Source organism: Exiguobacterium sp. s193, from assembly GCF_018618755.1.
GTDB lineage: Bacteria > Bacillota > Bacilli > Exiguobacteriales > Exiguobacteriaceae > Exiguobacterium_A.
The window spans coordinates 115,344-230,686 of the sequence record NZ_JACSMR010000002.1 but is presented as its reverse complement, the minus strand read 5'-3'; the positions used below and the strand labels follow the sequence as shown (position 1 = coordinate 230,686).

Annotated in this window: 108 protein-coding genes and 2 tRNA genes (2 of these 110 cut by a window edge); 15 read left to right on the top strand and 95 right to left on the bottom strand. The window is 46.4% G+C overall.

Annotated features, from left to right (window positions below; translation table 11 throughout):
• From KNQ04_RS04800 to KNQ04_RS04700, 21 genes are all read right to left on the bottom strand, one after another.
• A protein-coding gene (locus KNQ04_RS04800; RefSeq protein ID WP_214847720.1) for an ROK family glucokinase crosses the window boundary here: on the bottom strand, positions 1 to 247 show its 5' portion. 710 nt of this gene lie to the left of the window's left edge; the window shows 247 of its 957 coding nt (coding positions 1–247); the start codon lies at positions 245 to 247; its stop codon lies off the left edge, out of view.
• Between the two features lie 83 nt (positions 248 to 330).
• A complete protein-coding gene (locus KNQ04_RS04795) occupies positions 331 to 528 on the bottom strand; it encodes a YqgQ family protein (RefSeq protein WP_214847718.1) in 198 nt (65 codons plus the stop codon).
• Positions 512 to 1,549 (bottom strand): M42 family metallopeptidase, encoded by a 1,038-nt coding sequence (locus KNQ04_RS04790; protein WP_214847716.1) that lies wholly within the window; start codon positions 1,547 to 1,549, stop codon positions 512 to 514. Before KNQ04_RS04790 ends, KNQ04_RS04795 begins: the two co-directional genes overlap by 17 nt.
• Before the next feature lie 201 nt (positions 1,550 to 1,750).
• The gene (locus KNQ04_RS04785; RefSeq protein WP_214847714.1) at positions 1,751 to 2,260 is read right to left on the bottom strand and encodes a GNAT family N-acetyltransferase; all 510 of its coding nucleotides are present in this window, start codon (positions 2,258 to 2,260) and stop codon (positions 1,751 to 1,753) included.
• Positions 2,261 to 2,455: 195 nt separating this feature from the next.
• Complete coding sequence (locus tag KNQ04_RS04780) at positions 2,456 to 3,409, bottom strand: L-lactate dehydrogenase (RefSeq protein WP_214847712.1); 954 nt, start codon at positions 3,407 to 3,409, stop codon at positions 2,456 to 2,458.
• A gap of 165 nt (positions 3,410 to 3,574) precedes the next feature.
• Positions 3,575 to 4,357 (bottom strand): DUF92 domain-containing protein, encoded by a 783-nt coding sequence (locus KNQ04_RS04775; RefSeq protein ID WP_214847710.1) that lies wholly within the window; start codon positions 4,355 to 4,357, stop codon positions 3,575 to 3,577.
• A complete protein-coding gene (locus tag KNQ04_RS04770; RefSeq protein ID WP_214847709.1) occupies positions 4,348 to 4,896 on the bottom strand; it encodes a 5-formyltetrahydrofolate cyclo-ligase in 549 nt (182 codons plus the stop codon). Before KNQ04_RS04770 ends, KNQ04_RS04775 begins: the two co-directional genes overlap by 10 nt.
• A gap of 58 nt (positions 4,897 to 4,954) precedes the next feature.
• Entirely contained in the window at positions 4,955 to 5,104 is a 150-nt protein-coding gene (gene rpmG, locus KNQ04_RS04765; protein ID WP_012369771.1) for a 50S ribosomal protein L33, read from the bottom strand.
• Between the two features lie 104 nt (positions 5,105 to 5,208).
• The gene (locus KNQ04_RS04760; RefSeq protein ID WP_214847708.1) at positions 5,209 to 7,392 is read right to left on the bottom strand and encodes a glycoside hydrolase family 57 protein; all 2,184 of its coding nucleotides are present in this window, start codon (positions 7,390 to 7,392) and stop codon (positions 5,209 to 5,211) included.
• A 36-nt stretch (positions 7,393 to 7,428) separates the two neighbouring features.
• Positions 7,429 to 8,172: a DUF4912 domain-containing protein gene (locus KNQ04_RS04755; protein WP_214847707.1), complete on the bottom strand. Its 744-nt coding sequence runs from the start codon at positions 8,170 to 8,172 to the stop codon at positions 7,429 to 7,431.
• Between the two features lie 108 nt (positions 8,173 to 8,280).
• Entirely contained in the window at positions 8,281 to 8,943 is a 663-nt protein-coding gene (gene phoU, locus KNQ04_RS04750) for a phosphate signaling complex protein PhoU (RefSeq protein WP_214847706.1), read from the bottom strand.
• Between the two features lie 16 nt (positions 8,944 to 8,959).
• Positions 8,960 to 9,736 (bottom strand): phosphate ABC transporter ATP-binding protein PstB, encoded by a 777-nt coding sequence (gene pstB / locus KNQ04_RS04745; protein ID WP_235195257.1) that lies wholly within the window; start codon positions 9,734 to 9,736, stop codon positions 8,960 to 8,962.
• 95 nt (positions 9,737 to 9,831) lie between these two features.
• Positions 9,832 to 10,740, bottom strand: a complete 909-nt coding sequence (pstA, locus tag KNQ04_RS04740; protein WP_214847704.1) for a phosphate ABC transporter permease PstA — start codon at positions 10,738 to 10,740, stop codon at positions 9,832 to 9,834.
• Position 10,741: 1 nt separating this feature from the next.
• Entirely contained in the window at positions 10,742 to 11,683 is a 942-nt protein-coding gene (gene pstC / locus KNQ04_RS04735) for a phosphate ABC transporter permease subunit PstC (RefSeq protein WP_214847702.1), read from the bottom strand.
• A 95-nt stretch (positions 11,684 to 11,778) separates the two neighbouring features.
• Positions 11,779 to 12,723 carry a PstS family phosphate ABC transporter substrate-binding protein gene (locus KNQ04_RS04730; protein WP_214847700.1) on the bottom strand — a complete coding sequence of 315 codons (945 nt, stop codon included), beginning with the start codon at positions 12,721 to 12,723 and terminating at the stop codon, positions 11,779 to 11,781.
• 223 nt (positions 12,724 to 12,946) lie between these two features.
• The gene (locus tag KNQ04_RS04725) at positions 12,947 to 15,019 is read right to left on the bottom strand and encodes a peptidoglycan D,D-transpeptidase FtsI family protein (RefSeq protein ID WP_214847698.1); all 2,073 of its coding nucleotides are present in this window, start codon (positions 15,017 to 15,019) and stop codon (positions 12,947 to 12,949) included.
• Between the two features lie 142 nt (positions 15,020 to 15,161).
• Positions 15,162 to 15,770 (bottom strand): superoxide dismutase, encoded by a 609-nt coding sequence (locus KNQ04_RS04720; protein WP_214847696.1) that lies wholly within the window; start codon positions 15,768 to 15,770, stop codon positions 15,162 to 15,164.
• A gap of 93 nt (positions 15,771 to 15,863) precedes the next feature.
• Positions 15,864 to 17,324 carry an alpha-amylase gene (locus KNQ04_RS04715; RefSeq protein ID WP_214847694.1) on the bottom strand — a complete coding sequence of 487 codons (1,461 nt, stop codon included), beginning with the start codon at positions 17,322 to 17,324 and terminating at the stop codon, positions 15,864 to 15,866.
• Positions 17,325 to 17,436: 112 nt separating this feature from the next.
• Positions 17,437 to 17,510, bottom strand: a tRNA-Ile gene (locus KNQ04_RS04710).
• 12 nt (positions 17,511 to 17,522) lie between these two features.
• Positions 17,523 to 17,596: transfer RNA gene (locus KNQ04_RS04705), tRNA-Met, on the bottom strand.
• 121 nt (positions 17,597 to 17,717) lie between these two features.
• A complete protein-coding gene (locus KNQ04_RS04700) occupies positions 17,718 to 19,358 on the bottom strand; it encodes a Na/Pi cotransporter family protein (RefSeq protein ID WP_214847692.1) in 1,641 nt (546 codons plus the stop codon).
• 228 nt (positions 19,359 to 19,586) lie between these two features.
• Here KNQ04_RS04700 and KNQ04_RS04695 point away from each other — a divergent pair, with 228 nt between their 5' ends.
• The 4 genes from KNQ04_RS04695 (at position 19,587) to KNQ04_RS04680 (ending at position 23,226) form a co-directional block, all read left to right on the top strand.
• A complete protein-coding gene (locus tag KNQ04_RS04695; RefSeq protein WP_214847690.1) occupies positions 19,587 to 20,051 on the top strand; it encodes a hypothetical protein in 465 nt (154 codons plus the stop codon).
• Between the two features lie 194 nt (positions 20,052 to 20,245).
• Positions 20,246 to 21,355, top strand: coding sequence for a flavodoxin-dependent (E)-4-hydroxy-3-methylbut-2-enyl-diphosphate synthase (gene ispG / locus KNQ04_RS04690; RefSeq protein WP_214847688.1), 1,110 nt, complete (start codon positions 20,246 to 20,248; stop codon positions 21,353 to 21,355).
• A 90-nt stretch (positions 21,356 to 21,445) separates the two neighbouring features.
• Entirely contained in the window at positions 21,446 to 22,024 is a 579-nt protein-coding gene (locus KNQ04_RS04685) for a 5' nucleotidase, NT5C type (protein WP_353049708.1), read from the top strand.
• 125 nt (positions 22,025 to 22,149) lie between these two features.
• Entirely contained in the window at positions 22,150 to 23,226 is a 1,077-nt protein-coding gene (locus tag KNQ04_RS04680) for a GGDEF domain-containing protein (protein ID WP_214847685.1), read from the top strand.
• Positions 23,227 to 23,238: 12 nt separating this feature from the next.
• Here KNQ04_RS04680 and KNQ04_RS04675 read toward each other — a convergent pair whose 3' ends face one another.
• The 9 genes from KNQ04_RS04675 to KNQ04_RS04635 form a co-directional block, all read right to left on the bottom strand.
• Positions 23,239 to 25,080, bottom strand: a complete 1,842-nt coding sequence (locus KNQ04_RS04675) for a GGDEF domain-containing phosphodiesterase (RefSeq protein ID WP_214847683.1) — start codon at positions 25,078 to 25,080, stop codon at positions 23,239 to 23,241.
• 156 nt (positions 25,081 to 25,236) lie between these two features.
• The gene (locus KNQ04_RS04670; protein ID WP_214847681.1) at positions 25,237 to 26,331 is read right to left on the bottom strand and encodes a hypothetical protein; all 1,095 of its coding nucleotides are present in this window, start codon (positions 26,329 to 26,331) and stop codon (positions 25,237 to 25,239) included.
• Positions 26,332 to 26,343: 12 nt separating this feature from the next.
• Positions 26,344 to 27,165, bottom strand: a complete 822-nt coding sequence (locus KNQ04_RS04665) for a hypothetical protein (RefSeq protein ID WP_214847679.1) — start codon at positions 27,163 to 27,165, stop codon at positions 26,344 to 26,346.
• The gene (locus tag KNQ04_RS04660; RefSeq protein ID WP_214847677.1) at positions 27,162 to 27,842 is read right to left on the bottom strand and encodes an ATP-binding cassette domain-containing protein; all 681 of its coding nucleotides are present in this window, start codon (positions 27,840 to 27,842) and stop codon (positions 27,162 to 27,164) included. Before KNQ04_RS04660 ends, KNQ04_RS04665 begins: the two co-directional genes overlap by 4 nt.
• Positions 27,835 to 28,221, bottom strand: a complete 387-nt coding sequence (locus KNQ04_RS04655; protein WP_214847676.1) for a GntR family transcriptional regulator — start codon at positions 28,219 to 28,221, stop codon at positions 27,835 to 27,837. Before KNQ04_RS04655 ends, KNQ04_RS04660 begins: the two co-directional genes overlap by 8 nt.
• A 223-nt stretch (positions 28,222 to 28,444) precedes the next feature.
• Positions 28,445 to 29,881: an NAD(P)H-hydrate dehydratase gene (locus KNQ04_RS04650; RefSeq protein WP_214848060.1), complete on the bottom strand. Its 1,437-nt coding sequence runs from the start codon at positions 29,879 to 29,881 to the stop codon at positions 28,445 to 28,447.
• Between the two features lie 176 nt (positions 29,882 to 30,057).
• Positions 30,058 to 30,483 carry a Fur family transcriptional regulator gene (locus KNQ04_RS04645; RefSeq protein ID WP_214847675.1) on the bottom strand — a complete coding sequence of 142 codons (426 nt, stop codon included), beginning with the start codon at positions 30,481 to 30,483 and terminating at the stop codon, positions 30,058 to 30,060.
• The gene (locus KNQ04_RS04640; protein ID WP_214847674.1) at positions 30,455 to 31,324 is read right to left on the bottom strand and encodes a metal ABC transporter permease; all 870 of its coding nucleotides are present in this window, start codon (positions 31,322 to 31,324) and stop codon (positions 30,455 to 30,457) included. The genes KNQ04_RS04645 and KNQ04_RS04640 overlap by 29 nt, the downstream gene beginning before the upstream one ends.
• Complete coding sequence (locus KNQ04_RS04635; protein WP_214847673.1) at positions 31,321 to 32,088, bottom strand: metal ABC transporter ATP-binding protein; 768 nt, start codon at positions 32,086 to 32,088, stop codon at positions 31,321 to 31,323. Before KNQ04_RS04635 ends, KNQ04_RS04640 begins: the two co-directional genes overlap by 4 nt.
• Positions 32,089 to 32,305: 217 nt before the next feature.
• On the opposite strand from KNQ04_RS04635, the gene KNQ04_RS04630 reads away from it, so the two are divergent.
• The 3 genes from KNQ04_RS04630 (at position 32,306) to KNQ04_RS04620 (ending at position 36,248) form a co-directional block, all read left to right on the top strand.
• A complete protein-coding gene (locus KNQ04_RS04630) occupies positions 32,306 to 33,844 on the top strand; it encodes a Ppx/GppA family phosphatase (protein WP_214847672.1) in 1,539 nt (512 codons plus the stop codon).
• Positions 33,841 to 36,000 (top strand): RNA degradosome polyphosphate kinase, encoded by a 2,160-nt coding sequence (locus KNQ04_RS04625; protein ID WP_214847671.1) that lies wholly within the window; start codon positions 33,841 to 33,843, stop codon positions 35,998 to 36,000. Before KNQ04_RS04630 ends, KNQ04_RS04625 begins: the two co-directional genes overlap by 4 nt.
• A gap of 74 nt (positions 36,001 to 36,074) precedes the next feature.
• Positions 36,075 to 36,248 (top strand): XapX domain-containing protein, encoded by a 174-nt coding sequence (locus tag KNQ04_RS04620; protein WP_214847670.1) that lies wholly within the window; start codon positions 36,075 to 36,077, stop codon positions 36,246 to 36,248.
• A gap of 57 nt (positions 36,249 to 36,305) precedes the next feature.
• Here KNQ04_RS04620 and KNQ04_RS04615 read toward each other — a convergent pair whose 3' ends face one another.
• The 8 genes from KNQ04_RS04615 to KNQ04_RS04580 all read right to left on the bottom strand — a co-directional run bounded on the left by KNQ04_RS04615 (position 36,306) and on the right by KNQ04_RS04580 (position 44,778).
• Positions 36,306 to 36,488 (bottom strand): FeoB-associated Cys-rich membrane protein, encoded by a 183-nt coding sequence (locus KNQ04_RS04615; protein ID WP_214847668.1) that lies wholly within the window; start codon positions 36,486 to 36,488, stop codon positions 36,306 to 36,308.
• A gap of 18 nt (positions 36,489 to 36,506) precedes the next feature.
• On the bottom strand, positions 36,507 to 38,483 hold the full coding sequence (feoB, locus tag KNQ04_RS04610; protein WP_214847666.1) for a ferrous iron transport protein B: 1,977 nt from the start codon (positions 38,481 to 38,483) through the stop codon (positions 36,507 to 36,509).
• Positions 38,480 to 38,716, bottom strand: a complete 237-nt coding sequence (locus KNQ04_RS04605; protein ID WP_214847664.1) for a FeoA family protein — start codon at positions 38,714 to 38,716, stop codon at positions 38,480 to 38,482. Before KNQ04_RS04605 ends, feoB begins: the two co-directional genes overlap by 4 nt.
• A 290-nt stretch (positions 38,717 to 39,006) precedes the next feature.
• Entirely contained in the window at positions 39,007 to 39,621 is a 615-nt protein-coding gene (locus KNQ04_RS04600) for a hypothetical protein (protein WP_214847662.1), read from the bottom strand.
• A 19-nt stretch (positions 39,622 to 39,640) separates the two neighbouring features.
• Positions 39,641 to 40,540: a deoxyribonuclease IV gene (locus tag KNQ04_RS04595; RefSeq protein WP_214847660.1), complete on the bottom strand. Its 900-nt coding sequence runs from the start codon at positions 40,538 to 40,540 to the stop codon at positions 39,641 to 39,643.
• Positions 40,541 to 40,644: 104 nt separating this feature from the next.
• Positions 40,645 to 41,997 carry a DEAD/DEAH box helicase gene (locus tag KNQ04_RS04590; RefSeq protein WP_214848058.1) on the bottom strand — a complete coding sequence of 451 codons (1,353 nt, stop codon included), beginning with the start codon at positions 41,995 to 41,997 and terminating at the stop codon, positions 40,645 to 40,647.
• A gap of 68 nt (positions 41,998 to 42,065) precedes the next feature.
• Entirely contained in the window at positions 42,066 to 43,019 is a 954-nt protein-coding gene (locus KNQ04_RS04585; protein ID WP_214847658.1) for a sugar ABC transporter substrate-binding protein, read from the bottom strand.
• Positions 43,006 to 44,778 carry a two-component system sensor histidine kinase NtrB gene (locus KNQ04_RS04580; RefSeq protein ID WP_214847656.1) on the bottom strand — a complete coding sequence of 591 codons (1,773 nt, stop codon included), beginning with the start codon at positions 44,776 to 44,778 and terminating at the stop codon, positions 43,006 to 43,008. Before KNQ04_RS04580 ends, KNQ04_RS04585 begins: the two co-directional genes overlap by 14 nt.
• 147 nt (positions 44,779 to 44,925) lie before the next feature.
• Here KNQ04_RS04580 and KNQ04_RS04575 point away from each other — a divergent pair, with 147 nt between their 5' ends.
• On the top strand, positions 44,926 to 45,873 hold the full coding sequence (locus KNQ04_RS04575; protein ID WP_214847654.1) for a 4-hydroxy-3-methylbut-2-enyl diphosphate reductase: 948 nt from the start codon (positions 44,926 to 44,928) through the stop codon (positions 45,871 to 45,873).
• A 220-nt stretch (positions 45,874 to 46,093) separates the two neighbouring features.
• On the opposite strand, the gene KNQ04_RS04570 is transcribed toward KNQ04_RS04575, so the two are convergent.
• The 21 genes from KNQ04_RS04570 to rpsU form a co-directional block, all read right to left on the bottom strand.
• Positions 46,094 to 47,209, bottom strand: coding sequence for a Nif3-like dinuclear metal center hexameric protein (locus KNQ04_RS04570; RefSeq protein ID WP_214847653.1), 1,116 nt, complete (start codon positions 47,207 to 47,209; stop codon positions 46,094 to 46,096).
• Positions 47,209 to 47,925: a tRNA (adenine(22)-N(1))-methyltransferase gene (locus tag KNQ04_RS04565; protein ID WP_214847651.1), complete on the bottom strand. Its 717-nt coding sequence runs from the start codon at positions 47,923 to 47,925 to the stop codon at positions 47,209 to 47,211. Before KNQ04_RS04565 ends, KNQ04_RS04570 begins: the two co-directional genes overlap by 1 nt.
• A gap of 146 nt (positions 47,926 to 48,071) precedes the next feature.
• Positions 48,072 to 48,413, bottom strand: a complete 342-nt coding sequence (gene cccA, locus KNQ04_RS04560; protein ID WP_214847649.1) for a cytochrome c550 — start codon at positions 48,411 to 48,413, stop codon at positions 48,072 to 48,074.
• A 154-nt stretch (positions 48,414 to 48,567) separates the two neighbouring features.
• Positions 48,568 to 49,653: an RNA polymerase sigma factor RpoD gene (gene rpoD / locus KNQ04_RS04555; RefSeq protein ID WP_012369736.1), complete on the bottom strand. Its 1,086-nt coding sequence runs from the start codon at positions 49,651 to 49,653 to the stop codon at positions 48,568 to 48,570.
• Between the two features lie 34 nt (positions 49,654 to 49,687).
• Positions 49,688 to 51,484, bottom strand: a complete 1,797-nt coding sequence (gene dnaG, locus KNQ04_RS04550; RefSeq protein WP_353049707.1) for a DNA primase — start codon at positions 51,482 to 51,484, stop codon at positions 49,688 to 49,690.
• A gap of 126 nt (positions 51,485 to 51,610) precedes the next feature.
• A complete protein-coding gene (locus KNQ04_RS04545) occupies positions 51,611 to 52,420 on the bottom strand; it encodes a pyruvate, water dikinase regulatory protein (protein WP_214847645.1) in 810 nt (269 codons plus the stop codon).
• A gap of 14 nt (positions 52,421 to 52,434) precedes the next feature.
• A complete protein-coding gene (ccpN, locus tag KNQ04_RS04540; protein ID WP_214847643.1) occupies positions 52,435 to 53,064 on the bottom strand; it encodes a transcriptional regulator CcpN in 630 nt (209 codons plus the stop codon).
• 19 nt (positions 53,065 to 53,083) lie between these two features.
• The gene (gene glyS / locus KNQ04_RS04535) at positions 53,084 to 55,144 is read right to left on the bottom strand and encodes a glycine--tRNA ligase subunit beta (protein ID WP_214847641.1); all 2,061 of its coding nucleotides are present in this window, start codon (positions 55,142 to 55,144) and stop codon (positions 53,084 to 53,086) included.
• Positions 55,137 to 56,027, bottom strand: coding sequence for a glycine--tRNA ligase subunit alpha (gene glyQ / locus KNQ04_RS04530; protein WP_214848056.1), 891 nt, complete (start codon positions 56,025 to 56,027; stop codon positions 55,137 to 55,139). Before glyQ ends, glyS begins: the two co-directional genes overlap by 8 nt.
• Positions 56,028 to 56,312: 285 nt before the next feature.
• Positions 56,313 to 57,062, bottom strand: coding sequence for a DNA repair protein RecO (gene recO, locus KNQ04_RS04525; protein WP_214847640.1), 750 nt, complete (start codon positions 57,060 to 57,062; stop codon positions 56,313 to 56,315).
• Positions 57,063 to 57,065: 3 nt separating this feature from the next.
• On the bottom strand, positions 57,066 to 57,974 hold the full coding sequence (era, locus tag KNQ04_RS04520) for a GTPase Era (RefSeq protein WP_214847638.1): 909 nt from the start codon (positions 57,972 to 57,974) through the stop codon (positions 57,066 to 57,068).
• Positions 57,967 to 58,365, bottom strand: a complete 399-nt coding sequence (locus tag KNQ04_RS04515; protein WP_029332940.1) for a cytidine deaminase — start codon at positions 58,363 to 58,365, stop codon at positions 57,967 to 57,969. The genes era and KNQ04_RS04515 overlap by 8 nt, the downstream gene beginning before the upstream one ends.
• Before the next feature lie 49 nt (positions 58,366 to 58,414).
• A complete protein-coding gene (locus KNQ04_RS04510; RefSeq protein WP_214847636.1) occupies positions 58,415 to 58,765 on the bottom strand; it encodes a diacylglycerol kinase family protein in 351 nt (116 codons plus the stop codon).
• Positions 58,762 to 59,238: an rRNA maturation RNase YbeY gene (gene ybeY / locus KNQ04_RS04505; RefSeq protein WP_214847634.1), complete on the bottom strand. Its 477-nt coding sequence runs from the start codon at positions 59,236 to 59,238 to the stop codon at positions 58,762 to 58,764. The genes KNQ04_RS04510 and ybeY overlap by 4 nt, the downstream gene beginning before the upstream one ends.
• Positions 59,235 to 61,292 (bottom strand): HD family phosphohydrolase, encoded by a 2,058-nt coding sequence (locus KNQ04_RS04500; protein ID WP_214847632.1) that lies wholly within the window; start codon positions 61,290 to 61,292, stop codon positions 59,235 to 59,237. The genes ybeY and KNQ04_RS04500 overlap by 4 nt, the downstream gene beginning before the upstream one ends.
• Before the next feature lie 29 nt (positions 61,293 to 61,321).
• Positions 61,322 to 62,284 carry a PhoH family protein gene (locus tag KNQ04_RS04495; RefSeq protein ID WP_214847631.1) on the bottom strand — a complete coding sequence of 321 codons (963 nt, stop codon included), beginning with the start codon at positions 62,282 to 62,284 and terminating at the stop codon, positions 61,322 to 61,324.
• A gap of 158 nt (positions 62,285 to 62,442) precedes the next feature.
• A complete protein-coding gene (locus tag KNQ04_RS04490; protein WP_214847630.1) occupies positions 62,443 to 62,880 on the bottom strand; it encodes a hypothetical protein in 438 nt (145 codons plus the stop codon).
• A gap of 13 nt (positions 62,881 to 62,893) precedes the next feature.
• Positions 62,894 to 63,877 (bottom strand): flotillin-like protein FloA, encoded by a 984-nt coding sequence (floA, locus tag KNQ04_RS04485; RefSeq protein ID WP_214847629.1) that lies wholly within the window; start codon positions 63,875 to 63,877, stop codon positions 62,894 to 62,896.
• The gene (locus tag KNQ04_RS04480; protein ID WP_214847628.1) at positions 63,874 to 64,383 is read right to left on the bottom strand and encodes an NfeD family protein; all 510 of its coding nucleotides are present in this window, start codon (positions 64,381 to 64,383) and stop codon (positions 63,874 to 63,876) included. The genes floA and KNQ04_RS04480 overlap by 4 nt, the downstream gene beginning before the upstream one ends.
• A gap of 190 nt (positions 64,384 to 64,573) precedes the next feature.
• Complete coding sequence (locus KNQ04_RS04475) at positions 64,574 to 65,020, bottom strand: GatB/YqeY domain-containing protein (RefSeq protein ID WP_029332932.1); 447 nt, start codon at positions 65,018 to 65,020, stop codon at positions 64,574 to 64,576.
• Positions 65,021 to 65,041: 21 nt separating this feature from the next.
• Complete coding sequence (gene rpsU, locus KNQ04_RS04470; protein ID WP_012369719.1) at positions 65,042 to 65,215, bottom strand: 30S ribosomal protein S21; 174 nt, start codon at positions 65,213 to 65,215, stop codon at positions 65,042 to 65,044.
• A gap of 310 nt (positions 65,216 to 65,525) precedes the next feature.
• Here rpsU and KNQ04_RS04465 point away from each other — a divergent pair, with 310 nt between their 5' ends.
• The gene (locus KNQ04_RS04465) at positions 65,526 to 66,779 is read left to right on the top strand and encodes a dicarboxylate/amino acid:cation symporter (RefSeq protein WP_214847627.1); all 1,254 of its coding nucleotides are present in this window, start codon (positions 65,526 to 65,528) and stop codon (positions 66,777 to 66,779) included.
• Positions 66,780 to 66,853: 74 nt separating this feature from the next.
• On the opposite strand, the gene pulA is transcribed toward KNQ04_RS04465, so the two are convergent.
• The 13 genes from pulA to KNQ04_RS15595 form a co-directional block, all read right to left on the bottom strand.
• Positions 66,854 to 69,766, bottom strand: a complete 2,913-nt coding sequence (gene pulA / locus KNQ04_RS04460) for a type I pullulanase (protein WP_214847626.1) — start codon at positions 69,764 to 69,766, stop codon at positions 66,854 to 66,856.
• A 391-nt stretch (positions 69,767 to 70,157) separates the two neighbouring features.
• Positions 70,158 to 71,081, bottom strand: coding sequence for an LCP family protein (locus KNQ04_RS04455; protein WP_214847624.1), 924 nt, complete (start codon positions 71,079 to 71,081; stop codon positions 70,158 to 70,160).
• A gap of 11 nt (positions 71,082 to 71,092) precedes the next feature.
• The gene (locus tag KNQ04_RS04450; protein ID WP_214847623.1) at positions 71,093 to 72,280 is read right to left on the bottom strand and encodes a DHHW family protein; all 1,188 of its coding nucleotides are present in this window, start codon (positions 72,278 to 72,280) and stop codon (positions 71,093 to 71,095) included.
• Positions 72,281 to 72,297: 17 nt separating this feature from the next.
• A complete protein-coding gene (locus tag KNQ04_RS04445; RefSeq protein ID WP_214847622.1) occupies positions 72,298 to 73,686 on the bottom strand; it encodes an MBOAT family O-acyltransferase in 1,389 nt (462 codons plus the stop codon).
• Complete coding sequence (locus KNQ04_RS04440; protein WP_214847621.1) at positions 73,676 to 74,173, bottom strand: hypothetical protein; 498 nt, start codon at positions 74,171 to 74,173, stop codon at positions 73,676 to 73,678. Before KNQ04_RS04440 ends, KNQ04_RS04445 begins: the two co-directional genes overlap by 11 nt.
• Positions 74,170 to 75,270 (bottom strand): non-hydrolyzing UDP-N-acetylglucosamine 2-epimerase, encoded by a 1,101-nt coding sequence (wecB, locus tag KNQ04_RS04435; RefSeq protein WP_214847620.1) that lies wholly within the window; start codon positions 75,268 to 75,270, stop codon positions 74,170 to 74,172. The genes KNQ04_RS04440 and wecB overlap by 4 nt, the downstream gene beginning before the upstream one ends.
• A gap of 23 nt (positions 75,271 to 75,293) precedes the next feature.
• On the bottom strand, positions 75,294 to 76,124 hold the full coding sequence (locus KNQ04_RS04430) for an ABC transporter ATP-binding protein (RefSeq protein ID WP_214847618.1): 831 nt from the start codon (positions 76,122 to 76,124) through the stop codon (positions 75,294 to 75,296).
• Between the two features lie 11 nt (positions 76,125 to 76,135).
• Positions 76,136 to 76,936, bottom strand: coding sequence for an ABC transporter permease (locus KNQ04_RS04425; protein ID WP_214847616.1), 801 nt, complete (start codon positions 76,934 to 76,936; stop codon positions 76,136 to 76,138).
• On the bottom strand, positions 76,933 to 78,225 hold the full coding sequence (locus tag KNQ04_RS04420) for a nucleotide sugar dehydrogenase (protein ID WP_214847614.1): 1,293 nt from the start codon (positions 78,223 to 78,225) through the stop codon (positions 76,933 to 76,935). Before KNQ04_RS04420 ends, KNQ04_RS04425 begins: the two co-directional genes overlap by 4 nt.
• Before the next feature lie 264 nt (positions 78,226 to 78,489).
• The gene (locus KNQ04_RS04415; RefSeq protein WP_214847613.1) at positions 78,490 to 79,761 is read right to left on the bottom strand and encodes a glycosyltransferase; all 1,272 of its coding nucleotides are present in this window, start codon (positions 79,759 to 79,761) and stop codon (positions 78,490 to 78,492) included.
• Positions 79,758 to 80,975 (bottom strand): glycosyltransferase family 4 protein, encoded by a 1,218-nt coding sequence (locus KNQ04_RS04410; protein ID WP_214847611.1) that lies wholly within the window; start codon positions 80,973 to 80,975, stop codon positions 79,758 to 79,760. Before KNQ04_RS04410 ends, KNQ04_RS04415 begins: the two co-directional genes overlap by 4 nt.
• On the bottom strand, positions 80,972 to 81,979 hold the full coding sequence (locus KNQ04_RS04405; protein ID WP_214847609.1) for a class I SAM-dependent methyltransferase: 1,008 nt from the start codon (positions 81,977 to 81,979) through the stop codon (positions 80,972 to 80,974). The genes KNQ04_RS04410 and KNQ04_RS04405 overlap by 4 nt, the downstream gene beginning before the upstream one ends.
• The gene (locus tag KNQ04_RS15595; RefSeq protein WP_214847607.1) at positions 81,976 to 84,621 is read right to left on the bottom strand and encodes a glycosyltransferase; all 2,646 of its coding nucleotides are present in this window, start codon (positions 84,619 to 84,621) and stop codon (positions 81,976 to 81,978) included. Before KNQ04_RS15595 ends, KNQ04_RS04405 begins: the two co-directional genes overlap by 4 nt.
• A gap of 279 nt (positions 84,622 to 84,900) precedes the next feature.
• Between KNQ04_RS15595 and KNQ04_RS04395 the strand changes: the two genes are divergently transcribed.
• A complete protein-coding gene (locus KNQ04_RS04395) occupies positions 84,901 to 85,062 on the top strand; it encodes a hypothetical protein (RefSeq protein ID WP_214847605.1) in 162 nt (53 codons plus the stop codon).
• A gap of 101 nt (positions 85,063 to 85,163) precedes the next feature.
• On the opposite strand, the gene KNQ04_RS04390 is transcribed toward KNQ04_RS04395, so the two are convergent.
• A complete protein-coding gene (locus KNQ04_RS04390) occupies positions 85,164 to 86,156 on the bottom strand; it encodes an NADP-dependent oxidoreductase (protein WP_214847603.1) in 993 nt (330 codons plus the stop codon).
• A gap of 154 nt (positions 86,157 to 86,310) precedes the next feature.
• On the opposite strand from KNQ04_RS04390, the gene KNQ04_RS04385 reads away from it, so the two are divergent.
• Complete coding sequence (locus KNQ04_RS04385) at positions 86,311 to 87,414, top strand: PTS sugar transporter subunit IIC (protein ID WP_251136883.1); 1,104 nt, start codon at positions 86,311 to 86,313, stop codon at positions 87,412 to 87,414.
• A 54-nt stretch (positions 87,415 to 87,468) separates the two neighbouring features.
• Here KNQ04_RS04385 and KNQ04_RS04380 read toward each other — a convergent pair whose 3' ends face one another.
• The 3 genes from KNQ04_RS04380 to KNQ04_RS04370 form a co-directional block, all read right to left on the bottom strand.
• Positions 87,469 to 88,095 carry an HAD family hydrolase gene (locus KNQ04_RS04380; protein ID WP_214847601.1) on the bottom strand — a complete coding sequence of 209 codons (627 nt, stop codon included), beginning with the start codon at positions 88,093 to 88,095 and terminating at the stop codon, positions 87,469 to 87,471.
• A gap of 12 nt (positions 88,096 to 88,107) precedes the next feature.
• Positions 88,108 to 88,674: a DedA family protein gene (locus KNQ04_RS04375; protein ID WP_214847599.1), complete on the bottom strand. Its 567-nt coding sequence runs from the start codon at positions 88,672 to 88,674 to the stop codon at positions 88,108 to 88,110.
• Positions 88,675 to 88,815: 141 nt separating this feature from the next.
• The gene (locus KNQ04_RS04370) at positions 88,816 to 89,250 is read right to left on the bottom strand and encodes a YkvA family protein (RefSeq protein ID WP_214847598.1); all 435 of its coding nucleotides are present in this window, start codon (positions 89,248 to 89,250) and stop codon (positions 88,816 to 88,818) included.
• Positions 89,251 to 89,411: 161 nt separating this feature from the next.
• Between KNQ04_RS04370 and KNQ04_RS04365 the strand changes: the two genes are divergently transcribed.
• Positions 89,412 to 90,152 (top strand): glucose 1-dehydrogenase, encoded by a 741-nt coding sequence (locus tag KNQ04_RS04365; protein WP_214847596.1) that lies wholly within the window; start codon positions 89,412 to 89,414, stop codon positions 90,150 to 90,152.
• 798 nt (positions 90,153 to 90,950) lie between these two features.
• Entirely contained in the window at positions 90,951 to 92,144 is a 1,194-nt protein-coding gene (locus tag KNQ04_RS04360; RefSeq protein WP_251136882.1) for a murein hydrolase activator EnvC family protein, read from the top strand.
• 490 nt (positions 92,145 to 92,634) lie between these two features.
• Here the strand turns inward: KNQ04_RS04360 and KNQ04_RS04355 are convergent, their stop codons facing one another.
• The 15 genes from KNQ04_RS04355 to lepA form a co-directional block, all read right to left on the bottom strand.
• Complete coding sequence (locus KNQ04_RS04355; protein WP_214847591.1) at positions 92,635 to 94,284, bottom strand: methyl-accepting chemotaxis protein; 1,650 nt, start codon at positions 94,282 to 94,284, stop codon at positions 92,635 to 92,637.
• Positions 94,281 to 95,258 (bottom strand): BMP family lipoprotein, encoded by a 978-nt coding sequence (locus KNQ04_RS04350; RefSeq protein WP_214847589.1) that lies wholly within the window; start codon positions 95,256 to 95,258, stop codon positions 94,281 to 94,283. The genes KNQ04_RS04355 and KNQ04_RS04350 overlap by 4 nt, the downstream gene beginning before the upstream one ends.
• A 151-nt stretch (positions 95,259 to 95,409) precedes the next feature.
• A complete protein-coding gene (gene deoC / locus KNQ04_RS04345; protein WP_214847587.1) occupies positions 95,410 to 96,075 on the bottom strand; it encodes a deoxyribose-phosphate aldolase in 666 nt (221 codons plus the stop codon).
• 75 nt (positions 96,076 to 96,150) lie between these two features.
• Positions 96,151 to 97,035 carry an EamA family transporter RarD gene (rarD, locus tag KNQ04_RS04340; protein WP_214847585.1) on the bottom strand — a complete coding sequence of 295 codons (885 nt, stop codon included), beginning with the start codon at positions 97,033 to 97,035 and terminating at the stop codon, positions 96,151 to 96,153.
• A gap of 22 nt (positions 97,036 to 97,057) precedes the next feature.
• The gene (gene rarD / locus KNQ04_RS04335; RefSeq protein ID WP_214847583.1) at positions 97,058 to 97,933 is read right to left on the bottom strand and encodes an EamA family transporter RarD; all 876 of its coding nucleotides are present in this window, start codon (positions 97,931 to 97,933) and stop codon (positions 97,058 to 97,060) included.
• Positions 97,934 to 97,988: 55 nt separating this feature from the next.
• A complete protein-coding gene (rluF, locus tag KNQ04_RS04330; RefSeq protein WP_214847581.1) occupies positions 97,989 to 98,684 on the bottom strand; it encodes a 23S rRNA pseudouridine(2604) synthase RluF in 696 nt (231 codons plus the stop codon).
• A gap of 331 nt (positions 98,685 to 99,015) precedes the next feature.
• Positions 99,016 to 100,350: a tRNA (N(6)-L-threonylcarbamoyladenosine(37)-C(2))-methylthiotransferase MtaB gene (mtaB, locus tag KNQ04_RS04325; protein WP_214847579.1), complete on the bottom strand. Its 1,335-nt coding sequence runs from the start codon at positions 100,348 to 100,350 to the stop codon at positions 99,016 to 99,018.
• Between the two features lie 5 nt (positions 100,351 to 100,355).
• Positions 100,356 to 101,102 (bottom strand): 16S rRNA (uracil(1498)-N(3))-methyltransferase, encoded by a 747-nt coding sequence (locus tag KNQ04_RS04320; RefSeq protein WP_214847578.1) that lies wholly within the window; start codon positions 101,100 to 101,102, stop codon positions 100,356 to 100,358.
• Between the two features lie 4 nt (positions 101,103 to 101,106).
• Complete coding sequence (prmA, locus tag KNQ04_RS04315) at positions 101,107 to 102,054, bottom strand: 50S ribosomal protein L11 methyltransferase (protein ID WP_214847577.1); 948 nt, start codon at positions 102,052 to 102,054, stop codon at positions 101,107 to 101,109.
• Positions 102,055 to 102,078: 24 nt separating this feature from the next.
• Positions 102,079 to 103,188 carry a molecular chaperone DnaJ gene (gene dnaJ, locus KNQ04_RS04310; RefSeq protein WP_214847576.1) on the bottom strand — a complete coding sequence of 370 codons (1,110 nt, stop codon included), beginning with the start codon at positions 103,186 to 103,188 and terminating at the stop codon, positions 102,079 to 102,081.
• Positions 103,189 to 103,323: 135 nt separating this feature from the next.
• Positions 103,324 to 105,150, bottom strand: coding sequence for a molecular chaperone DnaK (gene dnaK / locus KNQ04_RS04305; RefSeq protein ID WP_214847575.1), 1,827 nt, complete (start codon positions 105,148 to 105,150; stop codon positions 103,324 to 103,326).
• Between the two features lie 53 nt (positions 105,151 to 105,203).
• Positions 105,204 to 105,764 carry a nucleotide exchange factor GrpE gene (gene grpE / locus KNQ04_RS04300; protein WP_214847574.1) on the bottom strand — a complete coding sequence of 187 codons (561 nt, stop codon included), beginning with the start codon at positions 105,762 to 105,764 and terminating at the stop codon, positions 105,204 to 105,206.
• Positions 105,765 to 105,788: 24 nt separating this feature from the next.
• Complete coding sequence (gene hrcA, locus KNQ04_RS04295) at positions 105,789 to 106,826, bottom strand: heat-inducible transcriptional repressor HrcA (RefSeq protein WP_214847573.1); 1,038 nt, start codon at positions 106,824 to 106,826, stop codon at positions 105,789 to 105,791.
• A 359-nt stretch (positions 106,827 to 107,185) separates the two neighbouring features.
• Complete coding sequence (gene hemW, locus KNQ04_RS04290) at positions 107,186 to 108,331, bottom strand: radical SAM family heme chaperone HemW (protein ID WP_214847572.1); 1,146 nt, start codon at positions 108,329 to 108,331, stop codon at positions 107,186 to 107,188.
• A gap of 61 nt (positions 108,332 to 108,392) precedes the next feature.
• Positions 108,393 to 110,216 carry a translation elongation factor 4 gene (gene lepA, locus KNQ04_RS04285; RefSeq protein WP_214847570.1) on the bottom strand — a complete coding sequence of 608 codons (1,824 nt, stop codon included), beginning with the start codon at positions 110,214 to 110,216 and terminating at the stop codon, positions 108,393 to 108,395.
• A gap of 233 nt (positions 110,217 to 110,449) precedes the next feature.
• Here lepA and rpsT point away from each other — a divergent pair, with 233 nt between their 5' ends.
• Positions 110,450 to 110,710, top strand: coding sequence for a 30S ribosomal protein S20 (rpsT, locus tag KNQ04_RS04280; RefSeq protein ID WP_012369681.1), 261 nt, complete (start codon positions 110,450 to 110,452; stop codon positions 110,708 to 110,710).
• Between the two features lie 129 nt (positions 110,711 to 110,839).
• Here rpsT and KNQ04_RS04275 read toward each other — a convergent pair whose 3' ends face one another.
• Both KNQ04_RS04275 and holA read right to left on the bottom strand, forming a co-directional pair.
• Positions 110,840 to 111,274 (bottom strand): GNAT family N-acetyltransferase, encoded by a 435-nt coding sequence (locus tag KNQ04_RS04275; RefSeq protein ID WP_214847567.1) that lies wholly within the window; start codon positions 111,272 to 111,274, stop codon positions 110,840 to 110,842.
• A gap of 11 nt (positions 111,275 to 111,285) precedes the next feature.
• Complete coding sequence (holA, locus tag KNQ04_RS04270; protein WP_214847565.1) at positions 111,286 to 112,287, bottom strand: DNA polymerase III subunit delta; 1,002 nt, start codon at positions 112,285 to 112,287, stop codon at positions 111,286 to 111,288.
• A gap of 100 nt (positions 112,288 to 112,387) precedes the next feature.
• Between holA and KNQ04_RS04265 the strand changes: the two genes are divergently transcribed.
• Complete coding sequence (locus tag KNQ04_RS04265) at positions 112,388 to 112,549, top strand: YqzM family protein (protein WP_029332892.1); 162 nt, start codon at positions 112,388 to 112,390, stop codon at positions 112,547 to 112,549.
• Positions 112,550 to 112,584: 35 nt separating this feature from the next.
• Here the strand turns inward: KNQ04_RS04265 and KNQ04_RS04260 are convergent, their stop codons facing one another.
• Together KNQ04_RS04260 and KNQ04_RS04255 are read right to left on the bottom strand one after the other, a co-directional pair.
• A complete protein-coding gene (locus tag KNQ04_RS04260; RefSeq protein WP_214847564.1) occupies positions 112,585 to 114,747 on the bottom strand; it encodes a DNA internalization-related competence protein ComEC/Rec2 in 2,163 nt (720 codons plus the stop codon).
• Positions 114,747 to 115,343, bottom strand: the 3' portion of a protein-coding gene (locus KNQ04_RS04255; protein WP_214847562.1) for a helix-hairpin-helix domain-containing protein. Its footprint extends 18 nt past the window's final position; 597 of the gene's 615 nt are visible here — the last part of the coding sequence; the start codon falls outside the window, past its right edge — the gene reads right to left on this strand; its stop codon occupies positions 114,747 to 114,749. Before KNQ04_RS04255 ends, KNQ04_RS04260 begins: the two co-directional genes overlap by 1 nt.

Below are 115,343 nucleotides of genomic sequence, written 5' to 3'. Positions count from 1 at the left end.
CACCGGTATTAAAGTCGATAAAACCCGGTGCACCGATTCCGGCACCCACAAAGTCTTCCGGTCGTTTATTACTTTCTTTACATTTTTCAAAAAAAGATTTTGCGATGTCGCCTGGAATTTGTTCCCCGTCATTCAGGATAACCGTCTCAATCTCCCACTTTTCAACGATGATGCCTTGTAAATCAAGTATTGCCATCTTGACTGTCGTTCCGCCGATATCAATCCCGAGTAACCATTTCATCTGCATAGCTCCCTTATTCGTAAATGCTTTCATCTCTATTAGTTTAGCTGAACGGCAATCTTGTGCAAAGGGTTGCATAAGACTTTTTCTTACGATTTTCGTGATTTTTGTAGTTCATGTGCCAAAATTACTTTTGCTGAATCATATTGTTTGTTTTCTAGTACACCCGCTTGTTCCAGTTCATCGAGTTCAAGCATCATCATTGCGATGTCGGATTCTCGGTCTCCGAGATACACGATTGTCCCATATGTTTTTAATAACTGCTGTACATCATAAAGTGTTTTCATCATTCATTTTCTCCTTCACGAACACGTTCAGTAAATCATACGTCGCTTGAAGCGACGCTTCATGCGTCCGTTCATACGAGTGGCTCGACTCGATTCCTGGACCCAGCAGTCCATGACGGACGTCGTGACCCGCACTGACGGCTGCTGAAGCATCCGAACTGTAATAGGGATAGATGTCGACCTTATACGGAATTGAATGGCTTTGGGCAAGACGTGTGAACTGGTGGCGTAACGCAAGATCATACGGTCCTGAGCTGTCCTTCGCACAAATCGATACCGTATATTCATCCGAGTGTTGCCCTTCTCCTAGTGCGCCCATATCGACGGCAATATATTCTGCGACGTCTTCAGAGAATCCGGCATTCCCGCCAAATCCGACTTCTTCATAATTCGAAATCAAAATTTGCGTCGTATGCGGCAACGTCTCGTGTTTCCACTCCTTCATCAGTTCGAGCAGCAGGGCGACAGAGGCTTTGTCGTCCAGGTGACGTGATTTGACGAAACCTGTTTCGGTATGAACAAAACGCGGATCGAACGTCACGATATCACCGACTTCAATACCTGCTACCCGTGTCTCTTCTGCAGTCGTTGACCGGATGTCGAGTCTCACTTCGATATTCGTCGCATTCCGTTCTTCCGTGTTTGTCACGCGTGACGTGTGGACGCTCGAATGATGGAATAAAATCGTCCCCGATACCGTCTGTCCGTCCATTTTATGAACAAGACAATTTTCACCTTCGATTGCCGTCCATGCATAACCGCCAAGTTGTGATAACGTCAGGCGACCTGTCGGCAAAATTTCCTTGACCATCGCCCCGAGCGTGTCGACATGTGCCGTCAACAAGCGGATGCGGGAAGAGTCTCCAGGTAACGTAGCGAGCAGGGCACCTTTTTCGAGTTTTTTATACGTGATGCCTTCTTTTTTAAAACGATTTTCTACATATGTAAGAGCGTGTGTCGTAAAACCGGTCGGGCTCGGAATTTCTACTAGTTCGCGAATCGTCTCAACAACTGCTTTCATCTTATTTGCTCCTCACACGGCAGCTTCGGTTGAAGCATACCTCTATATTTTAATAAAACCCTTTTTCTTATGATACCAAATATCTCCCCTATGGCGAAAACGAATCGTATTGCTGTTCCTTTTACGCTTAACCAACCCATCAAAAAAAGCCATAGCATGATTTATGCTACAGCTTTACGATCGGTTCGATCCGGCAATCACTTAGACGTATTTCTTCATCCAAATGTCATCCCGATACGTACCATCTTCTAGTTTGACCGAATCAGGGTCCTCTGCATACACTTCAAAACCAAGCGACTCATACAGTTTCTGTGCAGCTTCGTTTCCTGACAAGACGGCTAAAATGACTTGCTCGACATCCGGAATTTGTTTGGCTTCCTCAATCAATGCTTCCATCAACGCACGCCCTGTTCCCCCACGATAGTCCGGTGAGATATAGACGCCAGAAATCATTGCCTTATGGGATTCACGTGATAATTCATACGGCTTGACTTGACCGAACCCGAACAATTTCTCTTCATCAAATATGCCAATCCATACTTCGTCAGACTCTGGGTCCCCTTCTAATCCTTCCCGGACTTCTTTTAATGGTGTTTGTTGTTCATCATCAAACGAATGTCCAAACGCATCCGGATGATTTTTTAGCCCTTCAAGGCGTAAACGCCAATACTGTTCTGCATCTTCTTTTGTTAACGTTCGAAATGTATACATGACTGTCGATTCTCCCCTTTGTGAGCTTTCTAATGATGCTTTAGACATGAAAAACTCTTCTATCCTTTAAATAACCTTTTTCTAGTAAAATAAAACCTAGTTTTTAGATTTTTATCCTTTGCCTCTTAGATTATAAAAAACGTACCGGCTGTCGCGCTGAAAGCAGCGTCTAGCTGGTACGTTTTCCTTGTATATTTAACGTAAGACAGGCTCCATCGTTTGACGAAGGACCTCAGCAGAATGGTGGAATTTTTTTAATTCCTCATCCGTCAGTGATACTTCGATGACTTCACGTACCCCTTGACGGTTGATGACGGCCGGTACACCGATATGAATCCCGGAAATCCCGTATTGACCGTCGACATGAGCTCCTACCGTCAATAAACAGTTCTCGTTTCCGAGGATTGCGCGAACGATCCGGACGAGTCCGAGACCAATCGCATAATACGTTGCCCCTTTTCGTTCGATGATATGATAGGCCGCGTCCCGTACGTTAATATAGATTTGATCTAGGTCTTCTTGAGAATAACGGTCGTCTTCGGCAAGGAGCTCATCAATCGTTTTCCCGTAGATTCGTGAATTGCTCCAAGCCGCAAATTCCGTGTCGCCATGCTCCCCTAAAATGTACGCATGGGCGTTCCGTGAATCGATATTAAAGTATTCTCCTAACATTTGACGCAGACGCGCCGTATCAAGGACCGTCCCTGAACCGAAGACACGACTTTTTGGGAGACCAGAATATTTCCACGCTAAGTGTGCCATGATATCGACCGGATTTGACGCGACGACGATGATGCCGTCAAAACCGGACTCCATGATTTGACGCATCATTTCTTTCATGATTAAGGCATTTTTTGCAACGAGGTCAAGCCGAGTCTCACCGGGCTTTTGTGGTGCACCTGCTGTGATGACGATGACTTCTGCATCTTTACAATCCGCATAGTCCCCTGCCCAAATCCGCATCGGTGACGAACTGAACGGTGTCCCGTGATTTAAATCCATCGCTTCCCCTTCAGCTTTCGCCTTGTTCACATCAATAATGACGAGCTCCTCACAAAGCCCAGCCGTCGTCATTTGATAGGCAAAACTAGATCCTACTGCCCCCGCACCAATCAATGCAACCCGTGTCACTTTCGCATGTAATTCCATCCGTTATGTCCACCCTTCCAAGTACAATTCAAAAGTTTGTTAACTATCTCACAATTAGATTGTAACATCTTTCACAAACTAATAAAGGCTGTGAAAACGGTCACATCTTGTCTAAATTGTGTCAATAATATCCTAACATAAGGAAGTCAGATGCTTCATCTTCCATTACCACAATCGATACAAGATGAAACCAACAAGCCCAGCCGTCGTACTCGATAAATAATTGACGGCATCGTTCCCTAACCACTTAAAACCTCGGACGAACTCTGTCGTTTCCTGATGATGTACCCGTTTCTCCGTTTCTTTTCCGCAAACTTGGCAGCGGTACTTCCGTTGGACGGTTCCGCCTAACAACGTATCAAGGATGCTGCCGAGTACGCCTCCTGCTGCGACCAAAAACCATTCCTTTATCGTCAAGTCGAACAAGACGTCCCCCGCTGTCGCGATAAACAGTGCTCCGGCGATGGTCGCACTCGTTCCAAGTACAGAGATACCGCCACTCGTGCCACGGCGCACCGGTCGTAACGTCCGAATCGAAATGGGTTCTTTTCGGGACAACGGTCCGATTTCGGATGCCCACGTATCCGCGTTCGAAGCAGCGATGACGATTAAGAACAGTAACAGGTAATCAAATTCGTTCGTCAAAAGGACAGCAACAGAAGCAATGAGGGCGGTCCCACCATTCGCGAGCACTTGCCAGCCATCCCGCGCCCCGTCTTTTTCAACAATTTGATCTACCGTCTGCTTACGTGCTTTACCGAATTTTGAAAGTAAACTCGAGCTTCCAAAAAACAACAGTAAGACAAGAAGACCTTGATAACCGAATGCGTAGACGACCACTCCGCCGACGAGGACCGTCAAAAGTGCACCACTTTTCGTTAACATATGGAATCGATAACCAAGATAGCCGAGAGCAAAGCAGATGAAGAAGAGCATACTCAACGGCATCGGATGACTTCTTCTTCCGTGACAATCATGTCGACAGGCTGATCAAACGATTCTACTTCGAACTGCTCGACGACTTGGATCGCAAAAGCGATCGAAAGCGTCGCTCCTGAAAATTCGACCAGGGAACGGTCATAAAATCCGCCTCCCCATCCAATCCGGTAACCTGACCGCGTATAGGCGCGCCCCGGGACGATGCACAAATCAACCGTATTTAGCAGGATTTCGGATGCCTGCTCATCCGGTTCACGGATTCCCATCGTATTTTCGAGGAGGACATGATTCGCTGTATGTTCAAAAAACTTCATCTGTTTCCCGACAACCTTCGGAATGACAACACGTTTTCCTTCACTCCATGCTTGATCGATGATTCGGTCCGTCGAACACTCATTCCGAAAAGATAACGTCACTGCGATCGATGTCGCCTCTGTCCACTCCGGTAAACTAAAGAGATGTTGTTCAATCATTCGCTCACGATCGACTCGGTCGTCGAGTTGTGTGATCGATTCCCCGACAGCATGACGTACCGCCTGTTTATTCACGTGATTTTCCCCCTATTCAAAAAAAAGCCATCACACAAGGTGACGGCTTCCATCTCAATTATTTTACTTCACGGTGAAGTGTGTGCTTACGGAGACGTGGGTTGTATTTCTTCAACTCAAGACGCTCTGGGTTGTTACGCTTGTTCTTTTTAGTGATATAAGTACGGTCACCAGTTTCAGTGCAAGCCAAAGTAATTTTAACGCGCATGGGATTCCCTCCTATCTAGCTCTCAATGTATCAAGTGTTTTTGCTTTACATAAGGTTAAGCATACTCAAGTATCGTACCAAGAAAGGAACGGAATTGCAACTGTTCATCCGTTCTTTTTCTGAATCGCCAATTGTTCGTATGGTTTTTCAAGGTTCTCTTGGAAATCAAGCGGCTGTTGCGACGCATGATAGTCTTTTTCGATGCCTTGTCGTGCTTCTTCACGTTCTAAATAAATGACTGCTGAATGTCGCAACGCCTCGCCTTCGAGTCGTTTAATGGCAACGACTAGACCACCTGTACTCGCTGGTGAACGTTCACTCTCTAGATTATACACGTTACTGACGAGCGGCAGCTGATTTATTTCCGCGAACGACTGCGCAGCGGATGCTGTCTCCATCGTAAAGTTATGGACAAGACGGAACTCGACAATTTTATAAAGCGCCTGCGCTTGGCGGAGTACCGCAAGATTCAATGCCGCCAATTGGTTATACGTCTGGACGAGTGGCAGACCTGTTTGTTTAATGCCATAAACATGAACACCATCTTCGAAGCGGTAATCCGTTTCGCTTTCGGTGATGACATAGACATTTTCCCCGGCACGCGCCAACCGTTTTGCGAAGTCGGCAATTGGCCGATTCGTGTCCGTATAGTCTTTTGCGACGAGCAGGACAGCTTGATCGTTCCATGACGTCTCACGTTTTACCGCCACATAGTAATCGTGCGCTGTCAGGTAGACATCGGGTTCGATATCTTCATCTGCTAAAAATGGGTATTCGGCATAACGTGCTTCCAGCCAATCGATTGTTAATTCTCCAGCGTCCAGTAACCGTTCCGTTTCTTCGAATCGTTTAATATGTTCACGGAAACGATTCGCCGCGTATTGTGCCGTCGTCTGTCCGTCAAGAATGAACGGCCAGTCGCTTGAGACGGCAAGGAGATACTCGCGAATCAACTGACGTTTCGCTTTGAGCGTCAATCCGTCCTGGTGACGGTTGCGGGCAACAACACCTGCGAGACGTTTTTCAAGTTGATGCAAGTGACGAATCATCCAGTCATTTCGTTCGTTAATCCAGACATCTGCATATCCTTTGCGTCCCCATGTCCCCATCGCGACATGAACCGTTTCGATATCATCGAAATGTCGATCGAGGAATGTCGCGGGTGAAATCGATTCGATTCCAAAGTCTTCAAAACGCTCCATCGCTTTACCGAGGAAGTCAGGTCCTTCAAACCACCAATGACCAAACAGTTCCGCGTCAAACGGTGCCGTGACAAGAAACGGCGGGAAGTCTTGTCCGCTTTGTTGATCAAGGTGCTCGGCCAATGCGCCCGCAAAATCAGCTGCATGCTCATCTGTTTGTTTCCACGCCCAATCACGGACGTAAAAGGCCTTTTGATCGGACTCTCCTGTGACACGGTGCAATTTCAATCCTGTATCGTAACGAAGCCCTTCCGGATGCATGAATTCCGCAATTTGGTCCCACTCGCGGTCGTAAGCAAGGTCACGGTAAAACTCACGGTAGTTCGGATGTCCCGGATACCCGATGACCGAACTCCAAATCCGACCGGAAATGATTTGATCGCGTGGGAATAACGCGACACCGTGCGGCGAATAGACCGGTGCACCAATTCCGTGTTTCGGAGCAGGATCCGCGTTTAAGATGGAATGTTCGTCTACGAATGTATAACGAATCCCTTCTTCATACATGATTTTATCGAGGCCAGGTGTATAGGCACATTCCGGCATCCAAAGTCCCGTCGGTCGGAATCCGTAATGCCGTTCGAAACAATTCATCCCTGTCTGAATCTCTGACCGTGCCGCTTGTTCGGATAACATATGCGGACTGAAACCGTGTGTCGCCGTACAAGTCATCAATTCGAGGTATCCTGCTTCTTTATAGTGACGGAACGCATGGTTTAAATCACGTCCCCAATACTCAAAGGTCACTTTCAAATCATGGTACCGTTCTTTATAGAAGAGAAGAGCATCACGCTCTTCTTTGACTAAGTCCCGTTCCAGTTCTTGATCAATCAAACGTAATGTGTCGTCCAGATGTTCGACATACCGTTCTTGAATCAACGAATCCGCCAACATCTCGATGACAGGTGGAGAAATACTGATTGTCCAACCAAGCGGCCGTTCAAGACGATTGATTTCCCATAGTAATGGAATATAGGTCTCGGAGATGGCTTCATACATCCAGCGCTCCTCGAGGCGATGTGCTTCTTGATGACGAATATATGGTAAATGGGCGTGTAATACGAGTGAAAAATAACCTTTACGCATGTTTTCTCTTCCTCTCCTTCTTTCTATCTCTTTTACTTAACGAATCCGGTCGAAATATGAATACGGGCGCAACACTTCTACCCACTCTGGTTGATCGACTTCACCATTTTGCCAACGCGCGACGACTTCTGCGAACCGTCCTTCTACAGCTGGCTCGTCCCGCGGCGTCTCGACCGGCTTCGAACGTAAGACCGGCAAGAAATCGCCATCAATCGTTTGAATTCCCCATTCAATGATGTATGTAGTGTTTGGGGAGAGTGGTCGTACGAACCAGGAATTCGTCATTTCCGGTAGTTCAAATTGATACGTCCGGTTCGCTTCACCTTGTTCATAATCAACCAAAGTCACATCGATGATCCGAAGTTCTTTCCGGAATGAATCGAATGACGCATGGTAATGTGTCTCTAACATCTTCCGTGACAATTCTGATAGTTCCCAGTAGACATATAGAGCTGTCGGTGATTGCACAATCGCATGCATGATATCGTCTTCATAATGCGTCGCCATACCGAATGCGTCCCGTTCAAGCGATGGAATCGCGATGACCGCTGGAACGATGTCGTTCCCGGAAGTTTTCATCGATGGCGTGGCTTTCTTCGTTGGTTTTGCTCCTGTATTTTTTGTTTTAGGAGCAGTCGTTTTTTTATTAGTCGGTTCTGAAAGTGACTTGCGGTATTTACTCCAGGCATATTTCACTTTCCCTTCCGTCGATTCTAATTTTTCTGCGATTTGTTTTGTCGTCAATCCTTGTTCTTTTAGCTTAATGATTTTTTCAAGCATTACCTATCACCTCTTTATCTTTATTCACTTCTTTCCTATTCTACAAACTTGTTTCAAATCCCTTTACGAAAAAAAGTAGGTCGAGGAATCTCCCCGTACCTACTTGGATTAGTTATTTAAATCGTAGTGTTTTCCTTTTTCGAGATAGATGAGATGTTCCCCGACATTCGTCAAGTGGTCACCCATCCGCTCGATGTAACGGCAGATGTTCGTAAATTGCATGATTTCATCCACGACGATTGGTTGCAATGACATATGGCGCATGTATTGGCGAAGTGCTTTATATGTCGTCTCATCGATGATGTTGTCGAGATCAGATAATGCTTTCGCTTTTTCGATGTCGCCATCACGATAGGCGACGATTGCGGTTTCTGTCATATCAAGCAACGTTTCGAACGCTTCTTTCAAGAGCGAGATATCGATGACGTACGGGAATGTCTCGACGCGTAAGACCGCTTTCGAAATATTTCCTGCATAATCAGCAATCCGTTCCAAGTCTGTCGCGATTTTCATCGCCGTCACGAGTCGACGTAAATCTGTCGCAACGGGTTGTTGTTTTGCGATCAACAGAATCGCATCATCATTGATTTCAAGTTCAAGCGCATCAAGCTCATTGTCATTTTCGATGACAGTACGCGCGATATCGAGATCATATTTTTCAAGTGCTTCTGCTGTCGTCGCAATTTGTTGCATCGTCTTGCGGGCCAGGAGAAAAACTTTTTGATCGAGTACTGCCAAGTTTTCCCCAAAAATCGTACGGTGAGTTGCCATTGAAAGTTCCTCCTAATTATCCGAATCGTCCTGAAATATAATCTTCCGTCCGCTTATCGCTTGGATTTGAGAAAATGCGGTCCGTTTGATCAAACTCGACTACTTCTCCGTTCAAGAAGAATGCTGTTTTATCCGACACACGTGCTGCCTGTTGCATGTTATGCGTCACGATGATGATTGAGTAATCTTTTTTCAAATCCTGAACGAGTTCTTCGACTTTGAGTGTCGAAATCGGATCGAGTGCTGAAGTCGGTTCATCCATTAAGATGACATCCGGTTCAATCGCAAGGCATCGTGCGATACAAAGACGTTGTTGCTGTCCACCTGATAACCCGTAGGCATTTTCATTCAGACGGTCTTTGACTTCGTCCCAAATCGCTGCACCACGTAAGCTACGTTCAACGATTTCATCCAAAATCTTTTTGTTTTTGACGCCATGGACGCGTGGTCCATATGCGATGTTGTCATAAATCGATTTCGGGAATGGGTTCGGCTGTTGGAAGACCATACCGACTGATGTCCGTAATTCTTCTACTTCATATTCTTTATCGAAAATGTTACGGCCATTATATTCGATGACACCGTTTGTCCGAACGATTGGCACAAGCTCGACCATCCGGTTCAACGTTTTGATGAATGTCGATTTCCCGCACCCAGACGGTCCGATGATTGCCGTGACTTCGTTTTGTTTAATATCTAAGTTGACATCTTTTAATGCGTGGTCGTCACCGTACCATAAGTTTAAATTGTCGACACGGTATACACTGTCTTGCGCAGCTACTGGTTGATTCATAATTGTTGCCCCTTCTTTCTCGGCTGTTTTTGTCGTCAGCTTCGTATCCATCATCTGTGTTCCTCCTTAAAAACGTTTCAGAACCTTCTATCTACTTAATAACGTTTTGAAAAGCGATTTCGAATCCAGATCGCAAGTGAGTTCATCGTCAACAAGATCACCATCAAAATGAGGATACCAGCTGCGGCGAGACCTTGGAAATCGGCTTGTGGACGGCTTGTCCAGTTATAAATTTGAATCGGTAATGCTGTAAACTCTGAAAAGAGACCTTCCGGTGCACGCGCGATGAAGATAGCTGCCCCGACCATGATCAATGGTGCTGTTTCTCCGATTGCACGAGAGACCGCTAAGATGATTCCGGTAATGACACCCGGGAGTGATGCCGGTAACACGACTTTGAACGTCGTTTGCCATTTTGAAGCACCGAGCGCGAGTGAAGCATGACGCATTGCTTGCGGCACCGAACGAATCGCTTCTTGCGATGATACGATGACGACCGGTAAGCTCATGAGCGCAAGCGTTAAGGCTCCTGCAATCAATGTTGAACCGAAGCCCATGTTACGGACGAAGAAGGTTAATCCGAGAAGACCGAAGACGATTGAAGGAACACCTGCTAAGTTTGAGATGTTGACTTCGATGAACGATGTCATCCGTCCTCTTTTCGCATACTCTTCTAAATAAATCGCTGCCCCGACCCCGATAATGAAAATCATTGGGATGATGAGGAGCATTAAGAAAATCGTTCCCATCAGTGCCGGATAAATCCCTGCATTGGCCGGTCGACGCGATGGCGCATTTAAAAGGAAATCAAGCGACAACCAAGCGGCACCGTCACGGATGACACCAAAGAGAAGAATACCAAGAACGACAAGACCGAATAATAGACCGATCAAGAAAATCACTTTCGTTACATTGTTCACGACGAGTCGTTGACCAATCGATTTTTTTACAGCTACTGGGTCAATAAACTTTTTTTGTACAGGTTGTTTTTCTGGTAAGGCCATCTCAATACTCCTCTCTGAAGCGACGCGTAATCCAGTTCGCGAGTAAGTTCATCACAAGAGTAAAGACGAACAACAACGTACCGACCGCATAAATACTGTAATATTCAACCGTTCCGTATCCCGCGTCACCAAGTGCGACCTGAACGATATACGCTGTCATCGTTTGGACAGGTTCAAGCGGGTTGACGGTTGCAGTAGGATTTGACCCTCCTGCGATTGTTACGATCATCGTCTCACCAATCGCACGAGACATACCCAGTACGATTGACGCGATGATACCTGAAAGAGCTGCCGGAACGACGACTTTTAAAGCAACTTCAAGGCGTGTCGAACCAAGTGCGAGCGCACCGTCACGAATTTTTTTCGGGACAGAACTCATCGCATCTTCAGAAATCGAAGCAATCATCGGGATGATCATGATTCCGACGACAATGCCTGGACTCAGTGCATTATAGATTGCAAGACCAGGAATTAACTTTACGAGTAGTGGTGTGACAAACGTCAAGGCGAAGAAACCAAAGACGATTGTTGGCACCCCTGCCAATACTTCAAGGATTGGTTTTAATACACGACGTGCGCGCTCTGATGCATACTCACTTAAGTAAATCGCAGAAGTGAGTCCAATCGGCACGGCAACTAGCATCGCAATCACGGTAATCTCAAGTGTTCCCACGACGAGCGGCCAAATTCCGTATTCTGGTTGTGAATTCAGAGGATACCAGCTCGTACTTCCGAAAAATTCTTTGATTGAAACCACTTCAAAGAAGTGTTCCGTTTCAATGACTAACGTGAGAATGATGCCAATGGTCGTAACGACTGATACAAACGCACATAAAAATAAGACGATTGGCATAATTCGTTCCATGATGTTTTTCATACTGAACTTTTGTTTACGGTTCTGTTGAATCAGCTCTCGAACCGAACCTTTTGATGATGAATTCATCCTTCTTCGCTCCCTACTCCATCACCCCTACATAAGAACGGGACCTAAAAAGGAGGGGATTCCCCCCTTTTTAGGCCATCCTTACATCTGGATGTTTATTTCATTGCGTCTTCGATTGCTTTTGCATTTTCGTCATAACGGTCTTGCTTCATTTTGACGTAACCGACTTCTTCCGCTAAATCACCTGCGTTTTCATTCGTGAATTTCACGAAATCAGCCACTTGTTTTTTGTCGTTTAATGACTTGTTGTTTACATACGTGTAAATTTCACGTGATAGTGGGTACGAAAGATCATTGATTGTTTCCGGAGTAGGCGCGACAGCGTCTTTTCCTTCAGCAGAAAGTGGTACTTCTTTTAACTTGTCTTTGTTTTCTGCATAGTACGCGTAACCGAAGTATCCGATTGCACCTTTTGTTCCTTCAACACCTTTAACGAGGACGTTGTCATCTTCTGATAACTGAACATCTTTACGCATATCTTTTTCATCCATTACTTCTTCATTAAAGTAATCGAATGTACCTGAGTCTTTACCTGGGCTGAAGAACTTGATTGGTTCAGCCGGGAATGACGAATCAACATCTTTCCATGTTTTAACGTTCGGATCAAGCCACATTTTATTGAGTTGCTCAATCGTTAATTCTTTGAGCCATGTATTTTCTTTACTCACCGCGACTGTCAAGCCGTCGAGTGCGAGTGCCATTTTCGTATATTCAATTCCATTTTCTTCTGCTTTTGCTGCTTCTTCTTCTTTAATCTCACGTGAAGCATTCGAGAGGTCTGTTTCACCGACGACGAAACGTTTGAATCCGCCACCTGTTCCAGATACGCCGACTGTTACGTTGACGTCTGGTTGTTCAATCGAATATTCTTCTCCGACTGCTTCCATGATTGGGAAAACTGTTGAAGATCCATCAATCGCAATCTTTCCTGAAAGATCTGACGAACTTGAAGAGCTTCCTTTGTCATTTCCGCATGCCGCACCGACTACTGCGATTGAAGCTACTGTTGTGATAAGTGCTGTTTTTTTCATCCAAGACATGATTAAATTTCCTCCTCGAAGTATGTCGCTTGTAGTGCTACGACTTTTTATCCGTTTCCCTTACAAGACTTATACTACCGATGAACTATTAAAACGAAATGAATCCAACGTAAAAGAATTGTAAAGGCTTGTTTTTTGCAGTTTACAATTCAAAAACCATTAGAAAAAAAGGTCAATCCAAATAAAAAAACGAAGATGAGTTTCCTCATCTTCGTCTTTCTAGTTAATTTGGCTTAGTTTGCCACGGGATATCTTTGACGTTGAAGTACGCCTTCACTAAATCATGACCAATTTTCGAGTTGACTGTTTCTTGCTCCATATATGGAAGGAACACAGCCCATGCGATCTCTGGATTGTCGTATGGCGCCCAACCGACAAGGTTTGAGTTGAGGGACCGTATCGGTTGCCCGCTCCCGTCCCGTAAAGCAATTCCGTCTTCACCATACACACTAACCTGTGCTGTCCCGGTTTTCGCAGCCGCGTCGATACCCGTCAACGCGATGACTTTAGCCGTTCCCCGCTCGCCTTTGACGACACGGTGTAATCCTTCGCGGACATGATCAATGTTATCTTGGCTGACTTCGACCCGATTCAAATAGTTCGTCTTGAAACTATAATCGACTTGTTTCGTTCCTTCTTCAATTGAATTCGAAGCAAGGACTTGTTTTAGGAAGTGCGGTTGGACACGGTAACCACCGTTCGCGAGTGTGGAAATGTACTGCGCGACTTGTAACGGTGTAAAGGCATCATATTGCCCGATAACACGGTCCATCAGGAGCGTGACGCGGTCAGGTGTTCCTTGAACACCCTTCGCTTCATACGGTAAATCGATGCCTGTCGTAACACCGAGCCCGAACTGGCTGTAATAGTTCTGCATGATGGCTGCAGCCGCATCGACACTCGCCCCTGCAATCCCGTTGCTCGGATAGTTCGCCATCCGCATCGCAATGTTGAACATGTACACGTTGGATGAACGTTCGAGAGCCGTCAAATCCGTAATCGGTCCCATGTTGACATACGATGCTTTTTTCGTTCCGCCAATTGTGATCGGTGCATCGTTGATGACTTCATTTTGGCGGATTACGCCTTCTTGAAGCCCCATCGCGACCGTCGCCCCTTTAATCGTTGATCCGATTTGGAGTGACGTCAGGACGTTATTGATGGCAACGTCACTGAATTTGTTTGTCGACGTATCGAGTTTTTGTCCCGACATTGCTAAGACCTCACCTGTCTGCGGGTTCATCACGACGGCATAACCTTCTTTTAAATACCCACTGCCCATGCCGCGTCCCATTTTAATCGCTTGTTGGAGGATTTGGTCAACCTGTTTATTGTATGCTGCGTCAACCGTGAGAACGAGGTCTTTTCCGGACTCCCCTTCTTCCCGGTTCGGTTCACCAACCGGTTCACCATTAAACGTTTCATACACGTCATATGCCGGTTTTCCCCGAAGTAAATCTTCATATTGTTGTTCTAAGAACGAGGTCCCGACACGATCATTTAAGCTGTAGCCTTTTGCTTTATACTGTGCTTGTTGCTCGGCTGGAATCTTTGAGTACTTCCCGAAGATATTCCGTAACGTCCCTTCATAAGGATACGACCGTTCATAGAACGGCTCGACGGAGACACCTTTTAACGCTTCAAGGTTTTCATCAATGATCGCCATCTCTTTTGCCGTCGCACCGAGTTTGACGAGTTGCGGATCAAGTGCATATCCGACCTCCATGTTGTGTTTAATGGCAACGATTTCCATCGTCTTGTCGTCAAACGCAATATCTTTTTCTGTAATCGTGTCAAGCATCACCTGGTTTTCTTCAGCAATCGATAATTTTTTCCGATCTTCTAAGGTCGGATATTTTTCTTTCATGACCGCATCAAAACGACGTTTCGATTCTTTTTCGTTCGTTGCAATCCAGTAATCCTTTAAGTCACGCTCCGTTACTTTCCAATCATCTTTCGGTAAATGGATGATGGCAGCAAGACGCGATGCCGTTTCAATTCGTTCATCGACCTTTGTATTTTGCGAACGTCGGTAGACGATTGAGTACTTCGAAATCGTATCGACGAGCAAACGCCCATCGCGATCGTAAATCTTACCGCGTGGTACTTCGTACTTTGAAGCAATCATCTCTGTTTTTTGAACTTCTCGTGAAATTTTTTCACCGTTGACAATCTGGACGACACCGAGTCGAAAGATTAAAATCGCAAACAATAAAAAAACAACAAAAAACATTAAATTCAATCGAAGCGGCAAGTGGTTACGCCGTCTTCCTCTTACCGTGATTCGTTTCGCCATGGCGTACTCCCCTATCGTTCAAAAAGTCATCTTTGTTCATTATATAGAAGGAAACCATCCATAACAACCTATCCCATCATTTTCCGTATTAAAAAAGAGCCGCTTCCTCATGCGAGGAAACGACTCTTTTTAGTCAAGACGATTATTTTGCGTCAGCGTAGAGTTTTGCAACGTGATCCCAATCGATGACGTTGAAGAACGCGTTGATGTAGTCAGGGCGACGGTTTTGATAGTTCAGGTAGTAAGCATGCTCCCAAACATCAAGTCCGAGGATTGGTGTTTTACCTTCCATGACGGGTGTATCTTGGTTCGGTGTCGAAACGACAGCAAGTTTGCCACCTTCGACGATGAGCCATGCCCAACCCGATCCGAAGCGTGTTGTCGCTGCTTTTGCAAACTCATCTTTGAAAGCATCGAATGAACCGAATGCTTCATCGATTGCAGAAGCGAGTTCGCCTGTCGGTGCAGCACCATCATTCTTTTTAAGCAGTTTCCAGAAGAACGAGTGGTTCCAATGACCGCCACCGTTGTTGCGGACAGCTGTTTGAATGTTTGCAGGAAGTGAATCGAGGTTTTGAAGTAATTCTTCAAGTGATTTCCCTTCATGTTCTGACCCTTCAAGTGCAGCATTTACGTTCGTTACATACGTGTTGTGGTGTTTAGAGTGGTGAATCTCCATCGTACGAGCATCGATATGTGGCTCAAGCGCATCATAAGCGTAGCCGAGTTCTGGTAATTCAAATTTTGACATTTTCATGTCCCCCTTTATCCTATTTTCGGAACTTCAATACCTCTTTAGACTAGCAAAAACAAGCAGTCTAGTGCAAGCAATGACCCTTACGAATTATTGTTCATCGCGTGGGGCGAATACCGATACGCCACCACCGGGAACCGGGAAGACACCAAATCCTTCTTCATCAATCACGACTGGCTCTTCTTGATGATTCGTGTAGTCGAACCATTCCTCTCCGGCACGGTCTTCTCCGACAAACATCCGTTTTTCACACATGTCAGCATTTGAAAGCAATACGGCACAGCCGGAGTTCGCAAATTCTTCCACTCCACGACGGACCCAGCCGACACAATGGGGATCGTCCAGGTAATCTTCTTGCTCTCCGTAGGCTTTATGGTAACGGGCGTACAGTAACGCATTGATCATCTCTTTTTTCCCTTCGACGGGATGCGGACCTTGAACACCATAATAATCACCGTAAAAGACGCACGGGTAACCATCTTTACGCAGGAGAATCGACGCGTAGGCATGTTGCTTAAACCAGTCGTCAATCCAGGATTCAAGCGATTCGCCCGGTTGCGAATCATGATTATCGACGAACGTAACGGCGTTCGTCGGATGCGACTCGACGAGTGTATCTGCGAACAGCGTCGTTAAATCAAATTCTTGTCCCTGCTCCGAAGCCTCATGGAATTTATAATGAAGCGGCACATCGAATAAATCGATTGTATAATCGACGCTATCTAAAAATTGACGACAGTCATCTAAGTCTGACTTCCAAAACTCACCGACCATATAAAATCCATCTGGATTGTCACCAATCATCGATTTTGCGAACTCATTGACGAATTCGTAGTTGATGTGTTTAATCGCATCAAGTCGGAACCCTTGGCAATTCAGCGTATCTTTAAACCAATGTCCCCAATCGATCATTTCTTGGCGGACTTCCGGGTGATTATAATCGATATTCGCGAACATTAAGTAGTCGTAATTCCCGAACTCGCTATCGACTTGATCGTTCCAATCCTTGTTTTTACCGGAAATCTTAAAGACACCTGTTTTTTCTTCGCGTGCATCGTAGTCGGTTCCATTAAAGAATTCATGGTTCCAAACAAAATCAGAGTACTTTCCGTTTCGTCCCGGGAAAGTGAATTTTGTCCAAGCCTCGATTTCGAACTCTTCTGAAATTTCTTTCGACCGATCTTCTGGATGTACTTCCACAACGTTGATTGTTTCTAGTTCATCCGCAGCTGCCTTATGATTCATGACGACATCCGCATACACGGCGATATCATTTTCATGCGCAACTTGAATCGCATCGATCAATTCGTCTTTTGTACCATATTTCGTTCGAACCGTCCCTTTTTGGTCAAACTCGCCTAAATCATAAACATCGTATATCCCATACCCTGTATCTTCATCTGATTGTCCCTTTGAAGCCGGTGGAATCCAAACAGATGTGATGCCTGCAGCACGAAGCTCTGGTGCTCTCTCTTTCAAACGTTGCCAATGCTTCCCGTCATTCTCTACATGCCACTCAAAAAACTGCATCATCGTATGGTTACGTTCCATCTCTCTTCGCTCTCCCTTAATTACTATAGTATGAATATTATTACAATATCTTTAATATTCCCCAAGGAGACAAAAATAAACGCACCCTCATAAAGAGAATGCGTTTCTTAAATGGACCCTGCAGGACTCGAACCTGCGACCGGACGGTTATGAGCCGTCAGCTCTAACCAGCTGAGCTAAGGGTCCTTAAGTAAATAGTAGCGGCGGAGGGAGTCGAACCCACGACCTCACGGGTATGAACCGTACGCTCTAGCCAGCTGAGCTACACCGCCATGATGAATTAAAACAACTACAATTAGATTACTGGATTCTTTTAAGATTGTCAATAAGTTATCTCACAAAAGTAAAGAGGAATTTCTTTTCAGAAATTCCTCTGATTTGTATTCACTTCACTCAAGCCGTTCCTGAACGTTGTTCAAGTACTAAATCCGTGATGTTGACAGCATGGTCACCAATCCGTTCAAGATTCGATAACAAATCAACGAAGATCATCCCTGCTTGTCCTGTACATTCTCCGGCATTGACCCGTAAGACGTGGTGTTTACGGAACGAACGTTCAAGCGAATCGAGTTTTCCTTCTAATTCAAGGACTTGGCGTGCTAACGAAACATCATCAAGCTCAACTGCTTTAATTGCCGTATCGACGATTTTTTGTGTTAAGACGTACATTTCGTCTAATTCTTTTTTCGCTTTCGACGTAAATACAATCCGATTGACGATTTGGAAGTCAACGAGTTCGATTACGTTCTCGACGTGATCCCCAATCCGTTCGAAGTCGTTGACGGCATGCATCAATAACGAATGATCGTTTGATTCCCGTTCAGAAAGATCGTTCGCTGCGACTTTTACAAGATAATTCGTGACTTCTGTATTCAAGTGGTTGATTGCATATTCAATCTGACCAGCGTCAGAAACATCTTTTTTATCATGTGATTGCGTATAACGATGTGCTTTACCGAGTGCTTCTTTTGAGAATTCACCCATCCGCAAGACTTCCATTTTCGCTTGGTTCAGCGCAAGTGAAGACGATTGGTTCAAGATGTTTTGATCTAAGTGACGTGGTTTTGAATCGACTGTCGTATCCGTTCCCGGAACAATCTTTTTGACGAGCCATGCGATTTGCGCAATGAACCAACATTGAATCAACGTATTGACGACGTTAAACGTTCCGTGTGCAAAGGCAATTTGCATTTTCGGTTCTAGACCTAACGCATTTGTAATCCACGCAATGAACGTCGAGAAAAGTGGTAACGCAATGAGGAACAGTAACGTTCCGACGATGTTAAAGATGACGTGTGCTGCGGCTGTCCGTTTTGCGGCAATCGACGCACCGAGCGCTGCAAGGACCGCCGTAATCGTTGTTCCGATGTTGTCACCGAACAAGATTGGAAGCGCCGCTTTGATATCAATCATGCCGCCAGAGTATAACTCTTGCAGAATACCGATTGTCGCCGATGACGACTGGACAAGAACTGTAAAGATTGTTCCGACGAAGACACCGAGTAACGGGTTGTCTGACATTGAAATCGTCAGTTCACGGAACCACTCACTTGATTGAAGTGGTTTCATACCATCTCCCATCAAAGTCAAACCATAGAATAACGCACCGAAACCGAAGATTATTTGCCCGATGTACTGAATCCGTTCTTTATTGAAGAAGAAGATTAGAAACGCACCGAGAGCAATTGCAGGAAGGGCTGCTTCTTTGACGTTAAATCCAATGATGAACGCCGTAATCGTGGTACCGATGTTCGCCCCCATGACGACACCGATCGCTTGTCGTAAATTCATCAAGCCAGCGCTGACCAGTCCGACGACGATGACGGTCGTCCCTGACGACGATTGGATCAAGACTGTGACGACGATACCGGCAAGGATGCCGAGCAATGGATTTGATGTGTATTTGTCTAAAATGTAACGAAGTCGGTCTCCCGCTGTTTTTTGAAGACCATCTCCCATATACTTAATACCGAATAGGAAAATCCCGAGTCCACCAATAAAAGTGAAAATCATTTCCTGCAAATCATAGTTCATCATTTCATCTCCTCATATCTAATCTAAAAAGTGGAATTGATTTTTTGTTAAGATTTTATTGTTTCAACCTCTCCTATTATGTAAAGGTCTATTGAACTTGTAAATAGTTTTATCAACATTTGAATGTTAAGGTTTTATTAACCTGTACCAAAACAGTTAAAACCCTTTATTTTCAACGTTTATACACGTACTACACCACTGTTATGAAACAGAGAAAAGAGTGTTATCATGCCTTTTTTAAGACAACTTATTAACTATTTACAAACCACCTTAGTTCCAAATCGTTCGTTTTTAAAAACACGCCTCGTCGATGTTTCCCTTTATTTTTGTGGATTAGCTTGGATTTCGTTTTGGACGACCGTCATCGATAGTCTTTTTATCACTAAAACAGTCCCACTTGTCATTTGGCTCATTTTACATTTCATTTTTATCGCCATCGCGATTTTACTGTTCCTGTTATTGATGTCTTATTTGAATCGTTGGTTGATTGCCTGGTTACTACCGAGACCGTGGGCGTACCGCCAAGTCTTTCCTTATACGGTCGCAGCCAACCTATGGAGTTTTCCCGTCGGTGTCCTGTGTTATCAACTTGGATTGAAAGGACTTGGCGTGACCATCATCTTCGCCGGTCACTTTCTGTACTCGTTAATACCGGTCTTTTTGGCCCGTAAACAAAAAAAAACTGCCCGCTGAAGAGATTGATGCTCAACTTGCTTTAATGCCCGATTCCTCCGTCTACCGACGGATTGACACCCCTTTCTATCTATTAAAGAATTGTAAATGTTCGAAATTCGTTCTTGTTTCTCGATTTTTAGGGAATAGTTCGATATGATAGAGAAGGTAAACTTACACAATATGGCGCTATGCCACAAAAGGAGATTTTCGATATGCCGAAAATGGTCCATCGCTCTAAGACTCGTCCCGTTCGTGTTGGGGACCTTGTCATTGGTGGAAATAATGAAGTCATCATTCAAAGTATGACAACAACAAAAACACACGACGTCGAAGCGACAGTCTCTGAAATCTTACGACTCGAAGAAGCCGGATGCCAAATCGTCCGTGTTGCTTGTCCAGAAGAGCGTGATGCGCTTGCGCTCGCTGAAATCAAAAGCCGAATCAACATTCCGCTTGTCGTCGATATTCATTTCAACTATAAACTCGCCCTCATGGCGATTGAAGCAGGCGTCGATAAAATCCGGATCAACCCGGGTAACATCGGACGTCGCGAAAAAGTGGAAGCGGTCGTCACAGCGGCAAAAGCTAAAAATATCCCGATCCGAATCGGAGTAAACGCCGGTTCACTCGAGAAACACATTCTTGAGAAATACGGATATCCGACAGCACGTGGCATGGTCGAAAGTGCCTTGCATCACATTAAGATTCTTGAAGACCTCGACTTCCACGACATCATTGTTTCGTTAAAAGCCTCTGACGTTCAACTTGCGCTCGAAGCGTATCAGTTAGCCTCTGAATCATTTGACTACCCACTTCATGTCGGTATCACAGAGTCAGGTCCTTTACGTACAGGCTCATTAAAATCGGCTGCTGGTCTTGGTGCGATTCTTTCACGCGGTATTGGTAACACGGTCCGTGTCTCGCTATCAGCTGACCCGGTCGAAGAAGTCAAAGTCGCAAAAGAAGTCTTGAAATCGTTTGGTCTCGCAGCAAACGCTGCGACATTGATTTCTTGCCCAACATGCGGTCGGATCGAAATCGACTTGATGGCGATTGCGGCAGAAATCGAGGATTATATCGATAAGATTCAAGTCAACATCAAGGTAGCGGTACTCGGTTGTGCCGTCAACGGTCCTGGTGAAGCACGTGAAGCAGATATCGGAATCGCCGGAGCGCGTAACGAAGGACTACTGTTCCGCCACGGAGAAATCATCCGCAAAGTACCAGAAGCGACAATGGTCGAAGAATTGAAAAAAGAAATCGATGCAATCGTTCTTGAAAAAGAAGCGGAAAAAGAAGCGGCGAAAGCCAACCAAGTTTAATTGTTGAAGAGCCCTCTTTTAATCAAGGGCTCTTTTTCATATCCGTTTTTCGACTATGTTATACTAATGACAGAAATTTAAGGAACGCAGGTGATCCAATTGAAAATCGGTATCGATATCGATGGGACGATTACGCACCCGTCTTCATGTTTTAACTATATGAACAAGTATTTAGGAACTTCGATTGACTTTGAAATGGCATCCGAATATGAATTGCATACGTATACGGACATGAGTCAAATCGAGTTTTGGGAATTCATGGTCAAGTCCGGACATGAACTCGGGATTTATCGTGAATCCATCCCTCAGGAATTTGTCCAAAAACACCTATGGCAGTTGCGCGAGCACTATGATTTGCACTATGTGACGGCCCGGTCGGAAATCGTCCGTCCTGTCACGGAAGAATGGATCGCCCGTCATGACCTGCCACTCGATTCACTCATCATGACCGGTTCGCATGATAAAGTTCAGGTCGTACGTGATCTTTCACTCGATTTATTCATGGAAGACCGTCTAGAAAATGCCTTACAAATTGCGGAAGATACTTCAATCCCCGTCATTTTGTTTGATGCTCCTTACAATCGTCGAGCACTCCCTGAAAATATCATCCGTGTCTCTTCCTGGAATGAAGCGGTTCAAACCATTCACAAATTTGCCCCAATTCGTTAATAAAACAGCCCTAACCGGCTGTTTTTTCCATTTTATCTCCATTTTCGAATTCGTTTATCGTACAATTATCTCAAGGTTGATATTGATTCGTTTTTTATTTTTAGAGCCTTTGAAAGGATTTTTTGATGTTTTCGACTTTGAATGTCTTCTTTTTAAATATTTGCATTATCTTTTTAGTTTTATCGATCACCTTTTATGCCATGCGAAATCGCCTGCCGATCCAGTACGATTCGAAGCTTTCGACCCGCGTGTACTTCGGGTTAGCAAACGGAGTGACAGGTGTCTTATTAATGTATAATTCCATTTCAATCAATGGTTCAATAATCGACTTGCGATTGCTTCCACTCGCACTATCGGCTTTATATGGTGGCTCAATCAGTATCAGTACAACAGGCTTTGTCTTATTGATATATCGCGTCTCCATTCTGCAAGGCGAATCGATGATCGCTTTACAAAGTTCCATCATCACTTTACTTAGTTTCATTATCCTTGTGATTCTCTGTGCACGCTTCATTCAAAACAAAGGACGTCTGTATGCCGTTATCGTGACGATCGGCTCACTTCTTGTTCTTGTCCAGATGGTCCTCGCATCACCACGAATCGAGGAATGGCAAACCATCTATCTCCCTTATTTTTTGATTACAATCAGTGCATCAGTATTGTTTTACCATCTTTCGCAAATGTTACAAGGTCACTTCGTTTTGTATGCTTATCAATCTTATCTCGCCTCGACAGATGAGCTGACCCGACTCGCCAATCGCCATGTCATCATGAGAAAAGTACATACACTCGTCAAAACGAATGCACCCTGGGGCGTCATCATCTTTGACTTGGACCACTTCAAAGCAATCAATGACGAGTATGGACATGCTGTCGGCGACGCAGTATTGCGCCATTTTTCAGTTTTACTCAACCAAGCGTGTCCCGACAGCGTGACAGTCGGTCGTTATGGTGGTGAAGAATTCATCGCTATCATTCCGAACACCTTGTCGGTTTCGCCGACGGAACTCGCCGAAAAAATCGTTCAATCCGTCACCGAAACACCATTTGTCATGCAAGACCACGCCTTGACAGTCACTGTATCTGCCGGCGTTGCATATGCGAAGAATCAGTCCGCTCCGCTCGTATTCGAACAAGCAGACACGGCTCTTTATGCCGCTAAGAACAATGGACGCAATCAATTTATCTTACATCAAAAATAAGGAAGCGCAGATTTACTCCGCCGCTTCCTTATTTTTGATTTCTAATAGTTGAATGATTTCAGCAAGCGAGACGGGTTTCGCAAAAAAGTATCCTTGGAAAATGTGGATTCCGATATTTTTAGCGATTTGGACTTCTTCACCCGTTTCTACCCCTTCAATGATACATTCGACGTTCATCGATTTTGTCAGTTGAAAAATCGATTCCAGAATCGAGTGCCGTTTTGTCGCTTCCTCGATTTGCTCGATGAACTGTTTTGGTATCTTTAATTGGCGGAGTGGTAACAACCGTTCAAGGACATGATAAGAAGCATGACCCGTTCCAAAATCGTCTAACGAAACGGGAAAATCTAACGTCTTGATCCGTTGAAGTGCCCGTAGGATCGATTGACTTTCAAAATCCAGAGATTGACTTTCGGTGATTTCAATCTTGATTTGTTGCGGTTTTAATGCATATTTCAATAACATTCGTTCGATAAACGGCATAAATGAATCATTCGTCAATTGACGTGGCGACACGTTGACTGAGACCGTGAACTGTTCCGGGACGAGACCAATCAATCGTTTTCTTGTCTTGCAACCTTCTTCAAAAATCCATTCACCTAGTCGAATGATTAAATCACTTTTTTCGGCAATCGGAATAAAAACAGACGGTCGGTTTGCCCCGGCTAAATCCGTCTTCCAACGGACTAGCGCTTCCAGTCCCACAAACTCTTCTTGATTCGAATCATATTGCAACTGATAGACTAAATAAAAATCTCGTTTGATTTCGGCAAGCGACAATGCCCGGGCTGCTTCGACGCGCATGGCTTGTTCCTTTCGCCATCCTTGATCGATACACATGACTTTTTGGTCTTGTTGTACCGTTTCCTGAAGCGCTGAATTCACTTGGCGGATCCGCTTCATCCAATTCGTTTGCACGACTTCCCCATCATCAATCACGATGTAGAGATTGACATAGATTTGATGCAAATCAATTTGATATGGTGCCGACATTCTTTGACTCAACAACGCCATTTCTTCATGACACGAAACCCCATCCGGCTTCTCCATCACGACAGCCAGCGTTCCTGCTTCGACGCGGATCAGTGCTAAATGTGGGGGAAGCAAGGAGCGAAGCCGTTCAATGCAGTCAAATAAGACTCGTTCTTGAATTTCTTCTCCAAAAAAGCGTGCAAGCTCATAATAGTTCTCGAGATGAATCCCAATCAATAACAGCTGTCGGCGGTCGTCTACAAATACCTCTTCTAACCCCCGTAAGTTCAATAACTCGGTTTGCGGGTCACGACTCGCCGCATCGTGGAGTTGATTAGCGAGCGAATGCAGTTGCCGTAAATTTCGAATATGAAGATGGTTAATAATGAGCGCGATACATACCGCGATCACAATCATCCCTAAGCGCGCGATATGATCGGTCGGATCAATTTCGACGAAGACGGTCTTCGCTTTCAGCATGACGAAGAGGTTTGTCGCAAGAATCACGAAAATCGTATACCACATGACGATGCGGTTGTAGGAAATCAAAGCAATCATCAAAAACAGGAAACAACTTGCCCAAACCGTCACGGCCGCATAGGGAAGCAGATTGATCGAAACGATCGGCACGATCAGTAACATGATGGAGAGGAGATGTGCTTGATACCGTGACGACAATTGACTACGGCTGATGAGGAACGTCGTGACGCCGATGATGATAAGGAGGACGATAATCACCGAACGACTGAGATACGCATTTTCTAATACTTGATCCGTCGTTTTAAAAAAAATCAGCGCCCCTGTCACCATCATGAATAAGGCAAAGTTCCCCATCCAGTGTTGTTGCGTAATCGCAATCTCATTCGTACTCTTGATTGACATATGTCCCCTCCTCTCATCAGTTACACTATATAAACTTTCTCATTTACAAAAATTCGACATCGCTTGATGATACTCCTGTCTTACGTTATGTGTCAATTTTTTACTGAAAAAGACATGTTCTCCTGTTTTTACACAGCTGAACATGTCTGCTTTGATTTAATATCCAAAAAAGCTGGTGATGATGGAGCTTGACTTCACTTGATTTTTATCGCGAATCTGTCCGACATAGATGACGTCCCCTGACAAGATATCGACGACACGAATTTGATAATCAGACGCATTCATCTTGGAGACGAAATAAAACTGGTTGTCTGCAAATGCTTCGTTAATCGATCCCATCTTTTTCTCCGCCGCTTCGAGCTTGATTACATCCTTTGTCACTTGCTTCGTCACCGTATCATAGACGGTCCATTGCAGTTCGTTTTTTCCTTCATTTTCATTATAGGCGATCAATCGTTCCCCGTTGCCCATCGCAATGAATAATTGATTTTCTTCATTCAATTTTTGAATCGGACTGACTCGTTTCCCGTCGTCTTCAAAGTATTCATCTTTCGTCCCGACTTGATTTTCGTCAATAAATAGTTGTCTATAAATAACGCGATCCGGCCCGGCCGTTAAGTAGTTTCTAAATTCGTTCTTTTTGATTGCCGGTGAAGCGAGTCGGACTGGCTTGATTTTTTTCTGTTGATAGTCGACTTGCATCAGTTGATTGGTCTCGTGATTTTTTCTGTACGCATCAACTTGGATATAAAGTGTCTTATCCATCCGGTTGATGACGCGTACGCTGCCTGTCCCGTATCCGGTTTTAACGTTTGAAGGAAACGGGAGTGTCATTCCTGTCATCCGTTTCGTCTGTTTATCCCACATCTTTAATTCCAGTTCTTGTTCAGCCGTACGGATCCCGTACAGATAGTCGTCATCTTCACTGAGCGTTTCATCCGCCCGTAAAAAATCCTTGGCGTCTGTTTTTAGAATCGGGTTAAACGCTCTGTTCCCAAGTATTCCTTCAAGATAATTGTCGCCATTTTTTTTGATTGTCCCATCTAACGATACATCGGAATAGACGTTTTTACCTTTCGCTGTCGACTGCAGAATCAGATGCAGTTTCGCAAGCTTCGTTCCCTTTACGTCTCCTGTTATGTGCTCGACGGTATAGTCCGCCGTTTGAATCGTTGCCGTATAACCATAATAACTCGTCAGACTCACTAGACAAATAACGAGTAACATTACTAAGTATTGAAAGCGTCGCATCATGTTCCCCCCTTAAACGGATAGTTTGTTTTGGACTAAGCGAATGCTTCTAAAGCCGATATAGAAGAAGCCGATCGATAATAAGACAAGATACAACGTCACGTATTCTACTCTTAACAATAAACCGGACAGTGGACCTTCTGTGATATACATCACGAGTCCGAATGGCAGGATTAAAATCATTGCTTCGGCTATCAGCTGGATCATCGCCCGTGATTTTCGGAACGTCCGCTCAATCAGGACGATGAAAAACAACAGATTGATGACGGCACAGGACATCATCAATAAGATGAAGACATCTTCGATATTCATCGAATAAAATACTTGTAGCAGACTCCCACTTTTAATCAGACCGGTCGGAAATTTATGTGATTCTGGTAACAACCAATCAAATAGACCATAACTTGCGACAACCGTCAGCCACTGTAAGCCGATTAAACTCACCGTCGCAAGTAAGACGGTCGTCAGCTTCGCAAAATAAATCGAGGCACGGCTACCGGGTAAAAGTAAGAGTCGATAGATATGCTTCGACTCCCCAATCCATTCGCGGTACCAAATTTGTAAAGCAAGTACGACGATATACGCGACACCAATCATCATGATGTAATCAAAAATCGAGGTCGCTGCCGCAAAAGAAAATGTTCCGTATGAATTGACCGCCTCGAGTTCGGAGGCTTGGTTCATCCGCATGAATGTCTCGATACTTCGTTCGTATAACATCGTCTTGACGACGACTGACAGTAGTTCGAGCACGATTAATGCACCGACTACGATTAAATACAATTTACTGCTCCGTTTGATTTCTTCATTCGTTAACATCAAATACTTTTTCATCGTTGATACACCTCCCGCATCCGGTCTTGGACGGATTTCCCGTGAATTTCCCGCATTTCTTCCGTATCGTGTTCGTCAATGATTTGTCCGTCCTGTAAGAAAATCACACGATCAATCAAATGCTCGACTTCGACGATTTCATGGGTCGTCATCAAGATGCCGCGCCCTTCCATATAATGACTCGAAAAAATCCAGGCAATCTGTTCTTTCGTAAACAAATCAATCCCGGCAAACGGTTCGTCCAGTAACAGATACGGTCGATCTAAGGCGAAACCGAGTAGTAAATTGACTTTTGCCTGATTTCCTTTTGAGAGCTCATTAATTTTATCCGTCGATAACAGTTTGAATGTCGCCATCAATTCATCTGCCGTCTGTTCGTTCCAATCCGAATAATAATCGTTCATGTATGTAAGCGCATCCCCGATCGTCATATAACTCGGCATCGTCTGGACATCCGGCACAAAAGCGATTTTTTCGCGCGACGTTGTCCCGTCGACGATGATACTGCCGGCGTCCATCGGAATCAGACCGACGATGCCTTTTAGAATCGTCGATTTCCCTTCCCCGTTTAAACCGATTAAACACGTTAACGTATCCGGTTTGATAGAAAACGATACCCCGTTCAAGACGGGACGTTTTCGTCCAAAACGTTTTTTTAGACCATGTACCTCAAGCATCGATTTTCCCCCGTTCCTTCGTTTCGTATAGATGTTCGATTTTTGTGACGACTTCTTCAAGCGGGACTTGAATCGCTTGGATTGAATGCACAAACTGTTCGACAGCTTCATTTAACAATTCCGTCCGGACCTTCGAGACGATTTCCGGATCCGTCGTAATTTTACTCGGGACATTTCGTTCAGTCGTAATCAAGTGTTGTTCCTCCATTTCCTTGTATGCTTTTTGAGCGGTGTTCGGATTGATTCCTAGTTGAGCAGCGATTTCGCGTCGTGAAGGAATTTCCTGGCCACGTTCCAATTCTTCCGTCGCGATTCGTTCTTTGAACCATCGGATGACCTGTAGGTAGACAGGACTCCGTTGATCAAATTGCATCGGCATGTTGCCACCTCCATCGTTATACTGTATTAAAACACTAATACACCCTATGACTGTATGATACTTATAATACAGTCATAGGTCAACAAAAAAAATCACTTCTTTTTCGAAGTGATTTCAGTCTGCAGACAACGGGCAATCGGGAGATTAATCGTCTTTAGTCGTTGCTTTCCTCGGGTGAGGCGCAAGATCTTGACTGCCTCTGAAAGTCGGGTATGCAGATGGTTTAGATTAGTCGTGCCAATTCATCAATCAAATCCGTCGCAATGATACTGCTTGGATGAATACGTTGTTCAATCCGTTTAGAAGCCCGTGCATACCAAGCGACTCCCATCGCGATTAAATGTTCAACCGTTCCTTGATCGTGGTAGTCACGTTGGGCGAGCAGACTTGTAATCAAACCAAATAATGTATCGCCGCTGCCGCCTTTTGCAAGTCCACTCGATGCCCCGGAAATGACGTATCCTCCCCCGTCCGGTTTAGCGACCAAGATGACATGCGACTTCAACACAACCGTCACTTGATGAAGCACCGCATAATCCGATGCCGCTTCAAATAAATCATCTTGAATATCTGCGACTGCCTTGTTCGTCATCCGGGCGAACTCACCGATATGTGGCGTTACAACAATCGGGGCCCGCCGTTCTGGATAATCTTCGCGAATCAGTGCCGCCGCATCGAGGACAACGGGAATATCTTTAGTAAAAGCCAGTTCAATCCAGTCCGCTATTTTATCCGAAGTCAGTCCCGGTCCGATTCCGACAGCGGTCACTTGATCAAGCATCGCTTGAATCGTTTCCGTCGTCTGATTGAGCACCATCGCTTCCGGCGCGTTGATTACTATTCCGATTTTTGCTGAATCGACTGTTGCGACCTGTAACTTTCCGACACCGGTTCGTAAAGCAGCACGTGTCGCGAGTTGAATTGACCCCGGCATCGTCTCGCTTCCGCCAATCAACAGTGCCGTGCCATAGGTCCCTTTATGTCCATCGTGTTGCCGTTCAAACAAACGATCGATCGGTTCCTCGAACAGTTCCCATTCCGCTACGTTCGGTAATCCGATATCGACGAGCTCGAGTTTTCCATAAAACGGAGACGTCTTCAGTAAGAAGGCGGACCGTTTATAGGCGTGGAGGCAAAACGTCCGTGTCGCTTGAACCGCCTCAAAAGAAAAATCGGACGCAGCATCTGACGGTACTCCGCTCGGCACATCGATCGCATAAACGATTGCCCCTTGCCTGCGTTGGTCTTTCACCATATCAACGGTTTTTTCCGTCACCTCATTGATTCGTTTCGGATCAAACCCCGTCCCGAAGAGCGCATCGACAATCACATCATATTGTCCACACGGCGGCTCTGCGACGACACCAAATTTCTCAGCATATGTTTCATGGAGCTGTGCCGTTTCCGTTTTGGTCGGACCTAGCGGAGCTTGGACCGTCACGTCATAGTCGTCTCGCACCAACTCACGGGCGATGACGTATCCATCCCCTCCATTGTTGCCTGTCCCGCAAATAATTAAGATGCGGTCCTTCTTCGTATGCCGTTGCTTAAGTTCAGCTGCAACCTGTTGCCCGGCCCGTTCCATTAGCACTTCGATCGGCAACCCCGATGTCCGTGCCCATTCATCAATTTGTCTTGCTTCATTCGCATCATAAATCATTCTGATCACCTCTGTTCGTCCTATTCCCGTTTTCCATCGAACTATGCAACAAAAACTGACCCATGAATCGTTCCATCAAAAAAATGGATTGCACATCTTTGTTCGATGGCAATCCATTTACTATTCTTCTGTTTACGCTAAATGACCCGTTCTCCTATCAAAGGCATCCTGCTCGTTCAGACGGATTGACAGTCCGCACATCGACCATAAATCTCAAATTTATGATCTTCGACTTCAAAACCAGATGCTTTGATCGGTGACATCAATTCCATCGGGCACACGTTTAACGTTTCCGTCTTTCCACAGGCCCGACAAATTAAATGATGGTGATGTTGACCTGATTGACAGGCCGCCCGGTATTTCATTTCGCCATCTAATTCTGTCGTCTCTAAGATACTGATTTCAGCAAAATCATTTAAATTGCGATAAATCGTATCGTAACTTAGTGATGGGTGAGAGATGCGTAATTCCTCGGCGACTTCACGGGCACTGACATACCGGTTCGCTTCAAAGAGGTATGCGAGTAGATCAAGTCGTTTCGGCGTCATTTTAAACCCTGAAGCCTTCATCTGTTCACGCGCTTGTTCGATCTTTTTTTGCATTCGATTTTCCTCCAATCAAAAACCGTTCGACTAACATGACGATGACAAGTTCTGCGACAGCTAGCATGACAATCATCCCGCCCGGTGCCAAATCAAACTGGTAGGCAAGAATCAATCCGGCGACCGTTGCGATTTCGCCGAAGATGATCGCAAATAAAATCGTCGTTTTAAAGCTTTTCGCAAAGCGAAGCGCTGCTGCGACGGGTAACGTGATCAAACTCGAAACGAGTAATATACCAACGACACGCATGCTGATCGCGATGACCAGTGCGACGACGATCATAAACAAGATATGCACGAGACGAAGCCGAATTCCGGAGACACGTGCTTGTTCTTCGTCAAAAGATAAAAAGAGCAATTCCTTATAAAAAGCGATGACGAATACGATGACGACACCCGTCACAATCAAAATCGTGTAGACATCTGTCAACGTGACGGCTGAAACCGTCCCGAATAGAAACGACACCAAGTCCATCGAAAAACCATTGGCTAGGCTGATGAAGATGGCACCCAGTCCCATTCCGGTCGCCATGATGATTGGAATCGCCAATTCTTGAAAGTGTTTGTATTTTGCACGCAACCAGTCAATCGTCAACGCGGCGATGACTGCCGTCACGATTCCTAAATAGAGCGGATTCAATCCAGACAAACTTGCGACCATACCTGAAATCAAGAGACTCAGCGCAATTCCAGCGAGTGTAACATGGGACAATGCATCGGCGATGAGACTCATCCGCCGGACAACGACGAACGAACCAATCAATGGTGCCGTAAAACCAATCAACACCGCTGCGACGAGCGCATACTGTAAAAATTTTAACGTCATGAATGCATCAATCACTGGACGCCCTCCCCTTCGTGGACGAGGACACGTCCCGGTACCGGATAAAGCGAACGAATCGTCTGCTCATCGAGCTCCCAGTATTCCTTGATACCGCAATTACAACCGAGACGTCCATCCACGAGATGGATGACATCCGTGACAAGTTTACTGACAAAATGAATATCGTGCGTCACGAGAACAAAAGTCCGCTTCTTATCACGGCGCAACTCTTCTAGAATCTCATAAAATTCTTTGACATACCGCTGGTCGACACCGACCGTCGGCTCATCGAGAATCATCAAGTCCGGATCATTGACGAGTGCGCGTGCGATGAAGACCCGCTGCTGTTGTCCACCCGATAAATCACCAACCTTCGAATCCCGTCGCTCCCACATCCCGACCGTCTCAAGAGCAGTCCGAACTTTTTCACGATCTTGTTTCGTTACACGGCGAAATAGTCCTTTTTTCGCGTACAGTCCCATTTCGACGACTTCAGCAACCGTCACAGGAAAGCCCGAGTTAAACGAAGCCGCCTTTTGGGATACATAACTGATACGCCACCAGTCATTGAAATCTGACTGTTCTTGTCCGAACAGGCGAATCGATCCTTTCGGGTTCAAGAGACCAAGCATACATTTAATTAATGTCGACTTCCCCGATCCATTTTCGCCAACAATCGCTAAGAATTGACCTTGTTCTACTTTGAACGACACATCGTTCAAGACACGTCGATCCGGATAATCATATGTCAATTGATTAATCTCAATAATCGGTTCACTCACTTTTCTTCACTCCTTCCGTTTTTTAAAACGGAATAATTACGTCTTATCAACTTTTCCATTATAGCCCTGCCCTCCGACTGTTGCAACTGATGTAACTTTTTCACGTGTTGACGTTTTTTCAGTCGAGGACAAGGTACAATAAAGAAAGACAGGCTCCCGTTTCTTGCTCGATCGATTCGGGAACAGATTACTATATGTGAAAGGAGTCGGGATATCTTTGAAGAATGAATTAGCAGTCATTGACATCGGGTCGAACTCGATCCGCTATGTCATCTTTCATCCGATCGATTCAGGTCGGTATATCGAAAAAATCAATGTAAAGGTAGTCGCCCGATTATCTGCTCATATCGATCAGGACGGTGCCCTCGACGACGAGGGAATCCAGTTGCTGAGCGAAACGTTACAACGGTTTCATGAAATTGGTTTGACGCATGATGTCGAAGAAACCTTCTGCGTCGCAACCGCTGCCATCCGTAACGCGACGAACCGGCAAACGATCGTTGAGACGGTCGAACAAACGACACCTTTTTCCATGCGTATTTTATCCGACGAACAAGAGGCGTACTATGGCTATTTCGCCATCATCAACTCGACTTTCTTAACAGAGGGTTATTCCGTCGATATCGGCGGCGGTTCGATGGAAGTGACGTTAATCGAAAACCGTGAGATGGTCGCGTACCATAGTTTCCCATTCGGTGCTGTCACCTTGACACGCCAATTCATCTCCGGTGAGACGATGACGTCCGGTGAAAAAAAGAAACTGATCAAATTTTTACGCGAACAGTTCGCTGAAATACCATGGCTCAAGGACAAAAAATTACCTTTGATCGGCGTCGGCGGGTCCGCCCGAAACTTCGTCCGCATCCATCAGTCGACCCTTGATTATCCACTTCACGGGATTCATCAATATCAAGTCCGTGCAAAAGAACTCGGTAAACTCGTAGACGAACTCGAAGACAAGTCTCCGAAGCACCTGGCGAAAATCGAAGGTCTTTCGAAAGATCGCGTCGATATCTTCTTACCTGCCTTGATTGCGATTCACGAACTTGCGTTACATATCGAGGCCGACCAGTTCGTGATGAGTAACTACGGCTTGCGTGAAGGTCTCGTTTATGAATATGACTTGCATGAAACGAATCAACGTCGCGTCGAAAATGTTCGGGAAGAAAGTCTGTTTCAGCTCGAGAGTGATTATAAAGTCAACCGGGATCGGATGAATTATCTCGGAACGCTTGCTAAATCACTCTACCGTCAGCTCGTCTCACTCGACATCATTCCTGAACGCGCCGCTGACTTACGGTTGCTCGATTCAGCGAGCCGGCTTCTCTATTGCGGGCAATACATCAATCCAGACACGCGGTCGAACCAGACCTTTTATTTATTGACGAATACGGACTTAAAAGGAATGACGCATAAAGATCGACTGGCCCTCGCACTCGTCAGCTCGTATTCGTCCTCAAAACGGATGCAGCAACTTTTAAAACCCTTTAAGGACTGGTTTTCCGATAAATCAATCGAGCGGTTTGATTTGCTCGGATCACTCCTCAAGCTTGCCGATGCCCTCGACGTGACGGAGCGTCGCGCCGTTGACAGTGTCGACCTTCACATCGAAAAAGAGGTATTGCTCCTGACGCTTGATACCGGCGATCATGATTATGGATTCGAAGTCGAAAAAGCCGAAAAACAAAAAAAACATCTCGAACGCGTCATCGACCAGTCGATTGAACTGCAAACGAAAGGAAGTCTTTCTTCATGAAATTCGATTCTCCAGACTACTTTAATAATCGAGAAATTAGTTGGTTACAGTTTAATGAGCGTGTGCTCGGAGAAGTACTGGATGCACGGAATCCGTTGATGGAACGGTTAAAGTTTTTAGGGATTTTCAGTTCCAACCTGGATGAATTTTATATGGTCCGCGTCGGTGGATTAAAAGATGAAGTGCTTGCCGGATTCAATAAACCGGAAAACAAACAACAGTTGACTCCGAAGCAGCAATTGCGGGCAATCGCCGCAAAAACAAAAGAACTCGTCGAACAACAATATGAGGCCTTCAAGGAAATTAGTACTGCGCTCAAAAAAGAGTCAATTTTCTTTTTAAAGCATGAGGAATTAAATGAGGTCCAGGCGGAGTATGTCAAAGCATTCTTCCGCGATCAAGTTTTCCCGGTCCTGACACCAGTCGCGGTAGATGCCTATCGCCCCTTCCCGATGTTGTCGTCGAAGTCGCTGAACATCGCGACTGCCCTCGAAGCAGAGGACGGGTCGAAACGGAACTTGGCACTCGTCCAAGTGCCAGCCGTCTTACCGCGGTTCGTCGATTTACCGGTCGACGATGAAGAGACGACAGCCGTCATCTTGCTTGAGGATGTCATCATTTCCTTCATCGACTCACTTTTTAAAGGCTATCGTGTCTTGTCTGCGATGCCGTTTCGCATCACGCGTAATGCGGATCTCCCGTTCCATGAAGAAGGGACACACGATATTTTAAAACTGATTGAAAAGGAGTTGAAGAAGCGTCGCTGGGGCGTCGGGATTCGTCTCGAAATCCAAAAGAACGCCATCAATACGGAACTCCTCAATATGTTGCGTGACGTGCTCGATTTACAAGATCGCGATATCTTTGCAGTCGATGGTCCGATTGATTTGACATTTGCGTTCGCTTTTTATAGTCAAATCGGCGTCGAATACGACCACTTGATTTATCAAACAATCATGCCCGTCGAACCGCCTGCTCTTGAACAATCGAAAAATTTATTCGACCAGATTTTGCAACAAGACTATTTGTTACATCATCCATACCATACGTTCGACCCGATCGTCCGCTTGATTGGGCAAGCAGCGAATGATCCGAACGTCCTTGCGATCAAACAAACGCTTTACCGTGTCTCAGGAGATTCTCCAATCATCAAGGCTTTGAAGACGGCCGTCGAAAATGGCAAGCAGGTCACCGTTCTTGTCGAACTGAAAGCACGGTTTGATGAAGCAAAGAACATCGAGTGGGCAAAACAACTCGAAAAAGTCGGCGCCCACGTCATCTATGGCTATAGTGATTTGAAGACGCACTCAAAAATCACCTTGATCGTCCGGCTCCAAGAAGGACGGATTCAACGCTTCGTCCATCTCGGGACGGGAAACTACAATGATTCAACGGCAAAACTCTATACGGACATCGGTCTACTAACCGTTCGCGAACAATTGGCAGAAGATGCGACGAACTTCTTCAACTGGTTATCCGGATACGGAGAACAACCGAAGTGGAATGCGATTCATACATCGCCTAATTCCATGCTCGAAAAATTCTTGTCCTTGATCGATGACGAAATCAAGTTCCATAAAAAACATGGCAACGGTCGAATCGTCGCGAAAATGAACAGTTTAACAGAAAAAGAAATTATCACGAAACTCTACCAAGCATCGCGTGCGGGTGTCCGCATCGAGCTGATTGTCCGCGGCGTCTGTTGTCTCCGACCGCAAATTAAAGGTGTTTCGGAGAACATCCGTGTCACATCCGTCGTCGATCGGTATTTGGAGCACTCACGAATCTTTTATTTCCACCATGACGGAGAAGAACTGATTTATTGTTCAAGCGCCGATTGGATGACACGAAACATGCGTAAACGGATTGAAATCTTATTCCCAATCATCGATGAAGAACAAAAAAATTACTTGAAAGACTGCCTCGCCATGACATTAGCCGACAATGTCAAGGCACGGGAGCAAGGTCCGGATGGCGAATACTTCTACGTCACACGCGGTAAACAATCATGTGAATCACAAATCTTGATTCAGCACTATACGAACGATAAGTTGAAATCGAAACCGTCGTTCGAAAACCCACTCGAGCACAAATGGATTGCGATTGAACGGAAAGAAGATAAAATCTCATTCGAGCCACAGTCGCCTCAAAAATAAATGTTGTTTAACGTCAGACATCTTCATATAATACAATTGTAAGCGTTTTTCATATGAAGAAAGGACTGGAACTCATGGTACAACAAATTTTATTATCGCTTCTTGCTGGCGTCATCTGTGGTGTCGTCTTTACTGCTCTTAAATTACCAATCCCAGCACCACCTGTCTTCCCTGCCATCGTCGGAATTTTCGGTGTCTTCCTCGGAATGAAAGTATTTTTATACGTGACTGACCATTGGCCGTTCTAACGCAATCAAAAAGCGTTCATCTCCTCCATGTTTTGATGGACGAGATGAACGCTTTTTTCATTTCTTCAAGGCCTCTGCAATGACATGATCCCAGTTCACATCGTCACAAGCCGTCTTACATGTTGGTTCCACTTCACACGTCGCACATTTTCCCTTTTTCGCCTTTTTCGTAAAGCGTACTAACGAATAACCTGCGTATCCAAAAATCAGCAATCCGATTAAGATATCGACAATATGCATGTAATTTCCCTCCAAAGCTTAAGAAAATCCGAGTAGTAGACCTGCTTGATAAATGACGAATGAGACGCTATAGGCGACGAAAAGTCCATATAAGCTCGCAATCCATGTCAATTTCGCACTTCCTACTTCCCGGCGAATGACAGCGACTGTCGCAAGACATGGGACATAGAGTAACACAAACGCCATAAAGCTATAGGCACTGAGCGGCGTGAACTGACCCGACAATTGACGACCGAGTTCTGACTCATTCACCGCGTAGATGATTGCCATTGTCGACACGACGACTTCCTTCGCCAAAAATCCGGTAATCAAAGCCGCTCCCGCCTGCCATGTTCCAAAACCTAGCGGAATGAGGAGCATCGCAATCAATCCACCAATCATCGCGAGGAAACTATCGTTCATGTTGACGTTAAATCCAGCCGGTCCCGTATACGCGAGCATCCAGATGACGACGGACCCGCCGAAGATGAACGTACCTGCTTTACGGACGAACCCTTTTCCTTTTTGCCATGTACTCCGCCATAACGTCAACCATTGTGGAAAACGATATGGGGGTTGTTCGACCATAAAAAGACTGGTTGCATCTTCTGCTGCTAGGACTTTTGAAAAGACTTTGGCCGCAATCAGCGCAAGTACGATTCCTAGCATGTATAGTGATAACACAATCAACGCCTGATTACTCGCAAAGAAACTACCTGCGAACACGGCGTAAATCGGCAGACGTGCCGAACACGACATGAACGGTGAAATGAAAATCGTCACGAGCCGCTCCCGCTCTTCCTCGACAGAACGTGCCGCCATGATACCCGGAACGTTACAGCCGAAACCGATAATCATCGGGATAAAGCTTTTTCCGTTCAAGCCGACCATCTGCATAAAGCGGTCCATGACAATCGCGACACGCGCCATGTACCCTGAGTCTTCAAGAAACGAGATAAAGAAGAAGAGCACAAAGATTTGCGGGACGAACACCAATACGCCGCCGACTCCTGCGATGACGCCATCAATCAATAAGTCACGAATGAAACCTGACGCACCGATTACATTTAATACCCAAATCACAGCTGACGAGACGGGTCCCTCGATGAAGGCAGATAACAAATCTGATAATGGCGATCCGACCCAATTGAACGTGACATGGAACAGTCCGTATAACACGGCAAAGAAAATCGGCAATCCGAGAATTGGATGCGTCACGATGGCATCAATTCGATCCGTCCATGTTTTACGTTCCGTTTTTTCGCCGACGACTGCACTGGCCCGAATTGCAATCGCCCAGTTGCGGCGGCACTCCGTAATATGGGCATGGATGAATCGTCCGAGTTCTAGTTCAAGTTGTTTCCGAATATTAATGACCTTTAGTGAACGTTGCTCCAAGTACTCGACAAACACACGGTTTCCTGCGAGATATTGAACAGCCATCCAGCGTTCATTTAATGAAAGAGCGGCCTCTTCCATGATGGACGTAATCGCTTGCTCCGTTGCAGCACCATAGTCAATGCGTAACGGTTCGGCGTGACTCGTCTTCAACGACGACAATAAGACCTCACAGCCGTCGCCGGTCCGTGCGACGATTGGGAATACTTCGACCCCTAATGCTGCTGCCAGTTGGTCCGTATCGATTTTTGTCCCCCGGCTATTTGCGACATCAATCATATTCAAACCGATTTGGAGCGGTTTCCCGATTTCAAGCAATTGTGCTGTCAGTTGTAAATTCCGCTCCAGTTGCGACGCATCGATGATGTTAATCATCCCGTCAAACGACTCTTCCATTAAAAATCGTGCGACAACGGCTTCATCCGCTGAGAGTGGGTCAAGATCGTACACACCCGGTAAATCAATCAATTGTCCCCGATTCCCGTGTAACTTCCCGACTTTTTTATCGACTGTTACCCCTGACCAGTTCCCGACGTGGGCATATGACCCGGTCAGCCGGTTAAATAACGACGTTTTCCCTGTATTCGGATTCCCTAATAATGCAATTCGTTGACTCATGGCGAATAGACCTCGATTTTCTTTGCATCACTTCGACGAATCGCAATCATTTGATGGTGATCTCGTTGTTCTATCGTCAGAGGACCTTGGAAGCTAGCCCGTCGTCTGACGACGACCGGGCATCCTTCATAAAAACCAAGCGCCAGTAAGCGTCTCCGTAAGCGATCCTCGATTTTATTTAAATCAGTCATAACAACGGGTTTATTGATCGGAATCGTTGCTAAATCAATCATTTTTGTTCCCCCATCCGACACGTTTTTCGTTGATAACAATTATCATTACTGATTATAGCACGTTCCTCCCAACTAAAAAACAGATAGTAACTCGATGTGTGAACATCCTGTTACTATCTGTTTGCAATGTATAGAAAGGGTAGTATCCTGCAACAAAAGCTTTTCAAGCTGTGTCACAGTGAAAGACAAGTCATCGAGACGTTTTAGAGCGCGATATCATAGACTCTTCTACACAGCCTCAAAACAGAATAGCAACGCGATGTGTGAACCTCTTGTTGCGATTTGTTAGATCACGACTCATCTGAGGTCGCTGCAACATCTTTGATTGGGTGAAAGGATTGGTGTGCTAAACGATGACAAGATGGACAAAGTGTCGTAAAGCCTGTCTCCTGTTCGTGCCATTCTAAGATTGACCGTTCGGTTTGTCCACATCGTTCGCAAGCAGATGCTAAGCGTCCAAGATGATTCCGCTCACGAAATTTTTCGTCCCGTCGCTGCTTTGCTTCTTCGATTGTCGAGACATCAGACTCAAAATACCCATACTGCCAGGCCTCAAGAAGACGCTGCCGCATGTTCGAAGGAACTGCCCCCGTCTCAAGACTCAGTTCACTAAGCGATATCCCTAGTAACGGGTGGCGCAAATCGACACTGATTAAATCGAGACATGCATATGTCCGCTCCAGTCCATCCGACTCTACTTGCCAATGTGGATCAGCAGGTCGTGTCGTATACTCACTAAATAACGTCTCCGCATATGCGATGATGCCGTTTTTTGTCGCGAGAAATACGTCTTCCCCAGCTTCAAGATCAACCGGTAAATAAAAGGGTTCTTTCGTCTCGTAATAATGAAGAACAGCTTGTCGTAACATAAACTCCGATTCATCAATGACTAATAGATGGCACACGGACTAACACCTCTCTCGTTTAGATGGATGTACCGATGAGCGGTAAACGCCACTCTGCATCAAAGTTCCCTGACCGCAACATCGCGATTTCTTCTTTGTAAGGTGCTACCTTCTTTTTTGGGTCCAGTCCGATGTACGGTGTTTCTAAAATCTTCGGTAGGTGTGCAAGCGCGTCATGATGGACGATCCGGTGCAATGTATCAAATCCAATTTCTCCAAAGCCGATGTTTTCATGACGGTCTTTTTTGGCACCACGGACGTTTTTCGAATCATTGACATGAATGACACCAAGACGATCGAGACCGACAATCCGGTCAAACCGTTCGAGGACACCGTCTAAATCATGGACGATATCGTATCCTGCATCATGGACGTGACACGTATCGAGACAGATCGACAAACGGTCGTTGTGTTTGACCCCATCAATGATTTGCGCCAATTCTTCAAATGTCTTCCCGATTTCAGAACCTTTTCCGGCCATCGTCTCGAGCGCGATTTTCACTTGCTCTTGTCCGGATAAAACTTCATTTAACCCTTCGATGATCCGGTTAATGCCGATTTCTTCCCCGGCCCCGACATGCGCACCCGGGTGTAAGACGATGTGTTGTGCCTTTTGAAGTGCTTCCGCCCGCCGAATTTCTTCACCGAGGAACGATACCGCTAGTTCAAAAGTTTCCGGTTTCGTCGTATTGCCGAGATTGATGATATACGGGGCATGGACGACGATTTCTTCAATCCCATTCGCCTCCATATGCTGTAATCCTTCTGCGATCCGTAACTCTTCAATCGGTTTTCTTCTTGTGTTTTGCGGTGCGCCTGTATACACCATCATTGTTGTCGCTCCATATGAAGCCGCTTCCTCACTTGCACCAAGTAACATCTTTTTCCCCGATAAGGAGACGTGTGAACCAATTTTCATCCTGTATTCCACCTTTCGCTCTTTCTACAGTGTACCAAATGTCGGAAAAAAAACAAAAAAACCTACGGATAAGAAGTTTCTTCTCACCCATAGGGAAACATGACTTATTTTGATTTACTCGCATTTGCCTTACGTTCTGCACGTCCGACGCCACGCTGTTCTTTAATCCGTTCACGTTTTGCTGTTTCTTTTAACTTATACTGGTGTTTCTTTTTATAGCCAGGTTTGACGCGTTTTTTCGCCTTAGCAGCTTCACCTGATAAACGGCTATGTGCCGTTTTCGAGACAGCCGTCTTCATGTGTGGTTTCGCACGACGGCGCTCTTTGACTTCACTGACTTGACCACTCTTGACATCGACGTTGATGAACTCGATGCCGCGGTCTTCAAGACGGTTGATTGAACCATTCTCATGATCTTCAAACAACGTGTACGCCAGCCCTTCTTGGTCGACACGGCCGGTCCGTCCGACACGGTGGACATAAAAATCAAGATCTTTTGGAATGCCATGGTTGATGACATGCGAAACACCCGAAATATCGATGCCGCGTGCTGCTAAATCCGTTACGATGACGTATTGGAATTTGGCTTCGTTGATTTCTTTAATCGCTTGTTTCCGGCGTCGTGCGGGTAGATCACCGTGAAGTGAACCAACATTTAAGCCTGCTTCAAGGAATGATGCTTCGAGTTCAATCGCTTCTGTTTTCGTATTCGTAAAGACGAGACAGATGTACGGATTGAGTGCTTTCGCTAATTTCAACGTCAGCTCTGAACGATCACGGTGTTTGACGGGAACCGTATGGTGAACGATTTTTTTCGCCGTCTGTTGTTTTGGATCGACGTGCGCATAACGTGGGTTGTTCATATACTTCTTAAGGAACGGTTGCAGTTTCTCAGGAATCGTCGCTGAGAAGACCATCATCTGAAGTTTCTCAGGAAGCGCTTGAGCAATTCGGTCCACTTCAGGCAAGAAGCCCATATCGAGCATTTGATCGGCTTCATCGATGACGTAGTTTTTGACGAAATGCGGTTTTAACGCTTGCTCTTTAAAGAGGTCTAAAATCCGTCCCGGTGTTCCGATGACGATTTGTGGTGAAACTTTGACGCGCCCGATTTGACGTTCACGATCCATCCCACCTGTGATGAGGCTAGTTTTGATATAGTCTGGGTTCTTCACGAGAATTGATTTTAATTCTTCGTGGATTTGCCATGCTAATTCACGTGTCGGTGCAACGATGATTGCTTGCATTTCTTGTAGTTCAGGGTCAATGTTTTGGACCATCGGTAAGAGGAACGACAAGGTCTTTCCTGTACCAGTTTGTGATTGACCAATGATATCGCGGCCTTTAAGGGCAGCCGGAATGATCCGGGACTGGATATCCGTTGGTTTTTTAATACGTGCGTCTTCGAGTGCTTCGACGACGAACGGGTGCAAATCAAAATGGGTAAATCCATTCATCTTCGTCACCATCCTTTCTCCTGCTTAAACAACTAAAAGTGACGTACTCACTTTTAGCATCTATTCACTTAGTTCAACATGGGTATGGGTCTACTACCGTCATACAGATAAGAATACGTATAGAAACGATCTGGAATTTTTTTATTTTTCGTATGAAGCTTCAACGCGCTGAAGGCGACTTGCATCATCTCTTCAGCGGACTGGACAACCGTCGCATCCATCGATTTCATGTCAACAGCTTCTAATATAGCACGATTCCCATCGATTCCGACAACTATTTTTCCAGAAATGCCTGCTTTTTTCAAGGCTTCGAGCACGCCTAGGGCAATATCGTCATTGTGACAGTAGACCGCATCGAATTCCGTACCGGCCTCGATGATGCGGCGCATGACGCGTTCCGACGTTACAGGATCGAAGTCGCCGCTCGCTGAATTGACGATTGAGATACCGGGTTCCTTCTCGATTGCTTTGACAAATCCTTTATGCCGTTCATTCGTCGTATAGACATTTGTCGTCCCCGTAATTTCAACGACTTTTCCCGACGATGTTCCATTACGTTTCAGCAATTCTCCTTTAACATAAGAAGCAAGCTGTTCACCAATCATCTGATTGTTCGACGTGATGGAACTGACGACGGCGTCTGAATGAATCAAACGATCAATCGCAAAGACTGGAATTCCATTGCGCTTCGCTTCCTCAATCGCACTTGTAATGTACACATCATCAAACGTCGTGATAAAAATCGCATCGACTTTCAGCTTGATGAACTCACGAATTTGTTCGCGCTCATTGATCCGTGAATTGTGTGATGTCGCGACAACCGCTTCATATTTATTCGCTTTCGCTTCTGCTTTAAAGGCGGTAATCAACCGCTGGGCGAACTCATGTTTATCGTTGACAATCGTAAAGGCGACGACGTCACGATCTGGATTTTCTTCTTGGCTGACGAACACATTCGTAATGGCGAGGACAGCAGTCGTCCAAATGACCAAGACGATCAACCATGACTTATTCAGCTTCATGTGGTTCTCTCCCCCGTGGTATATGGATTTGAACCGTCGTCCCGACACCGACTTTACTATCGAAGACAATCTTCCCTTCGTGGTTACGGATAATCCGTTCAGACATATAAATCCCAAGACCGGTCCCGTCGACTTTAGAGGTTTTGAAGGCTTTTCCAATCGATTCAAGTTGTGTTTCCGTCATCCCGACACCGTTGTCTTGGACGATGAAGACGAACTGGTCGGTATAGACATGGAGGTGGACGTGACAAATCCCGTCTTGCCCTCTCACTTGAACCGCTTGTAAGGCATTTCGAATACAGTTCAATAAGACTTGCAACAGACCGTCTTTCGAAGCATACAGATCCGGCATATGAGACGGTGTGTAAATTTTACAATCGGCCTGATAAGTATGGGATTGCGCCTCTACATTCGTCTTGAATTGGCTCATGAACTCATTCATATCGACCATCGCCATCTTCATCGACTGGCTATCTCCTTTAGACAAATCGAGCATCGATTGAATCAATGAGTTGGCCCGGTCGAGTTCCGTCAAGCCGAGTGCGACCATATCCGGATATTTTGTTTGTTCTTCATTTAAGAGCTGAAGCGCAACCTTGACAGGGGTCAATGGATTTCGCAGTTCGTGGGCGATTCCTGCTGCAAGTTGACCGAGCGAAGCTAAGTTTTCTTGCCGATAGATTTGTTGTTGCTGACTCAACTGTTCGACCCGTGCACGCTCCATCCGTTTTGCATACTCATTATAGGCAGAAACCAGTGTCTTGACTTCATTCGAACCCGAGCGTTCGAGCTCAATCGGTTTTTGATCCGTACTCTGCTCAATCTTTTGAACGAGTTCAAGTAACGGGGCCGTCAATTGACGCGACATCAAGTAACCGACAATCAAGCTGAGCACTAACGTCAATGCCGCAATGACGAGATATTGTTGTCTCGTCGTGTAGACCGGTTCATAAAAGATGCTCCGTGGTGTCCGCACAAGAATTTTCCAATCCGTTACCTTCAAATCGCGTGCAAAATAATACATGTCCTTGTTCGTGCTGAATATGTCATATGGCTCGACCGTCTCAAACGCCCGGTCGACGACACTTTGAGTCAAGACACGTTCTTCATCCGTCACGAGGTTTCTCGATACGGACAACGGCTCACCTTTACTATTGAATAGGTATGCGATCGTCTCATCGTCAAAGGATTCGAGCGAATTTCGAAAGACAATCGAGTTCATCAAACTTAAGCCTCCACCAAAAACACCGACACGCTCGCTCCCATTACGGACCGGCACATACATATAGGTGATGTAATCTGAATCAAGGGGATAACGTTGACTCATATGAAAATCCGTACTCGTCATCGTCTGGATAAAATCATCGTCCTCTAAAATTTTTCTGCTGTTGATTTGACGGTCTTCACTCGAAAACCAGGTGATTTTTTTTGATTTTAAATCATAGTAAAAAAAACTTTTAAACCCGGTATCGATATCAAGTAAATTCGTTTCCCGAATGGTCCGTTCTAATTCACTCATGTTTTTAACGTTCAATTGCAAGCCCATCAGTTCTTCGTGTAAATTTCCGATACTGTCACGGAGCGCGTTACTCGAGACCTCGACACTGTTTGCACTTTGTTTTTCCGTTTGCTGTTCCACCCGTGAAATCGTGACACGGTCGGCGGTAAAGGCAAGTGCCGAGATGACAAGACAAATCAGAATGAACAAGACTGCGGTGATTTGAAAAAAGTAAGACCGCATCATCTTTTTTGTCTCCATCGTTTTTGCCCCCTTCTCCATGATTTTTACAACTCAATCAGTATATCATGTTATCGTCTCTGAATAGACTCCTCTATTTTCAATCCGCTGCCATCAATGGTACACTCTAACTAATCATTCTTTCTACGCTAAAGGAGAATCAACACTATGTTAGTAAAAAAAATCAGCCCTCGTGGTTATTGTTATGGTGTCGTTGACGCAATGAAACTTGCTCAACAAGCCGCAATGAATGAAAACTTGCCACGACCTATCCATATCCTCGGTATGATTGTCCACAATGCACATGTCACACGTGAGTTTGAGCGCATGGGCGTCCTCACAGTAGATGGACCGGACCGTCTCGAAGCACTCGAAACAATCAAAGAAGGAACCGTTATTTTTACAGCTCACGGGATTTCCCCAGCTGTTTACGCACGTGCGGCCGAAAAGAAATTGACGGTCGTCGATGCGACCTGTCCTGATGTTACACGGACACATGATTTAATCCGGACCGTCGTCGCCGATGACTACGAAGTCATCTATGTCGGAAAACACGGTCATCCGGAACCGGAAGGCGCAGTTGGTGTCGCACCGGAACACGTCCATTTGATTGAAAAAGTGGAGGACATCGAAGCCTTACCAGCTTACCTAGCTGATAAAAAAATCATCGTCACGAACCAAACGACGATGAGTCAGTGGGATGTTCAAGCCTTGATGGAACACGTCCGTAAAAAGTACCCACACGTTGAAGTTCATAATGAAATTTGTAACGCGACACAAGTCCGTCAAGAAGCAGTCGCTGATCAGGCAGGCGATTGTGAGCTCGTCATCGTCGTCGGTGACCCACGTTCGAACAACTCAAACCGTTTGGCACAAGTTTCGTTTGATATCGCCGGGACACCTGCTCACCGCATTGGTGATTTGACCGAACTCGATTTGACATGGCTCGAAGGCGTTCATCAAGTCGGTGTGACGTCAGGCGCTTCTACACCAACGCCAATCACAAAAAAAGTCATTGATTTCTTACAACAATATGATCCAACTGATATTAGTACCCATGACAAAACGCCATTCCTTGAATTGCGTCGTATTTTACCAAAAGTTAAGATTTTATAATTTCACTCCAACACGCCCGGACCAAGATGCCTTTGGTCCGGGCGTGTTGTTTCGACTAGAGATAAACCTCTTAGTTGAAATAAAGAATGATTTGTTTTACTTACGTTCCTTCGTCAAGCATCACACCCTCTTGAACAGTGGGATCTTCGGCTATTTGACTGCTGAAACGTCGCATGAGTTGATGTCGGTCCGGTTGATGCACCAGACTCGTTTTTTACCTTTATAAAAATTTAAACGGATTCGTGTTTGCCGTCGAAACGACTAATTCGACGTCCTTGATCCGTCGTTCCTCAAACCGCTTCGTCAGTTCATCGACGACACCTTGTTTCATGATTGACTCGACATGATGGCCTGGATCGACGACTGCTAGTCCGAGTGCCATCGCATCGTGGGCGACGTGGAAGTATAAATCACCGGTCACGAGGACATCGGCGCCGGCAAAGGCAGCTGTCGAGACATATTTATTCCCGTCCCCACCGAGAACGGCAACTTTTTTAATGAGACGGTCTTCGTCCCCTACAAAACGAAGGTTGTCGACGCCGAACACTTGACGGACATGTTCTGCAAACTGCTTTAACGTCGTTGCTTGTTCCAGGTAACCGATGCGCCCGAGACCAAGCGGTTCAGACGTTCGCTCCTGACGCATGAGATCGTAAGCAACCTCTTCGTACGGATGGGCCTGTTTCATCGCACGAATTACTTGTTTTTGATTCAGTTCCGTGACGACCGTCTCAATCCGGACTTCCGCAACACGTTCGATTTCACCAATTTGTCCAATCGCCGGGTTTGTTCCAGCCTCGGCTTGAAACTGTCCTGTTCCGACGCTATGGAACTGACAGGCGCTGTAAGCCCCGATTTGCCCTGCTCCTGCTTTTGTCAGTGCTGCCGACACCTGTTGCACTGCTTCTTCAGGAACGAAGACAACGAGCTTATAAACGGCATTATCAAATGACGGTGCTAACACACGTGTCTCCATGAGACCGATGGCTTGGGCCATCATGTCATTGACGCCGCCTTGCGTCACATCCAGATTCGTATGTGCTGCGTAGACAGTGATGTCATGCGCAATGCATTTCATGACAATCCGTCCGGTCGCCGATTGATCGTTTACTTGTGCTAATTTACTAAAAATCGGTGGATGGTGGGCAATGATTACATCCACTTCTTTTTCAATCGCTTCGTCAACAACTGATTCCAAGACATCAAGCGTCACCATGACACGTTTGACCTCTTTGTTCAACGTTCCGATTTGAAGACCGATCGGGTCGCCCGTGAGCGCCAATTTTTTCGGAGAAAAGGCTTCAAACTGCTCGATGATTTGTTGACCGTTTGCCATCAGTTCGTCACCTCTTCCATTTTCTCAATCAAACGACGGATCGTCGCAATCTTTCCTTGCAGGACGTCGGAACCATTGCCTTGCTGCATCTGTTCTAAAATGTATTGCCGTTTTTCTTTTTCTGTCTGCCACTTCTCGATGAAGGCAGGTGCTTTTTCTCGCATCAGTTGGGGACCGAAGAACAGTTCCCAGTCACGTTGTTCTTCTTCTTCCGAGTAAAGCATTTCTTCGCCTTGTTCTGCGACAAGAATCTCATAAATCTTTCCGTTCTCCTTGACGATGGCTTCAGACAATAAAGCATAACCATTTGCAAGTAACCATCTCCGGACGTCAACCGCATCGACATTCGGTTGCAAGATGAGACGTTCTTCTCCCGATAAATGGGCTTTTCCCTCTTCTAAAATCGTCGCGATTAGCGTTCCGCCCATACCAGCAATCGTCACCGCCGTCACTTCGCCGGGCGTAAGGACGGTGAGTCCACTTCCGAGACGGACGTCGATTTTGTCTTCTAGTTGGACTAGTGCGACTTGTCCTTGTGCGGCTTCCATCGGTCCGACGTTGACCTCGCCGGCAACTGCCCGTTCGACTAAACCTTGTTGGAGACAATAACATGGGACAAAGGCATGATCGGAGCCAATATCAGCGAGTATCGCTCCTTGTGGAATATATGACACTACTTTCTTCAGGCGTTGATCCAGTGTAACGTGTGTTTGCAATGTACTTCATCCTTCCTCTTTCGAATCCATCTCTTACTAAAATAGCGGACTTAACAAAAAAAAGAAATACCACTTCTTCAAGACAAGCTTGAGTTAGTACAAGAAAAAAAACACCTATCCCGGAGAAGAGACAGATGTTTATCGACTTATTTCTTTTCAGCAAGCCATTTCGCTAAGACAGTGGCTTCTTCATCGTTAGTAAGGCCACCAGGCATTTGCCCTTTACCATTCATAGCGATGTCTTTGATTTCTTCTTCTTTGAGTTTCGCGCCGATTTTAGTCAAATTCGGGCCAACTCCACCTTCAAGATTTCCACCGTGACATCCTGTACATCCTTTAGATGCAAAGAGATCTTCCGGCTTCATTTCAGCTGTTGATGGACCTTTTTCAGCTTCTTTCACCTGATCTACGCCAAAGTATGACAATGAAATCATGGCAATGATGGCGATGATCGCAATCGCTGCGAACGGTACTAATGGATTACGCATTTGGATTTCCCCCCATATTCTATACCCAACCAAGTTGGTGACTGAATGGTATTCCCCGTTACTATTCTACTGTAAAAAAAACAGAGAAGGAAGAAAAAAACAAAACTTTTTCTTCCTTCCCACTAAATTTTCATATTTTCTTCACACTTTAAAATTAATCGAGGAAATCCTTGAGACGTTTTGAACGACTCGGATGACGTAATTTACGTAGCGCCTTCGCTTCGATTTGACGAATCCGCTCGCGCGTAACGCCAAATACTTTGCCGACTTCTTCAAGTGTCCGTGTCCGACCGTCATCGAGACCAAACCGTAAACGAAGTACGTTTTCTTCACGGTCTGTCAATGTGTCGAGAACATCTTCAAGTTGTTCTTTTAATAACTCATAGGCAGCTGCATCTTGAGGGGCCGTCGCATCTTGGTCTTCGATGAAATCTCCGAGATGTGAATCGTCCTCTTCCCCGATTGGTGTTTCAAGCGAGACCGGTTCTTGTGCAATCTTGAGGATTTCACGCACTTTCTCAGGTGTGATTTCCATCTCTTTCGAAATCTCTTCAGGAGTCGGTTCACGCCCTAAGTCTTGAAGCAATTGACGTTGAACACGAATCAATTTGTTGATCGTTTCGACCATGTGGACCGGAATCCGGATTGTGCGTGCTTGGTCGGCAATCGCACGTGTGATGGCCTGACGAATCCACCACGTCGCATAGGTCGAGAACTTGTATCCTTTTGTATAGTCGAATTTTTCGACTGCTTTGATTAATCCCATGTTTCCTTCTTGAATCAAGTCGAGGAATAACATACCACGACCAACGTAACGTTTCGCAATCGAGACGACAAGACGGAGGTTGGCTTCAGCAAGACGCTTTTTCGCTTCCTCATCGTTTTGTTCGATCCGTTTTGCGAGTTCCACTTCGTCCTCTGCATTCAAGAGATCGACACGACCGATTTCTTTTAAATACATTCGGACGGGATCATTGATTTTAACGCCAGGTGGGACAGAGAGGTCGTTTAAATCCGCCTCTTCTTTATCATCGCCTGTACCATCATTATTGACTTTGATGCCTTCAGTCTCTAACAACTGAAGGAACTCTTCAAATTGTTGTGCATCCATCGATTCGAATGAGCTAAGCTTATCCTCGATTTTTTGATGCGATAGTTCCCCGTTTTTATGTCCGAGCGCGATTAGTTCATCTTTCGCGAGACGGAGTATTTCTGCTTCTGATCTTGCTTTTTCTGCCATCGAACCATACACTCCTTCCACATCATGCAACAGGTCATCGATCTTTCAAACGCCGTTTCCGTTCGATGATTGCCTGCATAAGTTCCGCTTGAGCACGGATATCTGTTTGTTGATTTAAACGTGACTTCTCTTCATCGAGCGTCCGTCGCTGTCGTTCATTTTGAACAGCCCGTATATAGTGACTCAACAAATCCGGATCATACTCCGGCATGAGCATAAACTCTAAATCGGCCACGATTCGTTGAAGCGATGCCTCTTGTAACATCGTCAAGAAACGGTCCGGATTCGCCGGAGCACCCGCTCCATAAAATTCATATAATTTACCAGCAATCATCTGATGTGCCGGATCATTAAAATCGACTCCGAGTTGATCCCGGACTTCCACTCCGACCTCTTCTGAACGAATCATGTAGGCGAGGAGGAAACGTTCTGCCCGTTTCCAATTCGAAAACGTCCGATCTTGAGGTGATGCGACGTTCACTTGCGGCTCGACACGACGTTCTTGTTTTACTTTAGGCGCTTGTAACGGTTTCACTTGTGACAAGAGCGACTCTTTTGATAACTTAAATTCGTCTGCTAACTTGCCGAGATAAATATCCCGAAGTAACGGATTTGTCGTCCGATTAATCTCCTCAAGCATAATTTCAATATATCGAACGCGTTCTCCTTCTAATCGCAAGTTTTTTCCTTGTCGAAAATAAAAAGATTTGAATTCAAGGCTTGAAACCCGTTCCTGTTCTACTAAACGAATGAATGATTCTTCGGAGTGCGCTCCAATATATGAATCTGGATCCTCCTCATCCGGTAATCGAATGACAGAACAATCGACTGCAACGTCCTCAAGAAGACGTAATGCTTTAATCGTTGCTGCCCGTCCGGCTTTGTCTCCGTCATAACAAATAATGACTTCATCGACGATCCGGCCGAGGTTTTGGGCGTGAACAGGGGTCAAGGCTGTCCCTAAAGAGGCTACGGTATAGGATATACCCGCTTGCGCGACTCGTACAACATCTAAATTTCCTTCGACGAGCACAACCTGTTTATTTTTTCGCATCGCGCCCCGTGCTTGCGCAAAACCAAACAGTAATTCACTTTTATTAAAGAGCGGCGTTTCTGCCGTATTGACGTACTTCGGGTCTCTTCCATCAATGGAACGTCCACTGAATCCAACAACCGTGCCATCACGATCTGAAATCGGAAAGACGACCCTGCCATTAAAACGATCGCGATAATCGCCATCTCTACCTACAGAAATCAACCCTGCTTCGACCATCTCATCTAAATCAAAATTACGTCGTGCGAGTGAATCGACCGTAAACCGTTCCTGGTCAGGAGCATAGCCGAGTTTAAACTCACGCATCGCCGGCTCACCAATTCCACGTTTTTCAAGATACTCGCGACCGGCGTCGCCCGCCGCTGTCTGTAGCATGACTTCATGATAAAGATCTGCTACGATCCGGTGTGCTTCGCGCATCCGATATTTTTTTTCTTGATCGGGTGTCGATTCCGTCTGGTCCGACCGTTCGAACTCCGGTAATGTGACATCCGTTCGATCGGCGAGTTTAGAAACGGCTTCCGGGAAACTCATCCCTTCTGTTTCCATGACGAATGTGATGGCATTTCCGCCCGCGCCACATCCAAAACAATAATACATTCCCTTATCAGGCGAGACCGAAAAAGAAGGGGATTTTTCTGAGTGAAACGGACATAACCCTGAATAACGATTCCCTTGTTTTTTTAATTCTACACGTTCGGAGATTAATTCAACGATATCCGTCGCTTGACGGACCTGATCGACGACTTCATCAGGAATACGTTTCAATCGTCCCACCTCCTTTTTGAACTCTTATATATATACCCGCAATGAAACGGAACGAATACTCGTTCCGTTTCATTGGAAAAATTGCATTATCTCATTTATCAGCTAGACTAGTATACTACGCAAGTCGTTACTTGACTAGTGATGTGTCTTTCCTGAAATTCCGGTCAGAATCAGGTTCGCGGTTTCTTCAACCGCATTGTTCGTCACATCGATGACTTGACAGCCAATCCGCTCATACAACTTTTTCGCATAGTCGAGTTCACGGTTGATTCGGTCGATCTGCGCATAAGCGGCTTCTGGCTTCAAGCCAAGCGAACGCAATCGCTCCATTCGGATGTCAATCAGCTTTTCCGGGGAAATCAATAAGCCGAAACATTTCTCTTTTGGAATATCAAACAATTCTTCCGGTGGAACGGATTCCGGGACTAAGGGGACATTTGCGACTTTGTACCGTTTTAGTGCCAGATATTGCGACAACGGAGTTTTTGACGTTCGTGATACACCAATCAAGACGATATCCGCCCGTTTGATGCCGCGCGGGTCGCGTCCATCATCATACTTGACGGCAAATTCGACCGCTTCGATTTTCCGGAAATATTCCTCATCCAATCGATAGATTAACCCGGGCTCTTCTTTCGGTTGCATGCCGAGACGTTCTTCCATCGTATCGAGTAACGGTCCAAGCAAATCGATTGCTTCGACTTCATGGGCTTTCGCGGTTTCCGCAAGCAACCGACGGTGTTTCGCATGAACAATCGTATAAACAATCGTCGCCCGCTCTTCTTTCGCGTGCAAGACAAGATCATAAATGACTTGGTCGTCGTCGACGAATGGAATGCGGACCGTTTCAATCGCCCGTTCCGGAAATTGAATCGCTGCTGCACGAACGACGAGTTCACACGTCTCACCCACTGAATCACTGACTACATAGATTCGTTGTCTCATCTGTGAGCCTCCTCTTAAATTTCTTCGTCTCTTGCTAACGCAACAAGCACTTTCGTCATGTTCGTTTTCGTCATCCGTCCGACGACTTTCAAGACACCCTCATTGTTTTCGACGACAGGCATCGAGTCGATTTGTTTTTCAATCAACTTCATCCCGGCACCAATCAACGTTTCCGTTTTTTCGCACACCGTCAAATTCGGCATCCGCGTCATGATGATATTGACCGGCAAGGAGTCGAGTTCTTGATTCCCGATGGCCGCCCGTAAAAAATCTTTTCGTGACAGGACGCCGACAAGCGCATGCTCGTTTCCGACGACGAACAGTGACCCGACATCTTCTAAGAATAAGTGAACGATCGCATCATAGACGGTCATGCTCTCATGAATCACCTTCGCCGACGACATGAATTCTCCGACTGTCAACGTGTCGAGTTTTTCGTGGAGCATTGAAGCATTCTTTTTGCCAACATACATATATCCGACGCGCGGACGCGCCTCAAGCATTCCCGTCATCGTCAAGATGGACAAATCTGGTCGTAACGTCGCCCGTGTTAAGGAGAGCTCGGACGCAATTTGCTCTCCTGTGATCGGACCATTTTCCTTAACGATTTGGAGTATCTTTTTCTGCCGTTCATTTAACTTCATCGGCTCATCCGTCCTTTGTTTACACTAAAGTGAGTGCATTGAATCGTGCGACTGCTTGAATCGTATCCGCGAAACGCTTCATTTCGCTTAATCGGTTCATTCGAATCGCATCATCTTCTGCCATGATCATCGTCCCATCAAAGTAGGCCGTGATTGCTGGGACCGTTGATTCAAGTGCCCCCATCGCCGTCTCAAAATCAGATTCGTTCACAGCTGCTTCGACTTGTGGAATCACCTGTTCGATTTGTCCGTGAAGTGTCCGCTCCGCCTCATTTTCAAAGAGTGCTGGATTGACAGCGACAACCGTCTCCGCCTTTTTCGAAATGTTGAGGACACGACTTAACTGTTCGACAGTTTTCTTGAATGTCGCACGTTGTGTCGCTGCTTCAAGCATCGCTGCCCGTTTTTCATTCGCTTGAACGGTTAAATCAAGTTGCAGTGCCGCTTCAACGACATCATGACGATAGCCCTTTTCAGATAAACGGAATTTCAGACGTTGGCTGAAGAAGTCTTGCATCGCTCCTTTTACTGATTCTGCATCTGCTTGGTAAAGACCTGCTTTGATTTGTGCAGTTACGACAAAATCAATCAGTTCGACCAGTGTCATTTGGATGTTGCGGTCCGCAAGTACTTGAACGATCCCTTGCGCTTGGCGACGGAGGGCATACGGATCGGCAGAACCACTCGGAATCATGCCGACGCCGAAGAAACCGGCCACGCTGTCTAATTTGTCGAGGACAGCGAGTAACGTTCCTGTTGGTGTCGCCGGACTTTCATCCCCAGCAAAACGTGGCATGTAATGCTCGCGAATCGCTGCTGCGACTTCCGGATCTTCTTGTTTCATCTTGGCATACCGTTCTCCCATCAACCCTTGGAGTTCAGTGAACTCGTAGACCATCTGACTGACAAGATCGAATTTATAAATGTGACCGGCACGCTCGACTTTTGTTTTGTCAGCCGAGAAACGATCGGCAAGCTCAAGCGCCATCTCACGGACGCGACGAACTTTTTCTCCTGTCGTTCCTAATTTTTCATGGAAAACAATCTTATCAAGACGGGCTGCTTGTGCATCGATATCTGCTTTCTTGTCTTCTTCATAGAAAAATTGTGCATCTGCGAGACGGGCACGGATGACTTTTTCATTGCCGCGTGCGACATTCTCAATGTGTTGCGCGTTTCCGTTACGCACCGTCACGAAATAGTGGAGTAACGTTCCATTACGTTTGACGGGGAAATAACGTTGGTGCTCTTTCATCGTCGTGATTAAGACTTCTTCCGGCAGTTCAAGGTATGCTTCGTCAAACGCACCGAACAAGGCAGTTGGATATTCGACGAGGTTCGTGACTTCTTCAAGCAGTGACGCATCGATTGGCACTTCGAATTGTTCTGTTTGTGCTAGTGCTTCGATTTGTTCTTCAATCATCTGACGGCGTGCCGCATAACTGACGATGACATGCTCACCAGCCAATGCTTCGACATACGCATTCGGACGTAAAATCGTGATATCTTGTCCAAGGAAACGATGGCCACGTGTCGTCCGTCCTGTTTCGACTGACGCAACTTCAAACGGAATGACTTGGTCGTCAAGCAAGGCGATCAACCAACGGATTGGACGCATGTAACGGAGTGGTTGTGTACTCCAGCGCATGTTTTTCGGGAAGTTCATCGCTTCGATGACTTGTTTTAGCCCCGTTAATAACGTTGCTGTTTCCTGCCCTGCTTCCTTACGTGTCGCGTAGATGTATTCGACTCCTTTTTCTTCCCCGAGGAATAGGTCATCTGTCGTCAATCCTTTTCCACGAGCAAATCCTTCCGCTGCTTTCGTCCAGTTCCCGTCCGCATCTTGTGCGATTCGTTTTGCTGGTCCTTTTAACGTTTCTTCTAAATCCGTTTGACGTTCCGCGATTCCTTTAACGAGAACAGCGAGACGGCGTGGTGTTGAAAAGGCTTCGACTGTATCAAATGTAATCCGTGCCTCCGTCAAAAATGTCGTGACCCGTTCTTTCAGTTGTGTCTCAGACTGCAGAACGAAACGTGCCGGCATTTCTTCGAGACCGATTTCAAGTAATAATTCATGCATGTGATTCACCAGCTTTCGATTTAATCAATGGGAAACCTAAACGTTCCCGCTCTTCGATGAAACTTTGAGCACAACGGCGCGACATGTTACGGACACGGTGAATGAATCCTGTCCGTTCCGTCACGGAAATCGCTCCTTTTGCATCGAGCAAATTAAAGGTATGTGAGCATTTTAAGATGTAGTCATACGCTGGGAACACGAGGTTTTCATCGAGTGCCCGATTCGCTTCTTTTTCGTACTGATCGAATAATGTGAACAGCAAATCAACATCTGATGTCTCGAACGTATATTTTGAATGTTCGAATTCTGGTTGATAGAAGATATCGCCATAACGGAACCCGTCCGTCCAGACTAAATCAAAGACACTTTCGACATCTTGAATGTACGACGCAAGACGCTCGATACCATACGTGATTTCCACTGCAATCGGATTACACTCGATTCCACCGACTTGTTGGAAGTACGTGAACTGGGTGATTTCCATTCCGTTCAACCAGACTTCCCAACCAAGACCTGCTGCACCGAACGTCGGGTTTTCCCAGTTGTCTTCGACAAAACGAATGTCGTGTTCAAGCGGGTTGATGCCGAGGAGTTCAAGACTTTGTAAGTAAAGTTCTTGGATGTTATCAGGAGACGGTTTCATGATGACTTGGAATTGGTGGTGTTGATACAACCGGTTCGGGTTTTCCCCGTATCGTCCGTCAGCCGGGCGACGTGATGGCTCCGTATAACAAACGTTCCAAGGTTCCGGTCCTAAGCTCCGTAAGAACGTCATCGGATTCATCGTCCCGGCACCTTTTTCTACGTCATATGCTTGCATCGTCAAGCAGCCTTGTTCAGCCCAAAACTTCTGCAGTGTCAAAATCATTTCTTGTACTGTCATTTTCAAGCGATCCACCTCCAAAATTTATAAGAAAACACAAAAACGTCCCTATGTACAACAAGGTTGTACATAGGGACGAGACAAGCCCGCGGTTCCACCCTACTTGCATGCCCAGCATGCCACTCTTTTACGGGAACACTCAAAAATGCCGTTCACACCCGTTTCATATCCAGCTCACACTACCCTGGAATCGCTTGAATGAAGAGAAGGTGCTACTCCTTTTTCTCATCGTGTTCGTTTAGTTGGTTCTTCCGCACTTATTCTACCGAACGTACGTGTAGTCTGTCAATCATTCTCAAGGTTGAGCAATTGATCAAGCACACGCTTCGAGCGTAACCGAAGTCCGCTATACCGTTCCATATAGGCATCCATGATTTGACGCAGTAGTCGTTTCGTTTCCGGCTTGACCGTGACCGTTCCAATCCGCGAAAAATCATAGACTGAAAAGACGTAGAGCATCTTCGCGACCGACTCCTGCAAGTAAACGGCATACTCATCTTCATGACGATGCCGTTTACAGAGCAGTCCCCCATGATTTAGCGAGAAGGCGAATGGCGCTTCCGTACTCCCGCATATCGTACACCCATTCAAATGGGGTGCGATACCGAGATGACGCAACAATCGGAGTTCGACGATGAACGATACGACATCCGGATCAAGCCCCTCATCCATCGCTTCTAGCCCGTCGACGAACAAATCATAGAGTGCAGGATAGGCGATACGTTCGTCAAGCGCCTTATCCGCAAGTTCGAGCAGGTACATCGCATATGACATCAAGAGGACATCTTGTCGGATATGCGAATAGCCGGTAATGACATCAGCTGATTTCAATTGACCGAGTCCACGCGACCTCGGATAGACATAGACAGCCCGAATGAATGGTTGGCTTGCCGCGTTAAAACGACTACCCGGTTTTTTTGCCCCGCGTGCCATGACGGCGAGCTTTCCGTATTCACGCGTCAACAGCGTGATGATTTTATTCGATTCACCATACACGACCGTCCGTAATACGAGCCCTTCCGCCTTATCGATCATCGCTTAGTACTCATCGTCGCGGAAGCCGAGTTCACGCAATTGTCCAGCTTTGTTACGCCAGTCTTTTTGCACTTTCACCCACAAGTTCAAGTAGACTTTCGTCCCGAGGAGCATCTCGATATCCGTCCGTGCTTCTGAACCGATCTCCTTGAGGAGTGCCCCGCGTTTCCCGATGATGATCCCTTTTTGCGAATCACGTTCAATCAAAATCGTCGCGTGGACGTCAACCATGTTGCCGTCTTCCCGTGTTTTGATTTGGTCAATCGCAACTGCGATCGAGTGTGGCACCTCGTCACGTGTTTTTTGTAAGACTTTTTCACGGATCATTTCCGAGATGATAAAACGTTCCGGGTGGTCCGTTACTTGATCGGCCGGATAATACATCGGTCCTTCCGGTAAAAGTTTCGCAATTTCACCTAGAAGTGGTTCGACGTTGTTGCCTTGGAGGGCAGAAATCGGCACGACCGCTGCAAACTCCAATTCATTTTTATAGGATTCAATGATGGGCGGAATGTCATTCGGGTGAATCAAATCCACCTTGTTCATAACAAGAATGATTGGCGTCTCGAGTCCTTTTAATTTCTCGATGATGAAGTCGTCACCTTTTCCTTTTGGTTCAGTCACATTGATCATAAAGAGAATCGCATCGACTTCACGCAAAGCGTTTGTCGCGACTTTCATCATGAAGTCACCAAGCTTATGTTTTGGTTTATGAATACCCGGTGTATCGATGAACACCGTTTGCACGTCATCCGTCGTATAGACACCTTGAATTTTATTCCGTGTCGTCTGTGGTTTGTCTGACATGATCGCAATTTTTTGACCGATGACACGGTTCAAAAACGTCGATTTCCCGACATTTGGCCGACCGATGATCGAGACGAATCCCGACTTAAATCCTTCTTTAAACATTGAGATCTCCCTTCGTGAACGCACCTGGTAACAATGCGCCAACGGTTGTTTCTGTGACGTCACCTGTTAAGTTCGTCAAGTAGATTGGCATATCTGCATCACACATTTCAAATAAAACTTGGCGGCATTGACCGCACGGTGCCACTGGTCCTTCCGTGTCTGCTACGACAGCCATCGCTGCGTATTCACGGGCATCTTGTGCCCATGCCGAGAAAACGGCTGTCCGCTCTGCACAGTTGCAAAGACCGTAAGCAGCGTTTTCGATGTTACACCCGTGGAAGACTTGTCCGTCTTTTGTTAAGAGAGCCGCTCCGACTTGGAACTTCGAATATGGTACATACGCTTTTTCGCGTGCAATTTTAGCCTGTTCGAGTAATTGTTCTGTTTTCATGTCATTTTTCCCCTTTTAGCAACTTTGTTGGCCAAAAAAGGCCGGATTCCTATTGTACCAAATATGGGACGAAGATGCATAGTGCAATCGCAATCGATGTAAGCGCCAACACTAAAACAGCACCACTGGCGATGTCTTTCGCAGCCTTCGCTAACGGATGCCATTCTTCCGTCACAAGGTCGACCGTTCGTTCGAATGCCGTGTTCATCATTTCCGCACTAAGCACAACACCAATCGTCAAAAACAAAATCGCACGTTCGAGTGAGGATAACGGAAAATAGAAAGCGGCTGCGACGACGAGTAATCCGAGGACAAAATGAATTTTCATATGTCGTTCTTCCCGCACTGCTTGCCGGATGCCATCTATCGCGTGGACAAATGGTTTCCACCAGGACTTCACAGTTCGCCTCGATACAACTCGAAATGATGTAAAATTTCCTCCTGCCGTTTTGTCATGACTTCTTCATCTGCTTTTTCGATGTGGTCATAGCCCAACAGATGTAAAAAACCATGGACAGCTAAAAAACCGAGTTCGCGTTCAAATCGATTTCCGTATTCAGCTGCCTGTTCCCGGCACCGTTCGACCGAGATAATCAAATCTCCGAGGACGACGGGTTCGTCTTCGAGCAATTGAAAATCGATTTCGTCTTCCCCAAGCTCATCCATCGCAAATGATATGACGTCCGTCGCTTGATCTTTTCCGCGCCAATCGCGATTGATTTCTCTGATTTCTGCATTCGTCACGAACGTCACGGACAATTCGCTATTCGTTTCGATTTCTTCTTGCTTCGACGTATAGTCAAGAATCGACTCGACCAACTCACGTTGTTCTTCACTCAATAGATTTCCTTCATCAGTCATGTAGATATTCATTTCGTTGCCTCTTTCTTTAGTTCAGGATATTCAATCCGTTCGTGGAATAAACCGGATAACGTATGACACGCACTTTCTCCGACCCGGTATATTTCGCGTGTCGTCATGTCACATTCCGCGAATTGGTCATCAAGCAGCTTCTCGCGAATAATTTTCGCGACAAGATCGCGAATCCCCTCTTCTGTCGGCGATTTCATCGAACGGACGGCTGCTTCAATCGAATCAACGATCATGATGACGGCCGCTTCCCGTGTTTGTGGTTTTGGTCCGGAATAACGGAAATCCGCCTCATCGACCTCCCCATCATCTGTCGCCTTGACATAAAAGTAACGTAACAACGACGTACCATGGTGCTCGCGACAAATATCGACGATTGCACCCGGGATTTTTGCTTGTTCCAGCAATTCGGCGCCATCCTCTGTATGTGCCAGGATGACGCGTGCTGACTCAACGGGCGTCAATCGGTCATGGGGATTTCGTCCATGTTGATTTTCGATGAAATAAAGCGGACGTCTTGTTTTACCGAGGTCATGATAGTACGCACCGACACGGGCGAGCAATCCATCGGCTCCGATTGCCTCACATGCTGTCTCTGCTAGGTTTGCGACCATCATACTATGATGGTATGTGCCCGGTGCTTCGACTAATAATTTTTTTAAGAGCGGATGTGTCGGATTCAATAGTTCGAGCAATCGTGTTGGCGCTAGTATCCCGAACGTCATCTCGAGGAACGGTAATAAGCCGATTGCAAAAATTGCGCTCAAAATCCCACTCAAGATTGCAAAAGCAGTCAGTATCAATGTTTCCCTTACTTCAAATTGACCACTTCGCATAAATAAAAAGGCGTAAAAGACGATGAGATTAGCAGCTGAAATCGCCAAGCTGCTGACAAAAATACGTCGGCGTGACAAACTCGATTGTAAGAAGAACGTTGCGACGAGTCCACCGACCACTAAGTAAATCGCGATATTAAAACTGAAATTTTGATTCGTACTGTAGAAAAATGTTCCCGCAAGCGCCATAAAGAGTGTACTCGATAACGCAATCCGTTCGTTCAATAAATTGCGCAACACAAGGGCAGAAAATGCCGTCGGCGTCAGGAGATACAGGACCGGATTGATGTCTTCCGCTAAAAATGCCATCCCGTATGTCACGATTAGTTGTAACACGACAACGAGGTACACGAGACCGAACAAACGGACTTTGCTCATCGCTGTATACCGAAGATTCGACCGTCGGATAAAGCCATACAACAGTCCTGTCATCAGACCACTGAGCAGTAATGTCCCTAGGAGTGGTTTCAATGATTCGCGATCAGAAATCAACCCGACGAGCTGAAGTTGCCGGTACGCATCTTGGGAAATGACTTCCCCACGTTTTACGATCACTTCCCCTTCCGAGATGATGACAGGGTCTACTTTATCACTCGTTTGTTTCCGTAATTGTTCCGTTTTTTCTGGGTCGTACACATAATTTGTAACAATCAATTGATCGGTCAAGGCCTTCCCGACCGCTTTCAAAGAAAACGATAAGGGCGACCGATCCATGTCGATTCGTGCATCCTCGCGCGCTTCCGCCAACTCTCCGCCTTCGGAGGAAATACGTTTTCGCATCGCTTCCTCGATTGCGGTAATGACGACATCACGCGTCGTACTCCGAACAGACGTTGATGATGTCGCAAGCAAGCGAAGCTCATCATCCTTCAATAAATCAGCGGCCTCTGTATTGCGAAGGCGCTGTTTAATCCGTCCGATGTCCTCCGCTTTTTTTATCCCTTTTAAACTTGCGAAAAGCTGTTCGACCTTATCAATTTGTTGCGACGCATACTCTTTTTTGACCGTATATTGGCTATCGATCGCCGCTACCGTATTTTCCTTGATTTGCCTTGTCGCTTCACGGTCTTCGATGGTCAGTGGAGACCTGATATCTTCTTCTGCGATCGAGAAGACTTCTGCCGTCAGTGCTTCCGGGCGGATGCTTGTATACATCAACGCCGAAACGATGATATAAAACCCAAGGGTCAGCAAACTGATCCACAGTCCTATTTTTCGCATGTGTTAGTCTCCCTTCTCCGTCTTGTGAGTCAGCCGATTTCCTGGCTATACGCATCAATGATTTTTCGGACAAGTGGATGACGGACGACGTCAGCAGAGCTGAAGTGTTCAAAATGAATCCCGCGGACGTCACCTAGTAAATTCAATGCTTCCTGTAATCCGGACACTTTCCCCCGTGGCAAGTCGACCTGCGTCAAATCCCCTGTGACAATCATCTTCGAATGAAACCCGAGTCGCGTCAAAAACATTTTCATTTGTTCCTTCGTCGTATTTTGCGCTTCATCGAGGATGACGAAGGCATGTTCGAGCGTCCGACCACGCATGTACGCGAGTGGCGCGATTTCGATGACACCCCGTTCAAGCAGACGTGCCGTATGCTCGACTCCTAGTACATCATGTAATGCGTCATATAACGGGCGTAAATAAGGATCTACTTTTTCTTTTAAATCACCGGGTAAGAAACCGAGGCTTTCTCCTGCTTCAACAGCAGGCCGTGTTAACACGAGGCGCTTGACATGACCATCTTTCAACGCTTTTGCTGCCATGACGACGGCTAAATATGTTTTCCCCGTGCCGGCTGGTCCGATCCCGAACGTTAAATCGTATTTTTCGATTCCCCGTACGTAACGTGCTTGACCAAGCGTCTTCGCCCGGAGTGGTTTTCCTTTATGATTCGTGTGGATGACAGTATCATACAACTCCAATAATTCATCGACCCGATTTTGTCGCGCTAACTGAATGGCGCTCGTCGCGTCACGTTCTGTTAAGACCGCACCTCGATTGACAAGTTGTTTGAGTACATCCACGACTTGTGTCGCAAGTAAGATGGCACCTTCTACATCTGCCTGGACAATCAATTCATCTCCCCGATGAACGAGCTGAACATCGAGTTCAGCTTCCATTGTCTTAAGCACCGCATCATTCGGTCCGACGAATGCTTGCGTCTGGTCCGAATTCGAAAATGCGAATGGAATTCTTTCATTAAATATCACGTTATGATTGGCCTCCTAATGATGGACAACAGTATGTCATCGTCACAAATCTATTCTACTCTACTTTAGCATTTCCGATTAAGAGATGGAAAGAAAAACCCATCTCCCTAAAATCGACTAAAAGGTCAACCTCCGCTAATCGGAAGCTGACCTTTTTATTAGGAATGGGGTGTTTTGTTCGGACGTTTTGAAACGGGCGGACCAAGCACTTCACTCCAAATGATTGCCCGGCGCGCCTCTTCTTGTGTCGTCTTCATTCCAGTACTCTTGACAGCCTTCGTACCGATTGCACCTTCCGCAATCGAACTTTTAATCTGTCCGATGTTCGTACTTGTTTTCACGACAGGTCGACGATCCGTATGTCGTTGCAGATCCGTCCGACGATCTTCGACTTGTCGTTGCTTTTTCTTGATTTTTGGGGGAACGTCATCCCGGGTCAGCGCACCCGCTTGATCGACCATGTTTTTTACGTAATCCCCAAACTCTTTTGATGGCGTTCTTGACGGTTGGTTTGCTTTCGTTTTATCTGCCGCTTTCGAAATCACGGAGATGACACCAAACGCAACCATTAAACCGACCCAGATTAAACTTTCCATCCTACATCATCCTTTATTGTGAGTCGTTTGGCGAAGATTGACCGCCAATCGCTTGACGCATCTTCGTATCCGCCGTCACGTTGAGGTAGTTTGCGTAATCCATCACGCTGAAGTTGCCGTCACGAAGCGCTTCAGCAATCGCAAGCGGGACTTCCGCCTCAGCCGCAACGACTTTCGCGCGCATTTCTTCGACACGTGATTTCATTTCTTGTTCACTCGCAATCGCCATCGCACGACGTTCTTCCGCTTTCGCTTGGGCGATATTTTTGTCTGCTTCTGCTTGGTCCGTCTGAAGAACGGCACCGATGTTTTTACCGATATCAATGTCGGCGATATCGATTGAGAGAATTTCGAATGCTGTCCCTGAATCAAGTCCTTTTGCGAGGACCGTCCGTGAAATCATTTCCGGATTTTCAAGTACTTCTTTTTGATCATGACACGAACCGATTGTCGAGATGACACCTTCGCCAACACGTGCGATGACTGTTTCTTCACCTGCACCACCGACAAGGCGATCAATGTTTGCACGGACAGTGATCCGCGCTTTTGCTTTTACTTCAATCCCGTTCATGGCGACACCGGCGATGAATGGTGTTTCGATGACTTTCGGATTGACCGACATCTGTACGGCTTCTAAAACATTCCGGCCAGCTAAATCGATTGCTGCAGCTCGCTCGAAGCTAAGTTCAATATTCGCCCGGTGTGCGGCAATCAATGCATTCACAACACGGTCGACGTTACCACCGGCAAGGAAATGACTTTCAAGTTGGTTCGTATTCAAGTTTAAGCCAGCTTTGACGGCTTTAATCAATGGATTAACGATTTTTGATGGTGTAACACGACGTAACCGCATTCCGACAAGCGTAAAGATTGAAACCCGCACCCCTGCTGCGAGTGAGCTGATCCAAAGTGGAATCGGAACGAGCGTGAAGAAAATAGCGAGGAAAATCAGAATTCCTCCGGATATGAGTAGGACCGTTAACAGTTCAGGTGTCATGTGATTGACTCCTCCTTCGTAGTTTGGACTCGGACGATCACTCGTCCGTGTGTCACTTCTTTGACGACAATTCGCTCACCAGAACCGATAAAATTCCCTTCCGTCACAGCATCGATTCGATTCCCATCGATTTCGATTGTTCCGGCAGGTCGTAATGGTGTTAGACTGACGCCTTCTTTTCCATTCAGTTGAACTTTTTCTTCGTGTGACAAATATCCTTTTTCCGACGATGTCGAATCCGTCAAAATCAACCCTCTCCAAAGCAAAGATTGATTGGCTTTAATTCTCCGGTATGCCCAGTATCCTGCCGCAAGCGATAAAAAGACGGCTAGACCTATTGCAAGACCTACTTGACCGACCGTTGCCCCCGCCATGATGAGGCTTGCGAGGACGGCACCGATACCAACAACGCCAAAGATACCGAACCCTGCAACGAATATTTCGATCAGCAACATGACGACCCCGACCAAAAAGACCGCTAAAATCATCCCTAAGCTAAAAGTCATTACTCCGTTCACCCCTTTTTATCAGAATCAGATACCTCTCCCCTTCTGAAGACATTTCCTTGTTACTCTTATTATATACGCTTTCATCTATTAAAAGGTTTCACAACTCTTTTATTTTCTAATTATTCCGATAATATGTGTCAAAAAAACAAATTAAAAAAGGCGTCCCGAGGGACACCTTCAAAATTGATTAATTTAATTGTTGTTTCACAAGTCGATTAATCAAAGCACCGTCCGCTTTGCCTTTGAGCTGCGGCATGACGACGCCCATTACTTTACCCATATCAGAAGGAGCAGAGGCACCCGTTTGTGCAATAGCTGCATCAACGATTTCCTGTACTTCTTCTTGAGAAAGTTGTTTTGGCATATAAGCTTCGAGCACGATAATCTCTGCTTGAATCTTCTCGACGAGGTCGTGACGATCAGCGCTTTCGAATTCTCGGAGGGAGTCGTTGCGCTGTTTCATCTCACGTGAGAGTATAGTTAGCTCTTCCTCATCAGTTAATTCTTGCTTACCGAGTTTAATCGCTTCATTTTGCAGGGACGACTTCACCATCCGAATCGTCGTCAGACGATCTTTCTCACGCGAACGCATGGCTTCCTTCATATCCGCTGTCAAACGCTCTTGAAGACTCATGAGGATACACCCTCTCTAACGTTAGAACTTCTTACGCTTACGCGCAGCCTCCGATTTAAGCTTACGTTTTACACTTGGCTTTTCGTAGTGTTTACGTTTACGAACTTCAGCAAGCGTACCATCTTTTGAAACACCACGTTTGAAGCGACGAAGTGCGTCTTCAAGTGATTCATTTTTACGTACACGAGTTTCCACTAGTTTTCCCTCCCTCCGATATTACCGACTAAAGGAAACGTGTCAGACACGTCATATAACATTATAGTAGGAATGTAGAGAATGGTCAATAGTTGATTGAACGTTCTCTCATCATCCTGGATATGTTCCTTTTTGTTCCTTTCTATAATCTCACGTCCCCCCATTATTTACAACAGATTCATCGATTTCGACTTAAAAAACATGGCACTTTTTGTAAGCGTTTTCTTAATTTGATTAAAATGTTTTGTCAAAACAGTGAATAATGTGTCAAAATATAAACAGTTATCTGAAAAAGGAGTTGGTATTATTTATGAAAGAAGCCAAAAGAGTCATCTGGGGTCTTCTCATCGGTATTGCCTTAGGACTTGTCCTAGCCGCTTTACCTGACAAGACGATTTACGAAAAATTGAATATGTACGCCCTGCAACCAATCGGGACGATTTTCTTAAACCTGATTAAGATGCTTGTCGTACCGATTGTTTTCTTCTCGATTTCACTCGGTGTCATGGGTCTCGGGAATCCAAAAGAATTGGGTCGTGTCGGCGGAAAAGCCATCGGGTTTTTCTTATCGACGACAGCAGTCGCGATTATCATCGCACTTGGTCTCGCCTTATTAATTAAACCGGGCGAACGTGGCACTTTCCAGACTGAAGGACTGACAAAAGCAACAGGTGACATTCCTGAAACAGGCATCATCAATACGATCGTCGGGATGTTCCCGACAAATCCGATCACGGCGATGGCAGAAGGTAACATGCTCCAAATCATCGTCTTCAGCGTTTTCATCGGTTTCGGGATTACGTTCTTAGGTAAAAAAGCAGCAACGCTCCGTTCGTTCATCGAACAAGGAAACGACTTGATGACGTATTTAATCACACTCGTCATGAAAATGGCACCGCTCGGAGCGTTCGCTTTGATTGCTTCAGCCGTTGGTTCGTTAGGTCTTAAATCATTAGAAGCGATGTTCGCTTACATGTCGATTGTTGTTTTATCATTAATCATTCATTCACTGCTCACATACGGTTCTGCCGTTTCCTTGATTGGGAAAATGAATCCGATCTTCTTCTTTAAGAAGTTTGCACCCGTCATGATGTTTGCGTTCTCAACGTCGTCGTCGAACGCAACACTTCCGGTCGCGATGCAAACGGCGCAACGCGAACTAAAAGTACCACGCTCTGTCTCAAGTTTCGTCCAGCCGCTTGGTGCGACAATCAACATGGATGGTACAGCAATCATGCAAGGTGTTGCAACTGTCTTCATCGCGCAAGTCTATAATATCGATTTGACACCAGGACAACTGGCGACAGTCGTCTTGACTGCCGTTCTTGCATCAGTCGGAACAGCTGGTGTGCCTGGAGTCGGTCTCGTCATGTTGACGATGGTCCTCCAGTCAGTCAACCTTCCAGTCGAAGGGATCGCCTTAATCATCGGTGTCGACCGCTTGCTCGACATGATGCGGACTGCCGTCAACGTTACTGGTGACGCTGCTTGTGCCGTCATCGTCGCGAAGTCTGAAGAAGGTAACTTAAAAGATGAAGAGGCTGAAGACGAACGCTACGCGTAACTCCTTCACCTCTATCAAAAAGGCCGTCCCTACCGTGAATCATTCATGGTGGGGACGACCTTTTTTGTCTATTGTTATTTTCTTAATACATACGAACTGAGTGGATCTACTGTGATGCTGCCTGAAACGTTTTGAAGTGTTTTCGTCCCTGCTGTTTTACCATCGACGATCAACTGCCACTTTCCTTTTGGAAGCGTCAGTTTAGTTGCCGTTCGTTTTGCGTTATGGACAACGAACAATTCTGCTTTTTGATGTGGTGCATCCTCTGAAAGTTTATACGCGACGACTTGTTCCGTCGTATCGACAAACGTCAAATACCGTCTGATGTCTTTCGCTGATCCGAGGTGAAGTGCCGGATTCGCTTTCCGGACTTCAATTAAGCCCTTCATGTAATCGACGTCTTGTTGACGGTCCATCTTCCGCTTCCAATCGAGTTGGTTGACGGAGTCCGGTGATTTATACGAGTTATGGTCGCCACCTTTCGTCCGCATGAAATCTTGACCGGCATGAATGAACGTCGTCCCTTGTGACGTCAACAGGATGCTTGACGCTAAGCGGTGCATTTTCGTTTTCGTCGCATCCGTGTCGTTCGGGTTCGTTAAGTTCAACTTGTCCCATAACGTGTGGTTATCGTGTGCTTCGACATACGTGATGGTTTGATTCGGCTCTGCTGCGAATCCTGTGATGTCTTTGTTGTACGCAATCTCACCGACGATTCCGCGTTTGATGCGTGTTTCAAGACCCGTTTTACCGTTAATGAATCCTGCATCCGTATCTTCAAAGACACTTCCTTTAAGCGCATCACGCAAGTTATCGTTGAAGTGAGCGACGCCCGGCATTTGTTTCGCATTTGTCTGATTCGCTTTTTCTGTTTCAGGAAGTGGTGTGTTTAAGCTCCACCCTTCGCCAAAAACAAGAATTGATGCATCGATTTTAGTTGTCGTTTTTTTGACGGCATTCATCGTCTTGACGTCATGGATTCCCATCAAGTCAAACCGGAAACCGTCCCAGTGGTACTCTTTTGCCCAGTATCCGACGGAGTCGACGATCAACTTATGCATCATTTGACGTTCTGACGCTGTATCATTGCCGACACCCGTCCCGTTCGCTAAATCGCCACCCTCTGTATAACGGTAATAGTAACCTGGGACGATTTTATCGAGGTTTGATGCTTTTGCGTCGAACATATGATTGTAGACGACATCCATGACGGCACGCAGCCCATTGTCATGAAGACCTTGAATCATCTGTTTCATCTCTGTGATTCTGACTTTCGGATCATATGGATTCGTCGCATATGAACCTTCTGGGGCATTGTAGTTTTTCGGGTCATATCCCCAGTTGTATGATTTTAGCGGATTCGTCTCATCGACGGAAGCCGTATTGAAGTCGTACACTGGAATGAACTGAACATGTGTGATGCCAAGTTCTTTTAAGTGATCGAGTCCTGTTTTCGTCTTCGTTTTCTTGCCATCTTTCATTAAACGTGTTCCACGTTCAACTACTCCGAGGTACTTCCCTTTTTGCTTAATTCCTGAATCATAGCCTGAACCGGTCACATCAAACATCGACAAATCACGGACGTGGGTTTCATAGATGATGGCATCTGTCGCTTGTTTGAGCGGCATCTTCGATTTCGTCCAGCGTTTCGGATCTGTCTCCTTTAAATCAACGACAACACCTTGATCTCCATTGACAGCGACAGCGATCGCATACGGATCGACGGCACGCGTCGTATCTTTTGCATGTTTCACTTCATAGGTGTAGCCTGTCCCGTCGAGATCACCTTTTACGGTAACGGTAAAGACGCCACGGTCACCACGTTTCATCTCGATTTCTTGTGTAATGTCTTTGGTTGTTGCTGCTGCTTGTTTTGGTAACTTGTACAACTCGAGTTCGACCGATTGAGCAGTCGGAGCCCACAATCGGAACGTCGTTTTTGATTTTTTATACGTCACACCTAACTTGCCGTCGTAGGCATACTTTTGATCAAAGGCATCCGAACGTAAGACCCGCCCTGCTTCAAGCACACCTTCACCGAACCCCGGATGTGTCACGGTCACGACTTTCGTTAAATCGATGTCGGACGAAACCGTGACTTCAAGTGTCTTCGCGTCAAGTTGTGTGACGACCGGATTAACGAGTCCCGTGAACGAAAAGTTCGCAACATCGTCTGCTGAGACGGGTGCGTTCGTTTTGAGCGTCATCTTCTTAAAGTCATCTGCGAGGAAACTTGTAATCTTAGGTGTCCGGTCAATTTCCGGTTTACCGTAGTAAATCGTTTGATCCCCTTCGATCAACCAGATGTCTTTTGCTCCGGCATAGAAGAAACGATCCGCCCCGTCTTTTTCGGACCAGCCTTCGATATGCGGAATAATCCCGACGAGCCGTTGTTTTGTTGGGTTCGCAAGCGAGACTGTCGCGACCGCACCGAACGCATCCTGTTGATTAAAGTCGAACCGTTGGCCATCCGCCTCATTTGGCCATGCCCAAACGCCGTATTTTTCATAATCGTTGTCATAACGGTAATAATGGACGTTTGTTTTGATGGATTCGACGTCAGCCCCGTCTGTCGGATTGACCGGTGAGACGTCTTTGCTTCCGGACGCAATCCACACTTCCGCGACACCATCTTTAATCATGTCTTTCGTAATGAATCGGTCATTTTCAGAACCGGCATCTTTGTTCCAGTTATCATCACGGACAATCAAGCCGATTTTTTCTGGCTGGTCGACCGGGAATTCATAAGCAGCAACCTTTCCGTATGCATCTTCTCCGTTAAAGGCATGTGCCTTGTTCGGGAAGTAATCCGGTCCGTTCGCCCAAAGCCAGAGATTCCAATCTTTTTCTGACGTTTTATCTTCTTTGTAATGAATGATGACGAGCGTCGATTTGCCTTTTTCGAGCGCTAATCCGTTCACTGGAAGTAAACTGAAAATTAGTGCAAACGTTAGCACAACTGCACAGACTGATTTCCATCGATTCATGTTCCATCCTCCTTGAATGTATGTAATCGTTTTCATTTCCATTTTCCACACGAATTCCCATACTGTCAAAGTATATTTTAGTTAACTAAAGAAAATAAGACTTTCGGACCAGAACGAAAAAAGGGCTGACTCATAAGTCAGTCCAAAATCAATCCTATATCGACCAAATGCTTACGAAACTTAAAAATCCTGCATGGGTAGGATGTTCTGTCGCACTTCGCTGTCTCGACTCGTCTTCAAAGCGGCAACCTTACGCGCCGCTTCGCTTCGCTACAGAGTCGCGGAAAGTTGCTTTTCGCTTTGGAAGCGATTCAAGACGGAAGACGCTTTTATTTCTAACCACTTTGTCTACAAATGAAGAAAACGAAAACACTACAGTCTGTGTCACTCTTTATCCCTTCATCAATGCCTCGAGTGCTTGTTTCGTTTCCCGCATCGATGCCTCCGAAGCGAAGAAATACCAAATGCCGTCACTTGCGATATACCCTTCGCCGTCAATCTTCAAGGATTGTAAGTGTTCGAAACCGGTTTGATTCTCTTGTGCCAGTTGGGTCGCTTCAGAAAACGTAATGTTCGTACTGAAATTATCTTGTAAGACCTGACTGAGTTGTTCGAGCTTTGTTAAAATGTTCGGACCTGCGAGTTTCGTCCCGACGGATTCAAGAACTTGCCGTTGCCGGATTTGCCGTCCCATATCCCCGAGCGGATCCTGCTTGCGCATCCGGGCGTAACCGCTCGCTTCAAGACCGTCCAGTTCAATCCGTCCTTTTTTATACTCTTTTTGAAGCCGACGGTCGTTCCAACTAAAGGCTGACGGATTATCAACCGTCACACCACCAACGGCGTCAACGAGTTCAATCAGTCCATCCATGTTGATTTTAGCGTAATACGGAATCGCGACGTCAAACGTTTTTTCGACTGTCTGAAGCGTTTCTTCGACCCCACCATAGGCATACGTATGATTGATTTTTGTCGTCTGTCCGTCTGCTAACGTGACTTGCATATCGCGCGGAATCGAGAGCGAACTCGCTTGTTTCGTTTTCGGGTTAAACGACAACAACATGATTGCATCGGCCCGCCCCGGATCATTTTTCCGTTCATCGACCCCAATCAATAACACATGGACAGGTTGCATGGCCTCAAGTGGTAATTTTTGTTCGCCTTTCAGCGGAGTAATCAATGCATCCGCTGTTCGTTGGAGCTTCAAAAATGCGTATCCGGTCGTTGCACTTGCCACCAAGACAACTAGTAACATGATTGCACTCGCGAATCGTAAAAACAGATTCGGTCGCTTTTTCTTCATCCGTGATTCCATCATCAACCCCCTCACAGTTTCTGCTGATACGTCTTCATCAGGCCGGTGATATTCGAGTTATGCAAAAAGAGTACACCGTCGACTTGTTGTTGTTTTGCGAATGCAGACACATCAAATGTTGCATTGACATACCGGATATCAACGACTTCGAGATTTGCGCTACGGGCGAGAAACGGCAGGACTGGATTCGCAAAGGAATCCTTCAGGACAAGCAGTTTTGGCCCCTTGACGTCTGAATGCATCGACATGATGCCATGGTTGCCGCGTAAAAAGACTTCATACCGGTCGGCATAATCGCCTGCTTCCTTGATATAGCTTTCATCAATGATTGGTTGCCGGCACGTGTTGTCGTAGCACACATCAATCCCGTCGAACTGGCTCGCACCGTAATAGGCAAGTGTATCGCCAGCCGTCGCATAAGCGAGTGTCGTTTTCCGGGCAAGTGACCCATAATATTCGTGCTCGGATACTTTCCGGGCGCTTGACGCGACCGGTACTTCCTTAATCGATACCTTGTCCGCTTGCAACTGCCGAACAATTTGCTGATAAGCATAATACGCCCCGTCAACGTTCCAGTGATGATCCGTTTTAAAATAATCGGACAACTTCAACTGGTCGAGCGAAATGTTCGTCATCCCTGCCTGGTCAAACCCTTCTATCATCTTTTTGTAGCGGACCGTTGTGTTCGACGCGACGTAAGCTGGTAAAATCCCGTTCTGTTCAGCGACGACCGTTTTTGACGGAGCGAGTGCCATGTAGACAGGTCGATCGACTGCTTTGACAAATTTCTTAAAGCCGTCCGGAATCGGTGTCACCTGTGCCTGGCTCGACTCGATCATATAACCGTTCGGAGCCGTATAAATGCCATTTCGAAACGGTTGACGGAAGACATTTTTCGACAAGCGGGCTTGTGTTTCGACAAGCGTTCCCCGAAGCAACAATTGATCAGTAAAATATTTTTCAAGTTCTCCCATGTATGTCCCATTGACGACTGTCGCTGTCGTTGGTGTCGTCAATTTTGCAAGCGAACGATTTTCAAGTTGTGACATGACACGGTCCTGTTTCAAAACCGTTCCAAGACCAACCAACGTCAGGACGACCATAAAACTGACTGCTGTCACCCACATCATCAGTCGTTCGAACGACCGCTTCTTTCGTGGCCGCTGCTCCTTGTCTGGTCTAAGTGGCGCGTGTGCCATACAAGCTCCTCCTTAATTTAAAAACGGAAATAAATGAACGGATTGAACGTGCTCGCGACGAGGGCCGATGTCGCAAGAAACAGTAACGCCATCGCATAACCATACTGAATCGTCTGTCCGACTTTCCCGAACCGTTCGACGACCCACTGGCCAAGCATTTTTGGTAACGGTGTCGCAGCGAATCCTGCAAGCAGTAAGATGACGCCATTTTGGACGAGCTGGTAACTGGCCCGTTCATCCCATAGTGCTGTCGGCATAAACATCGCACGCAAGTACTCGAGTGCGTCCGGAAATGTCGTTGCCCGGAAAAAGACCCAGCCGACTAACACAAGAATGAGTGTCCAAATCGTCGAAATGACGGGGACACGGCGTAATAATTTCCCGAGAAATGCCTTTTCAAGCATAATCCATATCCCGTAGTACGCCCCCCAGGCGACGAACGTCCAGCTTGCACCATGCCAAAGGCCCGTCAACATCCAGACGACGGCGAGATTTCGATACTGTTTGAGCGGTGAGACACGATTGCCGCCAAGCGGGATATAGACATAGTCACGGAACCATGAGCCGAGTGAGATATGCCAACGTCGCCAAAACTCTGAGACTGACTTCGCGATGTACGGGTAGTTGAAGTTTTCCAAAAAATGAAATCCGAACATCAGTCCGAGTCCAATCGCCATGTCGCTATATCCTGAAAAATCGAAGTAAATTTGTAGCGCATAAGCGATGATGCCAATCCATGCCAGCCCCATCGACAAATCATTCATCTTGAAGACGGCATCTGCCACTTGCCCGCAGCCATTCGCTAAAATCAATTTTTTCGACAACCCGATAATAAAGCGGCGGACACCAAGTGCGAAATCAGGTAATGTTTCTTGCCGATCGTTGATTTCATTCGCGACCGTCTCGTAGCGGACGATCGGTCCGGCAATCAATTGTGGAAATAACGCGATGTATAAAGCTAAATCAAGCGGGTTTTTCTGGACTTTCCCCGCTTCCCGGTAGACATCGATGACGTAACTCATCGCCTGAAACGTAAAGAAGGAAATCCCAATTGGTAACACGACTTCCGGAACAAATAGTTCCACCTGAAACGTTTGATTCAACGACGCTATGAAGAAGCCACTGTACTTGAACCACCCGAGTAAGGCGAGGTTCGTGATGACCATGCTCGCCATGACGGGTTTGATGCCGACACGGTGCCGGTACGTGTCGACCATCAGGGCAAACAAGTAGTTGATCAAGATACTCGCAAGCATCAGTAAAACGAACTTCGGTTCTCCCCAAGCATAAAAGAAAAGGCTCGCTACAAGGAGCCAGCCGTTACGAAAAAATCGTGGCATTACATGATAGACAAGCAGGACAACCGGTAAGAAGACAAATAAGAAAATCGTCGAACTAAACAGCATAGTGAGGATCCTCCTGTTTCAGTTGAATACGTTCAGCGATCTTCAACTCGGTCAGTTGGACCCGGACGTCACCTGCAACAAGAAATTTAAAGGCAATTTTAAAATACTGTGCCCCTTTGATCCGCTCCAGTTGAATCTGAAGATCAGTTGTTCCGTCGAGCATGACGAACTCCGACTCCGACCCCATGCGTTTTTTATTTCCGTATTGCATCTTAAAGAGTTGAATTTGACAGGGGACATCGGTTTCAAAACGACACGTCACATGGATGACGTCCGCCTGTCCGAAAGCGGCATCTTGGCGATAGAGTTTTGACGGCGGATACTGAAAGCCTTGATCAAACAATTGGATATACAATTTATCCGCATCCGTCGCCGCTTGGAAATCGAACAACACACCAACCGCTTCGTCTTCTAACAGAATCTTTTCTTGACTTCCCTGCGGAAAAAAATGATAACTTGCCAAATGAAACTTACGGGCTGTTCTCATACCGGAACCTCGCTCATGATCGCGTCAACGATACGTTCAGCCGCATGACCGTCGCCGTAAGGATTTGCAGCCTGCGCCATCTGACGGTACGTCTCTTCCTCCGTCAACAAACGGTGACTCATTTCAAAAATACGTTCCGTGTTCGTCCCGACAAGTTTTAATGTCCCGGCTGCAACACCTTCCGGCCGTTCTGTCGTCTCGCGTAAGACAAGTACCGGTACACCGAGTGATGGCGCTTCTTCTTGGATGCCGCCGGAGTCTGTCAAAATAAACGTCGCCCGGGCCGCTAAGTTATGAAAATCAAACACATCGAGCGGATCAATCAAGTGAATCCGCGGATGGTGTTTCAATTGTTCCGCCGCTTCGAGCACGATTGGATTCGGATGGACCGGATAGACGATTTCAATATCCGCATGCGTCTCTGCCAACCGTTCGATGGCATCGAAGATTTGCGACAGCTGGAGGTGATTTTCGCGCCGGTGGACGGTCAGTAAAATTAACTTGCGTCCGTTCGCCTCTAAGTCCGTTAAGACTTGGTGCGTATAATCGGACGAGACGGTTGTCTTGAGTGCGTCGATGACGGTGTTCCCCGTCACGATAATCGGTGTCTGTTTATGCTCGCGCCGGAGATTTTCTGCTGCTTGTTCGGTTGGTGCAAAATGAAAGTCAGCCAGCACTCCCGTTAATTGACGATTCATCTCTTCCGGGAATGGGGCATATTTTTGGTAGGTCCGTAATCCCGCTTCGACATGCCCGACCGGAATTTGTTGATAAAACGCAGCGAGCGAAGCAGCGAACGTCGTGGTCGTATCCCCATGGACTAACACGAGATCGGGTTGCTCTTTTTCGAGGACACGACGCATCGCGTTCAAAATCCGTGCCGTCATTTCTTCGAGTGTTTGTCGTGGACGCATCAAATCTAAATCGTGATCGGGAACAATCTGGAACAACTCCAAGACTTGATCAAGCATCTCCCGATGTTGCGCCGTGACGACGACGATCGGCTCGACATCTTCGCGCGCCTCGAGTGCTTTGACGACGGGCGCCATTTTAATCGCTTCCGGTCTCGTTCCAAATACAAGCATGACTTTTTTCATCCGTTCCATCCCCTATTCCTTATTCATGACGACAATTCAATCGTTTCTCCACGAACGGACCGTTCGATTTCATCACTTCGTCCCGTCCGTTTTTTTGCCACGTAATGGGCAACTTGCTTTTTCGATAACTGTTTGTGCCAGTAGAGATATTTGTTATACTCCGCCATCGTCTCTGCAGTTGGTCCGAACATCCGGACTTCACCGTATTCGAGCCATAAGACTTTTGAACAAAAACTTTTGACCTGACTGAGCGAATGGCTGATAAAGAAAATCGTCTTCCCTTGATCACGAAATTCGCGCATCTTATCCAAACATTTTTCCGTAAACGTCTGATCGCCGACCGATAAGGCTTCATCGATAATCAAAATATCTGGATTGATGTTGATGGAAATCGCAAACCCTAAGCGGGCTCGCATCCCACTCGAATACGTTTTGACCGGTTGGTCGATGAATTCTCCGATGTCGGCGAACTCTAAAATGTCTGGAGTGATCATTCGGATTTGTGTTTTGTTCAATCCCATCATCAAACCCTTGAGCTCGATATTGTCACGTCCTGTCAACTGATTGTTCAATCCGCTCGATATGGCGATTAAGGCTGACTTACCGCGTAACGTCACTTGTCCATACGTCGGAGGAGTGACGTTCGCAAGGAGATGCGACAACGTCGATTTCCCACTTCCGTTAATGCCGACGACACCAACGATTTCACCTTGTTCGACTGAAAACGATACATTTTTCAAGGCATAAAACGGCTTTCCGCTCATCTTGCCGAATAAAACTTCTTTTAACTTATCAATCGGACGCGAATACAAGACGTATCGCTTCGAGACATTTTCAAACACGACATGACTCATCTTCGTTCCTCCTACACATAATCAATGAAATAACGACGGAATCGGATATGGACGGTTGCACCTGTCATTAAAATCACTGCGGTGATGCTCCAAAAATAACAGCCGTACCAGAGATGATCCATCAAATAGCCCGTTCCAATCAAGGCTGAACGATACCCTTCAATTAAATAGACGAGTGGATTAATCATCAACAACGTCTTAAAGATGGAATGATCGGGTGGGACCCACATGATTGGTGTCAAATACATCAGCATCCGCATGCCTGATGTGACCATGTTTTGGACATCCCGGACCATCGTCGCGAGTGCCGACAACAGGAGTGAGACCGCATATAAGAAAATGATTCCTGCCGGTATGATGTACAACAGTTCGAACGTATGCCATCCCGGAAAATAACCGAAAGCCATTCCTAAAATAATCGTCAGGAGGACCATCGCAATGTGCCGGTAAAATTGTGCCAAAATGACATAGGCCGGAATCGTACTCAACGGGAAATGCATCTTCGAGACGAGCGCGACCCGTCCATAGATGGAACGGGAGCCACTCGGAATCGTACTTCCGATAAAGAACCAGGCAATCAATCCACTGACTAACCATAAGACAAACGGAATCCCGTCAACCGGGTGTCCACCTCGAATCCCAAAACCGAAGACGACCCAGTAGACGCCGATTTGCAGCAGGGGTGTCATGATTTCCCAAAACCAGCCGAGGTATTGCATGCTGTATTGGCTTTTTGTCTCATAGAGTGACAGGCGTACGATCAGGTAAAGATGATCTTTCAACTCCTGGAGGATGGTACGGACGCTCTTCATATCGCTTCAGCATCTACCTTCATCGTGCTATGTGTATGCAAATTACCAAAGTTGAGGACCATGATATCTTCAAGTTCTCCGACGACGCCTTTTGTATCGAATAAGACCGGTGTGCGCATTTGGTTGTTCAGTCGACGTGAATCAAATGTCTTGAATTCATCGTGATCGACAAGGACAAGGGCAAGGTCAGCGCCTTGAATCGCTTCAATCTCGTCGACTAATGTGAAGCGTGACGAAATCGAGCGTTCGACGTGCGGATCACAGACTGCGACATCAAGGCCACGATCAAGTAATTGTTCGATGACTTCAACTGCCGGACTTTCCCGCATATCATCAACGTTTCCTTTATATGTGACACCGAAGACAGCAATTTTCGGCCGGACACGTGAGCCAACGAGTCGTGCTGCCTGTTCTGCGACAAAGCGTGGCATTTTGACATTCGTATCACGCGCCGTATGGATGATTCGTGCAAGTGATGGAGCTTTTGCGACGATGAAGTACGGGTCGACGGCAAGACAATGTCCTCCGACACCCGGTCCTGGATGATGTAGGTTGACACGTGGATGCATATTCGCCATCTCAATCACATCAAGGACGTTGATTTCTAACTTATGACAGACTTGAGTTAATTCGTTCGCAAGTGCGATATTGACATCACGGAATGTATTTTCCATCAATTTCGACATCTCTGCCGTCTTCGCATCCGTTTGGACGATTTCCCCTTGGACGAATGTCCGGTAGACAGCTGCCCCAGCCGCTGCGCAAGCTTCCGTCAGTCCACCGACAATCCGGTTGTTATGAATCAATTCATGAAGGATTTGTCCCGGTAATACCCGTTCCGGACAATGGACGACGAACACGTCTTCGCCAATTTTGAATCCCGCTTCTTCAATCAATGGTCGAACATGGTCATCCATCGTCCGTGGTGCGATTGTTGATTCGACGATGACGACGTTTCCTTTTTCTAAATGTGGCAGCAGATTGCGCACTGCGGAAATGACATATTTCAAGTCACATGATTTGTACGTATCGTTTAGGTTCGGCGTCGGAACGGCAACCAGAAAGACATCAGCTTGTTCCGGTGTCAATGTCGCACGGAATGTACCGTTCGCGACGACTCGTTTGATGACATCTTCTAAACCTGGTTCTTCAATATGGATATCTCCTGCATTCAACATCTCAACGATTCGTGGGTCGATATCGACACCGACTACTTCTGTGCCGTGATCTGCGAACATCGCAGAAGAAGGTAATCCAATATATCCAAGTCCGATTGTACAAAGTTTCATTTTGTCATTCCTCCATCTAGTGTGTAGTTCACGTCAAACCTTGCATCGAACATGACGTGGCTGTACCTAGACCATACCGACAATTCCTAGTGTTTCCAATGGTTCTAACCATCTCTTAAACCATTCTTCACAGACCTTACATTCGCCGTATTTTCTGTACTTTACGTAAAGGTTGTAAAGATTCAACGAACACTGTGACGGATTTTGTGCCATAGCGACGCTATCCACATCAAACGGCTTCGATTTGTGTGGTTTCACTTGGTATTAACTGTAGTTCCCGTCGGCTTCATGTGCTATTTCCGCTGAAACTGCCGCATATACCGCTAAGAGATGTTGTTTTTCCTCGTCCCAGTTGTACCGTCTTCTCGCCTCTTCCGCTCGGCTTTTCATCTGATTCCGTAACGAATCATCCGCTATCAATCGATTGACCGCTTGCGCAATCGACTCGGGCGACTCGACATCGACAATCAAACCGACTTGTTCCGTTTCGACGACCCGGCGAATTTCTGGTAAATCTGCCGCGACGACCGGGACAAGTGCTGCCATATATTCGAATAACTTATTCGATGAGGCTGAATAATGGTTAAAGCAGACGTTTTGTAAGACTTGGAACCCGACCGTTGCTGCCGCTGTATAACTCGGCAACTGATTTAGTGGTACTTTATCGATGAAATGAATTCGCTCACGCGCTGAAGATTCTGCGGCTACGTGTTGCAAACGTGTTTTGATTTTACCGTCACCAACAAATAATAAAGTTCCCTTCGTCACGGATGGCATCGCCTCAATCAATCGTTCTAGTCCGCGTCCTTCTTGAATCCCGCCTTGATAGAGCAAAATTGGTTCCGCACGGTCGAGGCCTAGTTCTGTATGCAATGGACGTGCCGCCGGGATTGTTTCCTGATAAAACGGATAATTATGAAGAACCGTTGGCCGGCTTCCGTACAGTTGCTGATGATAATCTGCTCTTGTATCATTTTCGACCATTGTCCAATCAACGAAACGCAACAGGATACGCTCAAGGATTCCTTGTCCCTTCCCGTATCCTGTCCGGTCGGTTTGCACTTCATGTGAATCATAGACGACTTTCGCCTGACGTTTTGCTAAAATCGCTTGCGGTAACGTATTTAAATCATTAGCGTGCATGATGTCGTATTGACGCTGTCTTGCGGCACGCGTCATCCGGATGATGCCAAAGCTGTTATAGACCGCATATCGTATAAAGCGGCTTTTTTGTAACAGATAAAGCACGAGCAAGACGGGAATCAACCACGGAATCAGTAGCAACACTCCGATAGCCGCGACTAGCGTAATCGGTGACCGTTTCCGAAAACGTGACAGTAGACTGACGAATGGTGGTGTGCGATCAATCCGAAGAATGCGGAAACCGGCTGGATGTTGCTCGATTTTCGGTAACGTCCCATCATTTAAGCAATACAAGTCGACCTGATACGCAGCATCGGCAAGGGCCGTACATTCTCTTAAGACACGGGCATCATTCGTAAACGTGTTCCACACAAACATTCCGACACGTTTCATCCCTTCACCTCCACTGTCTGTTGACACGTTTGACGAATCGTTTCAAACAGTCGTTCTTCATTTTGTTCCCAGTCAAAGTGTGTCTGGACGTAGGCGACGCCAGAGCGACCCATCAATGCCCGTTCTTCCGGATTGTTTGCGAGATGACGAATCTGCCGGACAATCTCGTCCCGACTGCGGTCACGCGATACGACACCAGCACCTGACGCTTCAATCACTTTTGCGGCATGTCCGGAAACGGCGCCGACGATGGCGCACCCCATCGCCATATAATCGATGATTTTCCCAGGTGTGACCGTGTCGAATGCCGTACTCTCAACGAGCGTCGCAAAGGCGATGTCACTTTTAGCGAGTTGCTTCAATGCGTCCCAACGCGGCATCGCGTTCATGAAATGAATGTTCGTAAGTTTCCGTTCCGCAATCAACGTCTCAAATTTTTCCTTGTGATACCCGTAACCGACGACATGGAATTCAATATTTCTGTCGACCATTAAACGTTCTGCGACATCAAGTAATAAAAAGACATCTTGCGCCAGTCCGATATTGCCCGTGTAGACAACGCGGACTTGTTCCGAGACTTGGCGCCGCTTAATCAACCACTCATTTTCTTCAATCGAATTCGGAATGTAGTGAATACGCGATGCGTCAATCCCCTTCTGTTCGATATAGGACCGAAACCCTTCGCTGTTGATGACGATTTGATCCGCTTGATGATACATCCATTTTTCAAGCCAGTACAACGGTCTCAATAACAGGCGTGATTTCGTGATGCCGACACCGACGAGTGATTCCGGCCATAAATCACGGACGTCTAAAATCAGCGGTGCCTGTTTGACATGTTTTGCGACGACTCCGACCAGTCCCATAAAAATCGAAGGTGTCGTCGCATAAATGTATGCATATGGTTTTGGATCTTGCCGCACTTCTTTGACGGCTAAGAAAAATTGTTCGACGAAGAGATGGAGTCGTTTCCATAAGTTAGTTGTCGCCCGGACATCGCGTGGTTGAATCCGTGTGACATGCGCGGCGTCAAGCGTCGGTTCATCCCAAAACATCGCATCCGTATAGAGTTCTGCCGTCGGATAAAGCGGCTCCGATGTCAAGACATGGACGTCGCTCCCCCGTTGTTCCATACGCTTGAAGATATTTTTCATCCGATTCGCAGCACTTCCGATTTCCGGATAGAAATTTTGACAAATCATTAACACGTTCATCGACGTCTTGCCTGTCTTCGGGATAGTTTTCGTCTGAGTTTCCAGTAACGGACGATGACTTTTCCTAATTTTGAATTTGCGAGTGACCGGTATTTTGACTTCCATGCTTCATTCGCCTCCAGCACTTCCATGTTCGAAACGAGTGCTTCCTCGTAACGTTTGAGCACTAACGTATATTGTTGCGCGAGTTGTTCCAGTTGTTGATCCTTCTCGATCATTTGGTGTTCCAGCTTCACCTGTTCATTCGATTGTTCCACCATCTGCAGTTCAATTTCCGCTATGTGTTGCACTTTTTGTTCCAGTCGCTTGTTGACTTGTTTTAGACGAATCACTTCCGCTACGTGCATCCGCTCAACAGTCTCAAATGAATCTTCGAGCCAATCGACTTCTTCAGCAGACAACATCCGTCCTGTTTGTACATGTTCCTGAACAACAAGTGTCACGCCGAGCCACTTATCGAACCGTTCGATTTTTTCAATCGTGCCGTACGGTGTTAACTGTTCGATGAGCCTTTTCAAGTAATAGGTCCGCTTATGATCGGCGTAATCATTGACACCAAACGGAACGGTCACGACAAGCCGTCCACCTGGTTTGACGAGCGTATATGCCTGCTGAATCACCCGTTCCGGTTCACCGATGTGTTCGAGCACTTCCGTCATCAAGACCGTATCGAATTGCCTGTTTGCTGAAAAGGACATGATATTCGTCTCACTGAACATGACGACGGACTGGACAGATGCCGCTTCTTCTTTTAAGGCAGACGTTGCTTCTGCGATCGCTTCCGGAGAAACATCGATTCCTGTGACACGTTTCCCTTCGCGCCCAAGTAAAATCGGGACGAGTCCCCCCGAACACCCGATATCAAGGATGTCTTCTCCCTTCGCCTCCCGTATTATCCAGTGAATGCGTGCCCGGACCTTTTTTCCGAACGCGATCCCTAACTGGTCATAATAGGCGGCGCGGACTTGATCCTTCGGTCGTTTCATTCCTGCTGTGCTCGTCATGCCGTGACCTCCTCTACTAACAATTCTTGAATCGTATCCGTCTTCCCCGCATCCGCTAATTCAACAAACTGTCGGACTAACGGTGTCGATAGTTGAATCGGTTCATAAAATCCGACAATCGTCCGTAATAAGGCAACACTTGGTCCAAAGTCCTTATCACTACATTGTCGCAACTTGACCAAATACCAGTGTTCAAAGAAATGTTCAAAACGTTTCGTCTTGTATTGGTCGAGCACACCATATTTTGCAAACTTCTCTGCCCGTGCCTGTTCCCGGATGACACTTCGTTCGAAGAACCTGACTGTCAAGGAATTAACGGTCGAACCGGCGACTGCTGCGTAATAATAATGCACGACGCGGTTCACAAGCAGAACACGTTCCGCCCGTAACATCATTTCTTGGAAAAACAGTGAATCTTGACCGACAGCTCCGACGACCTGTTCCAATTGATGTTTGACGAGGAAATCGCGCTTGACGACCAATGCTTGAATGCTTTGCACGGCAAAACGATGTTCAAGCAGATAGGCACGGGGGTCTTCACAAACGGTTCGTCCTTTTTTCCGAATCGTCGGCAGGGCGATGATACTCGTCTTCTCGGCCAGCTTTTTCATATGACCGACGGCAAAATCGAGCGTAGCATCTTGATCAAGTTCCTCTAACAGTTCAGCATAACGGTCACTAAGGACTTCATTGTCCGGATCCAAAAAGGCTACCCGGTCAGCACGCGCCAGTTCGACACCTTTGTTACGAGGACGTGATGCGCTTCCACTCCCGCCTGTTTCAAAGAAGTAAGTCGTCACGTTTCCATGTCGTCGCCCGATCCGTTCGACGGCATGAACCGTCTGACGGTCCGTCGATCCGTCGTCGACAAGCACGATTTCCGTTTCATCAAAACGATTCATCCGCTTCAAGCTCGCAAAACATTTATACATCAAATGATGGCCGTTGTTATAAATCGGCACGACGACTGACAAGACTGGCGCACGGAGCGGTTCCGTTTGATACTGTTCCTTCCATTCGAAGCAATCGATCATAAGCGTCCGTCCAGACAACGTTCCACTGACAAACTGTTCATACGGGACATGCTCCCGCCAGACCATCGCTCCGGTATCTGCGCCTGACGTCTCAAAGACTTCATAAGCGGTTTGTCCGCTGAGCGATTTTCGGACGATATCGGCATCGGCAAACTTAAAGCCGTTGCGTAAATCTTCGAGGTAATATTCTCCGTACGACTCGCCGCCGTCGAGCAAGGCAACAAGGTCGGCTTGTCCATATTCCGTTTCCGTCAACTCGGACAGATGACAAATAGCATCGGCTTCAATCGATTGATTGGCAATCTGCTGTTCAAGTGCCGGTGTCGGATTGCGTAAGACGACGAGCAGGCGACGCGCCGGTTGTTGTTGATTGAGTTTCAGCATCCGCGCCAATTGATCGACCCGGTCAAACACCGTGTGACTCGACATGACGGAACGGATTCCTTCAGCACGTAATCGCTCAATCTCTTCTTCAGATGTCCGTTCGACGATTGCTTTGATTTCCTGTTGATCGTGAACTGTAAATACGTTTGGAAACAGATTGTTGACGGCGATACTATAATTCGAAATGATTAGATTCCCAAGTGCCTGCGATTCAAAAATCCGGCGCGCACACATCGTTTTACTGTATTTGATGCTATTGAGATTCAACACCCAGTCGTAACATTTGCTCACCTGCTGAAGCGCATCATACGGAATCGCAGGTGCAACCCGTTTGACGTACCGAGCCGGGAAATGATAGTCCGGTAAATCGAGGTGATAGTTCCGATCGACGATATCAAGCTGATGCGATGAGCTCATCACTCCATCGAACAAGACTTCTGTATCCTTGACACGTTCTGGATACTTCGCCATCCAGCTCCCGGCGAATAAGACATGATTTTTCCGGCTTCGGGTTGCGCCAAGCGGATTATGGATCAGCGGATTCACACCGAACGAGACCGCTTCAATCCGGTCATGGCCACAAAGCACTTGATATTCCGGAAGCATCGCTTCGTCTGACGTCAGCACATAATCGGCTTGTTTTGCCAGCTCACTGAAACGGTCGAAGTTACTCGGGTCTTCCGTTGACTGGAAAACAACGGGAATCCCTTGTTGTTTCACTTCTCGCATCATCTGGAGGAGTAATGTTCTTTTTTTCGATTTCGGTGTCGCGACTCCTTTCCAGTCGTCCCCTTGCAATCCTTTCCATGACGTGATGACTAAAAAGAAATCAATTTTACGACTAAAGACATCTTCAAACGTATCTGCGTTCACATAATGGAGATGGAAGGCGTCTTGATAATAAGCATGCATGAATTCGGAACAGACGACAGCCACTTCAAGCGGTCGTTGTTCGTAGTAACGGGACTGACTCCGAAGCGGAATCGATTGGTAGTCGATCGTATCGAGTAATTGTCGATTACTCTCTTCTTGATAGCGCAGTGTTTTTGATTCAATCAGTTTACCTGAAGGACGGATCGTCTTCGCCCTTCCTAATGATTCTAACCGTTGTAATGTCTCGAACGCAGTCGAACTCGCTGCTGGTTCAGTCTTCAATCGCTGTTGTTCAGCACGGGCCCAACTTAGCTGTTGTGTTACTTTTCTTTTCCACTGTTGTTCATTCACGTTCAAAACACCCTTCCTGCTTGATCTCTTTTCAGTCTACGAGAGCAGTTCAAAGGGCACTTAAATACCTTGCAAGGTTTTTGTAAAGAGTTGATGAATGTTTTCCAGTATTTCCTTACATTCCAGTGAAGAACAGCACGATTTCGTGTGGACTAGTGTTTGTTCATGACTCACTTTTGAACAACTTGGCAATACATATACGAGCACTCGGTTAGTTTCAGAATTAATCAGTTGGGTAATATTTAAGAAGAATAGAACGAGGAAGGAATGAAATTTATCATGAATGAACAAAAAAATGATTTACCAAACGAGCAAGCAGACGTCGGTCTCCACCCAGATCCTGAACCAGCTAAAACTTCGGATCCCGGTATCAAACCTGCCGAAACACAACATCCAGATCCTGATTTAGAAGAGTTGAAAGAAGATCAAAAAAAAGCGTAACCGGCATTTTCGTGTCGTAACAAAAAAGCGTCGGACGATTCATTTACGAATCGTCCGACGCTTTTTTTAGGTAGTACGTATATACATACCAAGTCTACACTTTACAGTTTCACGAGTAATTTCCCTGTGTTCGAACCATCGAACAGACCAAGGAATGCATCTGGAACAGTTTCGAACCCTTCAAAAATCGTTTCCTCATATTTCAATTCACCAGCACTGACCCATGTGCCTAGCTTTTCTGCTGCTTCCTTGAAACGTTTTCCATAATCCCCGACTAAGAAGCCTTGCATCCGGGCCCGTGAAGCAATCAATTTCGATTGAACGCGCGGTCCGATGTTCTCTTTTTCATTGTACCCAGAAATCGCACCACAGACTGGAATGCGGGCAAACGGATTCAAACGGTCAATGACTGCGTCCCCAATCTCCCCTCCGACATTTTCAAAGTAGACATCCACTCCACTCGGACACGTACGGTCAAGTGCTTCGCCGACGTTTTCCGTCTTATAGTTGATGACTTCATCAAAACCAAGTTGCTCTTTTAGGTAGGTCGTCTTTTCATCGCTTCCCGCGATTCCAACGACACGAGCTCCTTTGATTTTAGCGATTTGTCCGACGATTGATCCGACAGCCCCGGCAGCAGCCGATACGACAACTGTTTCGCCCGGTTGTGGGTTACCAATGTCAAGTAAACCGAAGTAAGCAGTCATCCCTGTCATACCGAGTACACCAAGCGCTGTCGATACGGGGGCCAGTGACGGATCAATTTTCCGGATACTTTTTGCATCAACGACGAGTTTTGTTGCCCAGTCGAGCATTCCGACGACGACGTCGCCTTCTTCAAATGCGTCACTCCGTGATTCGATGACTTTTGCGACGACACCGCCTTGGATTGGTGCGTCCAGTTCAAATGGTTGCGAGTATGAACGTGCATCATTCATTCGTCCGCGCATGTAAGGATCAACTGAGATGTAGAGTGTCTCGAGTAAGACTTGTCCAGCATCTGGTGCGTTCAGTTCGATTGATTCATACCGGAACGTCTCATGTGTCGGACGTCCTTCCGGTCTTTCTGCTAAAACGATTTGTTGTTCTGCCATTTCATTCAGCCTCCCCATTAAGTTTACCTCTTCACTCTAGCAGTCCTGTTCCCGAAGTGCGAACAGAATGCTTTCATCAATTCACAGAAAATTCCTATTTTTTCTTGACGCGTTCATTTCTATCCCGTAAGATAAGAAACAATTCATAGCTTTTATGCTGTTATGCACAAAAGCATTACATAAGGAGTGTATTCCCATCGAATCTTCTACAACACGAATCAACCGTCAGTTCGGAATCCATGTACTGAACGGACTCAGTATCGGTATTTTAGTCGCACTCATCCCTGGTGCCCTACTCGGTGAACTTGCCAAAGCGTTGTTGCCTTATTTCGCACCTGCTCAACACATCATCGATTCGACTACGCTCGCCATGCGTTTGTTACCGATGGTCATCGGTGTTGCCGTCGCGATGCAATTCAAGACGACTCCGATTGAGACCGCCTCAATCGGTCTAGCGACGGTCGTCGGTTCAGGTGTCGCGACGCGGACGGAAACGGCTGGTTTCTTATTCGTTGGTACGGGCGACGTCATCAATGCAGGGATTACAGCCGCCATCGCAACGGCCCTCGTCTTATGGATTGGAAATCGTTTTAAGACATATACCGTCCTCGTCATGCCGACGTTGATCATCGTCGGGGCAGGCGGCATCGGCGTTCTGACGTATCCGTTCATCACTAAGATCACGGCGACGATCGGACAAGTGATCACACAGTTCACGGTTCTGCAACCGGTTTTGATGGGCGTCCTGTTAGCCGTTACGTTTTCAGTTTTGATCGTCTCTCCGCTGTCGACCGTCGGCATCGCAACAGCCATCAGTCTCTCGGGCATTGCGGCAGGCGCGGCGAACCTCGGTGTCTGCGCAGCCGGATTCGGTCTTGCGATTGCAGGCTGGAGAGCAAACTCACGTGGAACGTCGATTGCCCATTTTTTAGGGTCACCGAAAATTCAGATGGCAAACTTCATCCGAAATCCCATCATGATCGTCCCCGTCATGTGTAGTGCCGCCGTCCTCGGTGGACTGGCCGGTCTGTTGGACATCCAAGGTACTCCGTTTAGCGCCGGTTTCGGAATGTCCGGTTTGATCGGCCCCATCAATGCCTTACACTTGATGGCGGGTGGATGGACATGGGGGAATGGATTACTTGTCTTCGGATTATTCATCTTGCTTCCGATTGTCCTCTGCTTATCGTTCCATCAATTATTCCGCCGATTCCGTCCTTGGACGAACCAGGAAGACTACCGACTCGATTTTGAATAAATAAAAGAAGCGGATTGCCGGCACCGGCAATCCGCTTCTTTTCGTTGACATACTTTAAACAAACTTCAACACATCTGACGGTTTTTCCAGTTGATGATCCGCGTGGTTCCACTCATCCATCGTCCCGAAACCGAACCGACAAACCGCAACCGGCATGTCTGCAATTCGTGCTGCTTCGATATCAGACGACCGGTCACCGACCATCAAATAGTCGACGTCTCCGAACTCTGCCCGGTGCGCTGCTAAAATATCAGCTTTTTGTTTCCCATTCACTGATCCTAAACATTTCGGACTTGTGAAAAATGGTCGGATGGCTTGACTGTCGAGGACAAGATTCATGTAATGCACCCCACAATTACTTGCTGTCGAGACAATATGTCCTTGTTCCGTCAATGCACGGAGTAGCTCGCGCACCCCTTCAAACAGTACATCCTGATCTTTCATCGTCTGCTCTAAATGATGATGACGCTTTTGGCGAATCAACCGAATGTCTTCTTCTGACGCATCCGGAATCGCTTTTTCCCAAAACGCACTACCCGCCAGTCCGTAACTTGCACGGACACGGTCTTTTGAAGGTTTTTGAAGATGCGGCATGTCCGCCATCGCAAGATGAATCGCCTCTGTCATCTGATTTGTCGAGTCGATCAATGTCCCATCAATATCAAATAAAATAACTGCCATGAAAACACTCCTCTATTTTTTTAGCATTCTCTTTTTTCTAACATATAGGTAAACCCCGAAAAGAAGCAATAGCCCGACAATACATGGAGTATACTGGTGAAAATCATGGTGTCGTCCATTTATTCCATGCCCGAGTTTTTTTCCACCCCAAATGAAAAAGGCAGACCACACAAAGAATGAGACCGTCGTCGCAATCGTGAACGTCAAACGGGACACACCTGTCAGTCCGGCTCCGATCGCAAATCCCATTCGCCACATCGGGGACAGGAGTAAAATAAATCGGCCACGTGTCTCCATCTGCTGTTGAAATTGAATCATTCTTGTTTCAGAAATCCGAAACAATTTAAAAACGCGCCCGAGCAGCCGCGCGCTTCCGAGCTGACCAATCGTAAAGAAGATGTTTTGGCTGACGACGAAACTAAATACGGCGACAAGTAACATCAAGACAAGATTTGATTGTGCCGTATGCACCAAGTAACCCGCATAGGCGAGTGGGACTTCACTTGGTAAAAACGGAAACATTAATGTCACCATAATGCCTAAATAACCATAGGACTCCATCCATGCGTGCCAAGCCATCACATACCTCCTCTTCTCCGTTCGTTTCCTCTTCCTAGTGTAACGAACTTTACAAGTAGCGTACAGAAAACAACTTTTTTCTTCATCAAAAAAGCGCAACACTGAATCAATCAGTGCGACGCCTGGTTCGGTTCACTTTATTCAGTACGCATCCTCACTTTGGAGCGGCTGCGTCCGTGCTTTTTGTTGCTCATCTTGCCAATCGCTGTATCGTGTCAATTCTTCAAAAATCGTTTTCGTGACGAACAAGATAATCGCGATATCATCCGCGAAACCAAATCCAAGAATAAAGTCTGGAATCAGGTCGATGGGTGAAACGAGATAAATCAAAGCACCAATCACTTTTAAAATCGTGGTCCGGCGAATATCCCGGTATTCTCCCGATTGATATGAACGGACCATATCAATGAAGAGGCGAACTGGTGAAAAGACAAGCGATAGACTCGAGTTTTTTTGAATTGAGTTGTTCGCTCGTTTTAAAATCGATTTTGTTTTTTTCGGACGATCGATATAGTCCTTTGCTTCTTCCGCATATTGATCTTGTTGTTGTTTTAATTTCTCGTTCGATAAATCCATCCGTAAATCCCCCATTCGACGATTTAGTAGCTGTGATGTTATTCGTATTCCCTCAATAACGGATTCATAATCCTCGCTCCTACTATCGGATTAGGTTTTAATCTTTTCGATTCAGGCTATTTCATTAAAAGGAAAGTTACGAAAGAAGAGGAGTGAAGGACATGGATATAGTCAATCAAACGGTTATTATCACTGGTGCCGCGAACGGGATTGGCGCGACACTCGCTAAAACATATGCAAACGAAGGAGCTGTCGTCATTTTGGCGGATATCGACCAAATGACAGGTGAAGTCATCGCCCAAGAAATCGAGGAAAATGGTGGCACGGCTTACTTTTACCGCTTAGACGTTCAAGACGAGCACGATGTTAACTTGCTCATCGAAAAAGCGTTAGAACATACAGGTAAAATCGATATCATCATTAATAATGCTGGCATCATCATTCGAAAACCACTTCTCGAGCTTACACTTGAAGAATGGGACCGCGTCAACCATACGAACTTACGTAGTATCTTTTTGACAACAAAAGCTGCGGCACCACATCTAAAAAACGGCGGTCGGATCGTCAACCTAGCTTCGACACGTGCTTTCATGTCCGAACCCGATACAGAATCGTATGCCGCAACAAAAGGGGGAATTTTTGCTTTGACACATGCTCTCGCCGTTTCCTTAGGACCTAAAGGTATCCTCGTTAATGCGATTGCCCCGGGTTGGATTGAGACAGGGAATTATCATGAGCTTTCTCCAGAAGATCATTCCCAACACCCGGCCGGACGCGTCGGTAAGCCGGAAGATGTCGCCCGCGCAGCCTTATTTTTGACGAATCCAGAAAATGATTTCTTGACGGGCGAGACGTTAGTGCTTGATGGTGGGATGACCCGAAAAATGATTTACGAAGAATAATGATTCTTCGTGAACTTCAACTGAAACGGAGTTGACTCAAAAGTCGCTCTTCTATATAGACAAGGAGGGCAGATCTTAAATCTGCCCTCCTTCAGGCTGTAGACAAAGTGCCATCGGGAGATCAAGCGTCTTTTTTCGTTGCTTTCCTCGGGCGAGGCGCAAGCCGTTGCTCCTTCTTCCTAACGGACAATGAGCAGGATTTTGCCCGCCTCTGAAAGTGCGTTAAAAACGCACTTTCAGAGGCAGGAGTCAACGAAATGTGACGCTTTTTAGGTAACACTATGACGGAAAGCCAGTCATGCAGAAGGTTTAGGGCACAATCCGTCTCGTTATCGCATTTTCACGCTTCATAAGAGTTTGTCTACACGCTGAAGGAATCACTCGCTCCACGCAACCCGGACAGGAAGAAGGCAAGCTTGTACCGTTCCAGCTCTAAACTTATTATTAATAACCGAATTAATCATATATTAAACCAATTTTTAATGATTCAAGAAAAAATATTACAAAAACATATCAGTCGATTTTCTTAAAAAAATTATTGATCTCTAATCTTCACTATTCCTTTTTTACCCCTTTATGCCAATCTTTCGCGACATTTTCTTTTTCTAACCCTTCAATTATTTTCATAAAAAGTACACGATTTCTATCATTATTTTCCTTCATCTTTTAAATAAACTGTAACGTCCCTTATCGAGAATTGTTGATAGAGTGGAACAGGTAACACTTTATATCAATTAAAGAAGGGCTGATGGCTTCCGTATGAAACAATCGTTTATGTATACAATGAGCATTTCACTTATGACGCTGACACTTCTCACAACACCACTTGTTTCACCTGTAAGTGCTGCGACTTCATATAAAGAAAAACAACAACAAAATGAACAGAAACAATCCAGACAAAAAGAAGCGCTCGGTGAAAAAGAGCAACAAGTATCGAAAGCGCAACAAAAAGTTTATGCGATTGACCAACAGATTAATGGCTTGACGTTACAAGTCGTCGAGAACGAACAAAAGATTGACGACAATGAACGTCAGTTGGCGAAGCTCAAACAGAAGATTACAGCTTTACAGAAAAAAATCAAGAAACAAGAAAAGATGCTCGGTGACCGGTTGGCCGTTCGGCAAGCTAAATCTGATAAAGATCCCTTGCTCGAAGCCGTCTTCGGTGCAGAAGATATTGGCGATATGATTAGCCGTTTTAATGCGTTCAATACGATTGCCGAAAGTGATGCTTCTTTATTAAAAGATTACGAAACGAGTAAACAAGAATTGGCAGACGCAAAACAAGAACTTGAAGATACACGTACTGCACTTATCCATGACCGGAAAGTCTTAAAAAAGAAGCAACGCGAGTTGAATGCTGAAAAAAACAAAAGAACCGATTTATTAAAACGGCTGAAAAAACAGAAACGTTCAATTGAATCCAACATCTTAAGTCTCAAAGAGGCCGCTTCTCAATTAAAAGCACAAGAAGTAGCTGCCAAAGCCGCTGCTCTCGCAGCTAAAAAACAAGCAGCCGCGCAATCGGCGCAACCTGCTTCCGTCAGTAAAGCAAGTACAAAAGTCATTTCAAAGGCAACTGGAAAGTTCATCAAACCTGCGAGCGGGTCGATTTCGCAAGGAATGGGTGCTGCGAGCGGAAATAATGGCTATGCCTATCATAACGGGACTGATTTTGCTGGACCGGTCAATTCTGCAATCGTCGCGTCAGCTGCTGGGACTGTCATTCAAGCAAGCGCTGGTGGTCCTTATGGCAACCACGTCTATATCGCACATAATATCGGCGGGAAAACCTATACGACTGTGTATGCGCATATGAATGCTTTGACGGTCAAACAAGGACAAGCAGTCAAGCAAGGGCAACAAATCGGGAAACTTGGTAGTACCGGTAATTCAACTGGACCACACCTTCATTTCGAAATTCATGCAGGCGGTTACCAATACAATGCGAATGGTCGGACAAATGAATTGGATCCACAAAGCTTCTTCTGACTACTAGAGAAGTAAGATGATTCCTTCATTTCGTAGATTCACGTGCATTGCTAATCGTTCCGTTCTTGACCTCAATAGATTACAAAAGGGATTGCCATCAATTGAGATGGCAATCCCTTAGCGTGTAGACAAACGCTTATGAAGTGTAAACATGCGATATCGAGACGGATTGCGCTCTAAAGTGTCTGCATGTATGGCTTTCCGCCACGGTATTCCCCTAAAAAGCGTCACGTTTCGTTGACTCCTACGGGAAAAAGTGCGTTTTTAACGCATTTTCAGAGGCAGGCAAGACCCTGCTCGTTGTCCGTGAGGATCAAGGAGCAACGGCTTGCGCCTCGCCCGAGGAAAGCAACGAAAACAGACGCTTGAACTCTCGAACGCACGTTGTCTAAAGTCTGAGGGATTGCCATCAATTGAGATGGCAATCCCTCTTTGTTGTTTTCATATCTTCAATATCAACTCATTTGATCTTGATATCCGAGAGTACTCCTTAAATCTTAAACTGACTCGTCTGTTGATCAAGTGATGTTGTTGTCGTCTCAAGCTCTAACATCAACTGATGAATTTGCTCGAACGAAGCTTGTTGATCACGCATCGAAGCTGCGACTTCCTGATTTCCTGCCGCTAACTCCTCCATCACGCCACTGACCGAACTGACTTGATTGACGACTTCACTTGCCTGTTCTTTTGAGCGGACAAGTTGTGATGTCACGTAACTGAGTGTCTCCGTCACTTCTGCGACATTTTTTCGTGTCGCTTCGAATGCCGATTTGACTTGGGCAAAGTTTGCGACCTGACTCTCTTGCTCTCTTTCAGAACGTAACAATGCTTCTTGTAAGACAGCACCGTCTTGGCGAATCGAACGGACGAGTGAGAAAATCGACCGTGTCGCTTGATGGGTTTCGTCCGCCAGTTTTTTTACTTCACTCGCGACAACGGCAAATCCACGTCCTGCTTCTCCGGCCCGTGCTGCTTCAATCGCCGCATTCAAGGAGAGAAGATTCGTTTGTGCCGATACGCCTGACACGAGTTCTGCCATTTTCTCGATTTGTTGTGTCTGTTCGAGGAAACCTTCTAACTGACGGCCGAGTTCACGGTTTTGTACCGTCGATGCAGCCAGTGACGCTGTTTGTTCCGCCATGATGGAAGCACTCTGCCCCATCGTCGTGTCTGCAACTTGACCTTGACTAAGCGCAAGTTGCGCCCGATGTTCGCTCTGTTCAAATAATGAACTCATGTCTGTAATCGTACTGACCGTTGTTTGCAAATCGTCTGATACCGTCTGCGTTCCGCTCGCCATCTCATTGATTGCATGCGTCATGTTTCCCGATACTTCGACGATGTTTGCATTTTCAGATGTGGCCTGCTCACTCATCTGACTGATCGTGTTCGATGTATGGCTGATCGTCCCGATGACACCATGTAGCGTCTGTTGCATTTGAGCGATCGCCGTTTCAAGTCGACCAATCTCATCTTCGCGTCCTGACGTCTCCAGTTGTTCCGATAAGTCACCCGCTGAAATTTGCTCTGCCGTCTTGACGACACGACCAATCGGACGCGTGATGCTCCGTGCGAAATACCAATTATAAAGTGCTAACGCAACTAATAAGACGAACGTCGCGATTAGTACGGACCGCGTCAAGTTGACCGTTTTATCTTTCGCTTCTTGTTGCAGCACATCATAAAATTCACCATTTTTTGTATGCAGCGTATACAAGTCACTCAGTACACCTTCGATTCGCGCAGCATACGACCGGATGGCGATCGGATTGCGTTCCTCAACCAAATCGTCTCGTTCAGTAGACATCGCTGTGTATTTAGCTTCTGCCCGATTCATTTCTGTTTTAAAAGCATCGATTAAGTATGTTTTTTGAAGCGATTGTAGCGCCTTTTCATTCTTTTGACTCAAGGCGAGAACTTGTTCGACCTGACTATCCGACGGTTGGCTCGCAAGTCGGTTCCAAGCAGCTTGTTCGTATAATAACTTTGTCTCAAGTTCTGAAATTTCGACAAGTTGTTTTCCATAATCTTCGTTGTACGATTGAATTTGGCGCAGTTCGAATAACGTCCATCCCATCAAGGCGACGACGCTGATGATCGTCACGAGCGTCGAGATTAAAAAGCGTGTCCGTAACGTCATTGCACGCTCACCTTCCCTTCCAATACGTCTTGTTTCAATTGCTCAAGTTGACTCAAGTCTTTTTCTGACAACTTAGCATTTCGAATCGGTGCTAGCTGAATCGCTCCCTCTTTGACACCAAGGACGATTTGACCGGATTGCAGGCCTTTTTCTTTTACCGTATCACCGATTGTCGTGATCGCGAGATCGACTTGTTTTAACATCGAGGTCATGACCGCGTCAGGTGCAATCGCCGTCTGGTCACTATCGACACCAATCGCTTTGTTGCCTTTTGCTTGTGCCGCCTCAAGGACACCACTGCCCGTCAGACCAGCTGCTGCAAATAAAACATCTGCTTGTTGCTCCATTTGTTTATTCGCAATTGTCCGCCCTTTTTCCGGTGCTGCGAAATCTTCTGCATAATCAACTAAGACTTTGATATCTGGATTGATGGCTTTTGCTCCTGCCGTGTACCCCTTTTCAAATTTTTCGATTAACGGAGATTTCATTCCGCCAACAAAACCAATCGTCTCGTTTTTCGATTGGAGGGCAGCAGCAGCTCCTGCAAGATAACTGCCTTCATCTTCTTTAAATGTAACCGATAGAACGTTCGGTAGTTCTGATACGGCATCAATCAATGCAAATTGTTGTAACGGATAACGTTTGGCAACCTCTTCAAGCTCTGCTTGTCCCATGAAGCCCAGTCCAACAACAACAGTCGGTTTCTTTTTAGCTAATGTATCAAATGCCACTTTATATGTCTTCGTTTCGCTTAGCTCACGGTAATCAATGAACCAATCCTCTTTTTCACGTAATAAGGCCATGCCACTCATCGCAGCATCACTAAACGATTGATCCCCGAGACCCACATCTGATAAGACGACAGACATTTTTTGGCGCTCTTTTACTGCTTGATCCGGATCATCGATGATACTCCCACAACCTGCTAGACTGATTGTCGTCGCAAGTATTGCTAGCTTCCAGCGTTTCAACATCTATACACTTCCTTCCAACGTTCTACATTTGATTATCGGAAGCGATGTCTGACTTCTTAATAGCAATACCGTATTCAGAATTTTCCTGACAACAAAAAAAACACGCCTCTCCCACTTCAGGAAAGACGTGCCTATCGATTTTTAAGCCGAATTAGTAATCGCTGTCTGAAGAACCGCCTGTGACGATAGCGATACCTGCAGATGCACCGATGCGTGATGCACCCGCATCGATCATTGCTTTAGCGCCTTCGAAGTCACGAACGCCGCCTGAAGCTTTCACACCGATGTCAGGTCCAACTGTTTCACGCATGAGACGAATATCTTCTACCGTTGCGCCACCCGTTGAGAAACCAGTTGATGTTTTAACGAAGTTCGCACCCGCTTTGACTGAAAGTTCAGCCGCAGTTTTGATTTCTTCTTTTGTTAAGAGACAGTTTTCAAAAATGACTTTAACGAGCGTACCGTTCGCCGCTTCGACTACTGCACGGATATCACGCTCCACAAGCTCAACGTCACCGTCTTTTAGTGCGCCGATGTTAAGCACCATATCGATTTCAGTTGCCCCGTTTTTGATTGCATCTTTCGTTTCGAAAGCTTTGACTTCCGGTGTGTTTGCACCAAGTGGGAAGCCGATGACTGTACAGACTTTGACGTTGTCGTCAGACTTCAAAAGCTCTGCCGCAAGTGCAACATTCGTCGGGTTGACACAAACACTTGCAAATTTATACTCAAGTGCTTCCTTGCAAAGTGTTTCGATCTGCGCACGTGATGTTTCCGGTTTGAGTGCCGTGTGGTCGATCATAGCTGCTAAATTCATGATTAGTTCCTCCTTAAGGGTATCCCTTATACTCTTTTTCTATTCTATCACGCAAGAGGTCAGACTTCTATCTTTTTACGCTACTTTCCGCAGTTGTTTTTTTCGAAGCAGCAAACTGTTCAGCGTAAAGACGAGCGCAGCAGACCAAATGAATGTAAACGCAATCAAGTGTGTGCGCGTAAAGGGTTCACCGTACAGAAGAACACCAATTGCAAGCGACAATGTCGGAGCAACGAATTGGAGAAACCCGACGACTGTATATGGAATCCGTTGTGCGCCAAAACCAAACAATAAAAGTGGTACGGCCGTAATGACACCTGTCAGCAAAAGACCACCTGTGACGAACGGACTGTGTGAGAACGTCGACTGCCCTTGTACACCGAGATAACCAATAAAAAGGAGTGCTAGCGGTAGCGGGGCTAGCGTTTCGAGTGTCAAACTGACCGTTGATTCAAGCGGCCGCTGTTTTTTGACGACGCCATAAAATCCGAAACTGAACGCAAGCGCGAGCGAAATCCAAGGGAACTCACCGTACCCGATCGTTAATATCAAGACACCGATTGTCGCCAGCAAAATCGCAATCCATTCAATCCGTGACAGCTTTTCTTTAAAGAAGAACACACCGAACACGATGCTGACGAGCGGATTGATGTAGTAGCCGAGCGAGGCTTCAACGATGAAGTTATGATTGACTGCCCAGATGTAGATAAACCAATTCATACTGATGATGATTCCATTCAAGAAAAATAAGCGTCGTGTTCGCCGGTTCCTAAAGGCTGTCGTCAGTTTAGTAAGTGCTTTTTGGAAATACAATAAAACTAATAAAAACAAAAACGACCAGACAATCCGATTGGCGAGAATCGCCTCGCTCGAGACGCTGGCGAGCAGCTTCCAATAAATCGGAAGCAACCCCCAAATGACATATGCGCCTAATGTGGCAAACAGGCCAGGTTTATTCATCGTTCCATTCCTCTTTTCTGAATTACGAGACCTTTTTCATTTTCATTCGACCTGCCGATAAACCACTGATTGTAAACAATGCGACGGCAAGCCAGATGAATAGGAAAGCCACGAAGTGAATCGATGTGAACACATCATTAAATAAAAAGACACCGAGTACCAACGTCAACGTCGGTGCGATGTACTGCAAGATACCGACGTACACAAATGGGATCTTCGGCATGCCGTACCCAAACAACATCAACTGAACGGCTGTCGCAACACCAAGCATGATGATGGCAATAAAAGCTTCTGTCGGTAGCGCAAGCGGATTCGCTCCCGTCACACCAAGCGTCAACAGCGCGAACGGTAATGTCACTAACGTCTCTAGGAACAACCCGGATAATGGTTCTGCTGCCGCCTTTTTCTTTAATACACCATAAAAAGCAAACGAAACAGCAAGCGAAAAAGCAATAATCGGAAACTTCCCATAGCCGAACGTCAAAATCAAGACACCGATGATGGCACTGATGATGGCAATCAATTGTGCCCGGTTCAACCGTTCTTGAAAGAACAGCAAACCAAACAATACACTGACGAGTGGATTGATGTAATAACCGAGTGATGATTCGACGATGTACCCTTCACCGATTGCATAGAGATACAGCGTCCAGTTCCCACCGAGAACAAGTCCCGCAGCTAAAACGGTCAGTCGTTGTTTTTTATTCCGCCATAACCGACTGACTTGCGAAAATTTCCCGGACAAACGCAATAATAGTGTGACGAAGATAAACGCACTGATAATCCGAATCGACACGACCGTCCATGCCGGGACAGTGTCTGCAAATAATTTGTAAATCGGTAACAACCCGCCAATCACATAGGCGACGAACGTCGCGCTCATTCCCCGTTTATCCAAGATGAACCTCCTTATGTATACAAGTAAAGCCGCCATCATCATGGCGACTTTTTCGTTATTCTTGATCGAGCGTCGTAAATAAGGTTTTCATTTCTGATTCCGTCAAGTCACGCCATTCACCAATCGGTAAATCACCTAACTCAATATTCATGATACGGACCCGTTGCAACCGCTTGACGCGGTAACCGAATTCTTTACACATCCGGCGAATTTGCCGGTTCAAGCCTTGCGTCAAGACGATTCGGAACGTCCGTGACTCAAGTTGTTCGACGATACATTCCTTCGTTGTCGTTCCAAGGATATCGACGCCGCTCGCCATCCCTTCGATGAACGTCTCCGTGATCGGGGCATCGACGGTTACGATGTATTCTTTATCATGATTATTCTCCGCCCGTAAAATCCGGTTGACGATGTCTCCATCGTTCGTCAAGATGATGAGGCCATCTGAGTCTTTGTCTAAACGCCCGATCGGGAAAATCCGTTTCGGATGATTGACGAAATCGATGATGTTTCCTTCGATATCAAGTTCGGTCGTACATGTGATGCCGACCGGTTTATTCAAAATCAAGTACTCAAGCGTCGGTTTTGTTTGGAGCGGCTGCCCATCGATTTCAACGGTATCCGTCGCTTCCGCTTGTGAACCGAGTTCCGCGACGACACCATTGATTGTGACGCGACCGGCGTCGACCAATTTATCTGCTGCCCGTCTTGAGCAGTATCCTGTTTCACTGATGAATTTATTAATTCGCATAGGTTATCCTCTTTCTCTTTTAGAATCTTTCCTCAGTGTAGCGTATCCGTTACTTGAAAACAAAATAATTTATTTCGTACAGCCTGTCATGAAACGTGAACAGGCAATCCCGAGAGGCAATCCGTTCGCGCTTCCCTGTCTCTCACCTCATCTTCAAAGCGGCAGGGTCGCGACCGATTGTGTTTTGCGATTCTAAGGCGATTCAAGGAGTAAATCCTAAACCGTCTGCATGCCCGGATTTCCGTCACGTCCGTCACGTCCCTAAAAAGCATCACGTTTCGTCTACTCGCTAAAAAAGTTCGTCTCCCTGAAGCAGGAAGACGAACTCATTTCAAATCGCTTGTTCTTTTAATGTCTCCATGATGCGGACGAATTGTCCGTCATTCATTGGATAGCCGGCTTTAATGATTTTGACGCGCACGAGCTGCCCAATCAGTGACTCGTCACCGTCAATCGCGACACGTAAGTAATTATCGGTATAACCGACGAGACGACCGCCTGCTTCTTCCGAAAACTCTTCCGGAATGATTTCAAGCAGTTCCCCTTCATATTTTGAAGCATATTCTTTTGCGAGTTGATCGGATAAGGCAATCAAACGGGCAACACGCTGTTCTTTAACGTGCTCATCGACTTGATCGTCCATCATTGCAGCTGGTGTTCCCGTCCGTTTCGAGTAAGGGAAGACATGCAGCTCGCTGAACTTATGATCATTGATGAAGTTGAACGTCTCCATGAACTCTTCTTCCGTCTCCCCCGGGAAACCGACGATGACATCTGACGTGATGGCGCAATCGGGTAACACTTCTTTCAGACGCGTGATCCGTTCCCCGAACTCGGCCATCGTATACTTACGACGCATCCGCCGCAGTACGGTATCTGATGCCGACTGAATCGGGACATGCAAGTGCCGGACGACGATTGGTGAATCTTTTAAGACGTCCAACACTTCATCCGTGATTTGACTCGCTTCGATTGAAGAAATCCGGAGCCGTTCAAGACCTGTGACGGACTCGAGTGCTCTCAACAACTTCGCTAAGTTATAGTCTTTTAAATCTTCACCATAGCCACCCGTATGAATCCCCGTCAAGACGATTTCTTTGTAGCCAGCATCAACGAGCTGTTGCGCCTGCTTTAAGACATCTTCCGGTTGACGGGAACGCATCAACCCACGAGCCCATGGAATGATACAGAATGTACAAAAATTATTGCAGCCTTCTTGAATCTTCAGCGAAGCCCGTGTCCGGTCCGTAAACGCCGGAACGTCCAGTTCTTCGTAGACTTTTGCCTTCATGATGTTCCCGACGGCATTAATTGGCATCCGTTCTTCGCGGAACTGTTCGATGTACCCAATCATCTTGTGGCGGTCCTGCGTCCCGACGACCACATCGACGCCCGGAATCGCCATGATTTCAGCAGGCGACGTCTGCGCATAACAACCCGTTACACAGATGACGCTGTCTGGATTTTGACGAATCGCCCGTCGAATGACTTGACGACTTTTTTTATCACCCGTATTCGTAACGGTACATGTATTGACGACGTAGACATCTGCATGATCTGCAAAATCGACACGCGCGTAACCTGCATCTTTAAACAGCTGCCAGACGGCCTCTGTCTCATAATGATTGACTTTACAGCCAAGCGTTTGAAAGGCAACAGTAGCCATTTCGTTCACCCTTTCAGTTCAAAATGATACGATACGGCGGATAGGACATACAGCGGCGCCGTTTCCGTCCGTAAAATCCGTCGTCCGAGTGATGCCGCTAAGAAGCCGGCATCGGTCAACCGTGTTACTTCCGACTCCGTCAGTCCACCTTCAGGACCAATCACGACGAGGAGCGAATCCCCTGCCTGCAGTCGTGCAAGGGTCGAGGCAAAAGCCGTAGCTTCGCCTTCTTTCGCTGCTTCTTCATACGCAACTAAACAGGCCGTATATTGCGGTGCTTCCTGTAGGACTTTATCATACGTCACATAGTCAACTTGCGGCAAGTGAGCACGGTATGATTGTTCGGCTGCCTCTTTAATGATTTTTTCAAGACGCTCGAGTTTTTTCGAGACCTTTTTCGCATCCCATTTCGAGACTGAACGGGCTGATTCAAAAACGAGTAATTGATTCATCCCGAGTTCAGTCGCTTTTTGGGCGACGAGCTCGATTTTATCACCTTTCGGCAAGGCATAGGCAAGCGTTACCCGAATCGGTAATTCTGTATCGATTGGTAACGACTCGACAATCCGCGCGACGGCCTGTTGTTTGTCGAGGTCTTCAAGCGTACAACGAAATAGACCGGTTCCATCAAGAACCAAGATATCATCCCCGGCATCCATCCGCATGACATTTTTCATATGATGGGCGTCATCCTTCTGCAAGGTAAACCGTTCTCCCGAACGGGCTGTCTGCTCTACAAAGTATCGTTGCATCGGCTCAGGCCTCGCGTTTCGCGATGATTGCGACCCAGTCTTCCAATTTTGTAGTTTCAACAATCGTAAAACCAGCCTCGGTCATCGCCTCGACAACCATATCTTTCTTCTGACTGATGATACCTGAGGCAATGAAGTGCCCCCCAGGAAGTGTCAGCTGATAGGCATCGTTTACAAACAATAAGATGACCTCTGCTAAGATGTTCGCGACGATCAATTCGACGGGTTCATTTAATGCTTTCATCAAGTCCCCTTGACGGACTGTGATCCGGTCACTGACTTGATTGAGTGCCACGTTATCCGTCGCTGATTTAACGGCGACTTCATCTAAATCGAGCGCAAATACATCTTTTGCCCCAAGTTTCGCAGCGGCGATTGCGAGGACACCTGAACCCGTCCCGACATCGACGACACGGTCTTGCTCTTGCAAGTAGTTTTCAATCGCTTGAATACATAAAACTGTCGTCGGGTGCGTTCCTGTACCAAACGCCATACCCGGGTCAAGTTCGATGATTTTCTCATCTGGTTGTGGTGTATAATCTTCCCACATCGGAACGACCGTCAAGTGACGGCTGATCTTGACCGGTTTATAAAACTGTTTCCACGAATGAGCCCAGTCTTCTTCATCGACTTGTGTGAGCGTGACAGTACCTGAACCAATTGTCAGCCCGAACTGCGTCAGCGTCTGGATATCCCGTTCAATCCCTTTGATCATATCCGTCAAATCGCTACTTTCCGCAAGATAAGCTTTGACGAGGACACCCGTATCCGGGTATTCGTCCCGTTTTTTCTCATCCCAAATTTCACCGAAGTTGTCTTCACGATGTGACATCATCTCAAAATCTTCAACATCCTCGATGACGACACCACTCGCTCCTGCGTCATGTAAAATATTCGAAACTGCTTCGACGGCTTCTTGTGTCGTATGGACACACACTTCTGACCATTTCATTTCCTGTCACGCTCCTTTAGCGAATCACCCTTTGAAGAATGTTTTAATGCGGCCAAAGACACCTTCATGCTGCTCTTCGACACCTTTTTCATCACTGATTTCGTTGAACTCACGTAAGATTTCCTTTTGACGGTCCGTTAAATGTTTCGGTGTGATGAGGACGACGTTGACATACTGATCACCATGATGACCTGAACGGACGTTCGGCATCCCTTTACCACGAAGACGGAACCGTGAACCGGTTTGTGTCCCGGCCGGAATCTTCAAGTTAACTTTGCCGTGCACAGTCGGTACTTCAATCTCGTCACCGAGTGTCGCTTGTGCAAATGTCAGCGGCATGTCCATGACGATATGATCGTCCACACGCTCGAACAATTCATGTTCGCGTACACGAACGACGACGTAGAGATCACCGAATGGTCCACCGTTGACGCCCGCTTCACCTTTACCAGCTAGGCGAATTTGTTGTCCATTGTCGATCCCCGCCGGAATTTTGACACGAACATCTTTATTTTTACGGACACGTCCTGCACCACGGCATGTTTCACATGGTTCTTTGACGATTTGTCCACGACCTTGGCATGTTGAACATGTTGTTTGGTTGACGACACGTCCGAACATCGTGTTTTGTTCGACGTTGATGTGACCTGATCCACCACAACGTTTACATGTTTCCGGATGCGTCCCTGGTTTTGCGCCTGACCCATGACACGTTTCACAATCTTCTTCGACCGGAATCGTGATGACTTTCTCGACACCCGAGACCGCCTCCATGAAATCAATTTCTTCTACGTACTGGAGATCTTGCCCTTTACGCGGTGCATTCGGGTCCTGCCGGCGTCCGCCACCACCAAAGAACATGTCAAAGATGTCTCCGAAACCTTCTGCGCCACTGAATCCTGCCCCACCTTGCGACGGGTCTTGATGACCGTACTGATCGTAACGTGCACGTTTGTTATCGTCAGACAAGACTTCGTAAGCTTCCGAAATCTCTTTGAATTTTGCATCGGCATCTGACTCTTTATTGACATCCGGATGGTAGGTCCGGGCGAGTTTCCGGTAAGCTCGTTTAATTTCTGCTGCTGAGGCGTCGCGTGCAACACCTAACACTTCATAATAATCGCGTTTTTCCACGTTCAGTCTCCCTCTCTTTGGCTCCGATTCATTTCATACTGTTTGATTTTACCGAACTTCGTGCGACATGGAAAGAGCCAAAGCGCGGATCACGCTTTGGCTCTCTCTAGCGCCCGAAAAATCGGTCGATTTGAATTATTTGTTGTCTTTGTCGTCTACTTCTTCAAATTCTGCGTCCATGACGTTGTCGTCTTGTCCACCAGCTTGTGCGCCTTCAGCGCCAGCTTGTTGTTGAGCCATGTTTTCGTAGACTTTTTGTGTGAGTTCTTGAACGACTGTTGATAATTCATCTTTCGCCGTACGAATCGCTTCGATGTCTTCTCCAGCAAGAGCCGTTGTTACTTTTTCTTTTCCAGCTTCTGCTTTTTCTTTATCAGCAGCATCGATTTGTTCGCCGAGGTCTTTGATTGCTTTATCTGTCGCGAAGACGAGTTGATCGGCTTCGTTACGAAGTTCAACTTCTTCTTTACGCTTGTTATCTGCATCTGCGTTTGCTTCAGCATCTTTGACCATTTGGTCGATGTCCGCTTCAGTCAAGCCGCTTGATGATTGGATTGTGATCGATTGTTCTTTGTTTGTACCGAGGTCTTTCGCCGATACGTTAACGATTCCGTTTGCATCGATGTCGAATTTAACTTCGATTTGCGGTACGCCGCGTTGTGCCGGCGGAATGTCTGTCAACTGGAAACGACCAAGCGTTTTGTTGTCTGACGCCATCGGACGTTCCCCTTGAAGGACGTGGATATCTACTGCCGGCTGGTTATCAGCTGCTGTAGAGAACACTTGTGATTTTGATGTCGGAATCGTCGTGTTACGGTCGATCAACTTCGTCATCACGCTACCCATTGTTTCGATTCCGAGTGAAAGTGGTGTTACGTCGAGAAGGACAACGTCTTTGACGTCACCAGTCAATACGCCACCTTGAACTGCTGCACCGAGGGCAACGACTTCGTCCGGGTTAACGCCCTTGAATGATTCTTTACCTGTGAAGTCTTGAACGGCTTTTTGAACTGCAGGAATTCGTGTTGATCCACCAACAAGAATGATTTTATCGATTTTATCTGGTGACATACCAGCGTCGCTAAGGGCACGGCGGGTTGGTTCCATCGTCCGTTCGACGAGGTCAGCTGTTAAATCGTCGAACTTCGCACGTGACAATGTCATTTCAAGGTGAAGTGGACCTGCTGCGCCAGCCGTGATGAACGGAAGACTGATTTGTGTTGAAGAGACACCTGAGAGGTCTTTCTTCGCTTTTTCAGCAGCGTCTTTCAAACGTTGAAGCGCCATTTTATCTTGGGCAAGATCAATGCCGTTGTCTTTTTTGAATTCTGCAACCAAGTGGTCGATGATTTTTTGGTCAAAGTCATCTCCACCAAGACGGCTGTCACCGGCTGTTGAAACAACTTCAAAGACACCATCGCCAAGTTCAAGGATTGAAACATCGAATGTTCCGCCACCTAAGTCATAGATGAGGATTGTGTGGTCTTCGCCTTTTTCAAGTCCGTATGCAAGTGCTGCTGCAGTCGGCTCGTTGATGATCCGTTTCACGTCAAGACCAGCGATTGTACCCGCGTCTTTTGTTGCTTGGCGTTCTGCATCATTGAAGTAAGCAGGAACTGTGATGACTGCTTCCGTTACTTTTTCACCGAGGTAATCTTCAGCTTGTGCTTTGAGTTTTTGAAGGATGATGGCTGATACTTCTTGTGGTGTGTAATCTTTTCCTTCAACTTCGACTTTGTAGTCTGTACCCATGTGACGTTTAATCGACATGATTGTATTCGGGTTCGTGATAGCTTGACGTTTCGCGACTTCCCCGACTTGACGTTCTCCGTTTTTAAAAGCGACGACAGATGGTGTCGTACGGTTACCTTCTGCGTTTGCGATAACGACCGGCTCTCCGCCTTCCATTACTGCTACACATGAGTTTGTTGTACCTAAGTCAATACCAATGATTTTTGCCATGATAAATTCCTCACCTTCGATTAGTTAATTGTTGTATTACGGATGAATCAAGATTACTCTGCGACTTTGACCATACTTGGACGAATCACGCGATCATGTAACTTATACCCTTTTTGGAATTCAGCCGTTACGATGCCCGACTCGAACTCGTCACTTGCTTCCTGAACGACTGCCTGATGCAGATTCGGGTCAAAAGCTTCCCCTACAGCTGGAATTTCAACGACACCCTCGTTTTGAAGGGTTTCGGCTAACTGACGCTTGACCATTTCGACACCAGCTAAGACTGACTTCGTTTCTTCGTTGTCAGACTCAATCTGAAGTGCGCGGTCAAGATTATCGACGAGTGGTAGTAACTTCTCGACGATTGCTTGTGATGAATACTTCGCACGATTTTCTGCTTCAATCCGGTTACGACGCTTGAAGTTATCAAAATCGGCACGGAGTCGTAATTCTGAAGCTTTTGCTTCTGCAAGTTGTGCTTCAAAATTCGGTGTCGCTTCTTCTTCGACGAGGTCCGCTTGCACGAGTTCCTCTTCTGTTACTTCAACTGTTTCTGCTTGTTGCTCGGTTGTTTCTTCATTACTGAGGTTTTGATTCTGCTCTTTTTCTTCCACTCTGAATCGAGCCCCTTTCTATATTCAATCCAAGCTGTTCTTACGCAGCTCGGTTTGGAATGCTTGCAAAAGATGAATGATCGAATTGATGCCTCGATTATAATCCATCCGTTTTGGACCGATCAGCGCAAGTGTCCCGAGCGAAACGCCATCAACAGAGTAATGGGCACGGATCACGCTACAATCCTTCAGGGCATCGACATTGTTCTCGCTTCCGATCGTAATCAAGATTTGATTATCCAGATTCGGACTCAAGAAATCAAACAATGCTTCCTGCTGTTCAATCAATTCTAAGACAGGTCTTAATTTGGCGACATCTTGAAACTCCGGTTGGTCGAACATGTTTGCTTTCCCACCCAGATAAATCAACGGTCGCTCATCCTGTTGATCCATCAGAACGATATCGAGTGCTTTCGAAAGTAACGAGGTCTGTTCCGAATGTTCGGAACGGAAACGTCTAATTTCTTCTAGCAAGCGAAGACGAAGATTGCTCAGTGGCGTTCCCCGTAATGTCTGATTCAAACGTTCCATCAGTCGACTCGCTGCCTCGCGTGAGAGAGCTTCCGCTAACTGAAGCGTCTTATGTTCAACATGACCTGTCTCCGTTACGAGAACGATTACGACGCGTCCTTCTGCTAACGGGATTAATTCTAAATGGTGGAGCCGTTGTCCTTCTTCTTTAGGACCTAATACAAGTGTCGTGTAATGCGTCAATTCGCTCAACAAGTCCGCCGTATGTCTGATCAAGCGATCATTTTCATTCACGGAATGGGCAAATAACGATTTTAATGCTTTTGCCTCTTGCGGTGAGATGCTTTCCGGACGAATCAGATGATCGACATAAAATCGATATCCAAGCTCAGATGGAATCCGTCCCGCAGAAGTATGCGGTTTTTCAATCAATCCCATCTCTTCGAGGTCCGCCATCTCATTTCGAATGGTCGCGGAACTGAACGTCACGTCGTCTCGTTTTGAGAGCGTCCGTGAGCCGACGGGTTGAGCGGTTTTGATATAATCATCGACGATTGCACGCAAAATCAACAATTGACGATCCGTCAGCACCTTCTTCACCACCTTATTTTGTTAGCACTCACTTTTAACGAGTGCTAATTACATCTTTACTATAAGGAATCGTGGAAATGATGTCAACTGATTTGCTGAACCCTTTGAACAGTTTCCCATTATGCGATACAGTGAAACAAATGATGAAAAGGATGATCCAGATGATTGAGATGTTTGCGATGGCTGGTGTGTTCGTTTGGTTGTTCATTGCCATTGTCGGAACGACCGCTTATTTCGCAAGAAAATCTAAAAAATAGACGCGTACGAGGAAAGTAACGAAATTTATCTCCCGATAGCACTTTGTCTATACGCAAAAAACCAATCCCGCTGCTGTGGATTGGTTTTTTGTTGTCCTGAAATCATTTAACTTCCGCTTCTCCGATGAACTCGGCGAATACTTCGTTTGCAAGCGGTACACCCGCCTCTGTTAATCGTAAGTGCGTATCCGTCCGTTCGACTAACCCGCGCGGCAACAACTTCGTGATTGTTTTACCGAAAGCAGTATCTAACGGTAGACCATACTTTTGTTCAAAGTGTTCGATTGACACACCTTGCTTCATCCGAAGACCGAGGAACATCTCTTCTTCCATTCGTTCGACACGTGTCAACGGTGTCTCGTTGCGGACCGGTAAACCTTCCGCCTTGATGTAATGCGGAATCGGTGCGATGTTCGCGCGACGTGTTTGATTGATGTAACTATGCGAGCCTGCACCGAATCCGTAATACTCATCATTTTCCCAGTAGACCCGGTTATGCCGACTTTCTTTTCCCGGTAACGAGAAGTTCGAGATCTCGTATTGGTTCAAACCACCGGCTTCAATCGTCTCAATCATCAAACGGTACATTTCCGCTTCAAGATCTTGTGTCGGTAATGGAAGTTTTCCTTTTCGTTCTTGAATCGCAAATACGGTATGGGGCTCAAGAATTAACGAGTATGACGAAATATGCGTGATTGGTAAACGAAGGGCACGTTCGACGTCATATTTAACTTGCTCAAGCGTTTGATTCGGTAAGCCGAACATCAAATCGACAGAAATGTTATCAAACCGTTTAGCGGCTTCGTCAAGCGTTTCTGCAACTTTCGCTTCCCGGTGCGTCCGACCGATCCGTTCAAGCAATCCGTCGTCAAATGACTGGACGCCGAAACTGACACGGTTGACACCACCTGCTTTCATGATATCGAGTTTTTCAGGTGATACGCCATCCGGATTCGATTCGACCGTGTATTCAAGCGTCGCGTCCGTCAGTGGCAAAAGATGTTTACTGATGATATCCATCAGACGTTGCATCTGTTGTTCATTTAACGCAGTCGGTGTTCCGCCGCCAATGAAAATCGTTTCGAGTCGATCCGTCGGGTATTGTTGTAGTGTCAGTTCGATTTCGCGTTCTAACGCATCTAAATATTCCGCAACCGGTTGGTTTTTTAAAAATACTTTATTGAAATCACAGTAATAACAGATATGTTCACAAAACGGAATGTGGACATATGCGGCGCGTGGAGTCATTTCGCCTCATCCTTTCTAAATAAACAACAAAAAGGGTGCGTTAGACGCCCCCCTTTTGACTTTAATCTTCATCCATCGACAGAACCGACATGAAGGCTTCTTGAGGTACCTCTACCGAGCCTACCATCTTCATCCGCTTCTTACCTTCTTTTTGCTTCTCGAGCAATTTACGTTTCCGTGAAATGTCCCCACCATAACATTTTGCAAGAACGTTTTTCCGAAGAGCTTTAATCGTCGAACGGGCGACGATTTTTGTCCCGACCGCAGCTTGAATCGGCACTTCGAATTGCATCCGTGGAATCAATTCTTTTAATTTATCAACGATGACTTTCCCGCGTTCGTATGCAAAATCACGATGAACGATGAAACTCAAGGCATCGACGTTTTCGTTATTCAATAAGATATCCATCTTCACGAGGCGTGATTGTTGATAGCCAATCAATTCGTAATCCAGTGAAGCGTACCCTTTTGTACTCGATTTTAATTGATCGAAGAAATCATAAACGATTTCCGAAAGTGGCAACTCATACGTGATTTTGACACGTGTCGTATCGATGTATTCCATATCGATGAACGTTCCGCGTTTCTTTTGGCAAAGCTCCATGATCGCCCCGACGTAGTCGTTCGGTGTCATGACAGCTGCCTTGACGAAAGGTTCTTCGATGAACTCGACCTTTTGCTGGTCGGGCATCTTCGACGGGTTGTCGACATGCAAGACTTCGCCAGACGTCGTCGTCACATTGTAGATAACCGACGGTGCTGTCGTAATCATATCGATATTGAACTCACGTTCGATACGCTCTTGAATGATTTCCATGTGCAACATACCTAGGAAACCGCAACGGAAACCGAATCCAAGTGCTTGTGATGTCTCCGGTTCAAACTCGAGTGCTGCATCGCTTAACTGAAGGCGTTCAAGCGCTTCACGTAAATCATTGTAACGGGCAGCATCGATTGGATAGAGTCCACAATACACCATCGGGTTCATTTTCCGGTACCCTGGTAAGGCTTCGATTGCCGGCTGTTTCGCAAGCGTAATCGTATCCCCGACCCGGACGTCCCCGACCGTCTTAATCGACGCCGACAATGTACCAACATCCCCGACTGTCAGTTCTTGTTGACGGAGTGGTTTTGGTGTAGAAACGGCAAGCTCTAAGACTTCGAAATCTTTACCGGTCGACATCATGCGAATCTTGTCACCGACTTTGACCGTTCCGTTGACAATCCGGATAGAGGCGACAACGCCGCGGTACGGGTCATAAAACGAATCAAAAATTAACGCTTCAAGAGGTGCAGCCGGATCACCGGTTGGTGCAGGCACTTTCTCGACGATTTGTTCAAGAATCTCTTCAATCCCGATTCCCGCTTTCGCTGACGTCGGGACCGCTTCAGACGCATCAAGCCCGATGACATCTTCGATTTCTTGACGAACACGTTCGACATCCGCTGACGGCAAGTCGATTTTGTTGATGATCGGTAAAATCTCAAGGTCGTTATCTAATGCCAAGTAGACGTTCGCGAGTGTTTGCGCTTCGATTCCTTGCGCTGCATCAACGACGAGAACAGCACCTTCACACGCTGCAAGTGAGCGTGATACTTCATAGGTAAAGTCGACGTGTCCAGGCGTATCGATCAGATGGAGGATATATTCCTCACCATCTTTTGCTGTATACTTCAGTTGGACAGCATTCAACTTGATCGTGATTCCACGTTCCCGTTCGAGATCCATGGCATCAAGCGTTTGGTCTTTCATTTCACGTGACGTCAAAGCGCCAGTTCTTTCTAAAATACGGTCAGCGAGCGTCGATTTCCCGTGGTCGATATGGGCGATAATCGAAAAGTTCCGAATGCTCTTCTGCCGTTTTAAACGGTCTGCATTATTCATGTTTATAGTCACCTTACCTTATATTCAAACGTACATACGCTTCATTATAACAAAAATCAGACGAGCTGTACCATCCCGTTTTGTTTTACCGAAAAACAAAAATCCAAAGAAACCCTAGAGCTGTTATTGCTTTTAAGAAAAACGTTTGCTACAATTGTGTTTGTTCTGTTGAACGATAAATGCAGATATGCGAATATAAATCTCGAATGAGTTTTCTTGGAGGTGAATCATCCATGGCTAACATTAAATCAGCAATCAAGCGTGTTAAAACAGCTGAAAAACGCCGCGTCGCTAACGTACAACGTAAATCGTCTATGCGTTCAGCTATCAAAGCAGTCGAAACTTTCGCTACTGAAGGCAACAAAGAGCAAGCGCTCGTAGCTTTCAACACAGCATCTAAGAAAATCGACAAAGCTGCTGCTAAAGGTCTTATCCACAGCAACAAAGCTGGTCGTGACAAATCACGTCTCGCTCGTCTCGTAAACGCACTTTAATTCTTTCCGAAGAATACGGTGATTGATCGCCACTAGGGGGCTTCCCCAGTGGCGATTTTTTTTGCGAAAAAAAAGCGGCTGACTCAAAAGAACGATTCCTTTAGAGTCAGCCTCAATCGGTCTGAATACTTACGTCAATCGATCCACCATCACGTGATGCGGACCAATGCCTTCGATTTCAAATTGTTCACTCGCAATCTTCATTCCCAATCGTTCGTAGAACGGAACTGCGACAAGCCGGGCATTACACCACCACCCGCTCGTTTGCCGTGCCTTCAGGATTCGCCTTGCTTCTTCGAGCAATGCCATCCCGTATCCTTCACCACGGACATCAGGGCTCGTCGCCATGCCCCGCAGTTGATAGCCAAGTTCAGGATCTGCTTCGTATGACCGTTTCGCAAATGTCCCGATTGCAACAATTTCCCCGTCCTTGATTCCGCCAAGGTGAAACGTATCGGCAGCCAAGTCATCTGGGTACGTACATGACTCAATCGGTTGATGCGGACGTAATACGGCATGCCGAAGTGGAATCACTTCTGTTGCTTCAATCATTCGGATTTCCATTGGTCTCCCCCTCACAAGGTCGCTAGTCGGACGATTAGCGAATCAAATAAGATTTTTTTATCTCCCCGCCCTGTCTTCATCCCTTCATCGGTCGTCGTGATGGCGATTAAGGCATGTTCCAGTTGCGCGAACGTGAACCGTTTCCCTGATTGTAAAGCAAGTTTGATCGCGTATGGATGTGCGCCGACCTTCGAGGCGATTTGCCGTTCGCCGTATCCTTGTTCTGCCAAACGTTTCGACAGTAACATCATCCGGTACTGACGTGCCATCAAACCAAGCAACGCCAACACTTCCTGCCCTTGTTTTTCTAGGTCACGGATCAGCCGGATTGCCGGTTCGAGTTGTCGTTTCATCAAATAATCCGTCAACTGGAACACGTTATCTTCAAGCGTCCGCGGAACCAACAGATCAACATCTGCTAACTCAATCGTCGGGTGGTCACCCGCGTAAAGCATCAACTTATCGAGTTCATGGGCAAGCGTCCCCCACATTTCTCCTGTCAGGAAAATCAGTCGTTCGATTGCCGGACGCTCCATCCGGTACCCTTTGTTGCTGACGGCATCCATCGTAAAACGGTACAACTCTTCTGTCGTCGGTTTTTTTGCTTCAAGGACCGTCGCACGTTCCTTCAACCGTTTGACGATTGTTTTCCGTTCGTCTAATTTTTCCGCTTCCACAATCAAGACGACGACCGCATAGTCTGCCGGTTTCAAGACATACTCTGCTAAACGTTCGACGTTATGCGTCTTTTTATCTTTTGCTCCCGTCAGGAATGTTGCCGGTTTTGCAATGACGACACGGTAATCACTTAAAAAAGGGACCGTTTCCGCTTCATCGAGGACCGCGTCGAGCGGTTGATCGTTCAAATCAATCTTCATATAGTCAAAACGTTCCCCATCCGGTAACGCAGCTTTGACGATTTCACGTTCCCACTCCTCTAAAAGGTGACGTTCCGTTCCATATAATAAATAAAGGTTAGCCAACTTTCCGTTGACAAGCCAAGGTGTTTTCATCATTCCCACCACATTTCACAGTTTGTTCTTAACTTCATCATAGATAATCCTCTTTTATTCCGCTATACTAGAAGCGGAATCTATTAAGGGGGAATGCAGCATGGCACATTCAGTACGCCCACCAAGTGAAAATGCGTTTGAAAACGATATTCAATCAAAACGTAATGACGCGCTTGACTCAGCCGTCGGTTTTGGCGCTTCATTTGGTTTCTTCGCCGTTTTGTTCATCATTGGCGTTTTAATCAAATTCTTAAGTCTATAATCACTAAAACAGCAACCTTGGGGGGTTGCTGTTTTTTATTTTATCATAGCTTCACAGCCTGCTGAAGAACAAGTTATCATTCCGTCCTGGTCCGTCCGCCAGATCGTCCGGTTTTCGCCGATCCGCTCGAGTACTTCCTTATGCGGGTGACCATACCGGTTATTTCGTCCGGCAGAGATGATCACCGTATCCGGATCAACCTGCTGTAATAACTCAAGTCCGGTCGACGTCTTCGACCCATGATGTCCGGCCTTTAAAATATCGACCTTACCGATGCGCCATCCCTCCTCCTGTTCGACTCCGGCGTCTCCAGTCAGTAACACGCTCTTTCCCGCAACGTCAGCAAGCAAGACGATGGAACGGTCATTTTCTTCCGCTTCCGATTCAGCAGGAGCAATTACATGCAGCCACGGGCGAATGGCTTGCCCGGCTTTAACGAATTCTACCTTTGTCCCCGTCGCTTTAATCTGCTCGAGCACAGCGTTCCGCTTCTCATCTTGATTATCGTATCTCCCGAAATAAATCGTATCGACCCTAACTTTTTTCAACAGACCGAGAACACCACCAATATGGTCATTGTCGGCATGGGTCAAAATAAGCCCGTCAATTACCGTCTCTGCTCGTGTGTGAAGAAAAGGCGCAACGATTTGACTACCCGGGTCAAACGGACGGAGTGGTGTCCGCTTCGACAACGTGAAGGCACCACCCGTGTCGATGACGAACGTTTCTCCTGCTTTTTCAATCACGGTACTGTCGCCCTGTCCAACGTCTAAAAACGTAATCCGTTCCTCTGTCCGTAAATCCATGCACAGACTGCCGATAAGTAGGGCGCAGACAGGTAATATGTGCCCCCACCACTTCCGTTCTGCTACAGACCAGCCCGCGACGACGACGGCTAACACAACTAGGAAAAGCGGTAACGATAATAAATGGACCGCGACCGTCGGAACAGGCAATTGTTCTGCCGCTGCGAGAGCATCATCGAGCAGGTCGATCGACTGATGGTGCAGTGTCATGAGTGTTCCCGTAACCGGGAAAAACAACAACACTCCGACTAGGAAGGACAGCGGTAAAATAATCCACTCGATCCAGGCACCAATCAGAAGGTTTAAAAATGGCGACCATGGCGAGACTTCCGTTTGCTCAGCGAGTTGCAAAACGAGACTCGTCATAACTTGTGCCCATATACTGATCAACAACCAATTCCAGGGCCGTTTCATTTTTTGCCAGATTTGGCGCGATAACAATAAAAAAATCGTTAAGCCGACCGTCAATTGAAAACCGACATCATAAAGGCTTGTATAGGAATAAGCAAGTTGTGCTGCTGCGACATAGGCGACGACGAGCAACGGATCCGTGCGTCGCCCGAGACGTTGGTAGAGCAACAAGATGAACGCGACACAGACTGCCCGTGTGACAGGAGCACTCCACTCCGTCAGCCAGCCATAGATCGGTAACAAAATCAGGACGAATTCAGCTCTTCGTTCACGCGTCAGCCGACACTTCTTCAACATCCATAACGTCGTAAAAATCAAAAAAGCGATATGTGACCCGGAAATGACGATTGCATGCAACAGTCCGAATTTTTTGAACCGATCAAGCGTCACTTGATCCATCAAGCGGTCTTCCCCTAGAACCAGGGCTTCGATATACAAGGCTTGTTTTATCGGAAGTCGCTCCATCCGGTCCATCCATGCTTGACGCATTCTTCGCCCACGTGCCTCAAATCCCGGTGTCTCGTGACACGTCCCCCATTTCTTGACTTCGAACTTTCCTGCTAATCGTTCTGTACGCATCCACCTTGCTTCATCAAACCCGCCCCGATTGACACGAGGTAAGATCGTCGCTTCTGTTAATTCAACTTGACAACTCCATCCAATCCGCTCGTAATCGAGGTCCTCCCGTTCATCGAGAGTCGCTGCAACGATCAGCTGTCGCTCCCCGACAGCGGCCAAGTAGCGAATCCGGTCCCCGTTTTGTTTAGCATCTAACAGATCGACTGACTCGATAGGTGTCATATCTGTCGTCTGCCGTCCAAAAATCAGGAATGTCCCGACTAACAGGAACGTCAAAAACAAACGGACAGGCGTGAACATCCAACTCTTGATTGCGAAAACTACACAAATCAGACCCACGAGCCATAATGACTCTTTGATTGCGACCAATACGATCATGAAAAATAACGGGAATAATGGCATCAGTAGACAATCAAGTAGGCTCTTAATGTTTCGAGCGTCTTGTCACCAAAACCTTTCACTTCCCCTAAGTCTTCATATCGGGCAAAACCGCCCTTTTCTTCCCGGTAGGCTAAAATTGCACTCGCTTTAGCGGGACCGATTCCTGAGACTTCGAGTAATTGCTCTTTTGTCGCAGCATTCAAATCAAGCATCGCGTCCGGTACATCCGCTTGCGGTGTTTCAACTTTCGGTTGCTTCAGCGAAGCCTTTTCTTTTGTCGGGACGATGACTTCCTGACCGTCAATCAACCGTGCCGCGAGATTCATTTGTGTCACGTCCGCCGCTTGCGTCAACTCTGCGCGGACAACCGCATCTTTAATCCGCTGCCCTAGCTTAAAGGAATACGGTCCTGGTCGTTTGACGGCCCCTTTCACGTCGACCATGATTTTTTTATTTAAGATGGTCTGATCCACCGTCGCTTGAACTTCTGCTTTCGCATCTTGTTCACGGTTGACGATTGCCGGTTTGTCGACGAGCGCCTCCTTCGAACAAGATGGTAACGGGACGAAGAGTACAATCATCAATAACACGACTACAGCAACGCTCGCGATTTGTTG

Bases quoted from the DNA above. Each gene is read 5' to 3' on its own strand.
- KNQ04_RS04795 (WP_214847718.1), bottom strand. From the start codon at position 528: ATGAAAACACTTTATGATGTACAGCAGTTATTAAAAACATATGGGACA.
- KNQ04_RS04790 (WP_214847716.1), bottom strand. From the start codon at position 1,549: ATGAAAGCAGTTGTTGAGACGATTCGCGAACTAGTAGAAATTCCGAGC.
- KNQ04_RS04785 (WP_214847714.1), bottom strand. From the start codon at position 2,260: ATGTATACATTTCGAACGTTAACAAAAGAAGATGCAGAACAGTATTGG.
- KNQ04_RS04780 (WP_214847712.1), bottom strand. From the start codon at position 3,409: ATGGAATTACATGCGAAAGTGACACGGGTTGCATTGATTGGTGCGGGG.
- KNQ04_RS04775 (WP_214847710.1), bottom strand. From the start codon at position 4,357: ATGCCGTTGAGTATGCTCTTCTTCATCTGCTTTGCTCTCGGCTATCTT.
- rpmG (WP_012369771.1), bottom strand. From the start codon at position 5,104: ATGCGCGTTAAAATTACTTTGGCTTGCACTGAAACTGGTGACCGTACT.
- KNQ04_RS04760 (WP_214847708.1), bottom strand. From the start codon at position 7,392: ATGCGTAAAGGTTATTTTTCACTCGTATTACACGCCCATTTACCATAT.
- KNQ04_RS04755 (WP_214847707.1), bottom strand. From the start codon at position 8,172: ATGCTTGAAAAAATCATTAAGCTAAAAGAACAAGGATTGACGACAAAA.
- phoU (WP_214847706.1), bottom strand. From the start codon at position 8,943: ATGGCAACTCACCGTACGATTTTTGGGGAAAACTTGGCAGTACTCGAT.
- pstB (WP_235195257.1), bottom strand. From the start codon at position 9,736: ATGAATCAACCAGTAGCTGCGCAAGACAGTGTATACCGTGTCGACAAT.
- pstA (WP_214847704.1), bottom strand. From the start codon at position 10,740: ATGGCCTTACCAGAAAAACAACCTGTACAAAAAAAGTTTATTGACCCA.
- pstC (WP_214847702.1), bottom strand. From the start codon at position 11,683: ATGAATTCATCATCAAAAGGTTCGGTTCGAGAGCTGATTCAACAGAAC.
- KNQ04_RS04730 (WP_214847700.1), bottom strand. From the start codon at position 12,723: ATGTCTTGGATGAAAAAAACAGCACTTATCACAACAGTAGCTTCAATC.
- KNQ04_RS04725 (WP_214847698.1), bottom strand. From the start codon at position 15,019: ATGGCGAAACGAATCACGGTAAGAGGAAGACGGCGTAACCACTTGCCG.
- KNQ04_RS04720 (WP_214847696.1), bottom strand. From the start codon at position 15,770: ATGTCAAAATTTGAATTACCAGAACTCGGCTACGCTTATGATGCGCTT.
- KNQ04_RS04715 (WP_214847694.1), bottom strand. From the start codon at position 17,324: ATGGAACGTAACCATACGATGATGCAGTTTTTTGAGTGGCATGTAGAG.
- KNQ04_RS04700 (WP_214847692.1), bottom strand. From the start codon at position 19,358: ATGAACTATGATTTGCAGGAAATGATTTTCACTTTTATTGGTGGACTC.
- KNQ04_RS04695 (WP_214847690.1), top strand. From the start codon at position 19,587: ATGCCTTTTTTAAGACAACTTATTAACTATTTACAAACCACCTTAGTT.
- ispG (WP_214847688.1), top strand. From the start codon at position 20,246: ATGCCGAAAATGGTCCATCGCTCTAAGACTCGTCCCGTTCGTGTTGGG.
- KNQ04_RS04680 (WP_214847685.1), top strand. From the start codon at position 22,150: ATGTTTTCGACTTTGAATGTCTTCTTTTTAAATATTTGCATTATCTTT.
- KNQ04_RS04675 (WP_214847683.1), bottom strand. From the start codon at position 25,080: ATGTCAATCAAGAGTACGAATGAGATTGCGATTACGCAACAACACTGG.
- KNQ04_RS04670 (WP_214847681.1), bottom strand. From the start codon at position 26,331: ATGCGACGCTTTCAATACTTAGTAATGTTACTCGTTATTTGTCTAGTG.
- KNQ04_RS04665 (WP_214847679.1), bottom strand. From the start codon at position 27,165: ATGAAAAAGTATTTGATGTTAACGAATGAAGAAATCAAACGGAGCAGT.
- KNQ04_RS04660 (WP_214847677.1), bottom strand. From the start codon at position 27,842: ATGCTTGAGGTACATGGTCTAAAAAAACGTTTTGGACGAAAACGTCCC.
- KNQ04_RS04655 (WP_214847676.1), bottom strand. From the start codon at position 28,221: ATGCCGATGCAATTTGATCAACGGAGTCCTGTCTACCTACAGGTCATC.
- KNQ04_RS04650 (WP_214848060.1), bottom strand. From the start codon at position 29,881: ATGATTTATGATGCGAATGAAGCAAGACAAATTGATGAATGGGCACGG.
- KNQ04_RS04645 (WP_214847675.1), bottom strand. From the start codon at position 30,483: ATGCAAAAAAAGATCGAACAAGCGCGTGAACAGATGAAGGCTTCAGGG.
- KNQ04_RS04625 (WP_214847671.1), top strand. From the start codon at position 33,841: ATGAAATTCGATTCTCCAGACTACTTTAATAATCGAGAAATTAGTTGG.
- KNQ04_RS04620 (WP_214847670.1), top strand. From the start codon at position 36,075: ATGGTACAACAAATTTTATTATCGCTTCTTGCTGGCGTCATCTGTGGT.
- KNQ04_RS04615 (WP_214847668.1), bottom strand. From the start codon at position 36,488: ATGCATATTGTCGATATCTTAATCGGATTGCTGATTTTTGGATACGCA.
- feoB (WP_214847666.1), bottom strand. From the start codon at position 38,483: ATGAGTCAACGAATTGCATTATTAGGGAATCCGAATACAGGGAAAACG.
- KNQ04_RS04605 (WP_214847664.1), bottom strand. From the start codon at position 38,716: ATGATTGATTTAGCAACGATTCCGATCAATAAACCCGTTGTTATGACT.
- KNQ04_RS04595 (WP_214847660.1), bottom strand. From the start codon at position 40,540: ATGAAAATTGGTTCACACGTCTCCTTATCGGGGAAAAAGATGTTACTT.
- KNQ04_RS04590 (WP_214848058.1), bottom strand. From the start codon at position 41,997: ATGAATGGATTTACCCATTTTGATTTGCACCCGTTCGTCGTCGAAGCA.
- KNQ04_RS04585 (WP_214847658.1), bottom strand. From the start codon at position 43,019: ATGAAGCTGAATAAGTCATGGTTGATCGTCTTGGTCATTTGGACGACT.
- KNQ04_RS04580 (WP_214847656.1), bottom strand. From the start codon at position 44,778: ATGGAGACAAAAAAGATGATGCGGTCTTACTTTTTTCAAATCACCGCA.
- KNQ04_RS04575 (WP_214847654.1), top strand. From the start codon at position 44,926: ATGTTAGTAAAAAAAATCAGCCCTCGTGGTTATTGTTATGGTGTCGTT.
- KNQ04_RS04570 (WP_214847653.1), bottom strand. From the start codon at position 47,209: ATGGCAAACGGTCAACAAATCATCGAGCAGTTTGAAGCCTTTTCTCCG.
- cccA (WP_214847649.1), bottom strand. From the start codon at position 48,413: ATGCGTAATCCATTAGTACCGTTCGCAGCGATTGCGATCATCGCCATC.
- rpoD (WP_012369736.1), bottom strand. From the start codon at position 49,653: ATGGCAGAAAAAGCAAGATCAGAAGCAGAAATACTCCGTCTCGCGAAA.
- KNQ04_RS04545 (WP_214847645.1), bottom strand. From the start codon at position 52,420: ATGAGACAACGAATCTATGTAGTCAGTGATTCAGTGGGTGAGACGTGT.
- ccpN (WP_214847643.1), bottom strand. From the start codon at position 53,064: ATGAAGTTAAATGAACGGCAGAAAAAGATACTCCAAATCGTTAAGGAA.
- glyS (WP_214847641.1), bottom strand. From the start codon at position 55,144: ATGCATGAATTATTACTTGAAATCGGTCTCGAAGAAATGCCGGCACGT.
- glyQ (WP_214848056.1), bottom strand. From the start codon at position 56,027: ATGACAGTACAAGAAATGATTTTGACACTGCAGAAGTTTTGGGCTGAA.
- recO (WP_214847640.1), bottom strand. From the start codon at position 57,062: ATGATCGATAAGGCGGAAGGGCTCGTATTACGGACGGTCGTGTATGGT.
- era (WP_214847638.1), bottom strand. From the start codon at position 57,974: ATGTTTAAAGAAGGATTTAAGTCGGGATTCGTCTCGATCATCGGTCGG.
- KNQ04_RS04515 (WP_029332940.1), bottom strand. From the start codon at position 58,365: ATGAAAACAGAACAATTACTCGAACAGGCTAAAATTGCACGCGAAAAA.
- ybeY (WP_214847634.1), bottom strand. From the start codon at position 59,238: ATGAATATCTACATGACTGATGAAGGAAATCTATTGAGTGAAGAACAA.
- KNQ04_RS04500 (WP_214847632.1), bottom strand. From the start codon at position 61,292: ATGCGAAAAATAGGACTGTGGATCAGTTTGCTGACCCTTGGGTTTTAT.
- KNQ04_RS04490 (WP_214847630.1), bottom strand. From the start codon at position 62,880: ATGGAAAGTTTAATCTGGGTCGGTTTAATGGTTGCGTTTGGTGTCATC.
- floA (WP_214847629.1), bottom strand. From the start codon at position 63,877: ATGACACCTGAACTGTTAACGGTCCTACTCATATCCGGAGGAATTCTG.
- KNQ04_RS04480 (WP_214847628.1), bottom strand. From the start codon at position 64,383: ATGACTTTTAGCTTAGGGATGATTTTAGCGGTCTTTTTGGTCGGGGTC.
- KNQ04_RS04475 (WP_029332932.1), bottom strand. From the start codon at position 65,020: ATGAGTCTTCAAGAGCGTTTGACAGCGGATATGAAGGAAGCCATGCGT.
- KNQ04_RS04465 (WP_214847627.1), top strand. From the start codon at position 65,526: ATGAAAGAAGCCAAAAGAGTCATCTGGGGTCTTCTCATCGGTATTGCC.
- pulA (WP_214847626.1), bottom strand. From the start codon at position 69,766: ATGAATCGATGGAAATCAGTCTGTGCAGTTGTGCTAACGTTTGCACTA.
- KNQ04_RS04455 (WP_214847624.1), bottom strand. From the start codon at position 71,081: ATGGAATCACGGATGAAGAAAAAGCGACCGAATCTGTTTTTACGATTC.
- KNQ04_RS04450 (WP_214847623.1), bottom strand. From the start codon at position 72,280: ATGGCACACGCGCCACTTAGACCAGACAAGGAGCAGCGGCCACGAAAG.
- KNQ04_RS04445 (WP_214847622.1), bottom strand. From the start codon at position 73,686: ATGCTGTTTAGTTCGACGATTTTCTTATTTGTCTTCTTACCGGTTGTC.
- KNQ04_RS04440 (WP_214847621.1), bottom strand. From the start codon at position 74,173: ATGAGAACAGCCCGTAAGTTTCATTTGGCAAGTTATCATTTTTTTCCG.
- wecB (WP_214847620.1), bottom strand. From the start codon at position 75,270: ATGAAAAAAGTCATGCTTGTATTTGGAACGAGACCGGAAGCGATTAAA.
- KNQ04_RS04430 (WP_214847618.1), bottom strand. From the start codon at position 76,124: ATGAGTCATGTCGTGTTTGAAAATGTCTCGAAGCGATACGTCTTGTAT.
- KNQ04_RS04425 (WP_214847616.1), bottom strand. From the start codon at position 76,936: ATGAAGAGCGTCCGTACCATCCTCCAGGAGTTGAAAGATCATCTTTAC.
- KNQ04_RS04420 (WP_214847614.1), bottom strand. From the start codon at position 78,225: ATGAAACTTTGTACAATCGGACTTGGATATATTGGATTACCTTCTTCT.
- KNQ04_RS04415 (WP_214847613.1), bottom strand. From the start codon at position 79,761: ATGAAACGTGTCGGAATGTTTGTGTGGAACACGTTTACGAATGATGCC.
- KNQ04_RS04410 (WP_214847611.1), bottom strand. From the start codon at position 80,975: ATGAACGTGTTAATGATTTGTCAAAATTTCTATCCGGAAATCGGAAGT.
- KNQ04_RS04405 (WP_214847609.1), bottom strand. From the start codon at position 81,979: ATGACGAGCACAGCAGGAATGAAACGACCGAAGGATCAAGTCCGCGCC.
- KNQ04_RS04395 (WP_214847605.1), top strand. From the start codon at position 84,901: ATGAATGAACAAAAAAATGATTTACCAAACGAGCAAGCAGACGTCGGT.
- KNQ04_RS04390 (WP_214847603.1), bottom strand. From the start codon at position 86,156: ATGGCAGAACAACAAATCGTTTTAGCAGAAAGACCGGAAGGACGTCCG.
- KNQ04_RS04385 (WP_251136883.1), top strand. From the start codon at position 86,311: ATGCTGTTATGCACAAAAGCATTACATAAGGAGTGTATTCCCATCGAA.
- KNQ04_RS04380 (WP_214847601.1), bottom strand. From the start codon at position 88,095: ATGGCAGTTATTTTATTTGATATTGATGGGACATTGATCGACTCGACA.
- KNQ04_RS04375 (WP_214847599.1), bottom strand. From the start codon at position 88,674: ATGGCTTGGCACGCATGGATGGAGTCCTATGGTTATTTAGGCATTATG.
- KNQ04_RS04370 (WP_214847598.1), bottom strand. From the start codon at position 89,250: ATGGATTTATCGAACGAGAAATTAAAACAACAACAAGATCAATATGCG.
- KNQ04_RS04365 (WP_214847596.1), top strand. From the start codon at position 89,412: ATGGATATAGTCAATCAAACGGTTATTATCACTGGTGCCGCGAACGGG.
- KNQ04_RS04360 (WP_251136882.1), top strand. From the start codon at position 90,951: ATGACGCTGACACTTCTCACAACACCACTTGTTTCACCTGTAAGTGCT.
- KNQ04_RS04355 (WP_214847591.1), bottom strand. From the start codon at position 94,284: ATGACGTTACGGACACGCTTTTTAATCTCGACGCTCGTGACGATCATC.
- KNQ04_RS04350 (WP_214847589.1), bottom strand. From the start codon at position 95,258: ATGTTGAAACGCTGGAAGCTAGCAATACTTGCGACGACAATCAGTCTA.
- deoC (WP_214847587.1), bottom strand. From the start codon at position 96,075: ATGAATTTAGCAGCTATGATCGACCACACGGCACTCAAACCGGAAACA.
- rarD (WP_214847585.1), bottom strand. From the start codon at position 97,035: ATGAATAAACCTGGCCTGTTTGCCACATTAGGCGCATATGTCATTTGG.
- rluF (WP_214847581.1), bottom strand. From the start codon at position 98,684: ATGCGAATTAATAAATTCATCAGTGAAACAGGATACTGCTCAAGACGG.
- mtaB (WP_214847579.1), bottom strand. From the start codon at position 100,350: ATGGCTACTGTTGCCTTTCAAACGCTTGGCTGTAAAGTCAATCATTAT.
- KNQ04_RS04320 (WP_214847578.1), bottom strand. From the start codon at position 101,102: ATGCAACGATACTTTGTAGAGCAGACAGCCCGTTCGGGAGAACGGTTT.
- prmA (WP_214847577.1), bottom strand. From the start codon at position 102,054: ATGAAATGGTCAGAAGTGTGTGTCCATACGACACAAGAAGCCGTCGAA.
- dnaK (WP_214847575.1), bottom strand. From the start codon at position 105,150: ATGGCAAAAATCATTGGTATTGACTTAGGTACAACAAACTCATGTGTA.
- hemW (WP_214847572.1), bottom strand. From the start codon at position 108,331: ATGACTCCACGCGCCGCATATGTCCACATTCCGTTTTGTGAACATATC.
- lepA (WP_214847570.1), bottom strand. From the start codon at position 110,216: ATGAATAATGCAGACCGTTTAAAACGGCAGAAGAGCATTCGGAACTTT.
- rpsT (WP_012369681.1), top strand. From the start codon at position 110,450: ATGGCTAACATTAAATCAGCAATCAAGCGTGTTAAAACAGCTGAAAAA.
- KNQ04_RS04275 (WP_214847567.1), bottom strand. From the start codon at position 111,274: ATGGAAATCCGAATGATTGAAGCAACAGAAGTGATTCCACTTCGGCAT.
- holA (WP_214847565.1), bottom strand. From the start codon at position 112,287: ATGAAAACACCTTGGCTTGTCAACGGAAAGTTGGCTAACCTTTATTTA.
- KNQ04_RS04265 (WP_029332892.1), top strand. From the start codon at position 112,388: ATGGCACATTCAGTACGCCCACCAAGTGAAAATGCGTTTGAAAACGAT.
- KNQ04_RS04260 (WP_214847564.1), bottom strand. From the start codon at position 114,747: ATGCCATTATTCCCGTTATTTTTCATGATCGTATTGGTCGCAATCAAA.